The 111586-nt window shown below is 65.0% G+C and carries 110 protein-coding genes, 1 tRNA gene and 1 pseudogene (1 of these 112 cut by a window edge); 61 read left to right on the forward strand and 51 right to left on the reverse strand.

Annotated elements, in window-relative coordinates; translation table 11 throughout:
• Positions 1–1289 (reverse strand): DNA translocase FtsK 4TM domain-containing protein (locus tag ILT44_RS11785; protein WP_204239779.1); only part of this gene is annotated, 1289 nt, incomplete at its 3' end.
• A gap of 133 nt (positions 1290–1422) precedes the next feature.
• Between ILT44_RS11785 and ILT44_RS11790 the strand changes: the two genes are divergently transcribed.
• The 3 genes from ILT44_RS11790 to ILT44_RS11800 are packed head-to-tail and all read left to right on the forward strand — an operon-like array spanning position 1423 to position 3400.
• The gene (locus ILT44_RS11790; RefSeq protein WP_204239780.1) at positions 1423–1803 is read left to right on the forward strand and encodes a hypothetical protein; all 381 of its coding nucleotides are present in this window, start codon (positions 1423–1425) and stop codon (positions 1801–1803) included.
• Between the two features lie 44 nt (positions 1804–1847).
• Positions 1848–2786, forward strand: coding sequence for a DUF1775 domain-containing protein (locus tag ILT44_RS11795; RefSeq protein WP_239468138.1), 939 nt, complete (start codon positions 1848–1850; stop codon positions 2784–2786).
• Between the two features lie 14 nt (positions 2787–2800).
• Positions 2801–3400, forward strand: coding sequence for an SCO family protein (locus tag ILT44_RS11800; protein ID WP_204239781.1), 600 nt, complete (start codon positions 2801–2803; stop codon positions 3398–3400).
• Between the two features lie 356 nt (positions 3401–3756).
• Here the strand turns inward: ILT44_RS11800 and ILT44_RS11805 are convergent, their stop codons facing one another.
• From ILT44_RS11805 to tesB, 3 genes are all read right to left on the reverse strand, one after another.
• Positions 3757–5103, reverse strand: coding sequence for an ammonium transporter (locus ILT44_RS11805; protein ID WP_204239782.1), 1347 nt, complete (start codon positions 5101–5103; stop codon positions 3757–3759).
• Between the two features lie 36 nt (positions 5104–5139).
• On the reverse strand, positions 5140–5478 hold the full coding sequence (locus tag ILT44_RS11810) for a P-II family nitrogen regulator (protein ID WP_204239783.1): 339 nt from the start codon (positions 5476–5478) through the stop codon (positions 5140–5142).
• Between the two features lie 436 nt (positions 5479–5914).
• A complete protein-coding gene (gene tesB / locus ILT44_RS11815) occupies positions 5915–6775 on the reverse strand; it encodes an acyl-CoA thioesterase II (RefSeq protein ID WP_204239892.1) in 861 nt (286 codons plus the stop codon).
• Between the two features lie 125 nt (positions 6776–6900).
• On the opposite strand from tesB, the gene ILT44_RS11820 reads away from it, so the two are divergent.
• Entirely contained in the window at positions 6901–8166 is a 1266-nt protein-coding gene (locus tag ILT44_RS11820) for a ubiquinone biosynthesis hydroxylase (RefSeq protein WP_204239784.1), read from the forward strand.
• A gap of 96 nt (positions 8167–8262) precedes the next feature.
• Complete coding sequence (locus tag ILT44_RS11825; protein WP_204239785.1) at positions 8263–10374, forward strand: hypothetical protein; 2112 nt, start codon at positions 8263–8265, stop codon at positions 10372–10374.
• Positions 10375–10477: 103 nt separating this feature from the next.
• Here ILT44_RS11825 and ppa read toward each other — a convergent pair whose 3' ends face one another.
• Positions 10478–11005, reverse strand: coding sequence for an inorganic diphosphatase (gene ppa / locus ILT44_RS11830; protein ID WP_204239786.1), 528 nt, complete (start codon positions 11003–11005; stop codon positions 10478–10480).
• Positions 11006–11321: 316 nt separating this feature from the next.
• Positions 11322–11828: a GNAT family N-acetyltransferase gene (locus ILT44_RS11835; protein WP_204239787.1), complete on the reverse strand. Its 507-nt coding sequence runs from the start codon at positions 11826–11828 to the stop codon at positions 11322–11324.
• Between the two features lie 342 nt (positions 11829–12170).
• Between ILT44_RS11835 and ILT44_RS31620 the strand changes: the two genes are divergently transcribed.
• Positions 12171–15212: a hypothetical protein gene (locus ILT44_RS31620; RefSeq protein ID WP_305070692.1), complete on the forward strand. Its 3042-nt coding sequence runs from the start codon at positions 12171–12173 to the stop codon at positions 15210–15212.
• 94 nt (positions 15213–15306) lie between these two features.
• On the opposite strand, the gene acnA is transcribed toward ILT44_RS31620, so the two are convergent.
• Entirely contained in the window at positions 15307–18012 is a 2706-nt protein-coding gene (gene acnA / locus ILT44_RS11855) for an aconitate hydratase AcnA (RefSeq protein WP_204239788.1), read from the reverse strand.
• A 219-nt stretch (positions 18013–18231) separates the two neighbouring features.
• On the opposite strand from acnA, the gene ccmA reads away from it, so the two are divergent.
• The 3 genes from ccmA to ILT44_RS11870 are packed head-to-tail and all read left to right on the forward strand — an operon-like array spanning position 18232 to position 20104.
• Positions 18232–18945 (forward strand): heme ABC exporter ATP-binding protein CcmA, encoded by a 714-nt coding sequence (ccmA, locus tag ILT44_RS11860; RefSeq protein WP_204239789.1) that lies wholly within the window; start codon positions 18232–18234, stop codon positions 18943–18945.
• Positions 18945–19613 carry a heme exporter protein CcmB gene (gene ccmB / locus ILT44_RS11865; RefSeq protein ID WP_204239790.1) on the forward strand — a complete coding sequence of 223 codons (669 nt, stop codon included), beginning with the start codon at positions 18945–18947 and terminating at the stop codon, positions 19611–19613. The genes ccmA and ccmB overlap by 1 nt, the downstream gene beginning before the upstream one ends.
• A gap of 2 nt (positions 19614–19615) precedes the next feature.
• A complete protein-coding gene (locus tag ILT44_RS11870; RefSeq protein ID WP_204239791.1) occupies positions 19616–20104 on the forward strand; it encodes a GNAT family N-acetyltransferase in 489 nt (162 codons plus the stop codon).
• Between the two features lie 164 nt (positions 20105–20268).
• On the opposite strand, the gene ILT44_RS11875 is transcribed toward ILT44_RS11870, so the two are convergent.
• On the reverse strand, positions 20269–20970 hold the full coding sequence (locus ILT44_RS11875; RefSeq protein WP_204239792.1) for an ArsR/SmtB family transcription factor: 702 nt from the start codon (positions 20968–20970) through the stop codon (positions 20269–20271).
• A gap of 129 nt (positions 20971–21099) precedes the next feature.
• On the opposite strand from ILT44_RS11875, the gene ILT44_RS11880 reads away from it, so the two are divergent.
• Together ILT44_RS11880 and ILT44_RS11885 are read left to right on the forward strand one after the other, a co-directional pair.
• A complete protein-coding gene (locus ILT44_RS11880; protein WP_204239793.1) occupies positions 21100–21429 on the forward strand; it encodes an NIPSNAP family protein in 330 nt (109 codons plus the stop codon).
• On the forward strand, positions 21426–21791 hold the full coding sequence (locus ILT44_RS11885) for an antibiotic biosynthesis monooxygenase family protein (protein ID WP_204239794.1): 366 nt from the start codon (positions 21426–21428) through the stop codon (positions 21789–21791). The genes ILT44_RS11880 and ILT44_RS11885 overlap by 4 nt, the downstream gene beginning before the upstream one ends.
• Here ILT44_RS11885 and ILT44_RS11890 read toward each other — a convergent pair.
• Positions 21775–22764, reverse strand: coding sequence for a M23 family metallopeptidase (locus ILT44_RS11890; protein ID WP_204239795.1), 990 nt, complete (start codon positions 22762–22764; stop codon positions 21775–21777). The two genes, ILT44_RS11885 and ILT44_RS11890, sit on opposite strands and share 17 nt — an antisense overlap.
• A 431-nt stretch (positions 22765–23195) precedes the next feature.
• On the opposite strand from ILT44_RS11890, the gene ILT44_RS11895 reads away from it, so the two are divergent.
• From ILT44_RS11895 to ILT44_RS11905, 3 genes are read left to right on the forward strand one after another with little or no spacing between them, the layout of a single operon-like run.
• On the forward strand, positions 23196–23936 hold the full coding sequence (locus tag ILT44_RS11895; RefSeq protein WP_204239796.1) for a heme ABC transporter permease: 741 nt from the start codon (positions 23196–23198) through the stop codon (positions 23934–23936).
• 5 nt (positions 23937–23941) lie between these two features.
• The gene (ccmD, locus tag ILT44_RS11900) at positions 23942–24097 is read left to right on the forward strand and encodes a heme exporter protein CcmD (protein ID WP_204239797.1); all 156 of its coding nucleotides are present in this window, start codon (positions 23942–23944) and stop codon (positions 24095–24097) included.
• A complete protein-coding gene (locus ILT44_RS11905; protein WP_204239798.1) occupies positions 24090–24668 on the forward strand; it encodes a DsbE family thiol:disulfide interchange protein in 579 nt (192 codons plus the stop codon). The genes ccmD and ILT44_RS11905 overlap by 8 nt, the downstream gene beginning before the upstream one ends.
• On the opposite strand, the gene ILT44_RS11910 is transcribed toward ILT44_RS11905, so the two are convergent.
• The gene (locus tag ILT44_RS11910; RefSeq protein WP_204239799.1) at positions 24634–25122 is read right to left on the reverse strand and encodes a YaiI/YqxD family protein; all 489 of its coding nucleotides are present in this window, start codon (positions 25120–25122) and stop codon (positions 24634–24636) included. The genes ILT44_RS11905 and ILT44_RS11910 overlap by 35 nt on opposite strands.
• 138 nt (positions 25123–25260) lie before the next feature.
• Here ILT44_RS11910 and ILT44_RS31705 point away from each other — a divergent pair, with 138 nt between their 5' ends.
• Together ILT44_RS31705 and ILT44_RS11920 are read left to right on the forward strand one after the other, a co-directional pair.
• Complete coding sequence (locus tag ILT44_RS31705) at positions 25261–26607, forward strand: adenylate/guanylate cyclase domain-containing protein (protein ID WP_204239800.1); 1347 nt, start codon at positions 25261–25263, stop codon at positions 26605–26607.
• Between the two features lie 86 nt (positions 26608–26693).
• A complete protein-coding gene (locus ILT44_RS11920) occupies positions 26694–27218 on the forward strand; it encodes a hypothetical protein (protein ID WP_204239801.1) in 525 nt (174 codons plus the stop codon).
• 11 nt (positions 27219–27229) lie between these two features.
• Here the strand turns inward: ILT44_RS11920 and ILT44_RS11925 are convergent, their stop codons facing one another.
• On the reverse strand, positions 27230–27835 hold the full coding sequence (locus ILT44_RS11925) for a septation protein A (protein ID WP_204239802.1): 606 nt from the start codon (positions 27833–27835) through the stop codon (positions 27230–27232).
• A gap of 109 nt (positions 27836–27944) precedes the next feature.
• Complete coding sequence (ftsY, locus tag ILT44_RS11930) at positions 27945–29282, reverse strand: signal recognition particle-docking protein FtsY (RefSeq protein WP_204239803.1); 1338 nt, start codon at positions 29280–29282, stop codon at positions 27945–27947.
• A 198-nt stretch (positions 29283–29480) separates the two neighbouring features.
• Here ftsY and ILT44_RS11935 point away from each other — a divergent pair, with 198 nt between their 5' ends.
• Positions 29481–30326 (forward strand): RluA family pseudouridine synthase, encoded by an 846-nt coding sequence (locus ILT44_RS11935; RefSeq protein WP_239468139.1) that lies wholly within the window; start codon positions 29481–29483, stop codon positions 30324–30326.
• Positions 30327–30527: 201 nt separating this feature from the next.
• Here ILT44_RS11935 and mtaB read toward each other — a convergent pair whose 3' ends face one another.
• The gene (gene mtaB / locus ILT44_RS11940) at positions 30528–31781 is read right to left on the reverse strand and encodes a tRNA (N(6)-L-threonylcarbamoyladenosine(37)-C(2))-methylthiotransferase MtaB (protein WP_204239805.1); all 1254 of its coding nucleotides are present in this window, start codon (positions 31779–31781) and stop codon (positions 30528–30530) included.
• Positions 31781–32665, reverse strand: coding sequence for a diaminopimelate epimerase (gene dapF / locus ILT44_RS11945; protein ID WP_204239806.1), 885 nt, complete (start codon positions 32663–32665; stop codon positions 31781–31783). The genes mtaB and dapF overlap by 1 nt, the downstream gene beginning before the upstream one ends.
• Positions 32666–32830: 165 nt before the next feature.
• Between dapF and ILT44_RS11950 the strand changes: the two genes are divergently transcribed.
• Together ILT44_RS11950 and ILT44_RS11955 are read left to right on the forward strand one after the other, a co-directional pair.
• Positions 32831–33586, forward strand: a complete 756-nt coding sequence (locus ILT44_RS11950; RefSeq protein ID WP_204239807.1) for a GyrI-like domain-containing protein — start codon at positions 32831–32833, stop codon at positions 33584–33586.
• 6 nt (positions 33587–33592) lie between these two features.
• Complete coding sequence (locus ILT44_RS11955) at positions 33593–34195, forward strand: hypothetical protein (RefSeq protein WP_204239808.1); 603 nt, start codon at positions 33593–33595, stop codon at positions 34193–34195.
• 24 nt (positions 34196–34219) lie between these two features.
• Here ILT44_RS11955 and ILT44_RS11960 read toward each other — a convergent pair.
• Positions 34220–34651 (reverse strand): annotated as a pseudogene (locus ILT44_RS11960) (MBL fold metallo-hydrolase); the annotation flags it as partial.
• Between the two features lie 488 nt (positions 34652–35139).
• On the opposite strand from ILT44_RS11960, the gene ILT44_RS11965 reads away from it, so the two are divergent.
• The 5 genes from ILT44_RS11965 to trmD all read left to right on the forward strand — a co-directional run bounded on the left by ILT44_RS11965 (position 35140) and on the right by trmD (position 38794).
• Complete coding sequence (locus tag ILT44_RS11965) at positions 35140–35364, forward strand: glutathione S-transferase (RefSeq protein ID WP_443673958.1); 225 nt, start codon at positions 35140–35142, stop codon at positions 35362–35364.
• A 2-nt stretch (positions 35365–35366) separates the two neighbouring features.
• Positions 35367–36920: a signal recognition particle protein gene (ffh, locus tag ILT44_RS11970; RefSeq protein WP_204239811.1), complete on the forward strand. Its 1554-nt coding sequence runs from the start codon at positions 35367–35369 to the stop codon at positions 36918–36920.
• A gap of 73 nt (positions 36921–36993) precedes the next feature.
• Positions 36994–37359, forward strand: coding sequence for a 30S ribosomal protein S16 (rpsP, locus tag ILT44_RS11975; protein ID WP_204239812.1), 366 nt, complete (start codon positions 36994–36996; stop codon positions 37357–37359).
• Between the two features lie 29 nt (positions 37360–37388).
• Positions 37389–38105, forward strand: coding sequence for a ribosome maturation factor RimM (gene rimM / locus ILT44_RS11980; protein WP_239468140.1), 717 nt, complete (start codon positions 37389–37391; stop codon positions 38103–38105).
• Positions 38102–38794, forward strand: coding sequence for a tRNA (guanosine(37)-N1)-methyltransferase TrmD (gene trmD, locus ILT44_RS11985; RefSeq protein ID WP_204239814.1), 693 nt, complete (start codon positions 38102–38104; stop codon positions 38792–38794). Before rimM ends, trmD begins: the two co-directional genes overlap by 4 nt.
• On the opposite strand, the gene ILT44_RS11990 is transcribed toward trmD, so the two are convergent.
• Entirely contained in the window at positions 38775–39683 is a 909-nt protein-coding gene (locus ILT44_RS11990; protein WP_204239815.1) for a DMT family transporter, read from the reverse strand. The two genes, trmD and ILT44_RS11990, sit on opposite strands and share 20 nt — an antisense overlap.
• Positions 39684–39780: 97 nt before the next feature.
• On the opposite strand from ILT44_RS11990, the gene ILT44_RS11995 reads away from it, so the two are divergent.
• A complete protein-coding gene (locus tag ILT44_RS11995) occupies positions 39781–40257 on the forward strand; it encodes an Lrp/AsnC family transcriptional regulator (protein WP_204239816.1) in 477 nt (158 codons plus the stop codon).
• Positions 40258–40270: 13 nt separating this feature from the next.
• On the opposite strand, the gene ILT44_RS12000 is transcribed toward ILT44_RS11995, so the two are convergent.
• Positions 40271–41224 carry a PLP-dependent cysteine synthase family protein gene (locus ILT44_RS12000; RefSeq protein WP_204239817.1) on the reverse strand — a complete coding sequence of 318 codons (954 nt, stop codon included), beginning with the start codon at positions 41222–41224 and terminating at the stop codon, positions 40271–40273.
• Between the two features lie 103 nt (positions 41225–41327).
• Here ILT44_RS12000 and ILT44_RS12005 point away from each other — a divergent pair, with 103 nt between their 5' ends.
• From ILT44_RS12005 to leuC, 3 genes are all read left to right on the forward strand, one after another.
• Complete coding sequence (locus tag ILT44_RS12005; RefSeq protein ID WP_204239818.1) at positions 41328–41999, forward strand: winged helix-turn-helix transcriptional regulator; 672 nt, start codon at positions 41328–41330, stop codon at positions 41997–41999.
• 123 nt (positions 42000–42122) lie between these two features.
• The gene (gene rplS, locus ILT44_RS12010; RefSeq protein WP_204239819.1) at positions 42123–42506 is read left to right on the forward strand and encodes a 50S ribosomal protein L19; all 384 of its coding nucleotides are present in this window, start codon (positions 42123–42125) and stop codon (positions 42504–42506) included.
• A gap of 225 nt (positions 42507–42731) precedes the next feature.
• Complete coding sequence (gene leuC, locus ILT44_RS12015) at positions 42732–44138, forward strand: 3-isopropylmalate dehydratase large subunit (RefSeq protein WP_204239820.1); 1407 nt, start codon at positions 42732–42734, stop codon at positions 44136–44138.
• Positions 44139–44216: 78 nt separating this feature from the next.
• Here the strand turns inward: leuC and ILT44_RS12020 are convergent, their stop codons facing one another.
• Positions 44217–44510 (reverse strand): hypothetical protein, encoded by a 294-nt coding sequence (locus tag ILT44_RS12020; RefSeq protein WP_204239821.1) that lies wholly within the window; start codon positions 44508–44510, stop codon positions 44217–44219.
• Positions 44511–44633: 123 nt separating this feature from the next.
• Between ILT44_RS12020 and ILT44_RS12025 the strand changes: the two genes are divergently transcribed.
• The 8 genes from ILT44_RS12025 to leuB all read left to right on the forward strand — a co-directional run bounded on the left by ILT44_RS12025 (position 44634) and on the right by leuB (position 51148).
• Positions 44634–44891, forward strand: coding sequence for a hypothetical protein (locus ILT44_RS12025; protein WP_204239822.1), 258 nt, complete (start codon positions 44634–44636; stop codon positions 44889–44891).
• A 4-nt stretch (positions 44892–44895) separates the two neighbouring features.
• Positions 44896–45303 (forward strand): metallopeptidase family protein, encoded by a 408-nt coding sequence (locus tag ILT44_RS12030; protein ID WP_204239823.1) that lies wholly within the window; start codon positions 44896–44898, stop codon positions 45301–45303.
• 138 nt (positions 45304–45441) lie between these two features.
• Positions 45442–46044, forward strand: coding sequence for a 3-isopropylmalate dehydratase small subunit (gene leuD / locus ILT44_RS12035; RefSeq protein ID WP_204239824.1), 603 nt, complete (start codon positions 45442–45444; stop codon positions 46042–46044).
• Positions 46045–46074: 30 nt separating this feature from the next.
• The gene (locus tag ILT44_RS12040; RefSeq protein ID WP_204239825.1) at positions 46075–46455 is read left to right on the forward strand and encodes a cupin domain-containing protein; all 381 of its coding nucleotides are present in this window, start codon (positions 46075–46077) and stop codon (positions 46453–46455) included.
• 80 nt (positions 46456–46535) lie between these two features.
• Positions 46536–47726 carry a lytic murein transglycosylase gene (locus ILT44_RS12045; protein WP_204239826.1) on the forward strand — a complete coding sequence of 397 codons (1191 nt, stop codon included), beginning with the start codon at positions 46536–46538 and terminating at the stop codon, positions 47724–47726.
• A 59-nt stretch (positions 47727–47785) separates the two neighbouring features.
• Positions 47786–48526, forward strand: coding sequence for a metallophosphoesterase family protein (locus tag ILT44_RS12050; RefSeq protein WP_204239827.1), 741 nt, complete (start codon positions 47786–47788; stop codon positions 48524–48526).
• Between the two features lie 3 nt (positions 48527–48529).
• Complete coding sequence (locus ILT44_RS12055) at positions 48530–49939, forward strand: serine/threonine protein kinase (RefSeq protein ID WP_204239828.1); 1410 nt, start codon at positions 48530–48532, stop codon at positions 49937–49939.
• Positions 49940–50041: 102 nt separating this feature from the next.
• On the forward strand, positions 50042–51148 hold the full coding sequence (gene leuB / locus ILT44_RS12060; RefSeq protein WP_204239829.1) for a 3-isopropylmalate dehydrogenase: 1107 nt from the start codon (positions 50042–50044) through the stop codon (positions 51146–51148).
• Positions 51149–51197: 49 nt separating this feature from the next.
• Here the strand turns inward: leuB and ILT44_RS12065 are convergent, their stop codons facing one another.
• Positions 51198–51533 carry a hypothetical protein gene (locus tag ILT44_RS12065; RefSeq protein WP_204239830.1) on the reverse strand — a complete coding sequence of 112 codons (336 nt, stop codon included), beginning with the start codon at positions 51531–51533 and terminating at the stop codon, positions 51198–51200.
• A gap of 141 nt (positions 51534–51674) precedes the next feature.
• Between ILT44_RS12065 and ILT44_RS12070 the strand changes: the two genes are divergently transcribed.
• Positions 51675–52799 (forward strand): sulfite oxidase, encoded by a 1125-nt coding sequence (locus ILT44_RS12070; RefSeq protein ID WP_204239831.1) that lies wholly within the window; start codon positions 51675–51677, stop codon positions 52797–52799.
• On the opposite strand, the gene ILT44_RS12075 is transcribed toward ILT44_RS12070, so the two are convergent.
• A complete protein-coding gene (locus tag ILT44_RS12075; RefSeq protein WP_204239832.1) occupies positions 52777–53571 on the reverse strand; it encodes a hypothetical protein in 795 nt (264 codons plus the stop codon). The two genes, ILT44_RS12070 and ILT44_RS12075, sit on opposite strands and share 23 nt — an antisense overlap.
• A 389-nt stretch (positions 53572–53960) precedes the next feature.
• Here ILT44_RS12075 and ILT44_RS12080 point away from each other — a divergent pair, with 389 nt between their 5' ends.
• Complete coding sequence (locus tag ILT44_RS12080; RefSeq protein ID WP_204239833.1) at positions 53961–54992, forward strand: aspartate-semialdehyde dehydrogenase; 1032 nt, start codon at positions 53961–53963, stop codon at positions 54990–54992.
• A gap of 48 nt (positions 54993–55040) precedes the next feature.
• On the opposite strand, the gene ILT44_RS12085 is transcribed toward ILT44_RS12080, so the two are convergent.
• The 4 genes from ILT44_RS12085 to ILT44_RS12100 are packed head-to-tail and all read right to left on the reverse strand — an operon-like array spanning position 55041 to position 59075.
• Positions 55041–56651, reverse strand: a complete 1611-nt coding sequence (locus tag ILT44_RS12085; protein ID WP_204239834.1) for a glycoside hydrolase family 43 protein — start codon at positions 56649–56651, stop codon at positions 55041–55043.
• A gap of 56 nt (positions 56652–56707) precedes the next feature.
• Positions 56708–57385, reverse strand: coding sequence for a carbonic anhydrase (locus ILT44_RS12090; protein WP_204239835.1), 678 nt, complete (start codon positions 57383–57385; stop codon positions 56708–56710).
• Between the two features lie 14 nt (positions 57386–57399).
• Positions 57400–58341 (reverse strand): threonine/serine dehydratase, encoded by a 942-nt coding sequence (locus ILT44_RS12095; RefSeq protein WP_204239836.1) that lies wholly within the window; start codon positions 58339–58341, stop codon positions 57400–57402.
• Positions 58338–59075 (reverse strand): DUF429 domain-containing protein, encoded by a 738-nt coding sequence (locus tag ILT44_RS12100; protein ID WP_204239837.1) that lies wholly within the window; start codon positions 59073–59075, stop codon positions 58338–58340. The genes ILT44_RS12095 and ILT44_RS12100 overlap by 4 nt, the downstream gene beginning before the upstream one ends.
• Positions 59076–59262: 187 nt before the next feature.
• On the opposite strand from ILT44_RS12100, the gene ILT44_RS12105 reads away from it, so the two are divergent.
• Positions 59263–60147 carry an HpcH/HpaI aldolase/citrate lyase family protein gene (locus tag ILT44_RS12105; RefSeq protein ID WP_204239838.1) on the forward strand — a complete coding sequence of 295 codons (885 nt, stop codon included), beginning with the start codon at positions 59263–59265 and terminating at the stop codon, positions 60145–60147.
• Between the two features lie 236 nt (positions 60148–60383).
• On the opposite strand, the gene ILT44_RS12110 is transcribed toward ILT44_RS12105, so the two are convergent.
• The 4 genes from ILT44_RS12110 to ILT44_RS12125 are packed head-to-tail and all read right to left on the reverse strand — an operon-like array spanning position 60384 to position 62795.
• On the reverse strand, positions 60384–60605 hold the full coding sequence (locus tag ILT44_RS12110) for a Trm112 family protein (protein WP_204239894.1): 222 nt from the start codon (positions 60603–60605) through the stop codon (positions 60384–60386).
• Between the two features lie 14 nt (positions 60606–60619).
• Positions 60620–61291 carry an LON peptidase substrate-binding domain-containing protein gene (locus ILT44_RS12115; protein WP_239468141.1) on the reverse strand — a complete coding sequence of 224 codons (672 nt, stop codon included), beginning with the start codon at positions 61289–61291 and terminating at the stop codon, positions 60620–60622.
• Positions 61292–61318: 27 nt separating this feature from the next.
• Positions 61319–62215, reverse strand: coding sequence for a thioredoxin (trxA, locus tag ILT44_RS12120; RefSeq protein WP_204239840.1), 897 nt, complete (start codon positions 62213–62215; stop codon positions 61319–61321).
• A gap of 52 nt (positions 62216–62267) precedes the next feature.
• Positions 62268–62795 (reverse strand): prolyl-tRNA synthetase associated domain-containing protein, encoded by a 528-nt coding sequence (locus ILT44_RS12125; protein ID WP_204239841.1) that lies wholly within the window; start codon positions 62793–62795, stop codon positions 62268–62270.
• A gap of 284 nt (positions 62796–63079) precedes the next feature.
• On the opposite strand from ILT44_RS12125, the gene ILT44_RS12130 reads away from it, so the two are divergent.
• Together ILT44_RS12130 and ILT44_RS12135 are read left to right on the forward strand one after the other, a co-directional pair.
• A tRNA-Gly gene (locus ILT44_RS12130) sits at positions 63080–63154 on the forward strand.
• Positions 63155–63299: 145 nt separating this feature from the next.
• A complete protein-coding gene (locus tag ILT44_RS12135; protein WP_204239842.1) occupies positions 63300–65693 on the forward strand; it encodes a thiamine pyrophosphate-binding protein in 2394 nt (797 codons plus the stop codon).
• A gap of 81 nt (positions 65694–65774) precedes the next feature.
• Here the strand turns inward: ILT44_RS12135 and ILT44_RS12140 are convergent, their stop codons facing one another.
• Positions 65775–66401 (reverse strand): LysE family translocator, encoded by a 627-nt coding sequence (locus ILT44_RS12140; protein ID WP_204239843.1) that lies wholly within the window; start codon positions 66399–66401, stop codon positions 65775–65777.
• Between the two features lie 180 nt (positions 66402–66581).
• Between ILT44_RS12140 and ILT44_RS12145 the strand changes: the two genes are divergently transcribed.
• A complete protein-coding gene (locus ILT44_RS12145) occupies positions 66582–68363 on the forward strand; it encodes an ABC transporter ATP-binding protein (RefSeq protein ID WP_204239844.1) in 1782 nt (593 codons plus the stop codon).
• A 151-nt stretch (positions 68364–68514) separates the two neighbouring features.
• On the opposite strand, the gene ILT44_RS12150 is transcribed toward ILT44_RS12145, so the two are convergent.
• A complete protein-coding gene (locus ILT44_RS12150; RefSeq protein WP_204239845.1) occupies positions 68515–69237 on the reverse strand; it encodes a fused DSP-PTPase phosphatase/NAD kinase-like protein in 723 nt (240 codons plus the stop codon).
• A 309-nt stretch (positions 69238–69546) separates the two neighbouring features.
• On the opposite strand from ILT44_RS12150, the gene ILT44_RS12155 reads away from it, so the two are divergent.
• The 8 genes from ILT44_RS12155 to ILT44_RS12190 all read left to right on the forward strand — a co-directional run bounded on the left by ILT44_RS12155 (position 69547) and on the right by ILT44_RS12190 (position 76917).
• A complete protein-coding gene (locus tag ILT44_RS12155) occupies positions 69547–69828 on the forward strand; it encodes an acyl carrier protein (RefSeq protein WP_201862010.1) in 282 nt (93 codons plus the stop codon).
• Positions 69829–70036: 208 nt separating this feature from the next.
• Complete coding sequence (locus tag ILT44_RS12160; RefSeq protein WP_204239846.1) at positions 70037–70498, forward strand: 3-hydroxyacyl-ACP dehydratase FabZ family protein; 462 nt, start codon at positions 70037–70039, stop codon at positions 70496–70498.
• Complete coding sequence (locus ILT44_RS12165; RefSeq protein WP_204239847.1) at positions 70498–71622, forward strand: beta-ketoacyl-ACP synthase; 1125 nt, start codon at positions 70498–70500, stop codon at positions 71620–71622. The genes ILT44_RS12160 and ILT44_RS12165 overlap by 1 nt, the downstream gene beginning before the upstream one ends.
• A gap of 10 nt (positions 71623–71632) precedes the next feature.
• Positions 71633–72913: a beta-ketoacyl-ACP synthase gene (locus ILT44_RS12170; RefSeq protein ID WP_204239848.1), complete on the forward strand. Its 1281-nt coding sequence runs from the start codon at positions 71633–71635 to the stop codon at positions 72911–72913.
• Between the two features lie 2 nt (positions 72914–72915).
• Positions 72916–73662: an SDR family NAD(P)-dependent oxidoreductase gene (locus ILT44_RS12175; protein ID WP_204239849.1), complete on the forward strand. Its 747-nt coding sequence runs from the start codon at positions 72916–72918 to the stop codon at positions 73660–73662.
• Between the two features lie 299 nt (positions 73663–73961).
• Positions 73962–74984 (forward strand): zinc-binding dehydrogenase, encoded by a 1023-nt coding sequence (locus ILT44_RS12180; RefSeq protein ID WP_204239850.1) that lies wholly within the window; start codon positions 73962–73964, stop codon positions 74982–74984.
• A 219-nt stretch (positions 74985–75203) separates the two neighbouring features.
• A complete protein-coding gene (locus tag ILT44_RS12185; protein WP_204239851.1) occupies positions 75204–76151 on the forward strand; it encodes a lipid A biosynthesis lauroyl acyltransferase in 948 nt (315 codons plus the stop codon).
• A 28-nt stretch (positions 76152–76179) separates the two neighbouring features.
• Complete coding sequence (locus tag ILT44_RS12190) at positions 76180–76917, forward strand: DUF1223 domain-containing protein (protein ID WP_204239852.1); 738 nt, start codon at positions 76180–76182, stop codon at positions 76915–76917.
• A gap of 11 nt (positions 76918–76928) precedes the next feature.
• On the opposite strand, the gene ILT44_RS12195 is transcribed toward ILT44_RS12190, so the two are convergent.
• The 3 genes from ILT44_RS12195 to ILT44_RS12205 all read right to left on the reverse strand — a co-directional run bounded on the left by ILT44_RS12195 (position 76929) and on the right by ILT44_RS12205 (position 79104).
• Positions 76929–77540, reverse strand: a complete 612-nt coding sequence (locus tag ILT44_RS12195; RefSeq protein ID WP_204239853.1) for a TPM domain-containing protein — start codon at positions 77538–77540, stop codon at positions 76929–76931.
• The gene (locus tag ILT44_RS12200; RefSeq protein ID WP_372441156.1) at positions 77541–78290 is read right to left on the reverse strand and encodes a TPM domain-containing protein; all 750 of its coding nucleotides are present in this window, start codon (positions 78288–78290) and stop codon (positions 77541–77543) included.
• Positions 78291–78480: 190 nt separating this feature from the next.
• The gene (locus ILT44_RS12205) at positions 78481–79104 is read right to left on the reverse strand and encodes a LemA family protein (RefSeq protein WP_372441157.1); all 624 of its coding nucleotides are present in this window, start codon (positions 79102–79104) and stop codon (positions 78481–78483) included.
• A gap of 130 nt (positions 79105–79234) precedes the next feature.
• Here ILT44_RS12205 and ILT44_RS12210 point away from each other — a divergent pair, with 130 nt between their 5' ends.
• Positions 79235–79876, forward strand: coding sequence for a LysE family translocator (locus ILT44_RS12210; protein ID WP_204239856.1), 642 nt, complete (start codon positions 79235–79237; stop codon positions 79874–79876).
• On the opposite strand, the gene ILT44_RS12215 is transcribed toward ILT44_RS12210, so the two are convergent.
• The 4 genes from ILT44_RS12215 to ILT44_RS12230 form a co-directional block, all read right to left on the reverse strand.
• A complete protein-coding gene (locus ILT44_RS12215) occupies positions 79848–80345 on the reverse strand; it encodes a hypothetical protein (protein ID WP_204239857.1) in 498 nt (165 codons plus the stop codon). The two genes, ILT44_RS12210 and ILT44_RS12215, sit on opposite strands and share 29 nt — an antisense overlap.
• Positions 80346–80434: 89 nt before the next feature.
• Positions 80435–81748, reverse strand: coding sequence for a dual-specificity RNA methyltransferase RlmN (gene rlmN, locus ILT44_RS12220; RefSeq protein WP_204239858.1), 1314 nt, complete (start codon positions 81746–81748; stop codon positions 80435–80437).
• Between the two features lie 143 nt (positions 81749–81891).
• Positions 81892–82620: a hypothetical protein gene (locus ILT44_RS12225; RefSeq protein ID WP_204239859.1), complete on the reverse strand. Its 729-nt coding sequence runs from the start codon at positions 82618–82620 to the stop codon at positions 81892–81894.
• A 311-nt stretch (positions 82621–82931) separates the two neighbouring features.
• Positions 82932–83312, reverse strand: coding sequence for a YkvA family protein (locus ILT44_RS12230; protein ID WP_204239860.1), 381 nt, complete (start codon positions 83310–83312; stop codon positions 82932–82934).
• A gap of 84 nt (positions 83313–83396) precedes the next feature.
• Here ILT44_RS12230 and ILT44_RS12235 point away from each other — a divergent pair, with 84 nt between their 5' ends.
• On the forward strand, positions 83397–84182 hold the full coding sequence (locus ILT44_RS12235) for an SDR family NAD(P)-dependent oxidoreductase (protein ID WP_204239861.1): 786 nt from the start codon (positions 83397–83399) through the stop codon (positions 84180–84182).
• A gap of 6 nt (positions 84183–84188) precedes the next feature.
• Here ILT44_RS12235 and ILT44_RS31895 read toward each other — a convergent pair whose 3' ends face one another.
• From ILT44_RS31895 to ILT44_RS12270, 7 genes are all read right to left on the reverse strand, one after another.
• Positions 84189–84749, reverse strand: a complete 561-nt coding sequence (locus ILT44_RS31895) for a GFA family protein (protein WP_204239862.1) — start codon at positions 84747–84749, stop codon at positions 84189–84191.
• 3 nt (positions 84750–84752) lie between these two features.
• Positions 84753–85055 carry a 4a-hydroxytetrahydrobiopterin dehydratase gene (locus ILT44_RS12245; RefSeq protein WP_204239863.1) on the reverse strand — a complete coding sequence of 101 codons (303 nt, stop codon included), beginning with the start codon at positions 85053–85055 and terminating at the stop codon, positions 84753–84755.
• Between the two features lie 66 nt (positions 85056–85121).
• A complete protein-coding gene (locus ILT44_RS12250) occupies positions 85122–86138 on the reverse strand; it encodes a YeiH family protein (RefSeq protein WP_204239864.1) in 1017 nt (338 codons plus the stop codon).
• A 132-nt stretch (positions 86139–86270) separates the two neighbouring features.
• Positions 86271–86861, reverse strand: a complete 591-nt coding sequence (locus ILT44_RS12255) for a histidine phosphatase family protein (protein WP_204239865.1) — start codon at positions 86859–86861, stop codon at positions 86271–86273.
• Positions 86862–86899: 38 nt separating this feature from the next.
• Positions 86900–87436 (reverse strand): RNA 2',3'-cyclic phosphodiesterase, encoded by a 537-nt coding sequence (gene thpR / locus ILT44_RS12260; protein WP_204239866.1) that lies wholly within the window; start codon positions 87434–87436, stop codon positions 86900–86902.
• Between the two features lie 356 nt (positions 87437–87792).
• Positions 87793–88836: an aldo/keto reductase gene (locus tag ILT44_RS12265; RefSeq protein ID WP_204239867.1), complete on the reverse strand. Its 1044-nt coding sequence runs from the start codon at positions 88834–88836 to the stop codon at positions 87793–87795.
• A gap of 67 nt (positions 88837–88903) precedes the next feature.
• Complete coding sequence (locus ILT44_RS12270) at positions 88904–89566, reverse strand: arylesterase (protein WP_372441155.1); 663 nt, start codon at positions 89564–89566, stop codon at positions 88904–88906.
• 73 nt (positions 89567–89639) lie between these two features.
• On the opposite strand from ILT44_RS12270, the gene ILT44_RS12275 reads away from it, so the two are divergent.
• The 3 genes from ILT44_RS12275 to ILT44_RS12285 all read left to right on the forward strand — a co-directional run bounded on the left by ILT44_RS12275 (position 89640) and on the right by ILT44_RS12285 (position 93942).
• The gene (locus tag ILT44_RS12275; protein ID WP_204239869.1) at positions 89640–90332 is read left to right on the forward strand and encodes an ABC transporter ATP-binding protein; all 693 of its coding nucleotides are present in this window, start codon (positions 89640–89642) and stop codon (positions 90330–90332) included.
• 10 nt (positions 90333–90342) lie between these two features.
• On the forward strand, positions 90343–92931 hold the full coding sequence (locus tag ILT44_RS12280) for an ABC transporter permease (protein WP_204239870.1): 2589 nt from the start codon (positions 90343–90345) through the stop codon (positions 92929–92931).
• Positions 92932–93159: 228 nt separating this feature from the next.
• The gene (locus tag ILT44_RS12285; RefSeq protein WP_204239871.1) at positions 93160–93942 is read left to right on the forward strand and encodes a Bax inhibitor-1/YccA family protein; all 783 of its coding nucleotides are present in this window, start codon (positions 93160–93162) and stop codon (positions 93940–93942) included.
• Positions 93943–94020: 78 nt separating this feature from the next.
• On the opposite strand, the gene ILT44_RS12290 is transcribed toward ILT44_RS12285, so the two are convergent.
• A complete protein-coding gene (locus tag ILT44_RS12290; RefSeq protein WP_204239872.1) occupies positions 94021–94347 on the reverse strand; it encodes a GYD domain-containing protein in 327 nt (108 codons plus the stop codon).
• 99 nt (positions 94348–94446) lie between these two features.
• On the reverse strand, positions 94447–95958 hold the full coding sequence (locus ILT44_RS12295; RefSeq protein ID WP_204239873.1) for an MFS transporter: 1512 nt from the start codon (positions 95956–95958) through the stop codon (positions 94447–94449).
• Between the two features lie 187 nt (positions 95959–96145).
• Here ILT44_RS12295 and ILT44_RS12300 point away from each other — a divergent pair, with 187 nt between their 5' ends.
• Together ILT44_RS12300 and ILT44_RS12305 are read left to right on the forward strand one after the other, a co-directional pair.
• Positions 96146–96682, forward strand: coding sequence for a GNAT family N-acetyltransferase (locus ILT44_RS12300; RefSeq protein ID WP_204239874.1), 537 nt, complete (start codon positions 96146–96148; stop codon positions 96680–96682).
• A gap of 9 nt (positions 96683–96691) precedes the next feature.
• Positions 96692–97939: an MFS transporter gene (locus ILT44_RS12305; protein WP_204239875.1), complete on the forward strand. Its 1248-nt coding sequence runs from the start codon at positions 96692–96694 to the stop codon at positions 97937–97939.
• Between the two features lie 88 nt (positions 97940–98027).
• Here the strand turns inward: ILT44_RS12305 and ILT44_RS12310 are convergent, their stop codons facing one another.
• Complete coding sequence (locus tag ILT44_RS12310) at positions 98028–98408, reverse strand: DUF2794 domain-containing protein (RefSeq protein WP_239468143.1); 381 nt, start codon at positions 98406–98408, stop codon at positions 98028–98030.
• A 373-nt stretch (positions 98409–98781) separates the two neighbouring features.
• Positions 98782–99798: a zinc-binding alcohol dehydrogenase family protein gene (locus ILT44_RS12315; protein WP_204239877.1), complete on the reverse strand. Its 1017-nt coding sequence runs from the start codon at positions 99796–99798 to the stop codon at positions 98782–98784.
• Between the two features lie 95 nt (positions 99799–99893).
• On the opposite strand from ILT44_RS12315, the gene ILT44_RS12320 reads away from it, so the two are divergent.
• From ILT44_RS12320 to ILT44_RS12330, 3 genes are all read left to right on the forward strand, one after another.
• On the forward strand, positions 99894–100244 hold the full coding sequence (locus ILT44_RS12320) for a winged helix-turn-helix transcriptional regulator (protein WP_204239878.1): 351 nt from the start codon (positions 99894–99896) through the stop codon (positions 100242–100244).
• A gap of 117 nt (positions 100245–100361) precedes the next feature.
• Positions 100362–105185 carry an NAD-glutamate dehydrogenase gene (locus tag ILT44_RS12325; protein ID WP_204239879.1) on the forward strand — a complete coding sequence of 1608 codons (4824 nt, stop codon included), beginning with the start codon at positions 100362–100364 and terminating at the stop codon, positions 105183–105185.
• Positions 105186–105348: 163 nt separating this feature from the next.
• Positions 105349–106728 (forward strand): MFS transporter, encoded by a 1380-nt coding sequence (locus tag ILT44_RS12330; RefSeq protein WP_204239880.1) that lies wholly within the window; start codon positions 105349–105351, stop codon positions 106726–106728.
• Positions 106729–106878: 150 nt separating this feature from the next.
• Here the strand turns inward: ILT44_RS12330 and ILT44_RS12335 are convergent, their stop codons facing one another.
• Positions 106879–107199 (reverse strand): heavy metal-binding domain-containing protein, encoded by a 321-nt coding sequence (locus ILT44_RS12335; RefSeq protein ID WP_204239881.1) that lies wholly within the window; start codon positions 107197–107199, stop codon positions 106879–106881.
• 258 nt (positions 107200–107457) lie between these two features.
• On the reverse strand, positions 107458–109050 hold the full coding sequence (gene purH / locus ILT44_RS12340) for a bifunctional phosphoribosylaminoimidazolecarboxamide formyltransferase/IMP cyclohydrolase (RefSeq protein ID WP_204239882.1): 1593 nt from the start codon (positions 109048–109050) through the stop codon (positions 107458–107460).
• 317 nt (positions 109051–109367) lie between these two features.
• Between purH and ILT44_RS12345 the strand changes: the two genes are divergently transcribed.
• Complete coding sequence (locus ILT44_RS12345; protein WP_204239883.1) at positions 109368–111080, forward strand: calcium-binding protein; 1713 nt, start codon at positions 109368–109370, stop codon at positions 111078–111080.
• Between the two features lie 186 nt (positions 111081–111266).
• Here the strand turns inward: ILT44_RS12345 and ILT44_RS12350 are convergent, their stop codons facing one another.
• Positions 111267–111586, reverse strand: partial view of a heparinase II/III family protein gene (locus tag ILT44_RS12350; RefSeq protein ID WP_204239884.1) — the 3' portion only. Its footprint extends 1438 nt past the window's final position; only the last 320 of its 1758 coding nucleotides appear in the window; its start codon lies off the right edge, out of view — the gene reads right to left on this strand; its stop codon occupies positions 111267–111269.

Consider the following 111586-nt stretch of genomic DNA (forward strand, 5'->3'; position numbering starts at 1 on the left):
TCGGCCAGAGAAATCACCCGCGACGACTTCGTCCCAGGCGCTGGCTCAAGCTCGTAGAGAGTGACCACAGGACCGGGATTGACCTTGGAGATGGCGCCGCGGACGCCGAAATCCTCAAGAGTGCTTTCGAGCAGGGCGGCGTTCTGCTCGAGAGCGTCGGCCGAGATCGTCGGGCCTGCGGGCCGCTTGGGCTCGGCGAGCAGGTTGAGCTGGGGCAGCTGGTAGTTCTCCTCGTCCAGCAGCGAGGGCTGCGCCTCGCGCACCATGCGCTTGCCGGGCTTCGGCGCCGTATGCGCCGGCGCGACCCGGGTGGCGGCAGGCTCGGGTCTCGGGGCAGGGCGAGACGAGAGCGGAGGCGGAGCGTCGTCCTCGTCCCACGCGCCGTCCTCGTCATGCATCGGCACGGAGGCCGGCGCCGGCCGCGGGCGTGCAGGCGCGCCGTCGAGGACAGGCTCGCGCCGCAGGCCTGGCTGGCGGGCGGAGCGTGCGGGCGGCGCGGTCTCGTACGCGTCATCGAGAGCCGGGCTGCGGCCTTCCTTCCAGCGCCGGGCGCTGGCGCGCAGGCTCATGAGGCCATGGGCCAGGGCGCCGAGGGAGACGATGCCCCAGCCGGGCTCGTCATGACCGATCTCCTCCGCTTCGTCCCAATCCTGGATCTTGCGGCGCCGGACCGGCACGGGATCCTCGATCTCCTCCGGCTCCTCATGATGCCTGTCGTCCGCCGGTCCAAGGCCGCAGGCGGCGGAGAGGCTCAGGATCGCGATGCCTGCAAAGAGGAAGCCCAGCACCGCGCTGGCCGAGCCGCTGGACAGCCCCGTGACGGCCTTTGCGCCGGCCAGGATCGCATCGCCCACCACGCCGCCGAGGCCCGTGGGCAGGGGCCAGCTCTGGGTCGGGGGCAGGGCGCTGGCGAGCGCCGTCGCGGCGCCTGCGCCGATGACCCAGAGGGCCAGGCGGAGCTGGATGCGGCCGAGCTCGCCCGATTTCATGAGGCGCCAGCCCCACAGGGCCAGGGGCAGCACGGCGGCGATGGCGCCGAGCCCCAGGAGCTGCATGAGCAGGTCGGCCGCGATTGCGCCCGGCCAGCCGATGAGGTTGCGCACGGGCAGATCGGTGGCGTTGTTGAGGCTCGGATCGTCCACGGACCAGGTGCCGAGAGCCACCGCCACCGCGCCGGCGACGGCGATCAGGCACAGGCCCGTCAGCTCCTGCGCCCGGCGGGCCAGGAAGGCTCTTAACGAGCTGAAGAGGCCATCATAGGCGGAAGAAGAACGGCGGGCCGCGCGCATCAAACCACTCTAAAAAACCATGGGACGAGACACTATTGCCTGGATGCTAGCGCGAGCGGGTTAAGGGTCCTTTAACCCTACGAGGCTTTTTGCGCTGTTGACGGACAATCCTCAAAAGATCAGTGTCCCGGCCATGAGACGCAGGACCTCGGCACAGGGCTGGACGCGCGCCGCCATCGTGGCGCTGATGGCCTATGCCTTCGTCCTGCAGGCCCTGCTCCTCTCCGTCAGCGGCGCGATCCATGCGGCGACGGCAGCAGAGCCGCAGGGGATCATCTGCCTGCGGGACGGCGCGTCCGCTCCGGACCATTCCCCGGCGAAGGCTCACGAAAATCTCTGCTGCACCCTGAGCTGCCACGGCTCGGGCGCGGCCGGGCCCGCCCCGGCATCCGGCTATCTTCAACGGCTCGCGCCTCTTGCCGTCGCAAGCGTCCGGGCTGCGGATCCGCCGCATCTGCGCCTCACCTCCAACGTCCTGCCTCTGGGATCGCGCGCGCCGCCGCGCCTCGGCTGATCGCCGTCCGACCGTTCCTAAAATCCCTGCAAGGACTTCCTCCAATGACCTCGTCCCGCCTCGGCGCGCTGGCCGCCGCCTTCATGGCCGTATCGTCGCCTTCCCTCGCGCATGTCTCCTTCGAGAATGCGCAGACCTCGCCCGATTCCACCTACAAGGCCACTTTACGCATCCCGCACGGCTGCGCCGGCAAGCCGACCCTGAAGGTGCGCATCCGGATCCCGGAAGGGATCGTCGCCGTCAAGCCCATGCCGAAGCCCGGCTGGAAGCTGGAGACCGCCAAGGGCGCCTATGTGCGGGCCTACCAGGTGAACGGGGAGGCGGTCTCGGAGGGCGTGACCGACATCGTCTGGTCCGGCTCCCTCGACGACGGGCATTACGACGAGTTCGTGTTCCAGGCCCGCTTCACCGATGCCTATCAGCCGGGCGCGACGGTCTTCTTCCCCGTGGTGCAGGAATGCGACGGCGTGGTGGAGGAATGGGTCCAGGTGCCCGCCGAGGGCCAGGACGCGCACAGCCTGAAATCGCCCGCGCCGGGCGTGAGGATCGTCGCCGCTGCAGGCGCCGTATCGACCGCGAGGAAGGCAGGGTCCCTGACCCTCGAGCAGCCCTGGTCGCGCGCCACCCCCGGCGGGGCCAAGGTCGGCGGCGGTTATCTCCGCATCACCAACACCGGCGCGGCGCCCGACCGTCTCACCGGCGGCTCGTTCCCGCTGGCCTCCAAGGTCGAGGTGCATGAGATGCGGCTCGACGGCGACGTCATGCGCATGAAGCCGGTGGAGGGCGGGCTCGAGATCAAGCCGGGCGCCACGGTCGAACTGAAGCCAGGCGGGCTCCATCTCATGTTCGTGGACCTCAAGGAGCCGCTGAAGGAGGGTCAGACCGTCAGGGGGACGCTCACCTTCGAGAAGGCCGGCTCCGTCGAGGTGGAATACACGGTGCGCGGCATCGGCGGGGCCGCTCCGGCCGAGCACAAGCATTGAAGAAGGAGGGAGCGATGAATCCGAGACGTCTTCTCGTGCCGTTCCTCGTCTTCACGACGGGCCTTCTGGTGCTCGTCGTGACGGCGGGATTGCTGCTCTTTCCCTCGGGGCCGCAGCAGAGCGCCGGCAAGGTGCCGATCGGCGGTCCGTTCCGGCTCACGAGCCACGAGGGCAAGCCCTTCACCGAAGAGAACCTGAAGGGCAAACCGTTCGTGGTCTTCTTCGGCTTCACCCATTGCCCTGAGGTCTGCCCGACGACCCTCTACGACCTGTCCCAGGATTTCGCGGCTTTGGGCAAAGATGCGGACAGGCTGCAGGCGGTGTTCGTCACGGTCGATCCGGCGCGCGACACCGCGGAGCTGATGAAGACCTATCTCGCCTCCTTCGACCCGCGCATCGTCGGCCTCACCGGCACGGAGGAGGAGATCGCGGCGGCGGCGCGCACCTACAAGATCTATTACCGCAAGGTGCCGACGGAGCAGGACTACACCATGGACCATTCGGCCACCCTGTTCCTCATGGACAGCAAGGGCGAATTCTACGGCACGTCCAACTTCCAGGAGCCGGAGGAGACGCGGCGGGCAAAGTTGCGGCAGCTTGTGAAGAACGGGTGAGACACCCTGCCGTCATCCCGGACGGAGCAAGCCGACCCGGGATCGCTGGACGAGTGTGGCGCGATCTTCCCTCCCCCTTGCGGGGAGGGAGCGAGGGTGGGGGTCGAAAAGTCAGAACGCTGCGCTTCGTGATCAAAGCAACAGCGGATTACAGCGTCGGATTGGCCTTATTGCTCACCCGGTCGGACCACCCCCACCCCTGCCCCTCCCCGCAAGGGGGAGGGAACCAGAGCTCCATCTTGCACACGATCCCGGATCTTCGCTGCGCTTCGTCCGGGATGACGCTTTTAACACGATCATAAGAAAAGCCCCGGCCGCGATGACCGGGGCTTCCTCATTCTAGCCTCTGGAAGGCCTCAGTAGTTGTAGGCGCGCTCGCCGTGGTCTGCGAGGTCGAGGCCTTCGCGCTCCTGGTCCTGCGTGACGCGCAGGCCGACGATCAGATCGGTGACCTTGTAGAGCACCACGGAGCCGATGCCGGTCCAGACCAGGGTCACCACCACGGCGATGACCTGCGTCACCAGCTGGCCGCCGATCGAGTACTCACCGATGCCGTAGCCGCCGAGCGAAGGAGCCGCGACGATGCCGGTGCCGATGGCGCCGATGATGCCGCCGACGCCGTGGATGCCGAACACGTCCAGCGCATCGTCATACCCGAGCGCATTCTTCACGCCCGTGACCGCAAAGTAGCAGACCGCGCCGGCGACAAGCCCGAGCACGATGGAGCCCATCGGGCCGGCAAGACCGGCGGCCGGCGTGATGGCCACAAGCCCTGCGACCGCGCCCGAGGCGATGCCGAGCAGCGAGGCCTTGCCCTTGGCGAGAGCCTCCACGGTCATCCAGGCGAGGCCGGCCGCCGCCGGCGCCACGATGGTGTTGAGGAGCGCCAGCGCCGCGCCGCCCGTGGCCTCGAGGTTCGAGCCGGCATTGAAGCCGAACCAGCCGACCCACAGCAGGCAGGCGCCGACGAAGGTGAGCGTCAGCGAGTGCGGGGCGAGCAGGTCGCGGCCATAGCCGATGCGCTTGCCGACAAGCAGGGCGCCCACGAGGCCGGCGACGCCCGAGTTGATGTGAACGACGGTGCCGCCCGCGAAGTCCAGGGCGCCGAGGCCGAAGAGATAGCCTTCGGAGAACCACACCATGTGGGCGATCGGGAGATAAACGAAGGTCAGCCACAGGCCCGTGAACAGCATCACCGCCGAGAACTTGATGCGCTCGGCGAAGGCGCCGACGATCAGGGCCGGGGTGATGGCCGCAAAGGTGAGCTGGAAGGCGATGAAGGTGAATTCCGGAATCGCCACGCCCTTGGTGAAGGTGTCGGCGGTGGAATCCGTGGTCACGCCGGCGAGGAAGGCTTTCGAAAACCCGCCGATGATGGCGCCCAGCGTGCCTTCGCCGCCGGACGAGAAGGCGAGCGAATAGCCGTAGGTCACCCAGAGGATGCCGACGAGGGAAAACACCGCGAAGACCTGCATGAGCACGGAGAGCATGTTCTTGGTGCGCACGAGGCCGCCATAGAACAGGGCCAGCCCCGGGATCGTCATGAGAATCACGAGGATCGTCGAGACGAGCATCCAGGCGGTGTCGCCCTTGTTGACGGTGGGAGCCGCAGCGGCGGCGTCCTGCGCCAGGGCAGGATCGAGGACCGCGAGGCTTAAACCCAGCGCACCGAGCGCCGGCAGGAGAAGAGGTCGGAACGTCATCGGATCAAACTCCGGAAAAATCGGTCAATGAGGACATCAAAGGGCGTCGGTGTCGGTCTCGCCCGTACGGATGCGGACCGCTCTTTCGAGCGAGGTGACGAAGATCTTGCCGTCGCCGATCTGGCCCGTGCGCGCCGCTGCCGTGATCGCGTCGATCACCGGGGTGACCAGCTCGCTCGCCACGGCCACCTCGATCTTCAGCTTCGGCAGGAAGCTCACCGCATATTCGGCGCCGCGATAGATCTCGGTATGGCCCTTCTGCCGCCCGTAGCCCTTCACCTCGGTCACGGTGAGGCCGTGCACGCCGAGGGCGGTGAGCGCGTCGCGCACCTCCTCCAGCTTGAACGGCTTGATGACCGCCATCACAATTTTCATGGGTTAAGCCCCCTTTGAACGTCTGCCCGGAAAACTCAGGCAACGGTTTCCACGTGAACCCGGCCTCAAGGACGGGTGTCGTGGGGCTTTACGCAAGAAGCGTGCCAAGACCTGTCGGCCATGGCAAGACAATGCTGCCTCTTTTCGAGGCAGCGGGGATTTGGCTAGAAAGTGGCCTGGGTGATGAATTTTTGAGCAGATGGAGTCAAAACCCACGTCTTTATTCGCAGGCACTTCTCCCTCCTCCTTTTTGAGAAGGGCTAGGGTGAGAGTGGAGATAGTCGATAAAGGTAGGGCGCTGGTTCACCTCTCCTTGAGGGAGAGGTCGACGCGCGTGAGCGCGGCGGGTGAGGGGTTATGCCCTTTCCGGAGAGCGCTCTCCCCGTCACCCTCGCTGCGCTCGACCTCTCCCCACCGGGGAGAGGTAAAACCAGGCTCAGCGTCGCCGCTCGCGGATGAGGCCTTCCTGGGCCACTGAGGCGATCAGGGTCCCGTCCTGCCGGAAGATAAGCCCGCGCGAGAGGCCGCGGGCGCCGCCGGCGCTCGGGGTGTCCTGGGCGTAGAGCAGCCATTCGTCGGCGCGGAAGGGCCGGTGGAACCACATGGCATGGTCCAGGCTCGCCGGCTGGATCTCGGGCTCGAAAACCGTCCGCCCATGGGGAATCAGCGAGGTGTCGAGAAGCGTCATGTCGGAGGCGTAGGCCAGAACGCTCTGATGAATCGCCGGATCGTCGGGGAGGCGGCCGGTGGTCTTGATCCACACATGGAAGCGCGGCTCGCCCGGCTCGCGCGAGAGATAGCGGTTGATCTCCACGGGCCTGATCTCCAGCGGGCGCTCGCGCTCGTAATAGGTGCGCATGGGCTCCGGCATCTTGAGGAGCAGCCCGCCCTTCACCTCCTCCTCGCTGGGAAGCTCGTCCGGCCCCGGCACCTTGGGCATCTCGGCCTGATGCGTGAAGCCGTCCTCCTCCAGATGGAAGGAGGCGGACATGGCGAAGATCGCATGACCGTGCTGGATCGCCAGAACCCGGCGCGTGGTAAAGCTCTTGCCGTCGCGGATGCGGTCGACCTCGTAGATGATCGGCACCTTGGGGTCGCCCGGCAGCATGAAATAGCAATGCAGCGAATGGGGATGGCGCCCGTCCACCGTGCGGGTCGCGGCCACCAGCGCCTGCCCGATCACCTGTCCGCCGAACACCCGCTGCCAGCCGCTCTTCGGGCTCTGCCCGCGAAACAGGTTCACCTCGAGCTGTTCGAGGTCCAAGATGGAGAGAAGGTCGGTGACGGCGCGGGACATGAGCTTCGACAATCCTGTGATCACGAAAGGTCATCCATCGGGGAGCAGCCTCGACACGTCAAGCTTGACGCTGGCGAATGGATGGCTGACACCCACCTATAACGTTTGAGGCTAAGGAGAGGGCGATGAGCGCAGCAGCCAGCTCGACACAACCGCGCATCGTCATTGCGGGTGGGGGCCTCGCCGGATTGTCCCTGGCCCTGGCGCTGAAGAAAGCGCTCGCTGACGGGATCGACGTGGTCATGTGCGATCCGGCGCTGAAGCGCGACCCGCACGGGGACAAGCGCTCCTATGCCATCGCGGCCGCCGCGCGCCGGATGCTGGAGGCTCTCGGCGTCTGGAACCAGGTGGCGGACAGGGCGCAGCCCATCCTCGACATGGTGATCACCGACAGCCGCCTGCAGGATCCGGTGCGCCCGACCTTCCTGACCTTCGCGGGCGAGGTCGACGGGAACGAGCCCTTCGCGCACATGATCACCGCAGGCGATCTGACGGCGGCTCTGATTGACGCCTGCCGCGAGAGCGGCGTGAACTTAAGGCCCGAGGGCGTGAAGGGCTTCGCGGTTCAAGGCGCCCGCACCGATGTGACCCTGGCGGGCGGGGAAGTCCTGCCGGCCGCCCTGCTGGTGGCCGCCGACGGCGGGCGCTCGCGCCTGCGCGAGCAGGCGGGCATCGGCTGGATCTCGTGGCCGTACAGGCAATCCGGCATCGTCGCGACCATCGTCCATGAGCGCGATCACGAGGGCAGGGCGGTGGAGCATTTCCTGCCCTCCGGCCCCTTCGCCATCCTGCCCCTGAAAGCCGAGGTGCAGGCCGACGGCAGCCTGAAGCACCGTTCCTCCATCGTCTGGACGGAGCGCAGCGATCATGTGGCGGCCCTGCTCGAATCCCATCCCGAGGATCTGCTCTCCGAGCTCGAGCGCCGCTTCGGGCTGCAACTCGGAAAACTCTCCTTCGAGACGAAGCCGCAGGCCTATCCCCTGTCCTTCGGCGTGGCCCGGCGGTTCGTGGCCGAGCGCCTCGCGCTCCTGGGGGACGCCGCCCATGTGATCCACCCCATCGCCGGCCAGGGGCTCAATCTCGGCCTGCACGATGCGGCGGCGCTCGCCGAGATCGTCACGGATGCCATGCGCCTCGGCATGGATCCGGGAGGAGCCGACGTGCTCGACGGATATGAGCGCGCGCGCCGGACCGACATCACCGCCATGGGCATGGTGACGGACGGGCTCAACCGGCTGTTTTCCAACGATGTCCTGCCGGTGCGGCTGATCCGCGATCTCGGCCTCGGCCTCGTCGACCGCATGCCGGGCCTGAAGCGCTTCTTCATCCGCGAGGCGGCCGGCCTGACCGGGCGCGAGCCGCCGCGCCTTCTGCGGGGCGAGTCCCTTTAGGGGTACCTCCGAATCCGAGCCTTTGAAGTAATTCCTTTTAGGTATGTGATAATGTAGTCTGCGGGCTTCCTCCTCCCGTCAAGCTACGGATGCTCCATGTCCAGCGTCGTCTACGATGATCCCGCCGACCTTCCTGCAGACACCGCAGAAGCCCGGCTTTCTCTGAACGGGATCAATTATGTTGTTATCGATACCGATATCGTCAGTGACACCGGAGCCGGCATCAAGGCGAACGAGACGGATTACATCCTGATCGGGAAAACCAGAACCATCACCGGCCAGACTTTTGGACTCGACCTGACGGGACATGGAAGTACCGTCATCAACGAGGGCACCATCCGGTCCCTGTCGGGGAGCGGGGCAGCCGTACGCCTCTCAGGGGTGGAACCCTACTCGATCTACAATTCCGGAACGATCACGGCGGCAGGCCTTGCCATCGAGGGCAGTGCCGGCACCGACCGCATCGTCAACACCGGCACTCTGCAGACCACGTCCAGTGCGACCAATGCCATCCTGATGGATTTGAAGGAAGGCGACGATCTCTATGACGGGATCAGGGGATCCGCGACCGGCGGCATCATCAAGCTCGGAAGCGGCAACGACACCGCCTATGGCGGGGCAGGATCCGAAACATTCGCCGGTGGGACAGGCGACGATGTTCTGAATGGCGGCGCCGGCATCGACACGGTGGATTACACCGAGGCTACAGTCGGTGTGTCGGTTGATCTCAGCAAGACCACAGCGCAGGCCGTCAGCGGCGGTCAGGGCACCGATACTCTCGTCGACATCGAGAACCTCGTCGGGAGCGCCTTTGGCGATCTTCTCACCGGAAACGCGGCCGACAATATCTTCAGCGGCGGCGACGGCAACGACACGCTCGACGGCGGCACCGGCAACGACAGCCTCGTGGGCGGTGACGGCAACGACAGCCTCGCGGGTGGATCTGGCAACGACATTCTCGAAGTCGGCGACGGCGACGACACGCTCGACGGCGGCGCCGGCAATGACCGGCTTGACGGCGGAGCCGGCATCAACACGGTCCGCTATTCCGGCTCTGCCGGCGTGAAGGCTGATCTCACGAGATCGGATGGTCAGATCACCGTCGGCGCCGGCGTCGACTTCCTGATCGGGATTACGAATCTGGAGGGCGGCTCCGGCCACGACGTCTTCACCGGCAACACGGCCGACAACCGGCTGGTCGGCAACGGCGGCAGCGACACCCTCACCGGCGGCGGAGGCAATGACACGCTCGATGGCGGCACAGGCGAGGACATGGCCGTGTTCTCCGGCGCAAGCGGTGACTACGACAGGGTCCTGAACGCCGATGGCTCATACACCATCACCCATGCCCGAGGAACGAAGACGGACGGCACCGATACGCTGAAAGACGTGCGCCTGGTGAAATTCTCGGACAAGACGATTGCCCTCACCAACGGCAATCCGACCGATATCTCCCTGTCGGGCACCTCCCTCTCCGAGGACAAGGCCGTGGGAGCTGCATTGGGCTCTCTGAGTGGCACCGATCCGGATAGCGACGACCTGACCTACAGCTTCGTCTCCAATCCGGGCGACGTCTTCGGCTTCAACAGCAGCGGCACGGGGATCGTCCTGCTGAAGGCGCTCGATTTCGAGAAGGTGGCGCAGCACACGATCACGATCAGGGCCGAGGACGAATATGGCGGCGTCTTCACGGAGACCTTCACCATCAATGTGCGCAACGTCGTCGAGACGACTCCGCTGGTCCTTTCCGGCACCGCGAAAGGCGAGCAGTTGGTGGGCGAGTCCGGCAACGACAAGCTCTCCGGCCTCAGCGGCAACGATGCGCTCTTTGGCCAGATCGGCAACGATACGCTCATGGGCGGACTTGGGAACGACTCGCTCGTCGGCGGGACAGGCCGGGACGTCTTCGTGTTCGATCAGAAGCCGAATGCGAAATCGAACCTCGACTACATCCAGGACTTCAATCCGCCAGACGACATCGTCCACCTGTCGCGGAAGATCTTCAGCAAGATCGCGAAGGGCGCCCTGTCGAGCAAGGCCTTCGTCGTGGGCGATCATTTCAAGGACAAGGACGACCGCATCCTCTACTACAAGGAGGGCGGCGCCCTGTTCTACGACCCCGACGGGTCCGGATCGGCCAAGGCGATCCAGTTCGCCAGTCTCGGCAAGGGCCTGAAGATCAGCCACAAGGACTTTTTCGTCATCTGACGCCCGGCTGGCGGAGGGCTCTCGGCCGGTCCCGATCGTCGGATTGAAAGACGAAGGCCAGGCAATCGCCTGGCCTTAAAAGCTTTAAAATCGGGAGCGAGCCTTACTTCTTGGCGCGCTCGACGGCTTCGACGATCAGACGCTTGGCCTCTTCGGCATCGCCCCAGCGGATGATCTTGGCCCATTTGCCGGGCTCGAGATCCTTGTAGTGCTCGAAGAAGTGCTCGATCTGCTTGATGGTGATCTCGGGCAGATCCGTGTAGTTCGCCACCCGGTCGTAGCGCTGGGTCAGCTTGCTCGACGGAACGGCGATGATCTTCTCGTCCTGACCGGCATCGTCCTCCATCACCAGAACGCCGACCGGGCGCACGTTCATGATCGCGCCGGGCACGATCGCCCGGGTGTTGGCCACCAGCACGTCGCAAGGATCGCCGTCGCCCGACAGGGTGTGGGGGATGAAGCCGTAATTACCGGGGTACCGCATGGCGGTGTAGAGGAAGCGGTCCACGACGAGCGCACCGGATTCCTTGTCCATCTCGTACTTGATGGGCTCGCCGCCGATCGGCACTTCGATGACGACGTTCACGTCGTCCGGCGGATTCTTTCCAATCTTGATCGCGTCAAGGCGCATAGAGCTGTTCTCCCGAACAAGGCTTGAGCATCGTCCCAGGTGTGGCGTTCTCACTGAAGGGGACGCCGTGACACCGGTGAAAATGCGGCAGAAGCTGGACTTGGGAGCGGCCTTGAGTCCGGATTCCGGACGGCTGCCCCCTGGAGTTCGGACGCTTCACTAGCCGGAGCGGGCTCCCGCAACAAGGACCGAAGACCGGATTTTTAGGCTTTTAGCGCATCGTGCGGACCCAGCGGACCGCGCCAGCGAAAAGTGGTTCCGGTTTTTGGGTCCGATGCTCTAGCCGAGAGGAGACCTCATCCGGGCCGGAATGCCGTCAGCCGAAGAGATAGGCCACCTTGGCCAGCGGCGTCCTGCCGATGCGCTCCTCGACGCGGGCGACCTTCTGCCCGCCCATCCCTTCGTAAAAGGCGCAGGCGCGGCTGTTGTCCTCCAGGGCCCAGACGACGATCCTGCCGAGGTCGCGGTGCCGGAGATCGTTGCGCACCGCATTGAAGAGCCGGCGTCCGAAGCCGATGCCCTGGTATTCCGGCAGCAGGTAGAGCTCGTCGATTTCACCCTTTGCCGGCAAGGTCCGGTCGCGGCAGCGGCCATAGGAGGCGTAGCCGACCACGCCCTGGCCGATGTCCAGCACCACGAGCGGGCGCCCGCGGGAGACGGTGGAGCGCCACCAGCGCTCGCTGCGCCGGGAAAACATCTTCTCGAGGGTCACCCCCGGGATGATGCCGCTATAGGCCTCCCGCCAGGCCGCATCGAAGACCTTCGACAGGCAAGCCGCATCATCGGGCTTTGCATGACGGATACTGACGAGAAGGTCGCTCATGGCTCTGGCAACAGGTTGAGAGAGGCAATGACGCCAGTTTTCCGCCGGAAGGGTTAACGGCACCTTAATGGATGACGAAGCCGGCTGTCGACGCATGATATTGTAACAAAGAAACCCTGTTTGGGGACGGGCCAAAATGCCGCAAGGGAAAGGAAAATTCTGCCCTCAAAAGACGAGAATTAGCTCGGCAGCACAGTCGAGCGGCCCGTAATCTGCATTTGGGAAAACTGAAGAATCCGGAATGCAAGCCCGGATCTATAGCCGAAATGAAATATCGTGATAAGAGTTTCTTCCGGAAAAGAGGCCTAGGAGCCCCTTCTCTTGCGGGGGAGCAAGTTGATCATGGCCCAGTACCGGTATGATCCAGCGTTGAACAGCTACATTCTGGACGAGGCCCAGGATTTCGACCTGAACGAAGTCTCGGAACATGGAGGCCCGAATGCCGGCGTGACGGGCAATGCTCTCGACAACACCATCACGGGTGATGCAGAGGACAACCGCCTCGAAGGCGGAGAGGGCGCCGACACGCTGGAAGGCGGCCTCGGTCATGACACTTATGTTGTCGAGAACACCGGAGATGTGGTGATCGAGACCGCCGATGGCGGCATCGCCGATCACGTCGTGGCTTACGTCTCCTACACCCTGCCCGATCATGTCGAAAGTCTCGAACTGCAGGGCTATGACAATACCACGGGTACTGGAAACGGCCTCGCCAATACGATCTTCGGCAGCGACGGCGGAAGCAATCTTCTTGAGGGCCTGGGCGAAAACGACCGCTTGTTCGGCATGGGTGGAGACGACACCCTCGACGGCGGCGAAGGCGCTGACGAACTCTGGGGCTGGTACGGCAACGATACGTTCATCGTCGACGATGCAGGCGATGTGGTCACCGAGGATGAAGATCGTGGCGAAGATCGGGTGATCGCCTCGGTCAGCTACACCTTGGGCAATCACGTCGAACATCTCACTCTCGTCGGACCGCAGGGCCTGACCGGTACCGGCAACGGCCTCGACAACGGGATCGTCGGTGGATCAGGAGACGACACTCTCGATGGCGGCACGGGAGACGATACCCTCGCCAGCGGCGCGGGCCATGACATCCTGAATGGCGGCGACGGCAGCGATACGGCCGTGTTCGCGGGCACCCGCGACGCCTACATCGTCACCAGGAATTCAGACGGCTCCTTCGCGGTGGTCGATACCCGGCCGGCTGGAGACGGCAAGGATGTGCTCACGGGAATCGAATTCCTCCAGTTCGCCGGATCGACCATCGATCTTTCCACCGCTGCCGATCCTCCATCGGGCCTCAAGCTGGCCGACAGCACGGATGATATTTCCGTCGTGGAGGGTGAAACCGAAATCGGCGCGCTGACAGCTGATCAAGGTGACATCGCTTGGTCCTTCGACGCAACCGCCGAAGGCGGCGGCAATGCCGATGGCATGTTCGTCATCGAGAACGGCGTCGTCAGGCTCGCTCCCGACAAGGCGCTCGAATACGACGGGCCAGGAGCCGTTCATGCCTACACGATCGTGGTCGAGGCCAGGACCGTGTTCGGCGTCACGACCACGCATTCGTTCACGATCAACGTCGCCAACGATCCTTCGGAAGACAACCGCGCTCCGACGGGCCTCTCGGTCACAGGCGGCACGGTCGCGGAGGATGCAGGCGTAGGCGCGGCCGTCGCGACGCTGGAGGGCGAGGATGCCGACATCGACGACACCTTCACCTACGAGATCGTCGCCAACGCGAATGGCGACTCCCTTCCCGAGGGACACGCGCTTTTTGCCATCGGCACGGGAACGGATTTCGATAAGTTCCTACTCAAGGCCAGCCTCGATGACGCGCAGGTCGGACTGCAAGAGCTCTGGATCAAGGTCACGGATGTCGGCGGCCTCTCCATCATTCGCAAGATCACCCTCGTCGTCACGAACGTGAATGAGGATCCAACCGATGTGCGGCTGGACGGATATGCGGGCCAGGTGACGGAGGGAACGAGGATCATTGGCACTCTTCAGGCCGATGACGAGGATGGCGATTCCGTCAGCTGGTCCTTCGACACGACTGCCGAAGCTGGCGGCAATGCCGATGGCATGTTCGTGATCGATGAGAATGGGCGAATCGCGGTCGCGTCCGGCAAGGAGCTCAACTACGACGGCGCGCACGCCGTGCGCTCCTACACCCTCCATGTCGTTGCATCGGACGGCCAGGGCGGCGAGACCAGGAAATCTTTAACGATCAATGTTGCCAATGACCCTGCCGATGACAATCGCGCTCCGACGGGCCTGACGCTGTCGATCCATGTCAACGAGAGCGCCACATCGGTCGTCGTGGGGACGCTGAGCGCAACGGATCCGGACGGCGACACGCTCGCCTATTCGTTGGTGGACGAGAACGGCAATGACATCTCGGCGTCGAGCGCGTTTGCCATCCGTCCCGTCATGAGCGGCGGCGTGGTGATCGGGTATGAACTGGCGACCAAGGGCGACATCCAGGTGACGGCGGATGAGACGCGCGAGATCCGGGTGAAGGCCGACGACGGGAAAGGCGGCACCGCAACGCAAAAGTTTCTCGTCACCATCAAGGACGTGCCGGCGCCGGTAAACCATGCCCCGACCGACATCAGCCTGAGCCATGCCTCGGTGCAGGAAGGTGCTGCAAGGGGCACGCTCGTGGGCGTTCTCTCGGCCACGGATTTGAACGAAGGCGACAGCTTCACCTATTCGCTCAACGACGACCGTTTCGAGGTCGGCCCGAATGGGCGCCTGCTGGTCAAGGACGGTGCCAAGATCGATTATGAGACGGCACGGATACATCACATCCGGGTCGTGGTGGCCGACAAGGCCGGTGCAACCTACGAGAAGGCGTTCACGATCCAGGTTGAGGATGCGGTCGAGACTCAGACCGGCACAAACGGGAACAATGCCCTGATCGGCGGCGTCGGCCGTGACAATCTGTTCGGATTCGCAGGCAGCGACCAGCTTTCTGGCGCTGACGACAATGACACGCTTTATGGCGGTGCCGGCAAGGACGCGCTCACCGGTGGCGCCGGCAGCGACATCTTCGTGTTCGACACCAAGCCCAATAAGAAAACCAATGTCGACAAGATCCACGACTTCGTCGTGACGGACGATTCGATCTGGCTCGACAACAAGGTCTTCACCAAGCTCGGCAAGCTCGGGACATCCGAGAAACCGGCTCAACTGAACAAAGCGTTCTTCACCGTCGGCACGAAGGCCAAGGACAAGGACGACTACGTGATCTACGACAAGAAGAAGGGTGTGCTCCTCTACGACGCCGACGGCTCCGGCAAGGGCAGGGCGGTCGAGATCGCCACGCTGTCGAAGAAACTAGCTATGACCGACAAGGACTTCTTCGTGATCTGACGAAACTAAAACGGGGCGCTCCAGCGATGGAGCGCCCCGCATTTTTTGAGCCCGCTCCTCATGCGAAGAGCGGGCGTTTTGTTTGTGTCGCGCTTTACGCCGCGAGCTGGCGCAGGACGTACTGCAGGATGCCGCCGTTGCGGAAGTACTCGACCTCCTCCAGCGTATCGATGCGGCAATGGACCGGCACGTTCCGCACCGAACCGTCGGCGGAAGTGACTTCCATCTCCATGCGCTGGCGCGGCTTCAGCTCGCCGGCCAGGCCCTTGATGGTGATGGTCTCATCGCCCTTTAGCCCCAGCGTCTCCCAGGACGTGCCCTGTTCGAACACGAAGGGAGCCACGCCCATGCCGACCAGGTTCGAGCGGTGGATACGCTCGAAGCTCTCGGCGATCACGGCGCGGATGCCGAGCAGCGCCGTACCCTTGGCCGCCCAGTCGCGGGACGAGCCGGTGCCGTATTCCTTGCCGGCGAGAACGATGAGCGGAACGCCCTCGTCCTTGTAGCGCATGGCGGCGTCGTAGATGAACATCCGCTCGCCGGACGGCTGATGGATCGTGTAGCCGCCCTCGACCACGTGGCCGCTCTCGTCACGAACCATCTGGTTCTTGATGCGGATGTTGGCGAAGGTGCCGCGCATCATGATCTCGTGGTTGCCACGTCGCGTGCCGTACTGGTTGAAGTCGGCGACCGCGACCTGATGCTCCTGCAGGTATTTGCCGGCCGGCGAGCTTGCTCGGATGTTGCCTGCGGGCGAGATGTGGTCGGTGGTGATCGAGTCCTGGAACAGGCCTAGGATCCGCGCATTGACGATATCCGTGACGGGCTTCGGATCCTTGGTCATGCCTTCGAAATAGGGCGGGTTCTGCACGTAGGTCGAGCCGGGCGGCCAGGTATAGGTGAGGCCTGGCTCGAAGGTGACCTTCTTCCAGTTGGCATCGCCCGAGAACACGTCGGCGTAGCGGGTCTTGAACAGCTCGCTGGTGATCGTGCGGTCAATGAACTCCTGCACTTCCACGGAGGAGGGCCAGATGTCCTTGAGGTACACCGGCTTGCCGTCGGAGCCTGTGCCCAGCGGATCGTTGACGAGATCCACCAGCATGGAGCCGGCGAGCGCATAGGCGACCACCAGCGGCGGCGAGGCGAGGTAGTTGGCGCGCACGTCAGGGTTCACGCGGCCCTCGAAGTTGCGGTTGCCGGAGAGCACCGACACGGCCACGAGGTCGTTGTCGTTGATCGCCTTCGAGATGTTTTCGGGCAGCGGGCCCGAGTTGCCGATGCAGGTGGTGCAGCCGAAGCCGACAAGGTTGAAGCCGAGCGCATCGAGGTCGCCCTGCAGGCCGGCCTTCCTGAAATATTCCTCGACGATCTGCGATCCGGGCGCGAGCGAGGTCTTCACCCACGGCTTGGAGGTCAGGCCCTTCTTCACCGCATTGCGGGCGAGCAGGCCGGCGCCGATCATCACGCTCGGGTTCGAGGTGTTGGTGCAGGACGTGATCGCCGCGATCACCACGTCGCCGTGGCCGAGATCGTAATTGGCGTCGTCCACCTTCACGCGCTTGCCGATCTCCTGCGCCTTGCGGAACTCCTTCTCCATGGCGCCGAGGAATTCGGGCTTGGCGGTGTCGAGCGTCACGCGGTCCTGCGGGCGCTTCGGGCCGGCGAGCGAGGGCACCACGTCGCCCAGATCGAGCTCCAGGGTGTCGGTGAAGACCGGGTCCGCCATGTCGGGGGTGAGCCACATGCCCTGCGCCTTGGCATAGGCCTCGACGAGGGCGACGCGCTCGTCGGTGCGGCTGGTGGTGCGAAGATAGTCGATGGTCTTGGCATCGACCGGGAAGAAGCCGCAGGTGGCGCCGTATTCGGGCGCCATGTTGCCGATGGTGGAACGATCCGCCACCGTCATGTCGGTGAGGCCGGGGCCGTAGAATTCCACGAACTTGCCGACCACGCCCTTCTTGCGCAGCATCTGGGTGACGGTGAGCACGAGGTCGGTGGCAGTCACGCCCTCACGGAGCTTGCCGGTGAGCTTGAAGCCGATGACCTCGGGGATCAGCATGGAGACCGGCTGGCCGAGCATGGCAGCCTCCGCCTCGATGCCGCCCACGCCCCAGCCGAGAACGGCAAGGCCGTTGACCATGGTGGTGTGCGAATCGGTACCGACCAGGGTGTCCGGATAGGCGGTCTCCTCGCCCGTCGCGGTGTCCTTGCGGGTCCAGACGGTCTGGGACAGGAATTCCAGGTTGACTTGGTGGCAGATGCCGGTGCCGGGGGGAACGACGGAAAAATTCTCGAACGCGGTCTGGCCCCACTTGAGGAAGCGGTAGCGCTCGCCGTTGCGCTGGTATTCCAGCTCCACATTGCGGTCGAAGGCCTTCGGCGTGCCGAACTCGTCCACGATCACCGAGTGGTCGATGACGAGGTCGACGGGCACGAGCGGGTTGATCTTGCGCGGATCGCCGCCGAGGTTCTTCATGGCGTCGCGCATGGCGGCGAGGTCCACCACCGCCGGAACGCCGGTGAAGTCCTGCATCAGGACGCGGGCGGGGCGATAGGCGATTTCCTTCTCGTCCTTGCCCTTGTTGTCGAGCCAGGCGGCCATGGCCTCGATATCGGCCTTGGTGACCGTGCGGCCGTCCTCGTAGCGGAGCAGGTTCTCGAGCAGCACTTTCATGGAGAAGGGCAGCTTGGAGGCGCCTTTCAGGCCGTTCTTCTCGGCCTCCTTGAGCGAGTAATAGGTGTAGGACTTGTCACCGACTTGAAGAGTCTGGCGGGCATTGAAGCTGTTGTTGAGCGTCACGGCGAATCCTCGCGTGCATTTGGGTTACGAACATGTGTTCGGCCGAAAGCGCGATAAGCGCGCGCCGCTCCGGGGGTGCCCGGACAGGGGAGTAAGCGCGCGAGGCGGATTGGACGCCTTGGCGCGCGGCGCAGCCAGGGGTGCTATAGATCATTTCCAACCATCCCGCTACACGGTTTAGAACCATTCTGGGGTGCAATCAGGGCAGGGGTGCGGGGTTTGCGTCTGAGCGTTAACAATTTGGCCTGCGAGCGGGGAGAGCGGCGCATCTTCGAGGGCGTTTCCTTTACGCTCCTGCCGGGCGAGGCCCTGGTGATCACCGGCCGCAACGGCGCCGGCAAATCCTCCCTCCTCGACATCCTGGCCGGGCGCCTGCCGGCAGCAGGAGGCGTGATTCTGCTGGATGATGCCGGCGAGCGGACCTTGCCTGAGTGCCTGCACTATGTGGGCCATCGCGATGCCTTGAAGACTGCGCTCACCGCCGAAGAAAACCTGCAATTCGCCCGAGACTTCTTGGGCAATCCGGCTCTGAAACCCCGAGAGGCGCTCGATGCGGTCGGTCTCGCCCACGCGGCGCGCCTGCCGGTCGCCTTTCTCTCGGCCGGCCAGCGCCGCCGGGTGGCGCTGGCCCGGCTGCTCGTCGCGCATCGGCCGCTCTGGCTTCTCGACGAGCCGACCTCGGCCCTCGACACCGCCTCGCAGGAAACCCTGCGCCTCATCCTCGAACGCCACCGGGAGAGCGGCGGCATGATCGCGGCTTCGACCCATTCGCCGCTGTTCCTGAAGGATGCCAAGGAGATCCGGATCGAGCGCACCCTTACCCCTCCCCCCTATGCGGGAGAGGGGGCATCCTCATCTTCTGTCTTCCCCTCTCCCGGCCCTCTGGGCCACCCTCTCCCGCATAGGGGAGAGGGTACAGGGGGAGAGGGCTAATGCTAAAATCCTTCCGCGCCCTCCTCGTCCGCGACCTCAAGCTCGCCGCCCGCGTCGGCGGCTCGGGCGTCATGGGGCTGATCTTCTTCCTGATGATCGTGACGCTGATCCCCTTCGCCCTCGGGCCGGACCTGAACCTGCTCTCGCGCATCGGCCCAGCGATCCTCTGGATCGCGGCCCTGCTCGCCACGCTCATCGGCCTTGACCGGCTGTTCCAGGCCGATCAGGAGGACGGGTCGCTCGATCTCCTGCGCCTGTCGCACGCGCCGCTGGAGATCGTGGTACTGGCGAAGGTCGTCGCCTACTGGCTCGTGACGGGCCTGCCGCTGGCGATCGCCGCGCCCTTCCTCGGTCTCCTCGTGGCTCTCTCTCCGGAAGGCATGCTCGCCATGGTGGTGACGCTGCTGGTCGGCACACCCGCGCTCACCTTCATCGGCGCGGTGGGAGCTGCGCTCACCTCGTCCTTGCGACGCGGCGGGCTGATCCTGGCGATCCTGGTGCTGCCCTTCATGATCCCGACCCTGATCTTCGGGGTTTCGGCCGCCAACGCAGCACTCGGTGGGACGATTCCCTTCATGACGCCGTTCCTCGTGCTCGTCGCCCTGTCGTTGATCGCGGCGGTGGTCGGCACGGTGGGCGCCGCCGCGGCCCTGCGGTCGGCAGAGTAGCGATGGCCGAGCGCCTCGTCCTTCGCATGCGCCGTTCCCTCGTCGAGCCCGTCGCGGAGTCCGCCTGGCCCACCGGGATCCGGCCGATCCCCTTCGAGCCGGACCGACACGCACAAAAGGTCCATGCGCTCTTGGTGGAGGCCTATTCACGCGGAGGTGGCTATGTCGAGCCCTTCGCGATCTGGTGGCCGAGCCTGCGGGACGATTCCGAATACGATCCGGCGTTGGTGTTCATCGCGGCGAACGAGCGGGATGAGATCGTCGGCGTGGCGCAGTGCTGGACCAGCGCCTTCGTGAAGGATCTCGCCGTCGCTCCAGCCCTGCGCCGGCAGGGCTTGGGCGCAGCCCTGCTGAGCCATGTCTTCCGCATCTTCCGGGATCGCGGAGCTCCACATATCGAGCTGAAGGTGGAAGCCAGCAATCCGTCTGGGGCATTACGGCTCTACCGCTCGCTCGGGTTCGAGGTGTTTGAGTCTTACGAGGTCTCCTGAAATTATCGCTCATCTAACTCTGCCCTCATCCTGAGGAACAGCGCAGCTGCGTCTCGAAGGAGGCTCCAGAGAGCACTGGAACCTCCTTCGAGACGGATTGCTCATGCAATCCTCCTCAGGATGAGGGCTAAGGGTGAGTTAGGGACGAAATGAGCTTTTGCGGCTCAAGCAGCCTGTGAGCTCGTATTCTGGATCGACGTGAACGCCGCTTCGAAACCCTCCACACCCTCGCAGGTGAAGGTCAATACGCGCCCGGCCGCGCGCCGCACCCATTTCTTGTCGATCATTTCGGAAAGGATCGCGGCGCCGAGCGCGCCGCCGAGATGGCTGTGCCGTTCGCTCCAATCGAGGCAGGCGCGACAGACGGGGCGGCGGCTTTTTCCCAGCGCTGCCAGATCGATGCCGAAATCGGCGAAGAAGGCGCGGCCTTTCTCCGTCAAGGCCAGATCCTTCTCCCCATCGATAAGCCCCTGCTGCCGGGCTCCCCTGAGCAGGGCAACGCCCCGCTCACCGGCGAGATGGTCGTAGCAGACACGGGCGGATCTGAGCGCCGCATCCTTCGGGCCGGTCCGCACCCGGGTGGCGCCGGTGCGCTGGGCCAACCCCATCAGGGCCTCCAGCACCTGCGCCACATCGGGGCCGGACAATCGAAAATAGCGGTGGCGGCCCTGCTTTTCCGCGACGAGCAGGTTGGCAGCATCGAGCTTGGCGAGGTGCCCGCTCGCCGTCTGGAGCGTGACGCCCGCGGCTTCGGCGAGCTCGCTCACGGTCAGCGCCCGCCCGTCCATGAGGGTGGTGAGGATGTTGGCGCGGGCCGGATCGCCGAGAAGCGCGGCCACGGAGGCGATGACGGGACCTTCTTTCATACTTCGATCATAGCCGAAGCATCGACGTCAATCAATCGGCTAAGACCGAACTGTCATGAGCATCCTACCCAAGAATGGATTTGCACTTTTGGGATCCATCCGATGCTCCACTCAACAGGATGCTTATCGATGATCACCTGCTTCATTCGCTATGAAATCGACCCCTTCAAGGTCGAAGCCTTCACCGAATACGCCCGCAACTGGGGTCAGGCGATTCCCCGCTGCGGCGCGGATCTGATCGGCTATTATGCTCCCCACGAGGGCTCCAGCACGGTGGCTTACGGCGTGTACAACATCCAGAATCTTGCCGAGTACGAGGCTTATCGCGAGCGTTTGCGCAACGACCCGCAAGGCCGCGCCAATTACGAATTCGCCAAGCGGGAGCAGTTCATTCGCCGGGAGGACCGCATCTTCCTGCGCCTCGCCTCTGCCCCTCATGCGGAGCTGATTAAGCCATGATCGCGGTGATCTTCGAAGTCTGGCCGGATGGGGATGGGGGCAAGCGGGATTATCTCGGCCTCGCCGCGGCTTTGCGCTCCGACCTCATGACGATGGACGGCTTCATCTCCGTCGAGCGCTTCCAGAGCCTGACCGAGCCTGGCAAGCTTCTGTCGCTGTCGTTCTGGCGCGACGAGGAGGCGGTGCGGGCCTGGCGCAACCTGCCCTCCCATCGCACCACCCAAGGGGCGGGCCGCGCCGGCGTTTTCCGCGATTACCGCCTCAGGGTCGCAAGCGTGATCCGGGATTACGGTCTCAACGAGCGCGACGAGGCTCCCGCCGACAGCCGCGCGGCGCACGAGGGCGTCACGGCCTCAAGCTGATGCCGAAGGCCTGCTCGATGGCGGGCTTGCCGCTCCGCTCGACCCGGTAGATCGCCCGATAGAGGCCGGGGCGGAAGCCTCCTTCAGGCTGCTTGATCCCGGAAAACGCCATCCATTGCGCCTTGTCGCGGTCGAGCGGTGAGGCCTTGTTCTGAGCCACCGGCTTGCCATCGGGGTCGAACAGGGTGAGCGTCTGCACGTCGCCGCCTTTGAGGCCGATGGCGCGCACGAAGGCCACCAGGGCAGGGGACCGGGTCGTCGGTATCTCCTGCTCGGCTGCGCCCGATTCGATGGCCTCCATCGTCACGGGACCGCTCGCGAAACCCTTGTTGAGCACGCTGCCCCCCTGATAGGCGAGCGCCCGCTGGAGGGAGGCCTCCCAGAGGGACTTGCCGCCGCCGCAGGATTTTTCCGGCGCGCCGTAAGCGAAGGGATCGATCGGCTTGCCGTCCTTGCGCAGGGTGAAGTGCAGGTGCGGGAACTCGGTCATGCCCGAAAGACCGATCCGCCCGATCCGGTCGCCGGCCTTCAGGGTATCGCCCGACTTCACGGCGAGGCTTCCCTTCGCCATGTGGCAGTACTGCGCCTCCCAGCCGTTGCCGTGATCGACGACGGCGCCGTTGCCGCATTCGGTGTTGGCGACGCTCTGCCGGCCGCGCCCGGTGAGGGCGATGTCCTCCACCCCGTCGCGGGTGCGCAGCACCGTCCCGTCGGCAGCCGCCACCACGTCGACGCCCGCCTTCTGGGCCGCCATGGTCGGCACCCGGATGTCGGTGCCGTCGTGGCCCTCATAGGTCAGCGTGCCGCACTGGTAGTCGCTCGCAGCCGGCGAGGGATCGCGGTCGACGTAATGCTGGATGAAGCAGCCGCGCCCGATCTCGCAGGCGACCGGCAGGCGCAAGGTGATGTCCTGCGCCGAAGCCGGAAGCGCGAGGAAGATGAGGCCGAAAAGGCTGGACAATCCGAGGCGCATGATCGCTCCGCAACAGAGATGCGTGGACTATAGGCTCTCCGGGGTGGCGAATGAAGGGCAAGCGCTTCCTCCCTTCCCGCAAGGGGGAGGGATCGAGGGTGGGGGTCGCAAAGTCAGAACGCTGTGCTTGATGAGGACAGGCCATGCTTGCTACCCCGTCATCACCGGCCTTGTGCCGGTGATCCCGATTGTCTTGAGCGTCGCATTCTTCCGATCGGGATGGCCGGGACAGGCCCGGCCATGACGGAGAGATCTCACCCGGTCGCTCCACCCCTGCCCCTCCACGCAAGGGGGAGGGGAGTGCTACGCACATTTCCGGAATGCCCAATCACGTCCGGAACGCTTACAAGCCATATCCCTGGCAAAAACGTTATTCGGCTTGCGGCGATCTCCACGTTGCAGGCACACTCCAAGACCGCTACATCGATCGCATGATCCGAGAGCTTGCCAATCCGACCCGCTTCATGAGCCTCAGCGGCACGCTTCTGCCGTGGGTGGGGGGACTGGCTGCGATCCTGATGGCCGTCGGACTCTACATGGTCTGGTTCGCCGCGCCCGCCGATTACCAGCAGGGCGAGACGGTCAAGATCATGTATCTCCACGTGCCGGCGGCCTGGCTGTCCCTGTTCTTCTACATGACCATGGCTGCTTCAGCACTCGGCACCCTGGTCTGGCGCCATCCGCTGGCGGACGTGTCGCAGAAGGCAGCCGCTCCCATCGGTGCGGCCTTCACGCTGATCTGCCTCGTCACTGGCTCGCTCTGGGGCAAGCCCATGTGGGGCACGTACTGGCAATGGGATGCCAGACTCACCTCCATGCTGGTGATGCTGCTGATCTATCTCGGCATCCTCGCGCTCTGGCGCGCCATCGAAGAGCCGAACCGCGCCGCGCGTGCCGTGTCGATCCTCACCCTCGTGGGCGCGGTGAACGTGCCGATCGTGAAGTTTTCGGTCGACTGGTGGAATACCCTGCACCAGCCGGCCTCCGTCTTCCGCATCGACGGGCCGACGATTCATCCCTCCATGCTCGTGCCGCTGCTGATCATGGCGGTCGCCTTCACCCTGATGGGCGTAGCACTCCATCTTGCCGGCATGCGCACCGAGATCCTGCGCCGGCGCGTGCGCACGCTCACCATCCTTGAGGCCGAGCGTCTCGACGCACAGGCTGCCTGAAACCGATGTCGCACGGCTTCTTCATCGCCTTTTCCTACATCGTGACCGCCTTGGTGATCGCGGGCCTGATCCTGCGCGCCGTGGTCGATCACCGGATCCAGCGGCGCGCGCTCGCCGATCTCGAATCCCGCGGCATCGGCCGGAGGTCCCGCCGTGGCTGAGGCAACTGAGCGTCCCCGTTCCCGCCTGATCTTCGTCCTGCCAGGGCTGGTCTTTCTCGGTCTCGTGGTGCTGTTCGGCATGCAGCTGATCTCAGGCCGCAACCCGGCCGAGGTGCCCTCGGTGCTCATCAACAAGCCTGTTCCCGTCTTCAGCCTCGCGCCGCTTGAGGGTCTCACAGCCGCCGGCAAGCCGGTGCCCGGCTTCTCCAACGAGGACCTGAAGGGCCGCGTCACGGTGGTGAATGTGTGGGGGTCCTGGTGCGGCCCCTGCCGCCAGGAGCACCCGCTCCTCGTCGACCTCGCCAAGGACCAGTCGATCCGCGTGGTCGGCATCAATCAGCGCGACAACCCGGACAACGCCCGCCGCTTCCTCGGGGCGCTGGGCAACCCCTATGCCGCCGTCGGCGTCGATCCCAACGGCCGCGCCTCAATCGACTGGGGCGTCTACGGCGTGCCGGAAACCTTCATCGTCGGCCCCGACGGCACCATCCGCCACAAGCATATCGGCCCGCTGACGCCGGAGAATTTTGGGGCGTTCAAGGAGAAGCTGCGCCAAATCCCGCGCGCTTGAGCCGGTTGATCGCGACATCCAGCGCCGAAAGGAAGGCCGAACGGTCCTTGGCCGAAAACGGCTTCGGGCCGCCGGTCACATCGCCCATGGCGCGCAGGTCCTCCATGAGATTGCGGGTCGCAAGCGCCATGCCGATGGAGGCCTGCGTGAATGGCTTTCCCGTGGGGCCGATCACGTCGGCACCGGCCGTGACGCAGCGGTGAGCCAGCGGAATGTCGGCGGTAATCACGATGGCGCCGCGCCGGGCGCGTTCGGCGATCCAATCATCGGCCGCATCGAACCCTGCGTTCACCACCACGCGCTCGATCAATGGGCTCTGCGGCACCTGAAGGAAGGCATTCGACACCACGAAGACCTTCACCCGGTGGCGTTCGGCCACCCGATAGATCTCCGGCTTCACCGGGCAGGCATCCGCATCCACATAGATGGTGATCGCTTGGCTGGTCTCGCTCATGGACCATATATTCCTGTGAGATGCGGCGATGCTGCCAAGGTTAAACGGCTCTTCATGCTGGCGTAACGGATCGGTAATAGGCGCTGGGGCAGTCCAGTGACATAACGCATCAACCCCTTGGGAAGCAAAAGGAAGCCCGTGACCCCTCGATCCCGCATCCGCGCCGCCGTGGGCTTCGTCAATGCCTTGAGGACGACACCCGCCCTGAGCGACGCCACCCATCGGCTGATTCGCGAGGCGGATACCAGCGCCCTGCAGCGGGCGGGGATGGCCCGCATGGTCACGGCAGGGCTTCTGCTGCTGGCCGTCGTCGTCACCACGGCTGGGATCGAGCTCGACAACCCCGTAGCGCGCAAGCAGATCCGGGCCGCGGAGCTCACCCTCGTCCTGTTCGGGGCGCTGGGATGGGTCGGCGCCTGGCTTGCCTCGAAACGCGTCGGCATCGAGAGGCTGCCGGTTGTCACGGCCATCCTCGATGCCTTGCTCGTCCTCGGCAATCTCGCCTACAGCCATTGGGGCCTCGGCATTCCCGGCAGTCTCTTCGCCGCCTTTCCCGTCGCCTGGGTGGTTCCGATCACCATGGCGGCGGCGGCGATTCACTACCAGCCCCGCCTTCAAGCCTTCGTGGCCGCCATCTACGTGGCCGGCCTGTCGCTTCTCACCTTCGGCAGCGGTTTCCTGACCGCTGCGGAGCGCCAGGAGGATCTCGCCGCCCTCCAGGGACTGTTCTCGACGCAGGCGAACGCGGTTCGCATCGTCATGGTCTTCGCCGCCGCCCTGATCCTGATCCTCGTGGCGCGCCAGGGGCGGCTGATGCTGGAGCGAGCCGTGCGGGAGACCACGCTGCGCGCCAACCTCACCCGCTACCTGCCGCGCGAGCTCGCGCCCATCCTCACGGACCAGGCCTTTGCGTCCCTACGCCAGGGACGGCGCATTCCGGTGACGGTGATGTTCGTGGACATCCGCGCCTCGACCACGTTCGGCGAGACCATGGAGCCGGCGCAGCTCGCCATCTTCATCACCTCCTTCCGCCGACGGGTGCTGCGGGCGGCCTCCCGGCACGGCGGCGTCATCGACAAGTTCACCGGCGACGGGGCGCTCATCCTGTTCGGGGTGCCGGGTGCTCAGGAGGGCGATGCCAGGCGCGCGCTCGCCTGCGGCCGCACCCTGCTCACCCTCATCGAGCGCTGGAACGTCAAGCGCGGCTTCAACCCGCCGGTGCGGCTCGGCATCGGCATCCATACGGGCGACGTGTTCTGCGGCGTGGTGGGCGACGAGAGCCGCCTCGAATTCACCGTCGTCGGCGAGACCGTCAATATCGGATCCCGCATCGAGCAGGCGACGAAGGCCGTGGATTGCGAGCTCCTGGCCTCGCAGGAAACGGTTGTGGCGGCGGGCGAGGAGGATCTCTGGACGGAGGTCGAATGCGATCCGCTGCCGGGGGTCACGCGCAGGATGGTGCTGATGAGGCCAAAGCTGCTTTGATCACCTGTTAGCGGAGCGTAATGTATTTACAAATCATCACGTGATGGGCAATTTGACGGACCTACAGTAGAACAAAGCGATCTCAAATGAAGTCCGATCAAGAGCGACAAGAATCGACAGATAAAAGCCTTGTTCGAAAGTACAAACAAGACGCTTTCTCGACCACACTCATTTCTCTTTTCCTGATATTGTTCAGCGTTGTATGCTGTTATCTCGTCTGGGACGAATTCTTCGGGACGCCTCCAGATCCACGGAAATTATCCAGAGCTTCGGCGAAACTTCTAGCCTCAGCTCCGATGGAGTTTCGCATACTCTTCTTCGCTGCTATGGGCTCGATCTTTGCTGCGATGGGTGTCCGTTTCATCCGGAAATTATTCGCCAACCCAAGCGTTATTTCCATCAGCCCTGCTGGTATTGAATACGAGAAAAGCTCCGGACGAAAGAAGTCCATCTCATGGGCTGAGATGAAGGACGTCACTTTTCATAGGGGCACAGCCCAAATCCGCGGCCAGGCTGCTTCGATCAATATTTCGCTCTTCATTCATGGGATAGGCCGACAAGAAATCCTGCGCGGCATCGAGCAACACCGCCCTGATCTCATAGAGAAATAATATCTCTAAGCTCAGGTCCCAGCCGCGTCTTCCGCCTTCTTGGTCTCGTGCTTCAGCAGCAGCGGCGTCTGGGCGAGGGCGAAGGCGATGGTCAGCGGCATGATGCCGAAGACCTTGAAGCTGACCCAGAAATCCGTGGTCTGCGTGCGCCAGACGATCTCGTTGATCGCCGCCAGCGCGAAGAAGAACAGGGCCCAGCGCAGGGTCAGCTTGCGCCAGCCCTCATCGGTGAGCTCGAACATGCTGTCGAGGACGATCTGGAGCAGGGGCTTGCGGAAATAGAGGCCACCCAGCAGCACGAGCCCGAACAAGGTGTTCACGATGGTGGGCTTGAGCTTGATGAAGGTCTCGTCCTGGAGAAAGAGGGTGAGCCCGCCGAAGACCACCACCACGATGCCCGACACCACCGGCATGATCGGCAGCTTGCGGATGAGCCCGTAGCTGATGCCGAGCGCGATCACGGTCGCCACGATGAAGATTCCCGTGGCGGCGAAGATGCGCTGGTTTTCCGCGAAGCCGAAACGGTCGCCATAGGCATTGCCGAGAAAGAACAGGGCGAGCGGCCCGAGTTCGAGGGCGAGCTTGAGCAGGGGAGGGAGGCGTTTTTCGTCGGTCATGAGGTTGCTTCTAGCGCATCGTGCGGAAAAGTGGACCCGGTTTTCCGCTCAAACGATGCGCCAGCTAAGGAGGTGAGCATCGGATCGATCCTAAAAGTGCATTCCACTTTTAGGTCCGATGCTCAAGCCCGGCAATGGCTTTTGCGAAATCCCGTGCGGTGAAAGGCTCCAGGTCCTCCACCCCCTCGCCGACGCCGATGAAATGCACCGGCAGGCGGAATTTTTCCGCGAGCGCCACCAGGATGCCGCCCCGCGCCGTGCCGTCGAGCTTGGTCATCACGAGGCCCGTCACGCCCGCCGCCTTCTGAAACAGCTCGACCTGGCTGATGGCGTTCTGGCCCACGGTGGCGTCGAGCACGAGGAGCGTGGCATGGGGGGCGCTGGGGTCGAACTTCTTGACCACGCGCACGATCTTTTCGAGCTCGGCCATCAGCCCGGCCTTGTTCTGCAGGCGACCGGCCGTGTCGATGAGCAGCACGTCCGAGCCGTTGGCCTTCGCTTCGTGGAGCGCATCAAAGGCGAGGCCTGCCGCATCGGCGCCCTGCGCGCGGGCGAGCACCGGCGCTCCGACGCGCTCGCCCCACACCTTCAGCTGCTCGATGGCGGCCGCGCGGAACGTATCGCCGGCGGCGAGCATCACCTTCAAACCCTGCTGCCGGAACTTTTGGGCAAGCTTGCCGATGGTGGTGGTCTTGCCCGCCCCGTTCACGCCGATCATCAGAATGACGAAGGGTTTCTGCGACCGGTCGACGATGAGCGGCTGCGCCACGGGCTGAAGCGTCTTCTCCACCTCGCCGGCCAGGATGGTCTTCACCTCCTGGGGCGAGATCTCCTTGTTGTAGCGGCCGGCGGAGATCGCCTCGGTGATCCGCATGGCGGTGGGCACGCCGAGATCCGCCTGGACGAGGGCATCCTCCAGCTCCTCGAGGGTCGCCGCATCGAGCCTGCGCTTGGTGAAGAGGCCGGTGACGCTGTCGGACAGGGACGAGGAGGTGCGGCGCATGCCCTCGGTGAGACGCTGCCACCAGCCGCGAGCCGGGGCGGGCTGGGCTTCGGGAGTGATCTCGGCGGGAGCGAGCTCAGGAGAGGCCAAGTCCGCGACGGTGATGTCCGGACGCAGCTCGGGGCCCTGCTCGGTGACGATGCGCGGCAGCGGCTCCTGCGGATTGCTGCTCTCCGGATCGAGGCCCTCGATGGGCTGAAGATCGGCGCCGGCCAGTTCCGCCGGAATCTTGTTCTCCTCCGGCGTGTCGGGGGAGGCGGTGGTTACGGTCGGGGGAGCGGCCGCGAGGTCGTCCGCTCCGGTGGTGGGCGGGGAGGGCATCGCCTCCGGCGTGCCGCCGGCCTGCGGCGTTTCCGGCGCGGGTGAGGGAGCCTGGGGTGCGTCAGCCTTGCGCCCGAACAGACGGGAGAGGAATCCGGGCTTGTCGGGCTTCGTATCGGCCATGGCTCTCGCTTCTCGAAATCTCGTGCTTGCATAAACTTGTGCGCCTCGATAGCGCATCGTGCGGAAAAGTGGGAACCGGTTTTCGCTGACGCGGCCCTCCGGGTCCGCACCCAACGATGCGCCAACATTAAGCGTAAGCATCGGATGAGTCCCAAAAGTGGGTTCCACTTTTGGGTCCGATGCTCTAGCCGAGGCATCATGAATGCGGAAGAGATAGTGTCCCGATTGCTGTATCGTGATGCCCTGATGCTCGTGATCGACAAGCCTGCCGGTCTGCCCGTGCATCCGGGCCCCAAGGGCGGCGAGACCCTGTTTCATCACCTCGACGCCCTGCGCTTCGGTTTGCCGCGCCGCCCGGAGGCGGCTCACCGCCTCGACAAGGACACGTCGGGCTGCCTCGTGCTGGGCCGCCATCCGAAGGCCATCGCCCGCCTCAACGAGCTGTTTCGGAAAAACGAGGTCGACAAGGTCTACTGGGCCGTGGTCGAGGGCGGGCCTCAGGCCGACGAAGGCGAGATCGATCTTCCGCTTGCGCCGAAATCGCCCGAGCGCGGCTGGTGGATGAAGGTGGACCCGAAGGGCCAGCCCTCGCTGACCCGGTGGCGGGTGCTGGGGCGGAGCCACACCTCCCCCTCGAGGGGGGAAGTCGCACAGCAGGTGCGGGAGGGGGTGGAAACACAATCTATGTCGGTGCTTCCACCCCGCCCCGGAGCGCTTACGCGCTCCGACCCTCCCCCTCAAGGGGAGGATGAAAAGAGCTTTACCTTCCTCGAACTGCGCCCGATCACCGGCCGTACCCACCAGCTGCGCGTCCATTGCGCAGCCTCGGGCTTTCCGATCTTGGGCGATCCCATTTACGGCACCGCACCGCGGTTCAACGGTCCGGGCCTGCACCTCCATGCGCGCAGCGTCACCATGCCGCTCTATCCCAAGAAGCCGCCAATCCTCGTGGAGGCACCTCTGCCCGCGCATATGCGCGAGCGAATCGCTGCATGCGGCGTCATCCCGGACGGCGCAGCCGATCCGGGATCGGCAGCAGACTAGAGCACGTATTCCATCTCCAAGGAGGAATGAGCAGGGCGATGCGACACCTTCCCGTCATGGCCAGGCTTGTCCCGGCCATCCTGATGTGAAAAACGCCGCGCTTCTCTGATCGAGATCACCCGCACAAGGCCGGTGATGACAGGGAGCTTTATCGGATCGCGATCCCGGATCTCCGCTGCGCTCCGTCCGGGATCCGGCTCGTCATGCCGCCAGCAATTCCTTGCCGTCGTGCCCGGCGATGGTGGTCGGCACGATGGTGCCCGGCGTCACCGCCTGTGCGAAGCGCACCAACGTAAATCCTTCCGTGCGGCCGAGCTGGTTCGACTCGATCAGCACATTGCGGCGGGCGCCGACCTCTGCCGAGAGATGCTTCAGCAACGCGGCCTCGCCGTTCTCGCGCAGGCGGCGGGCGCGGTCCTTCACCACGTCGCGGGCGACCTGCGGCATGCGGGCGGCCGGGGTGCCGGGGCGCGGCGAGAAAGGGAAGACGTGGAGATGGGTGAGGCTGCATTCCTCGACGATGGCGAGGGAGCGTGAGAACATCTCCTCAGTCTCGGTCGGGAAGCCCGCGATAATGTCTGCGCCGAAGACCATGTCGGGGCGCAAGCTTTTCACCTGCTCGCAGAAGGCAATGGCGTCGTTTCGCAGATGACGTCGCTTCATGCGCTTGAGGATCATGTCGTCGCCGGCCTGCAGGGAGAGATGCAGATGCGGCATCAGGCGGGACTCGTTGGCGATCACGTCGAGGAGGTCGTCGTCCGCCTCCACCGAATCGATGGACGAGATGCGCAGCCGCTCGAGTTCCGGCACGTGGCGCAGGAGGCCTTTCACCAGGGTGCCGAGCTTCGGCTCGCCGGGCAGATCCTTGCCGTAGCTGGTGATGTCGACGCCGGTGAGCACCACCTCGCGGGAGCCGTGCTCCACGAGGGTCCGCACTTGGCTGACCACTGCGCCCATGGGCACCGAACGGGAATTGCCGCGACCATAAGGGATGATGCAGAAGGTGCAGCGGTGGTCGCAGCCGTTCTGCACCTGCACGAAGGCGCGGGTGCGCCCGCGCATGCCGTCGATGAGGTGCACGGCGGTTTCCTTCACCGCCATGATGTCGTTGACCAGAACCTTTTCCGATGCGCCGACGCCGAAATCACGCATGCCGGCCCAGGTTTCGGCCTTCATCTTCTCGTGGTTGCCGACGACCTGAGAGACTTCCGGCATGGCGGCGAAGGCCGCGGGCTCCACTTGCGCCGCGCAGCCCGTCACGATGATGCGGGCATCCGGCTTCTCGCGGGCGAGCTTGCGGATCGACTGGCGCGCCTGGCGCGTCGCTTCGCCCGTCACGGCACAGGTGTTGACGATCACCACCTCGCCAAGTCCCGCGTCTTCCGCGTGGCGCTGGATGGCCTCCGACTCATAGGTGTTGAGCCGGCAGCCGAAGGTGACGACTTCGACGCTCATCAGGCCACCGCCGCGAAGAGGGCCGGCGAGAGAATGCCCTCGTGCTCCAGCTCGGTCGGGCCGGTCATGAGCACGTGGTCGTCGCTCTCGCGCCATTCGATGATGAGGTCGCCTCCGGGCAGCGCCACCACGGCCCTGCGGCCGGTGAAGCCCTTGCGCGCGGCGGCCACGAGCGTCGCGCAGGCGGCGGAGCCGCAGGCGCGTGTCGCCCCGGCTCCACGCTCCCAGACACGCAGGATGATATGCTCGGGGTTTTGAACCTGAGCGAACGAGATGTTGGCGCGCTCCGGCAGGGCCGGATCGTGCTCGAGAACGGGACCGATGGCGGCGAGGTCATAGGCCAGCGCGTCCTCGACCCAGAAGATGATATGCGGGTTGCCCATGCTCACGGCCGAGGGCCCTTGAAGCTCGGGAGCCTCGGGCAGCTTCGTGTCGAGGGCGATGGTGCGGGTGTCCGGATAGGGATCGCGCAGGGGGATCTCGTTCCACCCTAAGCGCGGCGGGCCCATGTCGACGGTGAAGATCCGGTCCGAGACGCGTTCCACGGGCAGGAGCCCAGCCTTGGTCTCGAGGACGAGGTCGCCCTCCAGGGGGCGGCTCATGATCGGGTCGGCCGCCATCGCCCAGGCGACGCAGCGGGTGCCGTTGCCGCAGGCGCCGGCTTCCGATCCGTCCGTGTTGTAGATGAGCATGAAGGCATCGGTGCCCGGCGTGACGGGATCGTGCAGCACCATCAGCTGATCGAAGTGCGAGCGCGGATCGGCCGCGATGGCGCGGGCCTCCGCCGCGCTCACGCGATGGGGTGAGCCGCGCAGGTCAAGCACGGTGATCTCGTTGCCGAGACCGTTCATTTTCAGGAAGCGGCTGTTCGAAAGGGCACTCATACGCCCGTATATGGCTGAAAAAGCCGGAAATCGCGAGAGGGGTCTCGAGCGCCTGCTGCCATCTGTCCTCCACAGCGGCTTGAGGCCGCTCTCGCCGCTGTACGGAAAGCCTCTTATGGTGCAGCAAGGTATCCTTTCTTGATTCGCGGGTTAGGCGTTTTTCTCATGCGGCTGCGCTCTTCTCATCTAGTTCTGGTCATGGCCCTTGGCTCCAGCGTCGTCCTGGCGCAGACGCCTCCGGCGGCGAGCCCACCGGCGTCCCCCGCTCCAGCACCGGCACCTGCCACTCCCCAGCCGGCACCGCAGGCGCAGACCACGCCAAACCCTGCTCCGGCCGAGGCCCCCTCCCAGGCCCCCACGACCGCGCAGCCAGCCCCCACGCCGTCGCCCGCGAGCCCCGCACCCGCGCAGCAGGCCGGCCGCACGACCCTCTTCCCCACTCCGAGCGACCCGAGCGGTGTGGAGGAGGGCGTGCTCGTGTCGAAGCCCACGGTGGTGCTCGCCGGCATCAGCACCTGGGACGAGGCTTTCGACAACCTGAAGAATGCCTTCGCCACCATCGAGGCCGAGATGAAGAAAGTCGGGATCGCGCCGGCGGGTCGGCCGCTCACGATCTTCGTCGACACCGACGACAACGGCTTCAAGTACGAGGCGATGGTGCCGATCGCCCAGGTGCCCGAGGGCAAGACGGAGCTCACGCCCGCCGTCAAGTTCGGCAAGACGCCGGAGGGCAAGTCCTTCCGCTTCGTGCACAAGGACGCCTACGACGAGATCGACGGCACCTACGAGACGATCACGGCCTATCTCGACATCAAGGAGATCGTGGCCAAGGACGCTTTCATCGAGGAATACGTGAGCGACTTCACGGATTCGCAGGACACCGATTTCGAGGTGAACATCTACGTTCAGCCCAAGGAGTGAATGTGAATGTCACGTGCGTCGCACGGCATCATGCGCCTGACGAGCCTCGGTCTCTGGATCGGCGTGGAGACCTTTGCTTCCACATCGGCCCTCCCCGAGACGTTATGGATCCAGAAGACGGAATGCCACGCTAACGAAAAGTATTTCATCATCGAGCAGACTACGCGTGACGGCTCTCCACGCCACATCGTTCGCTCAAAATCGCATCCTGATCAGACCTTCGCTTGTCTCTATGAGGTCAAGGATGGCGACTTCGAATTGAATGACGCTTCCACGCGGTATTCACTCCGAGATCTGAAATTGCATTTCCTTATTCTGGAAGATGGGCCTGGACCTGGTCGATTCCTCGACGTCTACGATTTGAGGACGCGAGAACGCATTCTGAACGGTCATTTCTTTAATGAGCGTGGTCAATCGATCTCGGATGAGGAGATTTCCTATTGGGAAACGGAAGGCAATCTTCCTGGAACCTGCAAAAAATACGGCGAGAACATCAAGTCCGATACAGTTGCTGTTATCGAACGGGAAGTGGTGTTCGAGTTTCAGTCCCGATCATTGAAAAAGAGCAAGAAAACTCGCTGTATCAATCTTCCAGTCAATATCCTTTGAGAGTGACTGAGGGAGGGCTCAGCTTCAGGCTGCCGCATCATATACCTCGCCAGGCCGCAATGCCCTGAACCGTTCCGGCGGAATTTCCGCCGCCTGGAGCACGGCGGCGAGGTCCTGCGGCGGCTCCTCAATCCCCTCGTCGGTGAGCCGGAACGTGCCCCAATGGTGGCCCAGCGCCTGCTCGGCCTCGACGATGCGCAGCACTTTCACCGCATCCTCCGGGTTCATGTGCTGCGGCTTCATGAACCAGCGCGGTTCATAGGCGCCGATGGGCAGGTGCGCGAGGCGGGGCTTGCCGAAGCGCTCGCGCACGGCGTGGAAGATCTTGCCTTCCCCGAAGCCTGTGTCGCCGATGTGGTAGATCGTGCCGGCGGGGGTGGTGAGCACATAGGCGCACCACAGCGCCATGCGCCGGTCGTTGATGCCCCGCGCCGACCAGTGATAGGCGGGCTCGAGAAGGACCATCCAAGTCAGCGAAACGCTTGATGGTTGGCTTGAAACCGCCGTTTAGATTGTATGTCGCATCCATACCAAAGATGTAATAGAATCATGTAGTTAGTAAAGTACTAATAACTGGGGCATTTTGGCCCAGATCAATCGTGGCCAGTGTATTCGGACTAGGATCAGTGCCAGGCTAAAACTATCGTTGAGCCCTTTTCCTTGACTCCGTTCCCTTTTCCCCTTAAGCGCTGGCCGCAAATCTGTAGAGCGAGCCCTTTTGAGCCGCCGACCAGCCCGCGAGGCTGGAGGTCAACGTCCGACAGCGCGATGCGCCCTCGGGCGCGCTTCTCTTTGGGGTTCCTCTTGAACGACCCTCATCCTGAGGAGCCTGCGCAGCAGGCGTCTCGAAGGAGGGTCTAGCGGGCGCTGGAGACGCCTCTTCCTTCGAGACGGACCTGACGGTCCTCCTCAGGATGAGGCTGCGAAAGTGCTCTCGCAAAAGGATGAAACGAATGTCGGACGGCATATTGCGCATCGAGGACGCGGTCAACGAGACCTGCCCGTGGTCGGGGAAGCCGATCGCGGCGGATTCGCTCACCCTCTATCGCGGCGAAGTGGTCGGCTTCTGCAATCCGGGTTGCCGCGACAAGTTCGAGGCGGCCATAAGCCACTTTGAAAAGGCCCTTGCGAAGAGCGATGTACCTCTCATCGCAAAAGGAATTGAGTGATCATGTTCGAAGGCCTTTCCGACAAGCTTTCCAATATCCTCAGCGGGCTGACGCGCCGCGGCGCGTTGACGGAAGAGGATGTCAACGCGGCCCTGCGTGAGGTCCGCCGCGCCCTGCTCGAGGCCGATGTGGCGCTGGAGGTCGTGCGCTCGTTCACGGATAAGGTGCGTGCCCGCGCGGTCGGCGCGGAGGTCGTGAAGTCCGTCTCTCCCGGCCAGCAGGTGGTCAAGATCGTCCACGACCAGCTCGTGGAGATGCTGGGCGCGGATGCGGAGGTGATCAGCCTCAACGCGGTCCCGCCGGTCGGCATCCTCATGGTCGGCCTGCAGGGCTCGGGCAAGACGACCACCACCGCCAAGATCGCCCGGCGCCTGAAGGATCGCGAGAATCGCCGCGTGCTCATGGCCTCCCTCGATACGCGTCGTCCGGCCGCGATGGAGCAGCTTGCGGTGCTTGGCAAGCAGGTCGGCGTCGACACGCTGCCCATCGTCGCCGGCCAGTCGGCGGTGCAGATCGCCCGGCGCGCCATGGAAGCGGCGCGGCTTGGCGGCTACGACGTCGTCATGCTCGATACCGCCGGCCGCGTCACGGTGGATGAAGCCCTGATGGTGGAGGCGGCCGAAGTGCGCGCTGCCACTGGCCCGCACGAGGTCCTGCTCGTCGCCGATGCGCTCACCGGACAGGACGCGGTCAACACGGCGCGCGCCTTCGATCAGCGCCTCGGCGTTACTGGCATCGTGCTGACGAGAATGGACGGCGATGCCCGCGGCGGTGCGGCTCTGTCGATGCGCGCCGTCACCGGCAAGCCGATCAAGCTCATCGGCACGGGCGAGAAGGTCGATGCGCTGGAGGAGTTCCATCCTTCGCGCGTCGCCAACCGCATCCTCGGCATGGGCGACATCGTCTCGCTGGTCGAAAAGGCGGCCGAGAATTTCGACGCCGAAAAAGCCCAGCGCATGGCCGACAAGATGCGCAAGGGCAAGTTCGATCTCGAAGACCTGCGCGATCAGCTGGCCCAGATGGAAAAGATCGGCGGCATCGGCGGGATGCTCGGCATGCTGCCCGGCATCGCCAAGATGAAGTCGCAGCTCGAGAATGCCAACCTCGACGACAAGGTCATCAAGCGCCAGCGCGCCATCATCGATTCCATGACCCCGGCCGAGCGCCGCAACCCCGACATCCTCAAGGCCTCGCGCAAGAAGCGCATCGCGGCGGGTGCCGGCATGAAGGTCGAGGACATCAACAAGCTGCTCAAGATGCACCGCCAGATGGCCGACATGATGAAGATGATGGGCGGCGGCAAGGGCAAGGGCATGGCAGGCCAGCTCGGCAAGATGTTCGGCCTCGGCGGCGGCATGGGCGGCATGCCCCAGCCTAGCCCTGAGCAGATCGAAGCCCTGCAGAAGCAGATGGGCGGCAAGCTGCCCGACTTCCCCGGCGGTGCCAGCGGCCTTCCGGCGATGCCGAAGGGCCTGCCCGGTCTTCCGGGTCTGGGCGGGGCTAAGATCCCGGGCCTGCCGGGCATCGGCGGCCTCCCGTTCGGGAAGAAGAAATAGGTTTCGTCGTTCCCGCCTTCGCGGGGATGACACGAAGGCAAGTTTGATCACAGGACACCAAAAGGAGTATCCCATGTCCCTGAAGATCCGTCTCACCCGTGGTGGTGCGAAGAAGCGTCCCTACTACCGCATCGTTGTGGCCGACTCGCGCTCCCCGCGCGATGGCCGCTTCATCGAGAAGGTCGGCACCTACGACCCGATGAAGCCGAAGGATGACGCTGGCCGCGTCGTTCTCGACAACGAAAAGATCCAGGCCTGGCTCGCCAAGGGCGCCCAGCCGACCGACCGCGTCCTGCGCTTCCTCGATGCCGCCGGCCTCCTGAAGCGTTCGCCGCGCAACAACCCGCAGAAGGCCGTTCCGGGCAAGAAGTCCCAGGAGCGCGCCGACGCCAGGGCCGCTGCGGCTGCGGCTCCCGCCGGCGAAGGCGAGGCTGCGTAAGGCTGACAATGAAGCGGGGGCGTTCGAACATGCGTGGCTCCAACCCTCTCCCCGCAGCGGGAGAGGGTGGCCCTCGCGTCAGCGGGGGTCGGGAGAGGGGACGTGCTCGATCGTCAGACGCCCCCTCTCCCGGCTCGCTCCGCTCGCCACCCTCCCCCGCACAGGGGGGAGGGAGTGCGGCGGTGCCAGCCACGAACGACCTCGTCCTCGTCGGCGAGTTCGGTCGCGCCCATGGCCTCAAGGGCGAGGTGCGGCTGAAATCCCATACCGGCGATCCGCAGGCCATCGCCGATTATCGGCCGCTGATCGCCAGCAACGGCAAAACCTATTCCCTCAAGAATGTGCGGACCGCCCCCGGCGGCGCGCCCGACCTTCTCATCGCCGTCGTCGACGGTGTCACGACGCGCGAGGCGTCCGAGACCCTCAACCGGGTACAGCTCCATGTGGAGCGCGACAGGCTTCCGCCGCCCGATGAGGATGACGAGTTCCTGTTGGCCGACCTGATCGGCCTCACCGTTCAGAACGAAGCCGGCGACATCATCGGCACTGTTGTGGCCGTGCCCAATTACGGCGGCGGCGATCTTCTCGAAATCGCGCCGGCGCAAAAGGGCCCGACCGCGTTTTTGCCCTTCACCAAGGCTTTCGTGCCGGTGGTCGACATCGCCGGAAAGCGCATCGTGGCCGTGCCTCCGGACGATCTGTTCGAGCCGGCCAAGCCTGCGCCCGAATCCGAGGACGAGGCGTGAGTTTCGACGCTACGATCCTCACCCTTTATCCCGATATGTTTCCAGGGCCGCTCGGCCTGTCACTGTCGGGCGATGCGTTGGCGCGCGGCGTGTGGTCCCTCACTGCGAGGAACATCCGCGACCACGGCCTCGGCCGCCACCGCACCGTCGACGACACCCCTGCGGGCGGCGGTCCCGGCATGGTGATCCGCTGCGACGTGCTGGCCGCCGCCATCGATGCGAATGTTTCCGAGGACGATCCGCGTCCGAAGCTTTTGATGAGCCCGCGCGGAAAACCGCTTACGCAAACCTATGTGCGCGAACTCGCGGCCGGTCCGGGTGCCGTCATCGTCTGCGGCCGCTTCGAGGGTGTGGACGAGCGCGTGATCGAAGCGCGAGGCCTCGAAGAGGTGTCCATCGGCGATTACGTGCTCTCCGGCGGCGAGATGGCGGCGATGATCGTGCTCGACGCCTGCGTGCGGCTGCTGCCCGGCGTCATGGGGAAGGAGGCCTCCGGCATCGAGGAAAGCTTCGAGTCGAACCGCCTCGAATACCCGCACTACACGCGCCCCCGCGAATGGGAGGGACGGCCCATCCCAGACGTGCTGCTCTCCGGCAACCATGCCCTGATCGAGCGCTGGCGGCGCGAGGAATCCGAGCGCATCACGCGGGAGCGGCGGCCTGATCTGCTCACGTCCGAGCGGGACTGATTCTCAGGCGAGCGAATCCGAACCGCCACTTGAGATTCACGCCGGCGCTGCCGAGCAGGATCAGCACGATGCCGCCCCACTGTCCGAACGACAGATCCCGGCCATAGGCCAGGTAATCCACGAGGATGGCGACGGCCGGATAGGTGAACGAGAGCACGGCGATCACCGGCGTCGGCAGCTTCTGGAGCGCGGCGTACAGGAGGATGTACATGATGCCGGTATGCACCACGCCAAGCACCGCGAGATATCCCCATTCCAGGGGATCCATCGGCAGGCTGGAGAAGTCGGCCAAGGGCAGGAGCATCAGGGTGCCGAGGATGGCCTGAACGAGCGCGATGACATGGGGCGGGATGCCTTTGAGCTGTTTTACGATGACGGATGTCACTGCGTACAGGAAGGCTGCTCCGAGGGCCTGCAGCAGCCCGGTCACATAGCCGCTGCTCCAGGTGAGGCCACCGGCCTCGACCTGCGTGACCATCAGAAGTCCCAGGAACGCAAGGGCGATGAATCCGAGCGCGTCTCCCGTCGGCCGCTCGCCGAACAGAATCATCCCGAGCAGGATCAGGAAGAAGGGCTGGGTGTTGTAGACGGCCGTCGCGATCGAAATCGAGGCATGCCCGTAGGACGTGAACAGCAGCACCCAGTTGAGCACGATGGCCGCGCCGCTCAAGGTTGCAAGCATCAGCGTCCGGGTCGAGAACGGCCAGGGCGCGAGCAGTCCTTTGACCCAGCAATAGGCGAGCAGGCTCAAGGCGCCGAACAGGCAGCGGAAGAACACCACGTTCCACACGCTCTGGCCGGATTCGACGACGAAGTACCCGATGGTGCCCGAGAGCGCCATCGCAGCGATCATTTCCAGCCGTCCTGACAAATCCATCTGCAATTTCATGGCTGCACCTCCTATGATGAGGGCAGAACTTTATCTTTCGCCAGAAACAGCGTACTTTCAGGATCGAAAGCGGTTTAAGCGTTTGGCCTTCGAAGCAATGGCAATCACAGCGAGAAACCTTAAAAGCAGAAATTCGGTTCTGGATGAGATCGATCAGACGCTGATCGGATTTTTGAGCGACAACGCCAGGCTTTCCCATGCGGAACTCGCCCGAAGCGTTGGCCTGTCGCCCCCGAGCGTCGCCGAAAGGTTGCGGCGGCTTGAGGAGGACGGTGTGGTCAAGGCCTATACGGTCGAACTCGATCCGAAGGCGCTCGGCTACACCCTGACGGCCATCGTGCGCATCCGGCCCCTGCCGGGGCAGCTGCATCACGTGGAGAAGCTTCTTGTCGAGAGCCCCGAGGTCATCGAGTGCGATAAGGTGACAGGGGATGATTGCTTCGTGGCGCGCTATCTCCTGCGCTCCATCGACGAGCTCGATCCGATCCTGGAGCGGATCGCGCAGCGGGCCCAGACCAGCACCTCCATCGTCAAGGCATCCCCCATCAAGCGCCGGCTGCCGCCCATTCGCTGAACCGGCCTCGTCGTCAGGAGTGGGCGTTTGCTTCGAGCCGTGCTCCGAACGTCTTCAGGTATTTCATCCCCGTATCGCACATCACCGTGACGATGGTCGCGTCCGGACCCAGGCGTTCGGCAAGCCTCAGGGCCGCAACGACATTGGCGCCGGTCGAGGTGCCGGCGAACAGGCCCTCCTCGCGGGCGAGGCGGAACGCCATCGTCATGGCGTCTTCCGTCGAGACGCGCTCGATGCCGTTGGCGACGGACTCCTGCCAGAGCGGCACCACATAGCCTGCGCCGATGCCGTCGATCCTATGCGCGCCGGACGGTCCGCCGGACAGCACCGCGGACTCGGCCGGCTCCACGGCGACGATTTTGATCGTGTCAAGGTGGTGACGCAGACCTTCCGCAATCCCTCGTAGGGATGCCGCCGTTCCCACGCTCTGCACGAAGCCGTCGATGCGGCCTTGGGTCTGGCTCCAGATCTCGTCCGCCATGCGGTGATAGGCGGCGAGCTGGTCGCGGTTCTTCATCTGGTCGGTCCAGAAGGAGCCTTTCGCTTCCGCGATGATGCGGGCCTGCTCGATCATGTCCTTGGTGAGCTTTTCCGTCATGCGGCCGCTGTCGCTTTTCACGATGTGAAGCGTCGCTCCAAGCAGCCGCATGTGGTCGAGTTTTTCATGGCTGAAGGCATCCGAGGTGACGATGTCGAGCGGGTAGCCTTTCACGGCGCAGACGAGCGACAGGGACACGCCCGTGCTGCCGCCGGTATATTCGACGACGGATCCGCCGGGTTTCAAGCGACCATCGGCTTCCGCAGCTTCGATCATGGCGAGCGCCATGCGGTCCTTCATGCTGCCGGTGGGATTCTCGTTCTCCAATTTCAGCAAAATGCGGGCGCCGTTTGCGGGCACGATATGGCGGAGGGGGAGGAGCGATGAGTTGCCGATCCGGTCGAGAATGGTGCGGGGCTGATCAATCATGAGTACCGTCCAAGAACTCCGGTCTCGTTAAGCCAAGGCCGCCGGCCTGTCAGGTCCGGAATCCGGACTTCTCCACGTCTTGCGCTCATGGTAGCGCTGTCTCATGGCAGATTACGGTCAGTTCTGTTCCGTGGCCCGCGCCCATGAGACCATCGGCGGGCGCTGGACCCTTCTCGTCGTGCGCGAGCTTCTCTGCGGCAGCCGGCGCTTCAACGACATCCGCCGGGGCATCCCGCGCATCTCCCGCACCATGCTCTCCGAGCGCCTGCAGGCCTTGGCCCATGTCGGGGCGGTGTCGCGCATCGAGGGCGAGCACGGCCCCGAATATGCGCTCACCGAAGCAGGCCGGGAACTCATGGGCATCGTGAGCGCGCTCGGTACCTGGGGCCAGCGATGGCTGCCACGGCAGGCGGAAGCCGAGGATCTCGATCTCGCGCCCCTCCTCGTCGACATGCAGCGGCGGGTGCGCATGCAGGCCTTTCGGAAGGACCCCATCGTCGTCCGCTTCGAGATCGAAGGTCAGCCAAAGCCGCGCTTCCTGCTGCTGAAGGAAACCGAGGTTTCGCTCTGCACGCAGAACCCCGGATTCCCCGAGCCGCTCTGCATCCGCGCCCGCCTGCCGGCGCTGGCCGCCTGGTGGCGCGGGGACGTGAGCTTTGCCGAGGCGCAGCGGATGGGTCTGACCGTGGAAGGGCCGCGGGCGCTGGCAAAGGCATTTCCGGATTGGTTCGAGCGGTACCTGTTCGCCGATGTCGGGCCGGCCGCAAAGGGTTAGGCTCGACAACCCTCCCAAAAACCTGTATAGGCGCGGCCTCAACTTAAAACAGGACGCCGAAATCCCGCGGATCTGAGAACTCCCTTGGGGTTCCCAAGACCTTGCAACGGCAGGAGTACAGACATGAACCTCATTCAGCAGCTCGAGCAGGAGCAGATTGCCAAGCTCGCCAAGACGATCCCCGATTTCCAGCCCGGCGACACCGTCATCGTCAACGTGAAGGTGAAGGAAGGCGAGCGCTCGCGTATCCAGGCCTACGAGGGCGTCTGCATCGCCCGTTCGGGTGGCGGCCTCCAGGAGAGCTTCACGGTCCGCAAGATCTCCTACGGCGAAGGCGTCGAGCGCGTGTTCCCGATCTATTCGCCGAACGTCGACTCGATCAAGGTCGTGCGCCGCGGCGCCGTCCGTCGCGCCAAGCTCTATTACCTGCGCGACCGTCGCGGCAAGTCGGCCCGTATCGCCGAGCGCACCGAGAAGAAGACCGAGACCCCGGCCGCTGCCGAGTAAGGCTCTCGCTTCATCAACACAGTTTCAAAAGCGCGGTTCGAACCGCGCTTTTTTGTTATCGGACTGAGCTTTGCAGGTGAGGAGCGCGACAAAAATATTATTGCGCGCTGCATCATCTCTGCTATGCGATCGTTTCAAGGCGGCATGCGCCCAAGGCGTCTTCTCCTGGGGGAGGCCGCCCTTTAAAAACGCCAAACCATCCATTTTGACCGTTGGAAGAGAACCATGGCTAAAGCCCGCACCCTCTATGACAAGATCTGGGACGATCACGTCGTCGATCAGCAGGATGACGGGACGTGCCTTCTCTACATCGACCGCCATCTCGTTCATGAAGTGACGAGCCCCCAGGCCTTCGAGGGCCTGCGCATGACCGGCCGCAAGGTGCGCCAGCCGCAGAAGACGCTTGCCGTGGTCGACCACAACGTGCCGACCTCGGACCGCTCCCATGGCATCGAGGATCCCGAGGCAGCGACCCAGGTGGCGGCTCTGGCCCAGAACGCCAAGGATTTCGGCGTCGAGTATTACAACGAGCTCGATACCCGTCAGGGCATCGTGCACGTGGTCGGGCCTGAGCAGGGCTTCACGCTGCCGGGCATGACCATCGTGTGCGGCGACAGCCACACCTCGACCCACGGCGCCTTCGGCTCGCTCGCCCACGGCATCGGCACCTCGGAGGTCGAGCACGTGCTCGCCACCCAGACGCTGATCCAGAAGAAGGCCAAGAACATGCGCGTGACCGTGGACGGGCAATTGCCCGCCGGCGTCACGGCCAAGGACATCATCCTCGCCATCATCGGCGAGATCGGCACCGCCGGCGGCACCGGCCACGTGATCGAATATGCAGGAGAGGCGATCCGGTCCCTATCGATGGAAGGCCGCATGACGATCTGCAACATGTCGATCGAGGGTGGCGCCCGTGCCGGCATGGTGGCCCCCGACGAGAAGACCTATGCCTATCTCAAAGGGAAGCCCAAGGCGCCGAAGGGCGAGGCCTGGGAGGCTGCCGTGCGTTACTGGGATTCCCTGCGTACCGACGAGGGCGCGTTCTTCGACACCGAGATCCGCCTCGACGCCGCGAGCCTGCCCCCCATCGTCACCTGGGGCACGTCACCTGAGGACGTGGTCTCGGTCACCGGCGTAGTGCCGAACCCGGACGAGATCCAGGACGAGAACAAGCGCCGCTCCAAGTGGCGAGCCCTGGAATATATGGGCCTCACCCCCGGCACGAAGATCGCTGACATCACCCTCGACCGCGTCTTCATCGGCTCCTGCACCAATGGCCGCATCGAGGACCTGCGGGAAGTGGCCAAGGTCGTCGAGGGCAAGCGCGTGGCGGGAACCGTCAACGCCATGATCGTGCCCGGCTCCGGCATCGTGAAGATGCAGGCCGAGGCCGAAGGGCTGGACAAGATCTTCAAGGCGGCCGGCTTTGACTGGCGCGAGCCCGGCTGCTCCATGTGCCTGGCCATGAACGCGGATCGCCTCGCTCCGGGCGAGCGCTGCGCCTCCACCTCGAACCGCAACTTCGAGGGCCGCCAGGGCTTCAAGGGCCGCACCCACCTCGTCTCGCCGGCCATGGCGGCCGCGGCGGCGATCGCAGGCCGCTTCGTGGACATCCGCACCTTCGGCTGATCCACACTCAAGAGACTAACAAAAAGGCCGTGACTCTTAGCGAGTCACGGCCTTTTTTACGCAGAAAGCTTTTCGAACTTAGTCCACATACACCCGGCGGCCGGCAACCACCTCACGGCAGCGCTCGACGGGACGACGGACGACCACACCGCTCGGGCGGACACGCTCCTCCATGACCGTGCGGCACACGGTGCGGGTGCGGGCGGGACGCACCACGCGGCGCTCGATGACGCGCTCGCGATATTCAGGGCGATTTTGCTCCAGGCGGACGCCATTCGGGCCAATCCGCACATCAACGCCCTGGGCCGACGCCGCGCCGGCGCCGAGAACCGTCAGCCCGGCCACAGCCAGGATACCAAAGATCTTACGCATTGTTGCCTCGCAAACTGTTAGCTACTCGGGGCTGTTAACGGCTCAGCCGCGGAGGCGTTCCGTTGCGAAGTGCTCACGCAAGAGCCATGGTTGAGCCGAGGTTAACGGCATGAGGAGGGATTCATGAGCGATCGGGAGCGGGAAGCCCAGGAGGCGCTGGAGCGTGTCCGGCGCGATTCGGAGACCCTCGGCTCCTCGGCTCTGGCCCGCATGGGCCGGCGGGCCGGGGATCATTTTGGGGGAAAGGACGCTATTGGATCAGCCGAGAATGGCGGGACCGACCCCATCGAGCTCTGGGGGCGGCGCATCGGCCGTGCGCTGTCCCTGATCGGGGTCGTGATCCTGGCGGTTTGGCTTCTGGTTCAATTGGATATTCTCTGACGCCATGACCAGCTGGGCCAATCTCCACGCACCCTCCCTTGCGGATCTCGAAACCCTTGCCGAGACGGCCTATGCACGCCTGCCGGACGCGTTCCGCGCCCTGTGCGAAGGCGTCGTGATCCGGGTCGAGGATTTCCCCGATGACGAGACCCTGCAGGAGATGGACTGCGAGACGCCCTTCGATCTTTTGGGCCTCTTTCGCGGCATCGGCCTCGCCCAGGGCGGCGCGATGATGCAGACGGGCCAGTTTCCCAACATGGTCTGGCTCTACCGCCGCCCCATCCTCGACTATTGGGCCGAGCACGAGGAGAGCTTGGGCCACATCGTCACCCATGTGCTGGTGCACGAAATCGGCCACCATTTCGGCCTCTCCGACGAGGACATGGAGGCGATCGAGGCGGCGGCCGGATGAGACTCATAAAATTACGTCTCGAGCTTGGCGGACGAAATTTCTTGCCCGGCGCGACCATCGTTGCCCTAGCGATCCCCAAAGGCCTTTGATATGAGGCCTCTCACAGCGGCCCGGCAGCCGCCCGAAGGATTGAAGAAAATGGACAAGTTCACCGTGCTGGAAAGCGTCGCGGCGCCGCTGCGGATCATCAATATCGACACCGATATGATCATCCCCAAGCAGTACCTGAAGACGATCAAGCGCACGGGGCTCGGCACCGGCCTGTTCTCGGAGATGCGTTATCGCGAGGATGGCTCGGAGAATCCGGATTTCGTGCTCAACCAGCCAGCTTACCGCAACGCCAAGATCCTGGTGGCGGGCGACAATTTCGGCTGCGGCTCGTCCCGCGAGCATGCCCCCTGGGCGCTGCTCGATTTCGGCATCCGCTGCGTGATCTCCACGAGCTTCGCCGACATTTTTTACAACAACTGCTTCCAGAACGGCATCCTGCCGATCACGGTCTCTCCGGAAGACCTGGAGAAGCTCTTCGACGATGCCAGCCGCGGCGCCAACGCGACGCTGACAATCGACCTGGAGAGCCAGGAGATCCGCGGTCCCGACGGCGGCAAGATCACCTTCGACATCGACCCGTTCAAGAAGCACTGCATGCTCAACGGCCTCGACGGCATCGGCCTGACCATGGAAAAGGCCTCCGCCATCGACAGCTTCGAGAAGAAACTCGGCGAGCGGGCCTGGGCATAAAAGTCTCTTCCTCCGCTCATGAGGTGAGCGATGACGAAAGCCAAGCCACGGGTTCTTGATCGGGCCGAGTGGGCGACCCACCCCGACCTTTTCTGGAAGGGCCATGTCGAGGGGAGCACGCTGGGCACCGGCGTGACCGTGCTCTTCTATGCCACGGAAGAGGTCGGCGTCGGGCCGAAATGGCACGTTCATCCCTATGACGAGATCTTCATCATCCGCGAGGGTCGGGCGCTGTTCACCGTGGGCGACGAGCGCTTCGAATGCGAAAGGGGTCAGGTCGTCTTCGGACCGGCGGGTGTTCCGCACAAGTTCGTCAATCTCGGCCCGGGGCGGCTGGAGACCACCGACATTCATGTGAGCGACCGTTGGATCCAGACCAATCTTCCTGATCCGGAAATTGAGGCCGGTTGAGCCAATGCCCCGGCTAACGAAAGCGTGAGGCACTGCCCCGTTTCCACAAGATTAACCAAATTCCCTGCAAGGTGCGGGGCATGAAGACATTCCTCGCCTCCACTCTTCTCGTTCTTGCGGGCCTAGCCGCTGCGACGCCGGCAGTCGCCCAGGCCGATTTCGGCTCCTGCCTCGCCGGCCTGAAATCCCAGGCCGCCGCCAAGGGCATCTCCGGCCAGGCTTTCGATGCCGCGACCCGCGGCCTCACGCCGGATCTGACGATCCTTGAGCTCATGAACAACCAGCCGGAGTTCAAAACGGCGATCTGGGACTATCTCTCGGCCCTTGTCGACGACGAGCGGGTGCAGGACGGCCGCGCCGCCATGCGCCAATGGGGGCAGGCCCTGGCCTCGGCGGAAGGCCGCTTCGGCGTCGACCGCCATGCCATCGCGGGCGTCTGGGGCGTGGAATCGAATTTCGGCAAGGATATCGGCGGGCGGCCCCTCGTGCAGTCGCTCGCGACGCTTGTCTGCTATGCGCCGCGTCGCAACGAGTATTTCAAGGGCGAGCTGATGGCGACGCTCAAGATCGTGGAGGACGGGGACATCAATCCGGCCAATCTTCGCGGCTCCTGGGCGGGTGCCTTCGGCCACACCCAGTTCATGCCCTCCACCTTCCAGCGCCTGGCCGTCGATGGCGACGGGGACGGTCGCCGCGACATCATGGCCTCCGTGCCGGATGCGGTGCACTCCACGGCGAACTTCCTGAAGAAAGCCGGCTGGGTGAACGGCCTGCCCTGGGGCTACGAGGTGCGCCTGCCGGCAAACTTCAATGCGGGCCTTGCCGGGCGCAAGAACAAGAAGCCGCTGAGCACTTGGGCCGCCATGGGCGTGCGCCGCGTCGACGGGCGTCCGCTCGAAGGCAGTTATGCGGCCGGCATCATCATCCCGGCAGGCGTCAACGGCCCGGCCTTCCTCGTCACCAGGAACTTCGACGCGGTCTATTCCTACAACGCCGCCGAGTCCTACGGGTTGGCCATCGCGCTGCTGGGCGACCGGCTGAAAGGCCTGTCCGGCATCCAGACCGCCTGGCCCACGGACGATCCGCCGCTGTCGCGCGCCCAGCGCCGCGAGCTGCAGCAGCTGCTCACCGCCCGCGGCTACGACGTGGGCGAGCCTGACGGCAAGATCGGCTCCAAGACCCGCGAGGCGATCAAGGACGTGGAACGCCGCATCGGCCTCGAGCCGCGCGGCCGCCCCGGCGGCAAGGTGCTGGAAGCGCTGCGGGGCTGAAGCCCCGCCAACCATCGGTTGGCTTGCGGTGGCGTGGTGTTTGGAGTTGTACTGGCTCCATGCTCATCGCCATCCTCACCGACATCCACGGCAACCGCGAAGCGCTCTCGGCCTGCCTTGCGCATGCGCGCCTGCTCAAGGTCGACCGCTTCATCTTCCTGGGCGATTATGTCGGATACGGCGCCGATCCGGCCTGGGTCGTCGATACGATCAGGGCCATGGTGGACCAGGGCGCCGTCGCGCTGCTGGGCAACCACGATGCCGCCATCGACGGCTCCGACGAGGACATGAACGGCACCGCCCGTGAGGCGATCCGCTGGACACGCGGCCAGCTCGGGCCCGAGCAGCACCGGTTCCTCGCCGATCTTCCCCTCGTCCACGAGGAGGGGAACGTGCTCTATGTCCACGCCAACGGCTATGCCCCGCGCAACTGGGACTACATGGACGGGCCCATGGAGGCGATCCGGCATTTTTCCCGGGTCGAGGCGCATATCACCTTCTGCGGCCATGTGCATGTGCCCATGCTCTACCACATGAGCACCACCGCCAAGGTCGGCACCTTCTCGCCAGTGGCCAACAACGACATCCCGCTCCTGCCGACCCGCACCTGGCTCGCGGTCATCGGCGCCGTCGGCCAGCCGCGCGATGGGGTGGCGGCGGCGAACTATGCGGTTTTCGACACGGCGCGCCAGACCCTGCGCTATTTGCGCGTTCCCTACGACACGGCCACCGCCGCCCGGAAGGTGCGGGAGGCTGGCTTGCCCGAGAAGCTGGCGCTTCGCCTCGAACAGGGCCGCTGACCCGTGCGCTGGCGCCTCTCTCCCGGCAGGGTGATCGACGGCTTCGAGCTGCAGGAGCACCTGGGCACGGGCGGCATGGCGCAGCTCTGGACCGTGACACGCGAGGGCGATCCGACGCCGCTCGTCATGAAGATCCCGCTGCTCCTCGACAGCGACGACCCGCTGCCCATCGTCTGCTTCGAGACCGAGCAGATGATCATGCCGCGCCTGACCGGTCCGCATGTGCCCCGCTTCGTCGCCGCGGGACCGCTCGATCCGATGCCCTACATCGTCATGGAGTGGATTCCAGGCGAGTCCCTGAAAGCCCGGCTTGAAGAGGTGCCGCTGCCCTGGCCCGAGGTGGTCGCCATTGGCGCGAACGTCTCGCACGCGCTCCACGACCTGCACCTCCAGCACGTGATCCATCTCGACATCAAGCCGAGCAACGTGATGATCCGCGAGACCGGCGAGGCCGTGCTCATCGATTACGGCTTTGCCCGGCACGAGCTCTTGCCCGACCTCCTGGCCGAGGAGTTCCGGGAGCCCTTCGGCACCACCCCCTACATGGCTCCCGAGCAGGTGCTGCAGGACCGGGCCGACCCGCGCAGCGATCTCTTTGCGTTGGGCGTGATGCTGTATTTCTTCGTCACGGGGAAACGTCCCTTCGGCAATCCCCGCGGCGGGCAGATCCGCCGCCGTCTGTGGCGTGATCCGGTGCCGCCGCGGGCCTTGCGCCCCGATTGCCCGCCCTGGCTGCAGGAGATTATCCTGCGCTGCCTGGAGGTCGACCCGCAGGACCGCTATGCGACGGCGGCCCAGCTCGCCCTCGACCTGGACAACCCCGATCAGGTGAAGCTCACCGAGCGGGCGCAGCGCCTGGAGCGCGACAGCGGGATGAAGACGTTCCGGCGCTGGCTGAAAGCCCGCAAAGCCCAGCCGCTGGAGACACCTAACATCGCCGGCCAGCTTTCCCGCGCGCCCATCGTGCTCGCCGCCGTCGATCTGTCGCCGGGCAGCGAGGATCTCGCCGACTCGTTACGGCTGATGGTCGGGCGCATCCTCTCCATCGAGAACGAGGCCCGCATCGCCTGCGTCAACATTCTCAAGACCTCGCGCATCGCGGTCGACATCCTGGAAGATGCGGAGGGCAACTCCCTGCATGTCCAGCGCCTCGTTCAGCTCAGGCACTGGGGCTCGTCGCTTGAGATTCCGGAAGAGCGGATCTCCTACAGCGTGCTGGAGGCGCCCGACCCGGCGGCGGCGCTGGTCGATTACGCCCGGCGCAACAACGTGGATCACATCGTGATCGGCGCCAGGGCCTCGTCGGCGTTGAGGCGCTATCTTGGCAGCGTCTCGTCGCAGGTGGTGGCCGAGGCGCCATGCTCGGTCACGGTGGTGCGGACGCCGAAGGATCGCAGGGAGGCGAAGGGCTGACCGGGCCTTCTCCTAACGGCCAACGCGATGAACGCTTGCCAAGCGGCCTGATCGGCCTTTTAAGAACCCTGCATTCGATCACGACAGAACAGGGGTCTTCCCATGGCAACGCACAAGCTTCTCCTTCTCCCCGGCGACGGCATCGGTCCGGAGGTCATGCGCGAGGTCGAGAAGATCGTGGGCTGGTTCCGCAAGCGTGGCGTCGGCTTCGAGACCGAGACGGACCTCGTCGGCGGCTCGGCCTATGACGCGCACGGCGCGTCCATCTCGGAGGCCGCCATGAGCCGTGCTCAGGAAGCCGATGCGGTGCTCTTCGGCGCCGTCGGCGGTGCGAAGTGGGACAGCGTGCCCTATGCGGTGCGCCCCGAGGCGGGCCTTTTGCGCCTGCGCAAGGATCTCGGCCTCTTCGCGAATCTGCGTCCGGCGATCTGCTACCCGGCCCTGGCGGACGCCTCCTCGCTCAAGCGCGAGGTGGTGGAAGGCCTCGACATCATGATCGTGCGCGAGCTGACCGGCGGCGTATATTTCGGCGAGCCCAAGGAGATCGTGACCCTGGAGGACGGCTCGCAGCGCGCCGTCGACACCCAGCTCTATCACACGCATGAAGTGGAGCGCATCGCCCGCGTCGCCTTCGACCTCGCAAAGAAGCGCCGCAACAAGGTCTCCTCGGCCGAAAAGTTCAACGTGATGAAGACCGGCGTGTTCTGGCGCCAGGTGGTCACGCGCATCCACAAGGCGGAGTTCTCCGACGTGGAGCTCGAGCACGTGCTCGCCGACAACTGCGCCATGCAGCTCGTGCGCTGGCCGAAGCAGTTCGACGTGATCGTCACCGACAATCTGTTCGGCGATATCTTGTCGGACATCGCGGCCATGCTCACCGGCTCGCTCGGCATGCTGCCTTCCGCTTCGCTCGGCGCGGAAGATCCGACGACCGGCAAGCGCAAGGCACTCTATGAGCCGGTCCATGGCTCGGCGCCGGACATCGCCGGCAAGGGGCTTGCGAATCCGATCGCCATGATCGGCTCCTTCGGCATGGCGCTGCGCTATTCCTTCGGTCTGCTCGACGAGGCGGATCGCCTCGACAAGGCTATCGCCAAAGTGCTCGCCTCCGGCACCCGCACGAAGGACATCGCCGGCCCGGGCATGAATGCGGTCGGCACGCAGGATGTGGGCGACGCCATCGTCAAGGAGCTTGAAGCCCAGTCGTAACAGGAAAAGCCCCGGGCATAGCCCGGGGCTTTTCGCTCCACGTCATGCATTACCGGATTGAGCCTGTCGCCTCGACGTCCGGAACGCCAAACATGGGGAAGGGGTTGCGCGCGCCGACGAACGGTCCGTTGGTGACCGGGTCGGGCAGCGCGCCCTCGCCGAAGCGGTCTTTCTGATAACCGTAGGGCGGGTTCGCGATGGCGGAGACCATCGGCGCCGTGACGTAGCGGTTCATCGAACCGACCGGCACGACCGGACCCGGGTCGAGGAAGCTGCGGGGCTGGACCCGGAGGACGAGGGGACGGTCTCGAGTCTGCGCATCCGCCACAGAGACAGTCGTAAGCGCAGCCAACGAAGCCAGACCCAAAAGTGCGATGCGGCGCATGGTTAAACCTCCAGAGGGGCGCGCCAGTTCTTTTCACTGTGCGCCGTCGTTACGCTTGAATACTGTCAAAACAAGACGACCCCCCATACATTGGTTCCGTCGAACTATGCCGTTCACCGCAAGGTGAGGAGGACGCCATCGATGCAGGACAGGCTTAGCGTTGAATTCGGGCTCTCAGGAAAGGACGGCTTGAGCCTGCTGGGCGATGTTCCTCTCGTGGCCGAGACGCCCGAGGAGCTTCTCGACGACGAGACGACGCCGATCTCGCGCTTCTTCGTGCGCAACAACGGCCTGCTGCCTGAACCGGTGACGGATGCGGACGGCTGGACCTTCACCATCGACGGCGAAGTGGAGCGTCCGCTGAATCTCACGCTCGCGGCGCTCAAGAGCCGCTTTCCGCACAAGATTCTCCGCATGGTGCTCGAATGCGGCGGCAACGGCCGCTCCTTCTTCGAGCCCAAGGCTGAGGGCAATCCCTGGACCAACGGCGGCGTCGGCTGCGCGGAATGGACGGGCGTGTCGCTGGGCGACGTGCTGCGCGAGGTCGGCCTGAATGACTCCGCGCTGTTCACCGGCCATTTCGGCGCCGATCCCGACAAGCACGGCAGCCATGACAAGCAGGCCATGTCCCGCGGCGTGCCCATCGCCAAGGCGCTGGAGGAGCACACGCTTCTGGTCTGGGCCATGAACGGCGAGCCCTTGCCCTTCATCCACGGCGGCCCCTTGCGCCTCATCGTGCCGGGCTGGCCCGGTTCCTTAAGCCAGAAATGGCTCAAGCGCATCTGGATCCGCGACCGGGAGCACGACGGGCCGGGGATGACCGGCTTGTCCTATCGCCTGCCGGTCCGTCCCCTGGCTCCGGGTTCAGAGGGGCAGGGTGTCGAAACCCGCATTCTCGAATCGATGCCGGTGCGCAGCATCGTCACCGCGCCGGCGGATGGGGGCCGCTATCCGGCGGGCACGCGCTCCATCGCAGTCCGGGGCGCGGCCTGGGCAGGTGACGACGAGGTGGCACGGGTCGAGGTGACCCATGACGGCGGCGCGACCTGGACCGAGGCCGCGATGACGCCGCCGCGCAACCGCTACGACTGGGTGCGCTGGCAGGCGGCGCTGAGCCTGCCCGGCGACGGACCCTACGAGATCTTTGCCCGTGCGACCGACTCACAGGGACGGGCCCAGCCCTTCCGCGCCGCGAACTGGAATCCGAACGGCTACGGCTGCAACGTCATGCACCGGGTCGCGGTCACGGTCGGGCCGGAGGCCTGACCGCCGCGGAGGCGGTGCGGGCGCTCGCTCCGCAGGCTTCCGTCCGGCTGCGATCCGCACGCGCGAAGACGGCTTTCAGAGCAGGACTGGGGCTGCCGGCCGGCGCGATCCCGTCGATGAAGCAGGCCAGCTGCGCCTCGTCGGGAGCGGAGGAGCCGCAGAGCCAGCCCTGGAAGCTGAAATCGGCCGCCCCGTCCGCGAAGCGGAAGGCCTGACAGGCCTGCTCGCCCCTGGCCGCCAGGGTCAGGGGCGCAGCTTCGACGGTGCCGAATTTCGTCGTCACCATCCGGCCCTGGCCCTGATGGGCGACGGCCAGGCCTGCCCGGGCAGCCCGGCGCACGATGTCGATGTAGAAACTTCCCGCTGTCTCAGGCATGCCCTGCACGAGGGAAACCTGCGCGTAGCGGAAATCGCCGAAGCGGCCGAGAACCAGGGTGTCCTCCCGCGCGCCGTTCGCATGCTGCCGCGCCTCCATGGCGATGGAGCCCGGGGCACTGGCGAGCGCGTAGGCAGCAGGGGAGGGCGAGACCGGCTTCCAGGCCGGCACGGGCGCGACCAGAACGGAGGAGCGGACCTGCTTCGATCTCTCGGCCGGACGGCGAGCCGGTTCCTGCTGCAGGGCGAGATAGGCAAGTCCCGCGATGCTGCAGGAGGACATCAGGATCACCCGCAGCCAGGGCGTGCGCCTGCGCCCCAGGCGACGGGAGGGGCGCTCGTCGACCCAGTCGGCGAGATCCTCCTCGTCCCATTCGGCATAGCCTGCCCTCGGCATCGCGCCACCAATCAATCCCGGCGATTACGCCGTCCCCATGTTCTACCGTGACAAGGCGGGCGATCCGAAAGCTTTTGCTAAGCAAGGTAAACCGAAGGTTAAGCAACAGGGGGCCGTATTAGACCAAGTGCCGCAAAGAGAACGCTTGACGAAGGCGAACCTTTGGTGTGTTGGTGATTGGATCGAAGCCTGCTTCAGGCTTCTGGATGGACGATGGCCATGGCGCTGCTCACCTTTACGACGAGCAAAACGAAAACCGCCACGACGACCGTGAAAAGCACGGTCGCATAGCCTCGTCGTCCCCGGTCCTCTCTCCCGTCGGGGCGAGAGGCGACACCCGAACAGGGTTTTTTAAGTTTTCCGGGGAGAGCCACAACAGGAGAAGATCGATGGGTTTCAAGATCGCCGTCGTCGGTGCGACCGGCAATGTGGGCCGCGAGATGCTGAGCATCCTCGCCGAGCGGGCCTTCCCGGCCGATGAGGTGGTGGCGCTGGCCTCCCGCCGCAGCCAGGGGACGGAAGTCTCCTTCGGCGACCGGACCCTCAAGACCAAAACCCTCGACACCTATGACTTCTCGGACGTCGATATCTGCCTCATGTCCGCCGGCGGAGAGGTCTCCAAGGAATGGTCGCCGAAGATCGCGGCCCAGGGCGCGGTGGTGATCGACAACTCCTCCGCCTGGCGCTACGACCCGGACGTGCCCCTGGTGGTGCCGGAGGTGAATGCCGAGGCCCTGCGCAACATGAAGAAGGGCATCATCGCCAACCCGAACTGCTCCACGGCGCAGCTCGTGGTGGCCTTGAAGCCGCTCCATGACCACGCCACCATCAAGCGCGTGGTGGTGGCTACCTACCAGTCGGTCTCCGGCGCCGGCAAGGACGGCATGGACGAGCTCGACCGCCAGACCAAGGCGCTCTACTCGCTGCAGGACGTGCAGGAGAAGAAATTTCCCAAGCGCATCGCCTTCAACCTGATCCCCCATATCGACGTGTTCATGGAGGACGGGTACACGAAGGAAGAGTGGAAGATGATGGCCGAGACCAAGAAGATTCTCGACCCGAAGATCAAGCTCACCGCAACTTGCGTGCGCGTGCCGGTCTTCATCAGCCACTCGGAAGCCGTGAATGTGGAATTCGAGAAGCCGATCACGGCGGACGAGGCGCGCGACATCCTGCGCGCGGCCCCTGGCATCCTGGTGGTCGATAAGCGCGAGCCCGGCGGCTACATCACCCCGCACGAGGCGGCGGGCGAGGACGCGACCTACATCTCCCGCATCCGCGAGGACATCACGGTCGAGAACGGCCTGTCCTTCTGGTGCGTCTCCGACAATCTGCGGAAAGGGGCGGCCCTCAATGCGGTCCAGATCGCCGAGGCCATGGCCAATCGCGGCCTGCTGAAGCCGAAGAAGCAGGCGGCCTGATCGACTGCGCATCAACGATGAAAGGCCGCCTTCGGGCGGCCATTTGTTTCAATCCGCTGCCGATTGATCCTCGCGATAAGTGAAGAAGTCGAAATCCGCCGGCAGGGCGCGCCCGGTCATGTCGTGGGCGGCCATTCCGATGAAGGCTCCCGTGAACGAGCCGTGAGCACCCGGACCTGCCTCGTCTGACAGGATGCTCGCATCGAGCACGGGGCCGACGGGCGTCCAGGTCTCGCCGTCCTCGGACCATCGGAACCGCAGCTCCGCAAGCCGCACATCGACTCCCAGATGGACCGGGCCGCTTGCCGGCAGGAGCAGATCGCTCTCCAGCGCATAGGTCATCAGGGCATCCGGGTGATCGCCCAGGCAGGAGATGACCTGCAGCACCCGCCGCCCCTCGTCATCGGCGGAGACCGCCAGATAATGAAAGCGCGCCCGGTCGTAATAGCAGATCAGGCCGGCGAGCTGCTGGTAGCTGTCCGGCTGGACCTCCACCACCGTCTCGGCCGAATAGATCCAGGCCGTCTGACGGCGTGCCACCAGGGCCTGCTCGAACCAGCTTCCAATCGACTCGCGTCCGTAGAGGCGTAAGGAGCCTGGGCGCGCCGAGAGCGAGAAGATGCGCTCCGGCTCGGGCGTCCTCAGCCACTGGAACGGGGAGGGAAGCTCGCCCGCGTCGAAGTCGTGACGTTCGGGCTCGGGCGGAACCGGATGCGGCGGCAGGCTGGGACCTTCGACCTCGACGGCCGGCACCTGCCCTCCCTGCGCCAGATAGAGCCAATCGTCCTCATGCCAGACCACCCGCTGGATGGCCGTTTCCCGCCCCAGGGGCGAGCGCCGCGTCCCGGGCAGCGGGCGGCTGCACAGATGGGTATGAAACACCTCGCCCGTGGAGGTTTCCACGTGGAAGCCATGGCCAGCCCGCTGGAGCGGCGCATCCGCAGCGTCCTTGCTGGTGATGAGATGCGTGTTCGGATGAAGCTCGTAAGGCCCGTCGATGGTTCGGGAGCGCGCCATCGTGACGGCATGGTTGTAGGCGGTGCCGCCTTCGGCCACGGTCAGGTAGTACCAGCCGTTGCGCTTCCACAGATGCGGCCCTTCGACGAGGCCGAGCGGGCTGCCCTTGAAGATGTTCTTGATCGGGCCGACGAGGCGCTGCTCGGTGGGTGAGTATTCCTGGAGGAGAATGCCGTCGAAGGAGCTGCGGCGCCGGCGGTGATCCCAGACCATGTTGACGAACCACTTGCGGCCATCGTCGTCATGGAACAGGGAGGGATCGAAGCCCGATGAGTTCACATAAACGGGATCGGACCACGGGCCTTCGATGGACGGCGCGGTCACAAGGTAGTTGTGCGTGTCCTTGAAATTGCCGAGGCGACGCTTCACGTCGGTGTAGATCAGCCAGAACAGGCCGTCCGCGTAGGTGAGCGCGGGCGCCCAGACGCCGCAGCTGTCGGGATTGCCGCGCATGTCGAGCTGGGATCGGCGATCGAGCGGACGGCAGGCCAGTCGCCAGTTCACAAGGTCGCGCGAATGGTGGATCTGCACCCCAGGATACCACTCGAAGGTGGAGGTTGCGATGTAGTAATCGTCGCCGACCCGGCAGAAGGCCGGATCCGGGTTGAAGCCCGGCAGGATGGGATTGCGAATGGTGGCCATGAGCGTTTCCGGTGAACCTGCGAGAAGGCGAGAGACTGTGTGAGTGGCCGATGTGTCTATCCCTTCACCTCCCGGGCGGAAAACATCGACACGCGTTCCGGCATGTCTTCCAGCACCGGCCTGAACTCGCCCGTCTCCGGATCGCGCACCAGCAGCACACCGTTTGCGACCCCGAAATAGGCGCCGTGGAGATGAAGCTTGCCGCGCTCCACCAGGATGCGCACGCAGGGGAACGTCATGAGGTTCCGAAGGCTGTGCTCGATGGCGGCGAGTTCAAGGCGTGGCAGATAGTCTTCCAGATTGCCGTCATGCGGCCCGAGCTTTTCGCCCGCCGGCTTGATCATGCTCATCCAGCGACCGATGAAATCGCCCGGCGACAGCGGAGCCGTATCATCCGCGAAGGCGCGGATGCCGCCGCAACGGGCATGACCCAGAACCACGATATGCTTCACGCGCAGGGCCTGCACGGCGAATTCGAGAGCCGCGGACGTGCCGTGGAACTCACCGCCAGTTTCATAGGGAGGGACGAGATTGGCCACATTGCGCACCACGAACAATTCGCCGGGGCTCGCATCGAAGATGACCTCGGGCGATACGCGACTGTCGCAGCAGCCGATCACCATCACCTCCGGAGATTGCCCCTTTTCGGCGAGCGTCTCGAAACGGTTCTTCTCGCGCGGGAAGCGGTCATCGAGAAAGGCGCGGTAGCCTTCGGTCAGACGTTGCGGGAACATGGGTGTCCTTCCGTTCAAGGATGGGTGATCTCGGCGAGTTTCTGCAGTTCGACATTGGCCCCGCACAGGAGCACGCCGACGCGCTCGCCCGAGCGAGGTTTATAGGCCCCCGAGACGAGCGCGGCCAGAGCCGCGGCGCCTCCGGGCTCGGATGCAATGCGGTAATCGCGCCAGAGCAGCCGCTGGGCGTCGCGGATCGCCTCGTCGGTGACGAGCGCCACGTGATCGACGCTCTCCCGGCAGATGCCATAGACCAGATCGCCGGTATTCTTCGCGCCGAGCGAATCGGCCGCGACGGAATCGATCTCCACGTCGACCGGCCCTCCGGCTGCAAGGGCGGCATGGAGTGCCCGAGAGCCTTCCGGCTCCACGCCCACGATTTTCAGGCGGCCGGCCCACCAGCTAGCGACGCCGCTGATGAGGCCGCCGCCGCCGACCGCTACGAGAACGGTGTCGAGGCCGGGGCCGTCCTGCTCCCATTCGAGGGCGGCGGTGCCCTGACCCGCCATGGTGCTTGCTGCCGCGAAGGGATGGATGCGCAGGGCGCCGCTCTCCGCCACATAAAGATCGCAGGCGTCCTGGGCATCCGCATAGCGCGCACCGCCGATCACCACCTCGGCGCCGTGCGAGCGGATGACGGAGATCTTGGCGGGGCTGGAGATCTCCGGCACGAAGATGCGCGCCCTGACGCCGACCTGCTTGGCTGCATAGGCCACCGCTGCGCCGTGATTGCCGCCGGAGGCCGCGGCGACACCGGCAGAGGGGACAGCACCGGACAGAATGGCATTGAAGGCGCCGCGGGTCTTGAACGAGCCCGCATGCTGCAGGAATTCGAGCTTCAGGCTCACCGGTCCGTCATGGCCGAAGGCCCTGTTCTGGTGCAGAACCGGCGTGCGGCGCACATGGGGAGCGATGCGGGTATGGGCGGCTTCGATCTCGGCGCGGGTGATGGTCATGAGCGGAGCGTCCAGATGGCGACCGGCAGGCCGTGGGCGTCGCGGCCAGGCGGGTCGGGAAAGGGTTGTCCCCCACCTCTCGCGATATCGAGCGCCACGGTCAACCCCGCAAGCGCATCGAGCAGGTCGTCCTGAGCTGCGCCACGGGGCGGAGGCGACTGGATCAAGCCGCAGGGCAGGAGACCGGATCGCGCGAGAAGCTCGCGCCGCAGGGCCATGCCCAGACCGTAAGGCACGCCCTTCACCTTCTTCGGCTCGTTGAGCGCTTTCCGGTCGTTCAGAGCCCAGAAGGCGAGCTCGGGATGCACCTCGAAGACCTGCGGTATGAGATCGGGCCGGGCGCGCAGCAGCGCGTCGATCTCGCGGATCTTGGGAAAGATGGCAAAGCCCTGCCGCGACACCTTTCGCGACGGATCGGAGGTTGCGGCGGCGATCGCGCAGGCCTCCCCGTAATCCTGGGCTTCGACAGCGCGGCGCGAGGGAATGGCGAAGACGGAGGATTGCCGCTGCCCGAGCAGCGGTCGGATCAGCTGCTCCGGCACGCGGCCCGATCCTTGCGTGCGCTCCGGTAGGCCGATGGGCATGTCGACGGCGACCACCGCCGGCTGCTCCGGCGCATCGACGATGGCGGCGAGCGTCGGTGCCGTCACGATGCGATGGGCCTGCGGATCGTCCGCCCGCATGAGCACCGCGATCCAGCCGATTCTGCAGCCATCGACTCCAGCAACCCACATTGTCTGTCTCTCTTCGTCATCCCCGGGCTCGTCCCGGGGATCCACGTCTTACCCTCCCCAGCGCTCAAGACGTGGATGGCCGGAACAAGTCCGGCCATGACGGCAGTATGCATTCAGCGGGTTGGCAAGACACTGTTCTTCAACGCGGACCATGATTAAAACCGTTTCACATCTCGAGGAAGACGCCATGACACCCATCCGCCCGCGCCGCAGCGCGCTCTACATGCCGGGCTCCAATGCTAGAGCCATCGAGAAGGCGAAGAATCTTGCCGCGGACGTGGTGATCTTCGACCTCGAGGATGCGGTGGCGCCTGATGCGAAGGTCACTGCGCGCGAACAGGTCTGTGCGGCGGTGCAGACAGGCGGCTACGGGAAACGGGAGCTGGTGATCCGCATCAACGCCCTCGAGACGTCCTGGGGCGAGGCGGATCTTGCGGCCGCCGTTGTGGCGGCGCCCGACGGGATCCTCGTGCCGAAAGTCTCGTCGGCGGAAACGCTCGCGGCGGTGGGCCTGCGCCTGCGCAGGCTTGGAGCGGCGGAGCGCACCCGCATCTGGGCGATGATCGAGACGCCGCTGGCGATTCTCCATGCGGAGAACATCGCCAGCGCGGCCCGTGATGTCGACACGCGGTTGTCCTGCTTCGTCATGGGCACGAACGATCTCGCCAAGGACACCCGCACCCGCCTGCTGCCGGGACGCGCCACGATGCTCCCCTGGCTCATGACGGCGCTCGCCGCCGCACGCGCGCACGGCATCGACATTCTCGACGGGGTCTACAACAGCCTGTCCGATGCGGAGGGCTTTCGTGCCGAGTGCGGGCAGGGCCGCGATTGCGGCTTCGACGGCAAGACGCTGATCCACCCGGATCAGATCGCTGCAGCGAATGACATCTTCGCGCCGTCACAGGAGGAGGTGGAAAGCGCTCGCGCCATCGTGTCCGCCTTCGAGCAGCCGGAGAACGCGGGGAAGGGGGCGATCAATCTCAACGGCCGCATGGTCGAGCGGCTTCATGCTGAGATGGCGAGGCGCGTGCTCGCGCTGGCGGAGGCAATTGCGGAACAAGTGCCGTGAGCGTCATCCCGAACGGCGTGGGCCGAGCCGGGATCGCTGGATAAGTGTGGCTCCCTTCACCTCTCCCGGTGGGAGAGGTCGCGCCGGAGGCGCGGGTGAGGGGTCACAAGTCTATCCGGAGAGGACACTAACCCCTCACCCCAACCCTCTCCCTCAGGGAGAGGGAGCTTAGAGCCATATCCTGCACGCGATCCCGGATCGGCTGTCGCCGTCCGGGATGACGCTGAGAGAAAGCTTCAATCCGCCAATTGTCTTGCCTCTTCCGGCAGCATGATCGGGATGCCGTCGCGGATCGGGTAGGCGAGCTTGGCGCGGCGGCTGATCAGCTCCTGCCGGGCGGCGTCATATTCCAGGGTTTCCTTGGTGAGCGGGCAGACGAGAAGCTCGAGGAGCTTGGGGTCGATCCGCGTCGCCTCGACAGGCTGAGGCGTGTCCGCTTGAGGGGTATCCGGCACCATGGGCATGATCTGTCCTATTGCATGGTCGAGTCGGAGCCGGCGCCGCTGCGGGCGAGCTCGATCTCGGTGAGCGCGATGAGAACCTCCGCCCGCGTCTTGAGATTGGGCGCTTCGAGCAGCGCCTGCTTCTCGCGGACGTCGAAGGGGCTCATCATGCACAGAGCGTTCACGAGGGCCTCGTTGGGCGCCTCCTCGATCCCGCGCCAATCGACCTTCACATGCACCGCCTCGACGAAGTCGCGCAAGGCCTTCACCACGCCTTCCCGATCGACGTCGTTCTCGCCGGCGCGGGCCGTGAAGTCGGACCTGAAGGGCTCGAAGGTCACGCGGCAGCGGCGAAAGAGATCGATCGGCGGCAGCTCCTCCTCGATGCGGAAGCGCGCGATGCCGATGAGGGTGATGAGGTACCGGCCGTCGCCGGTCTCGGCGAGCTGCGTGATGCGGCCGGCGCAGCCGACCCGGTAGAGCTTGGGAACGGTTGCGTGCGAATCGTTGTCCGCATCGGGCTGCACCATGCCGATGATGCGGCTGCCTTTGAGCGCCTCATCGACCATCGCCAGATAGCGCGGCTCGAAGATGTTGAGGGGCATCTGCCCGCGCGGCAGGAGAAGCGCGCCGGGAAGGGGAAAGACGGGGATGACCGACGGGCAATCCTCGGGCCCTCGGTATGCCGCGTTCATTCCCATTCCGATCTCCCAAACCGTTATGCGGCGTCAAGCGAACAGGAGCGAGGAGAGCCTGCGCCGTCCTGCCAGGGTCATCTCGTCCATCGGACCCCAGGCTTCGAAGAACTGGACAAGCTGCTTGCGCGCGCCGTCATCGTTCCAATTGCGGTCGCGGCGGACGATTTCAAGGAGGTGGTTGACCGCTTCTTCCCGCCGCCCGCGGGCGTTCAGGCCGATGGCGAGATCGAAGCGCGCCTGATGGTCCGCGGCATCGGCTTCGACCCGGCGCTGGAGGTCGGCGAGATCGCCCAGGGAGCCTGCCTGTTCGGCGAGTTCGATCGCCGCACGGGCGCCGGCGAGGGCGGGATCGCCCGCCTTGGCCTCCGGGGCCATGGCGAGGAAGCGCCTGGCGCCTTCGAGATCGCCCACCTCCACATGCAGCTTCACGAGGGCGGCGAGCGCCGTGACGTTCTCCGGATCCTGCGACAGCACGGCGGCATAGAGTTCGGCCGCTCCGCCCATGTCGCCGGCAGCGGCCAGCTGGTCGGCCTCGGCGAGGATCTCCTCCGCCGCGCCGGGGCCGAGCGGGCCCACGAGGCGCTCGATGAAACCCTTGATCTGGCTTTCCGGCAGGGCGCCCATGAAGCCGTCCACCGGCTGGCCGCGCTGGAAGGCGAAGACGGCGGGAATGGACTGCACGCCGAGCTGGCCCGCGATCTGCGGATGCTCGTCGATGTTCATCTTGACGAGCTTCACCTTGCCGCCGGCGGCCCGCACGACCTTTTCCAGGATCGGGGTGAGCTGCTTGCAGGGGCCGCACCAGGGCGCCCAGAAATCCACGAGCACCGGCTGCTGCATCGACTCGGTCAGCACGTCCTGGCGGAAGGTCGCAGTGGTGGTGTCCTTGACGAGATCGTCGGAGGGGGCGGGGTTATCGGACAGCATGCGATCCTCGAAGGCTGGGGACGTGAGAAGAGGCTGTTCCCTAGATGGGAGCTTAAGCGTTGTCTGGCAATTCCGCCGGCGGCTCCGGCAGGGTTAAGATCAGCGGGTCATGGCCCGTGGCGCGCAGGAACGCGACCAGATCCTCCCGCGACACGCCGGTGGTCATGGAATTGACCAGCGGGTGAAAGTTCACCCGCTCGTGCTCCATGAGGTTGGCGTCGAGCACCATCGTGACCTTGCCGTCCGTGTCGTTCACCACCGCGAAGGCCGTGACCGAGCCGGGCTCGACCCCGAGCAGGGCGCGCATCTGCTCGGCGGAGCCGAAGGACAGGCGGCCCGAGGCGCCGATGGCCTCGTGGGTGCGCTTGAGGTCGATGGCCGTGTCGTGCTTGGCGGAGATGAGAAAGAACCGGCCCTTCTTGTCCTTCACGAACAGGTTCTTGGTATGGGCTCCCGGCACCTGCTCCTTGACGGATTTCGATTCGGCGACCGTGAAGACGGGCTCGTGCTCCACGGTCTCGGCCTTGATGCCGAGCGCGGACAGGCGATCCAGGAATTCCTGCGGGGACAGATGGGCCACGGCAATCCTCCAAAAACCTGCCAGGCTTCTAGAGCATCGGCCCCAAAAGTGGAAACCACTTTTGGGATCAATCCGATGCTCACTTTTCGAAGCTGCGCATCGCTTTGCGCGGACCCAGAGGGCCACGCCAGTGAAAACCGGGTCCACTTTTGCGCACGATGCGCTAGCGACCGGATGAAGCAGGCTCAAGGCTCATGGCGAAAAGATCGGCATGACCCTCTTGCAAAGCGCGCCGTTTTGGGGCACATCACGGGCCTCGCAACGATGCCACGGCATCGCGGAGCGCGGGTGTAGCTCAGGGGTAGAGCACAACCTTGCCAAGGTTGGGGTCGAGGGTTCGAATCCCTTCGCCCGCTCCAATTTCTCTCGAAATCCGAGAGTCTTACGAAGGCCCGCCATCTGGCGGGCTTTTCGTTTTTGGACTCCTCCCAGCCATACCCCAGCCTTAACCCTCGCTTCGGAAAAGCTTCGGGCTTATATCTCGGCAAAACCGGGAGGAACCCCATGGCTGACACGCGGCACCTGAGCATCTTGAAGGACCTCGAGCGCAAGGTGCTCTGGCTTTCCACCTGGACGATCCACAACGCCAATCACCTGCGTCCCAACGAGGACGGGATGAAGATCGGCGGGCACCAGGCCTCCTCCGCCTCCCTTTCCACCATTCTGACGGCGCTCTACTTCTCGGTCCTGCGCCCGGAGGACCGGGTGGCCGTCAAGCCCCATGCCAGCCCGATCTACCACGCGATCCAGTATCTCTTCGGCCGCCAGACCCGCGAGAAGCTGGAGAACTTTAGGGGCTACAGGGGCGCGCAATCCTACCCCTCCCGCACCAAGGACATCGACGATGTCGACTTCTCCACCGGCTCGGTCGGCCTAGGCGTCGCGCAGACGCTCTTCGCCAGTCTCGTGCAGGATTACGTGAAGGCCCATGGCTGGGCGAAGGACATGCCTGAGGGCCGCATGATCTCGCTGGTGGGCGATGCGGAGATGGACGAGGGCAACATCTTCGAGGCCCTGCTCGAGGGCTGGAAGCACGGCATCCGCAACACCTGGTGGATCATCGACTACAACCGCCAGAGCCTCGACGCGGTGATCCGCGAGGGCCTGTGGCAGCGCTTCGAGGCGCTGTTCCGCAATTTCGGCTGGGACGTGGTGGTCCTGAAGCACGGCTCGCTGATGCAGGAGGCCTTCAGGGAGCCCGGCGGAGACCGCCTGCGGGACTGGATCGATTCCTGCCCCAACCAGCTCTATTCCGCGCTGACATACCAGGGCGGTGCCGCCTGGAGGAAGCGTCTTCTCGACGATCTCGGCGACCAGGGGCCGGTGACGCGGCTGATCGAGAGGCGCTCGGACGAGGAGCTGGCGCAACTCATGTCGAATCTCGGCGGTCATGATCTGCCGAGTTTGCTCGACGCTTTCGAGAAGGCGCGGCAGCACGACCGGCCGGTCTGCTTCCTCGCCTATACCATCAAGGGTTTCGGCCTGCCGCTCGCCGGCCACAAGGACAACCATTCCGGCATGCTGACGCCCTCCCAGATGGAGGCTTGGCGCGCAACACAAGGGGTGCGCCCCGGCCACGAATGGGACAAGTTCGAGGGCCTGAAGATTCCGCAGGCGGAAATCGAGCGCTTCCTGAGCGAAGTGCCGTTCATCCAGAAGGGCACGCGGCGCTACACCGCGTCCCAGGTGCCGGTCCCGGAAAAACTCGCGTTTCCGGCCAATCCGGCCATGTCGACCCAGCAGGGCTTCGGCTTCATCCTTAACGAGCTCGCCCGCTCCGATCAGGCGCTCGCCGCGCGCATCGTCACCACGGCGCCCGACGTGACGGTCTCGACCAATCTCGGCGCCTGGGTGAACCGGCGCGGGCTCTACGCCCGCGAGAGCCTCGTCGACACCTTCAAGAAGGAGCGGATACCCTCGACCTACAACTGGGAGTTCTCGCCGTCGGGCCAGCATATCGAGCTCGGCATCGCCGAGATGAACTTATTTATCGTGCTCTCGGCACTTGGGCTTTCGCACTCCCTCTTCGGCGAGCGGATCCTACCCATCGGCACCCTCTACGACCCGTTCATCTATCGCGGCGCCGATGCGCTCAACTACGCTTGCTACCAAGACGCCCGCTTCATGATCGTCGCTACGCCCTCGGGCGTGACGCTGGCGCCGGAAGGCGGGGCGCATCAATCCATCGGCACGCCGCTGGTCGGCATGGCCCAGGACGGCTTGGCCTCCTTCGAGCCGGCCTTCGTCGACGAACTTGCCGTGATCATGCGCTGGGCCTTCGACTACATGCAGCGCGAGGGCGGCGAGCCCGACGAGAAGACCTGGCTGCGCGACGAGACCGGCGGCTCGGTCTATCTGCGCCTGTCCACCCGCAGCCTCGAACAGCCGCAGCGTGAGATGTCGCCGGACTTGGCCTCCGACATCATGGCCGGCGCCTATTGGCTCAGGAAGCCCGGACCGAATGCGCAGGTGGTCGTCGCCTATACCGGCGCGGTGGCGCCGGAGGCTATTCAAGCGGTGGGCCTCATGGCCGAGGACCGGCGCGACATCGGGCTCTTGGCCATCACCTCCGCCGACCGGCTCAATGCCGGCTGGACGGCGGCGCAGCGGGCCCGGGAGCGCGGCCTCGTCCATGCAAGGTCCCATGTGGAGCGCCTATTCGCCGACGTGCCGCCCCATTGCGGACTGATCACGGTGATCGACGGCCATCCAGCGACGCTTGCCTGGATGGGCTCGGTCATGGGCCACCGCACCCGTTCGCTCGGGGTGGAGCATTTCGGGCAGACCGGCACGGTCAAGGACCTCTACCGCCATTTCGGCATCGATGCCCAGGGCATCATCGCTGCCGCCGAGATGATCGCTCCCGGCCGTCCGATCCGGCATTTGAAGGCGGTGTGAGGATCTCTGTCTGAGCTGCCGTCCGATAAAACTCCCACCTCCTCAGGATGAGGGCTCAGGATCAGCTTTTGAATGGGTCGCTCAGGCCTGCCCCGCTCGCAATGCCACCGTGGCGACGCCCGCGCCGATCAGGAGGCTGCCGCCGGTTCTGTTGATCACGCGCATGGTCCGCGGGTTCTGCACCACGCTGCGTGCCCGTGAGGCGATGAGGGCGTAGGTGAAGGCATTCACGAAGGCGAGAGTGAGAAAGGTGGCGCCGAACACGCCAACCTGCGGCAGGAGAGGCAGGTTCGGATCGATGAACTGCGGCAGGAAGGCCACGAAGAAGGTCAGGCCCTTCGGGTTGAGCGCGGTGACCAGCCAGGCATGGCCCAGCATCTTGAGGGATGAAGCCGCATCGTTCCGCGGCTTGGCGTCGAGGGTGCCGCCGGCCCGCCACAGCCTGATGCCGAGCCAGACGAGATAGGCGGCGCCCAGCCATTTGATGATCGTAAACAGCGTGGCCGATGCGGCGAGCAGGGCGCCAAGACCGAGCAGCGACAGGGTCATGGCCGTGAAGTCGCCGAGAGCCACGCCGACAGCCATGGGCAGGGCCGTGCGCCACCCTTGGCCCAGAGCATAGGAAACGACCAGCAGGATCGTCGGGCCCGGTATGATGATCAGGACGGCGGAGGCCGCGGCAAAGGCGAGCCAGGTCTCGAATGTCATTTCCGCTTTTCCCCTCGATGGCTTGGCCATGCAGCCACAGACGGAGAGCCTTGTCGAGGGCAGCCGACGCTGCCTATCAAGCGGCAAACTAGCGCTGAGGCCCTGTAAGTATTTCGAAAGATTTGCGGCTGGATGGTTCACATGCTAACCGCGGGCCTTCGGCAAAAGAGTTCGAGAACCATGGCCCGCAAGAGCCTCCTGAGAGGCGACACCCTTCCCCTGATCAGACGCCTGTGGCGGGACTGGATGCGCCCGCACCGCAGGACGCTGGCCCTGGTGCTGCTGCTGGTGGCTCTCGTCTCCGGCGCGACCGGCCTCTATCCGATTCTGATCAAGGCCGCCTTCGATGCCTTCGATGCCAAGGACGCCCAGGCCATCATGCTGGCCCCGCTCTTCGTGATCGTCGTGACCTCCGTGAAGGGCTTCTCGCTGCTCGCTCTCACGATCCTCACCAACAAGGTGGTGACGCGCATCGAGGCCGACATGCAGACGGCCCTCTACGGCCATATGATCGAGGCCGATCTCGCCCAGATCGGGCGCGAGAGCCCGGCGGCGCTCACCCAGCGCTTCACGACGGACTTCGCCTTCATCCGGGAGGCGCTCACCCGCCTCTCGACGGTGTTCCTGCGCGAGGTCACCACGATCATCGCCCTGGTCGCGGCCATGCTCTGGATCGACCCGGTCCTGACCCTCGTGGCCACCCTCGTCGCGCCCTTCTTCGCCTATCCGGTGGAGAAGATCGGACGGAGCTTGCGCCGGGTGGCGGCTTCGACCCAGGAGCAGACCGGCGCAATGGCAAGCCTCATCACGGAGAGCTTGGCCGGCACCCGCATCGCCAAGACCTACGGGCTCGAGCGCTACCTGAAATCCAAGGCTGCCAAGACCTTCGACGACGTGCGCGATCTCAAGATGAAGGCGGCCAATGCCCGCGGGCGGATGGACCCGATCCTCGAGACCGGCGGTGGCGTCGCGGTGGCCGTCGTCCTGATCCTGATCGGCCAGCGCATCCTTTCCGGTGAGAGCACGGTGGGCGATTTCACCGGCTTCGTCAGCGCCCTCGTCATGGCCGCGCAGCCGATCCGGGCGCTGGGCAATCTCAATGCCATCGTCCAGGAGGCAGCGTCTGCTCTGCAGCGCACCTTCGACGTGATGGACGAAACACCCCGGATCCAGGACAAGCCGGGGGCCAAGCCGCTGCAATTGGCTGGCGGCGAGATCCGGTTTTCCAATCTGTCCTTCTCCTATGACGGAGAGGCGGCGGCGCTCAACCACGTCGATCTGGTCGCCGAGGCGGGACAGACGACGGCCCTGGTGGGGCGCTCAGGCTCGGGCAAGTCGACCCTCCTCTCCCTCGTGCCGCGCCTCTACGACGTGACAAACGGAGCCGTCCTGATCGACGGGCAGGATCTGCGCGACGTCTCCCTGGCCAGCCTGCGCCGGGCCATCGCCGTGGTGAGCCAGGACGTGATCCTCTTCGACGATACGGTGCGGGCCAACATCGCCTTCGGGCGGGCGGACGCCTCCGCCGACGAGATCGTCGAGGCCGCCAAGGCAGCCGCCGCCTATGACTTCATCATGCGGCTGCCCGAGGGCTACGACACGGTGGTCGGCCCGGGCGGCGGTCGGCTGTCTGGCGGCGAGCGCCAGCGCATTTCGCTGGCTCGCGCCTTCCTGAAGGATGCGCCGATCCTGCTTCTGGACGAGGCGACGAGCGCCCTCGATTCCGAGTCGGAACGGCTGGTGCAGGATGCCATCCGCAAGCTCATGAAGGGCCGGACCACCCTCGTGATCGCCCACCGCCTCTCGACCGTCCGCAATGCGGAGAAGATCGTGGTGATGGAGAGCGGGCGCGTCGTGGAAACCGGGTCGCACGAGGCGCTGATCGCTAAGATGGGAACCTATGCCCGCCTGCATCGCCTGCAGCTCTCCGATGACAGCGAGACCAGCCTGGCGGCGTCCTAGCACTTCTGCACATTAGGAAGAACCTTCAACCCTGAGAGGTCGCGCAGCGACCGTCTCGAAGGGGGCAATGCTCTCCGGATCCTCGTTCGAGACGCAGACCGCGTCTGCTTCTCAGGATAGGGATAAGGAGACCGGAGTTGCCGCGATCGGCCTATTCCCGCCGCATGATCTTGTCGACGAGAAGATTGGACCAGAAGCCGGGGCGGAAGTTCCGTTCCAGGGCCTCCGAATTGTATTGGGTTTCGATCCAGGTGAGGAACGGAATGCCCTTGGCCTCGCCTTCGCGGCGGTAGAGATCGAAGAACTCATCCAAGATGCCGGTCTTCGAGAATCGGAAGTGGCCGAAGCGCATGGACAATTGCTGCTGCGCCTCGTCAATGGACTTGCCCTCGTAGACGATCAGGTAGAGTGCGGCCACGAAACCGGCCCGGTCCGCCCCCGACTTGCAGTGCAGGACCGCCGGATACTCGATCGTGTCGAAGAATTCTTTTGCCGAGAGCAGGGTTTCCCGATCCGGGGCGCCGCGCGAGCGCACCACGAATTCCACCAGATTCATGCCGAGCCGCTCGCAGGCCTCCTTCTGGAGCTGCCACGAACCATGCTCCCGGCCCCCACGCAGGTTGATGATGGTCCGGATCCCCTCGCTTTTAAGGGCGACAATCTGGTGGGGGGCCGGCTGGGCCGAGCGCCAGAGCCGATCGGTGACTTGGTGCTTGTTCAGGTAGAAGAGGCGGAAAAGGCCGTGATCGGCCACGAGCATATGGGCCCAGGCGCGCAGACGCCCGTTCAGCCCCTCGACGGGTCTGTCCCAGCGGGCGATCCGGGCCATGCGGCGGGCATAGCGGATTTCAGGCTTGAGGAACCTGTTGAGCACGTCGATCCAGCAATCTGTCCTGGTGTAAGACCATTCGGTTTGAGGCCGAAGGCGGCCCTTATCGGCGATGGAGGCCGATTAATCAATCGTTTGCTGCCTCAAGCCAATGCCGCAGGTGACGTTCCCTTATTTCCGTTAAGGCAAATCCGGCCGGATGCAACCAATCGGTTGCCGGTCTGCCCCCTGTCGTGTAAGGGGTGCGTTTCGAGACAACCTTCCTCGACGCAAAGAGCGTATGGACACCGGATCTTTCCGAGCTTGCCGGCGCCGTATCGTTGAGATCAACACGCATTTCAGGAGAGCGGCGTCATGGCGTCCACCTTCGAGACCGTCGCCGGCATCATTTCAGAGACCGCCGATATTCCGCGCGAGCAGATCACGCCCGAGAGCCACGCCATCGAGGATCTGGGCATCGACTCGCTCGCCTTCCTCGATATCGCCTTCGCCATCGACAAGGCTTTCGGCATCAAGCTGCCGCTGGAGCAGTGGACCCAGGAAGTGAACGAGGGCAAGGCGCCGGCCGAGGAATATTTCGTCCTGAAGAACCTCGTGGCGCGCATCGACGCGCTGGTCGCCGCCAAGCAGGCCTGATTGAACAAGACGCTTACCCCGGCCGGCGGTCCTTAGGGAACCTATCGAATTATCGGTCGGGAATGATAAGGCGCGACGCAACTCTCCTCCCCCTGTGGGGAGGAGTTGGAGGTGGGGGTGCTGGCGCCAGACCTTTGTAGGCCATCGCTCACACCCCCACCCCTAGCCCCTCCCCACAAGGGGGAGGGGAAATCCGGTGTTTCGATAAATGCGCCTCGAATATTTTGAAATGATCGATCAGGTGACGGGCCTCGACCGCGAGACCAAGCAGATCGAGGTTCGGTCCATCGTCCCGCAGGAAAGCCCGGTCTTCGAAGGGCACTTTCCCGGCCACCCCCTCGTGCCCGGCGTCCTCCTGACCGAGACCATGGCCCAGGCCTCCGGCTATCTCGTGCTGGGCCTCATGGGCTTCACCCACATGCCGTTCCTGATGGCGGTCGACAAGGCCCGCTTTCGCACCTTCGTCGGACCGGGTACGGTGCTCACGGTCACGGCGCAGCTGGAGCATGAAGGCTCAGGCTATGCGGTGACCAAGGCCAAGATCATGGCCGAGGGCAAGCCGATCTGCGATGCCGAGCTGCGCTTCCGGATCATGCCCTTCCCGGAAGGCATGGACGGCCAGATGCGCGCTCAGGCCAAGCGCATCGGCCTTCTGGAGGAGACGGTTTGATGCGGGATGTCGTCATTACAGGCATTGGCCTCGTCTCCTGCGCCGGAGAGGGGCTGGAGACGCATCTGACTGCGCTCGCCGGCGGCGGCCTGCCGAACACGGATGCGGCCACCTTCGAGCCCTTCCCGGTTCACCCGGCGGCTCCGCTGGAATGGGACCGGCAGATCCCGAAGAAATCCGACCAGCGGCAGATGGAGCCCTGGCAGAAGCTCGGCTGCTACGCAGCCGGCCTCGCTCTCGATGCCGCGGGCGCCAAGGACGATGCGGCCCTGAAGAGCCGCATGCAGCTCATCGTCTCGGCTGGGGGCGGCGAGCGCGACTACGGGGTCGACGGCCAGATCCTCACCGGACTGCGCCAGGCGGACAACCCCGGCGTCTTCCTCAACGAGCGCCTCATGGGCGACCTGCGCCCGACGCTCTTCCTGGCGCAGCTCTCCAATCTGCTCGCCGGCAACATTTCCATCGTCCACGGCGTCACGGGCGCTTCGCGCACCTTCATGGGCGAGGAATCGAGCGGCGTCGATGCCATCCGCATCGCGCGCGAGCGCATCGCCTCCGGGCAGGACGAGATCTTCCTCGTCGGCGGCTCCTACAATGCCGAGCGGCCCGACGTGCTCCTCATCTACGAGATGGGCGGCTTCCTCTGGAAGAAGCCCTTCGCCTCCGTCTGGGAACGTCCCGCAAGCGGGGGCGGAATGATCCTCGGGTCGGGAGGATGCTTCCTGGTGCTCGAATCCCGCGAACACGCCGCCGCGCGCGGCGTGAAGCCGCTGGCCGCCATCGCGGGCGTCGCCTCCGATCGCAGCCGCCGCCAGCCCGGCAGTATCGAAGGCGCACTTCACAAATTGTCGACGCAGCTCGGGGCGAAGCCCGACGTGGTGTTCTCCGGCGCCACCGGCATCAAGGGCATCACGGACGAGGAGCAGGCCGCCCTCAAGGACATCGCGCCGGGTGCCGCCGTTCATGCGACCGGCGATCTCGTCGGCCATACGATGGAAGCGCAGGCGCCCACGGGCGTGGCTCTGGCGGCCGGCCTGATTGCGCAGGGCGATGTGAGCGAGGCTCTCGTCACCTCCGTCGGTCACTGGCGCGGCGAAGGCGCCATCCGGCTCATCAAGGCTTGAGGAGAAGACCATGGCGCTTCGCGACACGAAAGGCCGCCCGCTCGTCGCCGTCACCGGCATGGGCGTGGTCACGTCCCTCGGCCAGGGCAAGAACGACACCTGGGCTGCGCTTACGGCGGGGAAATCCGGCATTCACCGCATCGAGCGCTTCCCCACGGAGGGCCTGCGCACCACGATCGCCGGCACCATCGACTCGGTCGATGTGGAGCCGTTCTGCGCGCCCATGCTCTCCGAGCGGCTCGCCCTGCTGGCCGCGGAGGAAGCGGTCGGACAATCGGGGCTGTCTTCGAGCGATTTTCCCGGCGCGCTGTTCATCGCCGTGCCGCCCGTCGAGATGGAATGGCCGCAGCGCGAGGCGCTGGCTCAAGCCTCGGACCAGACCGGAGAGGTCACGTACAAGGATCTTCTGAAGGCGGCGGGCACGGGCCGCTTCAAGCCCTGGCATGATCTCTTCATCTTCGGCACCGTGGCCGACCGGGTCGCCGACCGCTTCGGCACCAAGGGCTCGCCGATCTCGCTTTCAACCGCCTGCTCGTCCGGCGCCACCGCGATTCAACTCGGGGTCGAGGCGATCCGCCGCGGCGAGACCGATACGGCGCTCTGCATCGGCACCGACGGCTCGGTCAATCCGGAATCACTGATCCGCTTCTCCCTGCTCTCGGCGCTCTCGACCCAGAACGAGAACCCGGAAGGCGCCTCGAAACCCTTCTCGAAGAACCGCGACGGCTTCGTCATGGGCGAGGGCGGCGCGGCCCTGGTGCTGGAGAATGCGGAGAGCGCCAAGGCGCGGGGCGCCACGATCCTCGGCTACGTGCTCGGCTGCGGCGAGAAGGGCGACGGCTTCCACCGCACCCGGTCGTCGCCGGACGGCATGCCGGCCATTACGGCGATCCGCCAGGCGCTGGAGGATGCTGGCGTTATCCCTGAAGACATCGACACCATCAACGCCCATGGCACCTCGACGCCGGAGAACGACAAGATGGAGGCCATGAGCTGCACCGTCGTGTTCGGCGAGCGCATGGCCAACGTTCCGATTTCCTCGAACAAGTCGATGATCGGTCATACGCTGACCGCTGCCGGCGCGGTCGAGGCCGTGATGTCGCTCATGACCATCGGCACCGGCCGCATCCCGCCGACCATCAACTATCAGGTTCCCGATCCGGCGATCCCGCTCGACGTGGTGCCGAACGTGGCGCGCGATCGACAAGTGAGCTACGTGCTCTCCAACTCCTTCGGCTTCGGCGGCCAGAACACCTGCCTCGTCTTCGGGGCCGAGCCGAAAGGGGCTTGATCATGACCAGGGTCCTGGTGACAGGCGGCGGCAAAGGCGTGGGCGCCGCCATCGTGCGGGCGCTCGTGACTGCCGGCCACGATGTCGACTTCACCTATCGCTCCTCGGGAGACGCTGCGAAGGCGCTTAGCCAGGAGCTGATGCAAGCGAACCCTGACCGCACCATCAGGGCGCACGAGGTCGATCTCGCCGACAAGGCGGCGCTCGAGGCCTTCTGCGAGACCATCGAAGGCGAGAGCTTTTTCGGGCTCGTGCACAATGCCGGCCAGCCCTATGATGCGCTCGCCGCCATGATGCAGCAGGACAAGGCAGAAGCCGCTATGCAGGTGAACTTCTGGTCGTTCGCCCGCATCGCCAAGGCGCTCATGCGCGGCATGATCCGCGCGAAAGCGGGACGCATCGTCGCCATCGGCTCGGTGGCGGCGCTCCAGGGCAATCCGGGCAATGCGGCTTACGCCGCCTCCAAGGGCGCGCTGATCTCCTATTGCCGCACGCTCTCGGTCGAGACCGCCAAGCGCGGTATCACCGTCAACGTGATCGCGCCGGGCTTCATCGACACGGACATGATGGCCCCTTACGCGGCCTATCGCGACAACATGGAAAAGCAGATCCCCGCTGGCCGCTTCGCCAAGCCTGAGGAGATCGCGGGCCTTGCTGCCTTTCTCCTGAGCGAGCCCGCCGCCTACATCACCGGCGCGGTGCTGCCCATCGACGGCGGCTTGACCTCGATGCTGGGCGTGCATCGGTAAGAGCACGGTCATCCCGGACGGCGTAAGCCGATCCGGGATCGCGTGAACCAGTCTAGCGCTTGTTAACCTCTCCCTCAGGAAGATCAGCGTCACATTCTGCACCCGATCCTGGATCGCCTGCGGCGTCCGAGATGACGGGGAGGCGGCAATAACTTGCCATCCGCTCCGCTGCCCTTTAAGCCGCCGCAAATAGTTTTCTCCCGTCATGGCCGGGCTCGTCCCGGCCATCCACGTCTTTGCCAGCGAGGCATGGATCCCCGGAACAAGTCCGGGAATGACGACGACAAGGATTTCGACCCATGCGCTCCCTTCAGTTGTTCGGCGACCGTGACCTTCGCATCACCGAGATCGACGCGCCGCCGCCGCCCGCTGCGGGCGAGGTGCAGGTGCGGGTGAAGGCGCTGGCGCTGAACTACCTCGATGTCTGGGGCTTTCGCGGCATGGCGTTCGCCAAGCGCAAGATGCCTCAGGCCGTGGGCGTCGAGGCCTCGGGCGAGATTGCGGCGGTGGGCGAGGGCGTCACGCGCTTCAAGGCGGGCGACCCCGTGACAATGTACGGCGCCGAGACCTGCGGCCATTGCGCCGCCTGCCGGAAAGGCTGGGACAATCTCTGCGAGAACGTCGCCGGCATCATGGGCTTCCATATCGACGGCTTTGCCCGCGAGCTGATCAACCGGCCGGAGCGCCTCGTGATCCCGGTGCCGCAGGGCGTCAGCTTCGAGCAGGCGGCCTGCGCGCCCATCGGCTTCGGCACCGTGCAGCACATGCTGTTCGACAACGCCAAGCTGGAGCCGGGCGAGTCGATCCTCGTCCATGCGGGCGGCTCCGGCATCGGCACGGCGGCGATCAAGATGGCGAAGGCCATCGGCTGCACGGTCTACACGACCGTGGGCGACGACGAGAAGGGCGAGAAGGCGAAGGCGCTGGGCGCCGACCACGTCGTCAATTACCGCACCGAGCGCTTCGAGGGCGAGGTGCGGCGCCTGACCAAGCGCAAGGGCGTCGACGTGGTGTTCGAGCATGTGGGTGCGGAGACCTGGAACGGCTCGCTGCTGTGCCTCAAGCGCGGCGGGCGCCTCGTCACCTGCGGCTCCACCTCGGGCGTCTCCACCACCATGAACCTGATGCAGCTCTTCCAGCAGCAATACCGGATCTTCGGCTCCTTCGGCTGCCGGATCGAGAACATCAGCCAGTCCCTGGACAAGATGGCGGGCGGCATGAGCCCCGTCATCGATGCGGCCTTCCCGCTCGACGAGTTCCAGAAGGGGTTGGAGCGCTTGGAGGGCCGGAAGGTCTTCGGCAAGGTGATCGTGACGTTCTGAGCCGGTGACGCTAGAGCATCGGACCCAAAAGTGGACTTGCACTTTTGGGATTGATCCGATGCTCTCTTCTTTGATGAGCGCATCGTGTGGACCGGAAAACCGGGTCCACTTTTCCGCACGATGCGCTAGCATAATTCGCCGCGACCATTCATCTTGACGAAACCGGTTCCCCGCGAAATGACGCGGGGACTTTTCTTTTCAGGCCAGGATCCAAAAAACGTGCAGCAGCCCCACCGCCCCCGCAGCCTCGTCTCGCGCCTGACCGAGACGGTCATGGTCGGCGTCGTGCGCGGCGTCTTCGCCCTGGCGCGGGCCTTGGGTCCCGAGCGCTCCGGCACGGTGGGAGCGGCCATCACGCGCACCTTTGGGCCACTGCTTCGCGCCCACAGGACAGCCCTCGCCAATATCCGTGAGGCCTACCCAGAGAAATGGGACGCCGAGGTGAAGGCTCTGGCGCTTGCCGCCTGGGACAATCTCGGCCGCACGGGTGCGGAATATCCTCATCTCGGGCGCCTGTTCGATTTCGATCCGGACAGCACGGTGCCCGGCCGCACCGAGGTCGACGGCATCGATCACTTCTTGAGCCTGCGCGACGACGGCAAGCCAGGCCTCATCTTCTCCGCCCACCTCGCCAACTGGGAGTTGCCCGCCATCTGCGCGGCCCGGTTCGGCCTCGACACCACGGCGGTGTTCCGGGCGCCCAACGACCCGGCCATCGCCCGCGTGCTGCACGAGATCCGCAGCGAGACCATGGGCAATCTCGAAGCCGCCCGCCAGGGCGCAGCCTTCGCCATGCAGGGAGCTCTGGAGAAGGGCGGTCATCTGGGCATGCTCATCGACCAGCATTTCACCCGCGGCGTGATCGTGACCTTCATGGGCCGCCCGGCCCTGGTGAACCCGATCCTGGGGAAATTCGCCCGCCGCTTCGACTGCCCCGTCCATGGAGTGCGCGTCATCCGCTTGCCGAACCACCGCTTCCGCCTGCAGCTTACGCCGCCCCTGGATCTCCCCCGGGATCCCGACGGGCAGATCAACGTGCAGGGCGCCATGCAGGCCATGACCTCCGTGGTGGAGGAATGGGTGCGGGAATACCCTGAGCAGTGGCTGTGGATGCATCGTCGTTGGCGGGTGCTTGCAACCGCTCAAGGTAACGTGAGTTCACCTTGATGCGGAATTCATGTTCCATGGCGGCATCATGGTAACCCGATTGAAAGCGACCCTGGCGGCTCTTGGATTGGCCGCTTCTCTGCAGCCTGCTCTGGCGGACCCTCCCCGTGCGGTGGTCGAGCTGTTCACCAGCCAGGGCTGCTCCTCCTGCCCGCCGGCGGATGAGCTTCTGGTCGAATATTCCCGCCAGCCGGACATCGTGGCCCTGTCCCTGCCGGTCAATTACTGGGATTATCTCGGCTGGAAGGACACGCTCGCGCATGTGGCCTTCACGGAGCGGCAGAAGGCCTATGCCCATTCCCGCAGCGACCGGCAGGTCTTCACGCCGCAGATGATCGTCAACGGCAAGAAATCCTCGATCGGCTCCGACCGGGCCCAGATCGAGAAGGCGATCCAGTACACCACGAAGGGCCGCCAGACCCTGCCGGTGAACGTCAGCCTCAACGAGCAGAACGGCACGATCTCGATCGCCATCGAGGAGACGCCCGAGACCACGCAGCGTGCGGCCGAGGTCTGGGTGCTGCCCGTCCTCAAGTCCCAGACGGTTCCCATCGAGCGCGGCGAGAACCGGGGCAAGACGATCACCTACGCCAATGTGGTGCGCGGCCTGAATCGGGTCGGCGAGTGGCGCGGCGGCTCCGCCCGCTTCGAGGTACCGCTCGACATGGCCCGCAACGGCGGGGATGCCTACGTGGTTCTCCTGCAGAGCACGGATGCCGCCCGGCCTGGAATCATCCTGGGTGCCGCGAAAGGTCCCGGGCTCTAAACCGGAAGCCTTCAATCCAACAGGATCACCTTGTTGGGCAGTTCGTCCATGTCGTCGAGGCGGGGAGGGGCGTGCTCCGCCAGGATCGCTCCCATGCGCCGGATAGCCTCCTCCAACCCCTCCATCATCCGGTCGTCTCTGATTGCGTCGGTCAGGTTCGCGATGATGCTGGTCCAGATTCCTGCATCGACCCGATCTGCGATGCCGGTATCGGCCAGGATCTCGGCATGGTGCTCGGCGAGCGCCAGATAGATCAGAACACCGGTCTTTTCCCGCGTGCGGGTGAGCCCGCGCCGCAAGAACTCCCGCGAGGCCGCCTCGTGCGCCTGGGCATGCTTGATGGAGCGGGGCACCAGGAGGAAGCGCAGTTTCGGCCAGGAGAGCATGAGGCTCAAGGCCAGCGCGACCGCAAGCTGTACCAGGAAGATGCGCGAGGTGCTGATCGCGGTGAGCCAGATCAGCGGCCACGGCGTCACGAGCGCGGCGAGCATCGCCCACAGCAGCGGAACGGCGCGGTAATGGCCCGCCTGCTCCGCGATCACGAGAACGATCTCACCGGAGGTCTCGTCCTCCACGTCGCTGATGACGCCTGCCAGGCGGGCCTGTTCCTCCAATGATATCATCTACCAGCTCCCCGAAGCGCCGCCGCCGCCCGACGAGCCGCCCCCTCCCGAGAAGCCGCCGCCTCCGCCGGACCATCCTCCGCCGCCGCCCCATCCGCCGGTGGTGACGATCCACGGACCGTGGCGGCCCCGCCCGATGCCCTGCCCGCGGCCTGCCCCCATCATGCGCGCGATCAGGAAGAACAGGATCAGCAGGATGATGAAGGCGACGACCGGATCGATCGTGGCGGTGCTCTCCTCGCGCAACTGCGCCCGGCGCTGCCATTCCTCCGCATCGCCCGTGAGGATCGAGAGCATGGCGTCGACGCCGGCATCGATTCCGCCCGCGAAATCGCCCTTCTGGAACTGGGGCGCGATGGCGGTGGTGATGATGATCTTCGACAGAGCGTCCGTCAGGGCGCCCTCGAGACCATAGCCCACCTCGATGCGCACCTTCCGCTCCTGCGGCGCGACGAGGAGCAGCGCGCCGTTGTTCTTGCCCTTCTGACCGAGCTGCCATTGCCGGAACAGGCGGTTGGCGTAATCCTCGATCTCATAACCCTCGAGCGAGCGCAGGGTCGCTACCACCACCTGGTCGGTGGTCTTGTCCTCATGAGCTTTCAGCTTGGTTTCGAGAGCCGCCCGCTCCTCCGGCTTGAGGAGATTGGCCGCATCGACCACCCGGCCGGTCAGGGGCGGGAAGGTCTGGGCGAGGGTAGGGAGGGAAAAGAAAAGGATGAGGAGAGCGAGGAGGTGGGCAATGAAGAGCATCGCCCTTCTTCCCTCCCCTCTGCGGGGAGGGGCAGGGGTGGGGGTGGTCTGACCGGGTGAGTTGTCGAGCAGGTTAAGCGCTGTAGCAACCTTGCGCTGTCCAATCCGGCTCAGCGCCTCGACTGTCCGACCCCCACCCTCGATCCCTCCCCGTAAGGGGGAGGGAAGAGCGCTCATGCTCATCATCCCGTCAGAACTTCACTGGCGGCGGACGGTCCGATCCGGCGGTGGCGGTGAAGGTTTCCATGGGCTTGGCCTCCGGATAGAGGATGCCGGCGATCCAGCGGCCCGGGATCGTACGTAGCTCGGTGTTGTAGGCCTGTACCGTAGAGATGTAATCGCGCCGCGCCACGGCGATGCGGTTCTCGGTGCCCTCTAGCTGCGATTGCAGAGCGAGGAAGTTGGCGTTGGACTTCAGCTCCGGATAGCGCTCGACGGTGGCGAGCAGCCGGCCCAGCGCTCCCGAGAGCTGGTTCTGCGCCTCCTGGAACTGCCGGAACTTTTCGGGGTCGGTGACGGTGGAGGCATCGACCTGGACTTGCGTGGCGCGGGCACGGGCTTCGGTCACCTGGGTCAGCACCTCGCGCTCCTGCTGAGCGAAACCCTTCACGGTCTCGACGAGGTTGGGGATGAGATCGGCCCGGCGCTGGTACTGATTCTGCACCTCGCTCCAGGCGGCCTTGGCCTGCTCCTCCAGAGTCGGGACATTGTTGATGCCGCAGGCGGACAGGCCGAACGCCAGGAACATGGCGGTCAGGGCCGCGCGGATCCGGGCGGTTGAGAGCAAAGCCGTCATGTCTGTCCTTCTCGTGATTTTTTAAAAGCTCTTCTGATCCTGCCCGGATCAACACATGGAGCAGGGGCGCCGTTTCAACAAGCGGCTTTTCGGTAGCCGTACACACGGGATTGAGTCATGATCCCGCCGTTTTCGCCGGATTCGCCCCATGACCTTCCTGCCCGACGTCAGCACGCTGCTCGCCTACACCCTGGCCGCGATCCTGCTCTTCATCACGCCGGGTCCCGACATGAGCCTGTTCCTGGCCAAGACCATGTCAGGCGGGCGCAAGGCTGGCATGGCTTCAATGCTGGGCGCGACGGCGGGATGCTGCGTCCATACGCTGCTTGCGGCGCTGGGGCTCTCGGCGCTTCTGGCAGCCTCCGTGACCGCTTTCACGGTGCTGAAGATCGTCGGCGCGCTCTACCTGCTCTGGATGGCGCTCGAGGCCGTGCGCAACGGCTCGGCCCTGAACGTGAGGGAGGAGGGCCGGGCGGAGGTCTTGTTCTGGAAGACATTCTTCATGGGCGTCGGCATCAATCTCACGAACCCCAAAGTAGTACTGTTCTTCGTGACCTTCCTGCCGCAATTCGTGGACGCGAGCGATCCGCATGCGGCCGACAAGCTGTTGTTCCTTGGCTTCTACTTCGTCGCGCTGAACACGCCGATGGGGGTGCTTATGATCCTGGGGGCCGACAAGCTGATCTCGCTCCTGCGCGGCCACCCGAAATTCATGCGGGGAATCGACTATTCCTTCGCCGGGCTGTTCTCGGTCTTCGCCATCAAGATCCTGACGACATCGGCTCGGTAGGTTCCTTTCGCGGGGGCTCGCGCCCGCCGATGATCGCCCAATAGACGAAGCCCGCGACCGCTCCGGTGAGCCCCAGCACGAGGCTCACATGCAGCTCCTCGGGGCTGGCGATCCGCGCCTGCCCGCGCAGGATCCAGGGCACCGCCGCCGTCAGAACGCCCGTGGCGAGCACATGCCAGAGGAGGCTGCGCATCCCAAGCACCTCGCTGATCACGGCGACGAGCAGCGGCGGGAAGATCAGCAGCGTGAACATGATGCGGCCGACCGCCAGGAACGCATCCTCCACGATGGGTCCGGGATCCTCGGCGGAGAACACCGCGTCGATCAGCGACCAGAACCCGACGAACAGCGTATCGCCGGTCAACAGCGCCATCACGGGGTCGACGATGGAGGCGATGAGGAAGAACGTGCCGCTCGCGCCGATGGCGATGAGGAGCGCAAAGGGGATGAGGATGAGCCAGCGGATCATGCTCTTAAGCTAAGGGAGCTTCAGGGTATCCGCCAGTTGCGATTGTGGATGGAAGCACCGCCTTGGAAAGCAGCGCGGTGCTCCTGATCTTACTCCCCGTTCCCCACCGCATACACGCCCTCGGCGCCGATGCCCTGTTCGGCCATCATGCGGGCGCGGGCGCGCAGCTTTTCGGTCTCGCTCTTGAGCTGGCCGCAGGCGGCCAGGATATCGCGGCCGCGGGGGGTGCGCACCGGCGAGGCGTAGCCCGCGCGGTAGACGATCTCGGAGAAGCGCTCGATCCGCTCCCAGTCCGAGCACTCGTATTTCGAGCCGGGCCAGGGATTGAACGGGATCAGGTTGATCTTCGCCGGAATGCCCTTCAGCAGCTGTACGAGCTTGCGCGCGTCGGCGTCCGAGTCGTTCACGCCCTTGAGCATCACGTACTCAAAAGTGATGCGGCGGGCGTTCGACAGGCCAGGATAGGCGCGGCAGGCGTCGAGCAGCTGCCTGATGTCGTATTTGCGGTTGATCGGCACCAACTCGTCGCGGAGTTCATCGCGCACGGCGTGGAGCGAGATCGCCAGCATGGTGTTGGCCTCAGCGCCGAGGCGCTCCATCTGCGGCACGACGCCAGAGGTGGAGACGGTGATGCGGCGGCGCGACAGGGTTAGGCCCTCGCCATCCGACATGACATCGATGGCGGCGATCACGTTGTCCGTGTTGTAGAGCGGCTCGCCCATGCCCATGAACACGATGTTGGACACGAAGCGTCCGCCGTCATTCGGCACGAAGGCGCCTTCCGGCGGGGTGGCGCCGGGCCAGTCGCCGATGCAATCGCGCGCCACGATCAGCTGCGCCACGATCTCGGCCGAGGTCAGGTTGCGCACGAGGCGCTGGGTGCCCGTGTGGCAGAAGGAGCAGGTGAGCGTGCAGCCGACCTGGCTCGACACGCAGAGCGTCCCGCGGTCGACCTCAGGAATGTAGACGCACTCGATCTCCGCGCCCTTGTCGAGCGGACCGGTGGAGGCCATGCGGATCAGCCACTTGCGGGTGCCGTCCTTCGAGACCTGCTCGGAGACAACTTTAGGCCGGGCAAGGGTATAGGCGGCTGCCAGCTTGGCGCGCAGCTCCTTGCCCATGTTGGTCATCTCGGCGAAGTCCCTGGCTCCCCGGAAATAGATCCAGTGCCAGAGCTGGGCCACGCGCATCTTGAGCTCGCGCTCGGGCACGCCGATCTGGCTAAGCGAGTCCTTCAGCTGGCCGCGGGTGAGGCCGATCAGCGACGCGCCGCCGGGGGCTGCTCCCGCCGCGACGGTCAGCTCCGCCGTCTTTTCGATGAACCCGGCCGCGCGCGCGGCCTCGCTCACGGCCACAGGAGCCGCATTGGGGTTGTGCTTGGCGATGTCGAGCACCGTCGCCATGGGAGATCATGCCTTCGTTGTTGGGAGTTCGGCGGTTCTATAACACGATTGCGCCGGAAAAGTGAGCCTTCGAAAAGCAAAATTCCGGGCGCGAGGCCCGGAACATGCTCATTGAGGCTTCGATTTTCAACCGCTCAAGGGCTTTAAGAGGCGCATTCCTTGCGGGCGTGCTCCAGGGCCTTGTTGAAGCCGTTGAGGGAATAGCGGTCGGTCAGGCTCGCGCCGCGGGCCGACTGCGTCTTCACGGTCATGGTTCCGCTGCGGGCCATGGTGGCGATGGCCTGACCCTCCTCAGCGGGGTTCTTCAGCCAAGCGTTGGCAGCCTTGGTGAGCAGGGCATAGGACGCATTGCCGACGGCGGCCTCGGCCGGGCCGTTCTCCTTGGCCGTGAAGCCGAGAACCAGGGCGACCTCGTTCCTCACGTTCTCCGCCGGGCGGAAGGACACGAAGAGATAGGCCGGTTCTCGGTTCACGTTCTTCGGCAGCCGGTCCTGGGGCTGGCTCAGGGCATAGCAGATCTTCGAGCGGCCGGTCTGGGCCGTATAGACGCCCCAGTCGCCATAGGACGTCAGGAGCGAAGCGCCGCCCGGGCCCGTCGCCGCCTGGGCCGGCTTGGCAGCCGCGGCCGCTCCAGCCCCGGCCGCCGCAGCGGCGGCAGGCTTGGCCGGTGTGGTCTTCGCCGGCGTGGTCTTGGCCGTCGGGGTGGTCTTGGCCGCAGGCTGCGGAGTCGCAGCCGGCTTGGCCGGCGCCGAGCGGGTTGCTGGCTGCGTCGAACGTTGAGCCTGAGCCAGAGCCGTACTCCCGGTTCCGATGACGACAAGGGCAGAGAGGATGCCGGCGGCGACGCCGCGCTGGAGAGATACAGTAGACATGGGGCGGATCATAAAACCGGATGGTTAAGAACTCTTCACCATCTCCGTTAAGGCGGCGCCGGGGGATTGGCGATGCGTCGAAACGCGGCGGTTCGTCGTCAGCATGATCATTCCACCTGAACCTTGGCCCAATAAAAAGGGCCGCCTGAGCGACCCTTTGCAGTATCCTTCAAAGCTTGTGATCTTTAAAATATGCCGGAAGAGCTGAAATCATTTTGCTGCTAACGGGAATCAGTTATAGCGATCTAAAATAACATTGCAATAAGTATATATTCTTTCGTCTAAGATACTTTACGCAACTGTTGCCAAGCTCAAGCCGAAGTTTCAGCCAGCACTTTCCTCGCTTTTTCTTTGTGCTCTTCCGTAATCGAACCGGCGACCTGGGTGATCGCCGCGGCAAGCACCGCCGCATCGTCGGCAAAGCCGATCAGGGGCAGGAGGTCGGTGATCGCATCGGTGGGAAAAACGAAATACGCGATGGCGCCGAGGAGAATCAGCTTCACGCGGCTCGGAGTCGACGGGTCCGTGGCACAGAAGAAGGCGGCCACCAAATCCTCCGCAAAGGGAATCTTGCCGGCGCCGCGCTTGAACTTATCCCAGAACCGGCGCTTGAGTCCCTCCTCGTCACGGGTCGCCCTGCGCATGGCCTCCATCTCGGCCTTGGTGAAAGGCTTCGTGAAGGGTTCATTCATCTCAACTGCTCCTGACTATCTATCGTCTGGTTCCCGTGCAAACGAGGATATCTTAAGACATCCGCGCACCAAGGGAGAAAACCGATGAAGCTCGACAAATTGATGGCAGCCATCGTCACCGGAGGCGCTTCGGGCCTCGGTGAGGCCACCGCCCGCATGCTCGCCGCCAACGGCGCGAAGGTCGCCATTCTGGATATGAACGCCGAGCGCGGCGATGAGGTTGCCCGCGAGATCGGAGCGGTCTTCTGCAAGGCTGACGTGACCGACGAGGTCTCCATCGATTCGGCGCTGGCCCAAGCGCGGGCTGCGAACGGCATCGAGCGCATCCTCGTCAACTGCGCCGGCATCGCGCCGGGCAAGCGCACCGTGTCCAAGAAGCGCGAGACGGGCGAACTCATCCCCCACGACGTGGCGAGCTTCCGCCGCGCGGTCGAGATCAACCTGATCGGCACCTATGCGATGATATCGAAATGCGCCGCCGCCATGGCGGGCTTGGATCCCGTGACTCCAGACGGCGGGCGCGGCGTCATCGTCAGCACCTCGTCGGTAGCCGCCCAGGATGGGCAGATCGGACAGGCCGCCTATGCCGCCTCCAAGGGCGGCGTGCTGGGCTTGACGCTCCCGGTCGCCCGCGACCTGTCAGGCTTCGGCATCCGCGTCATGACGATCATGCCGGGACTGTTCCAAACGCCGCTTTTCGAGGGCATCGCGGAGGATTACCGCAAGGCGCTGGAGGCCAACGTGCCGTTCCCCTCGCGCCTCGGCCGCCCCGAGGAATATGCAAACCTGGTGAAAGCCATCATCGAGAACGACATGCTCAACGGCGAAGGCATCCGCCTCGACGGGGCCCTGCGCATGCAGCCGAAGTAAAAGCCCTCAAGCAACCTCGCCCCGGTTCTCGGGAAAGCTCTTGAGATCCGGGGTGCAGAGCCAGTGCTCGCGGCGCTTGGTCCAGGCCTCGTAGGTTGGCGTGAACAGGTTGGGGTCGTCGAAGGCGCCGAGCTTGATCTCGATCTCGTCGCTGGCGCATCGTGCGGACCCAGCGGGCCGCGCTAGCGAAAAGTGGTCCCGGTTTTCACTGACGTGGCCCTCTGGGTCCGCATCCGACGATGCGCCACCTGAAGAAGAGAGCATCGGGTTGATCCCAAAAGTGGTGTCCACTTTTGGGTCCGAGGCTCTAACATCCCGATCGAAGACCTGCGATCCGCAGACCGGGCAGAAGCAGCGCTCGCTGTCCGGCGTCGCGGACCAGCCCTTCGTTTCACCCGTGATCGTCACCTGCTCGACGGGGTAGATCACGAAGGCGTTGAAGGCTGCGCCGCTGATCTTGCGGCAGGTCATGCAATGGCACAGGCCGACGCGCTTGGGCTCGCCGTGGGTTTCAAAGGTCAGCTGGCCGCAGGCGCAGCCTCCGGTCAGAATCCGTGTTCCAGCCATCGCTTACCCCCTCGCCAGTCCGGCCGCCATCTGATCCATGCGCTGCGCCAGTTCGATGTCGCGCCGGGTCAGGCCCTTGGCGTCGTGGGTGGAGAGGGTGACCTCGACCCTGTTGTAGGTGTTCGACCATTCGGGGTGGTGGTTCATGGACTCGGCTGCGAGAGCAACCCGCGTCATCCAGCCGAAAGCGGCGCTGAAATCGTCGAAGACGAAGCGCTTGGTGATTGCGTCGCGGCCCTCCATCATCGCCCAGCCGTCGAGGGCGGGCAGGAGTTCCTGGCGCTCAGAGTCGGACAATCGGGGCATGTGCTGGCTTCACCTTGAGAAAAGAACTCCTCTAGTGATGAAGCGGCAGGACGCGGTTTCAAGGTCTCAGGCGATGCCGAGCAGCCGGATCAGCCCTAAGCTGATGGCGATCAGCACCAGAAGCGAGAGCGACACGGCGAGCGTCACCCGGCCGCCGACATGCCCAAGAACCTTGAGATCGACGCCCAGGCCCAGGGCCGCCATCGCGATGATGGTGAGAAACGTCGCGACCGGCATGACGATCTGCAGCATTGCCTCGGGAATGGCGCCGAGGGACCGCAGCAGCGCGAGGATCAGGAAGCCGACGATGAACCAGGGCACGAGCCGGTTCAGGGCCAGGCTTGGCTTCGGGCCTTCCGCCTGTCGGCCCGTCACGACCGAGAGCGCGATCACCACCGGACCCAGCATCAGCACGCGCACGAGCTTCACCAGGGTGCCGAGCTGCGTGCTCACGAGACTGACGGGAACGGTTGCGGCGAGCACCTGCGGCACCGCGTAGACGGTCAGACCCGCGAGCACGCCGTATTGCGTCATCGACAGGCCAAGCAGCGGCACCAGCAGGGGCAGGGCGAGCACGACGATCACGCCGAGGACGGCGGTGAACGCGATGGAGGAGGCCACATCCGCGGGCTTGGCGCCGATGACGGGCGCGACCGCTGCAATCGCCGAGTTGCCGCAGATCGCGTTGCCGCAGGCGACAAGCACCGCCATGCGTTTCGGCAGGCCGAGCATCCGCCCAAGCCCATAGCTTGCCGTGATCGACACCGCCACCACGATGGCGATGCCGAGGATGAGACCGAGGCCCGCATCCAGCACCGCCTGGAAGCTGATCGAGGCGCCGAGCAGCATGACGGCAAACTCGAGCAGGGTCTTGGCGGAGAAGCCGATGCCGGAAACCCAGCGCCTGTCGGGAGTCCAGAGGGTGCGCAGGATCGTCCCGAGCAGGATCGCGATGACGAGGGCCTCGATCCAGGGCCGGCCGGTCCAGTGCTCCTCGATCCGCTGAAGACCCATGGCGGCGAACGCAATCGCCGTGCAAAGGGCGATGCCTGGCGCTGGTTGCGCGATGTGGTTGCGGATCATGGGTCGGTTCAGTCCTGCGCCTTGCGTGGAGGGGCTAGTAGCACGGCGCCAAGGATGCAAGCACAAACAGATCCACTGTCATTCCGGGCTCTCGCTGACGCTCGCCCCGGAACGACAGCGCAAGGTGCAAGATCAATCCGCGAACCCATCCTCGATGGTGCGCCAATCCTGCGTCAGCGTGAACGAGGCGCGATCGATGACGATGAAGCAGCCGCCGCCCGGATGACGAGGGCGGCTCTCCTGCCCGATCGCCACCCTCTGAAGATGCGCCGTCAGCAAACAGCCGACTCCCCCGTGGGAGACGATCACGATGTCCCCGGACGTCTCGTCCTCTCTGGCGATCCGGCTCACGGCTTTCACGATCCGCGCCTGCGCGTCGACGGCGCGCTCCCAGCCGCGGATGCTCTCGTGCGGGCGGCCGAAAAATTCGCGCACCACCTCCCAGAATTCCGGCGGCGCGATGTAGCCCGTGGACGAGCGGTCGTTCTCGCTTAAGGCCTCGTCCGTCGCGTAGGAGAGCTGCAGGCGCTCCGCCATGATGGCGGCTCCATCCCGCGCTTTACGTTCCGTGCTGGCATAGACCGCGGAGACATCCCGATGCGCGAGCAGACCGGCGAAGCGCTCCATGCGGGAGCGCCCGGTGGCGTTCAGGGGCCATTCGGGAACGGGCTGGTCCGGATCGATGACCACTTCGGGATGGGTGAGGAAGACAAGCGAGGCCATGACCGTGGCTTTAACGCTCCTTCCTCGAAACGTCGAGCCTAGCTTAAGGGATAAGCCGCCTCGATCACGTAGGGGCCGCCGCCGACGGAGGCGCGCGACGAATACAGGACGAACCGATCCGCGGTGAACGTGAGCTTCGGGAAATGGCCTCGCGTCGCGATGTAATCCGCGACATCGATCGGCGAGACGTTCTTCAGGCGGGCGAGGGTCACATGCGGGGTGAACTTGCGGGTTTCAGGAACCAGACCGACTTGGCGCAGCAGGCGTTCCTGCTCCGCCTGCAACTCGCTCAGCCCGCCGTTGCCGGAGGTGCGGGCGAAGACCGCGCGGGGCTTTCCGCCGCCGAAGCTGTCGAGCCCGTCGATGGTGATCTGAAGGGGAGCGCGTTGCCGCCGTTCGCCGAGAACCGAGCACACGTCGTCCGCCATGCGCGCGTCGATGTCGCCGATGAAGCGCAGGGTCAGGTGGTAGTTCTCGGGATCCATCCAGCGCGCCCCGGGAAGGCCGCCGCGAAAGCCCGACAGGGCCAGGCTGATCTCGGCCGGGATCTCGATGCCGGTGAACAGACGGGGCATGCGGCACCTCCCGAGGCTGGCTGATGCCAAATCAGACGATTGGAGGACAGGGTTTGTTCCGGACCACAAAGCGTCATCCCGGACGAAGCGCAGCGAAGATCCAGGATCGGGTTGCAGAACAAGGCGCCAGAAACTCAACGCTGTCATTCCCGCGGAAGCGGGAATCCATAACCGCTAACGGTGCAAAAGGCGGCGCAACACTGCTCGCCCTTTCTTGCAACCTCGTGGTTATGGATTTCCACGCCTTTGGCGCGGCCCTTCGGGTCGGGCTCCGCTTCGCGGCCCCGGAATGACAGTGTTCTATCCTTAAAGCGATCCCGGATCGGCTCACGCCGTCCGGGATGACCCAGTGATGATTACGGGCACGGATTGCAGTGCTCGACGTGGATCGCGTTGATGCGCTCTTCCAGTTCCGGCGTGATCGTCACATGGACCGACCCGATATCCGTCTTCAGCTGCGCCATGGAGGTGGCGCCGATGATGTTGGACGTGAGGAAGGGGCGGGAATTGACGAAGGCCAGCGCCATCTGGGCCGGATCGAGGTTAAACTCCTTCGCAAGCGCGATGTATTTGCGGATCGCCGCCTCGGCGGTCGGGTTCTCGTAGCGCTGACCGCGCTCGAACAGGGTCGTGCGAGCGCCCGGCGGGCGGGCGCCGTCGAGATACTTGCCTGTGAGGTACCCTTGAGCGAGCGGCGAATAGGCCAGCAGGCTCACGTTCTCGTGCATCGTCACCTCGGCCAGCGCCACCTCGTAGGTGCGGTTGAGGAGGTTGTAGGCGTTCTGCACCGACTGCACCCGCGCTAGGCCCTTGGCATCCGCGTGCTTGAGGAAGCTCATGGTGCCCCAGGCGCTCTCGTTGGAGAGGCCGAAATGGCGGATCTTTCCGGCCTTCACCAGATCGGTCATGATCTGGACCGTCTCGGCGATGGGGTGAGAATCGCCTTCCTGATGGCGGAAGATCGTCGGGTTGGAGCCCCAGGGCATGGGCCGGTCGGGCCAGTGAATCTGGTAGAGGTCGATGTAGTCGGTCTGGAGCCGCTTGAGGCTCTTGTTCACAGCCTCCTCGATCTGGGTGCGCGACAGCTCGGCCTTGGAGCCGTCGTCCCGGAACCAGGTGTTGTCCGAGCGGCCGACCACCTTGCTGGCGAGAATCACCTTGTCGCGGGTGCCGCGCGCCTTGAACCAGGAGCCGATGATCCGCTCCGTGGAGCCTTGGGTCTCAGGACGCGGCGGGATCGAGTAGAGCTCGGCGGTGTCGAAGAAGTTGATGCCCTGGTCGAGGGCATAATCCATCTGCGCGTGGCCGTCGGCCTCGTTGTTCTGCTGACCCCAGGTCATGGTGCCGAGGCAGATGAGGCTGACATTGAGGTCCGTGCGGCCGAGGCGGCGATATTCCATGGGTTTTCAGCTCCTCGCGACGGTGTGATCCGCCGCGTTCAGGCAAGAAGGGGGCGCTGAAGACGCTTCAGCGCTGGGCAAGGCGGGCGAGAAATGTCTCGACGCTGGGCAGGATGCGCTCGACGATGATCTCGATGCCCTTGGCCGTCGGATGCAGGCCGTCGGGCAGGTTGAGGGACCGGTCGCCGGCGACTCCGTCCAGGAAGAAGGGATAGAGCACAAGGTCGTGCGTCTTCGCAATGTCCCGATGGATGGGATCGAACTTGGCAATGTAGTCCGGGCCGAGATTGCGCGTGGCATACATGCCGGCGAGCATGACCGGAATGTTGCGGCTTTTAAGCTGCTCCACGATGGTCTCGAGGTTCTTCCGGGTGAGCGCCGGGTCGAGACCGCGCAGCATGTCGTTGGCGCCGAGCTCCAGGATCACCCCATCGGTGCCGTCGGGCACGGACCAGTCGAGCCGGTCGAGCCCGCCGGAGGAGGTGTCACCGGAGACGCCCGCATTGGCGATCTCCACCTTGTACCCCTTGGCCTTCAGCGCCCGCTCCAGAACCACCGGAAAGGCGGCTTCCTGCGGCAATCCGTAGCCCGCGCTCAGGCTGTCGCCCAAGGCCACGAGGCGAATCGGCTGGCCTTGCGCCTGGGCTGCGGCGAAAGGGGCGATCATCGCGGCAAGCATGGCCGCACACGCAAAAATGATCGTCATGAATGGGCCGGATTGGCGCTTCATCAATAGGCTTCCCATCTCTACCGGACTAGAACCGGGTTAAATCTCAAGTTTCCAACAGATCGGGTGAACGGGCATGCAGGACAAGGCCATCGCGCTGCACGATGTCGATTTGAGCCTCGGGCGCGGGGCCGCGCGGGTGCATATCCTCAAGGGGATTTCCCTCGGGATCGACAAAGGCGAGGCGGTGGGGCTCGTCGGCCCCTCGGGCTCCGGCAAGTCGACCCTGCTCATGACCATGGCCGGATTGGAGCGCCCCGATTCGGGAAAAGTCATTGTCGACGGCACCGATCTGTCGGGCCTCGACGAGGATGCGCTGGCGCGATTTCGCGGCCGCCGGATCGGCATCGTGTTCCAGTCCTTTCACCTCGTTCCCACCATGACGGCCCTGGAAAACGTGGCGCTTCCCCTGGAGCTTGCCGGCGAGGACGCCGCCTTCGAGCGCGCGGAAGCCGAGCTGCAGGCCGTGGGCCTGGGGTCTCGCCTGCAGCATTATCCGGCGCAGCTCTCCGGGGGCGAGCAGCAGCGCGTGGCGATCGCCCGCGCCATCGTGCCCAACCCGGCCATCCTCGTGGCCGACGAGCCCACCGGCAACCTCGACGAGAACACGGGCGGGTCCATCATCGACCTGCTCTTCGCCCTCAAGCGCGACCGGGGCGCGACCCTGGTGCTCGTGACCCACGATCTCAATCTCGCCCGGCTGTGCGATCGCATGGTGCGCCTGCGCTCGGGGCAGATCGAAGCCGGCGCGGCCTCGGCCGTGGCTTAAGGAAAAGCCCATGCACGGCACCCTTTCGGCCACGCCGCCGAAGCGATCCCCTTACCGATCCCGCCTGCCGCTCCTGCTGCGCTTGGCCTTCCGCGAGCTGCGCGCCGGCCTCAAGGGCTTCGGCATCTTTCTCGCCTGCATTGCGCTCGGCGTTGCGGCGATTGCGAGCGTCTCGTCCCTGTCCCGGTCGCTCACGGAGGGCATTTCCCGCGAGGGCCGGCGGATTCTCGGCGGCGACATGGCCTTTTCCTTGATCCAGCGCGAGGCGGGCGCCCCTGAGCGGGCGTTCCTCGAATCCAGGGGCCGGGTCAACGTGATCGCCTCCATGCGCGCCATGGCGGTGGCCGGCGGCAAGGGCTCCGGGCTCGTGGAGATGAAGGCGGTCGATGCGGGCTATCCCACCGTCGGTGCGCTTGAAACCGACCCCCAGCTTCCCCCTGCCGAGCTCTTTGCCGAGCGCGACGGCGCCTTCGGGGCGGCGGTGGATTCGGCGCTGCTGGCGCGGCTCGACCTCAAGGTGGGCGACCGGGTGACAGTGGGCGGCGCCAACGTGGAGCTGCGGGCGCGCCTCGTCTCCGAGCCCGACAAGATCGCCGACGGCATCGGCTTCGGGCCGCGGCTCCTGCTCTCGCAGCAGGCGCTGCAGGCGACGGGCCTCGTACAGCCCGGCAGCCTCGTGCGCTGGACCTACCGGCTCACCCTGCCGCCTGAGCTGTCGACGGAGGAGGGGTTGACCCGGATCGAAGCCGAGGCGAGCCGTGTCCTGCCGGAGGCGGGCTGGAACATCCGCACGCGGCTGAACGCCGATCCGCGCTTTGCCCGCAACATCGAGCGCTTCACCCAGTTCCTGACGCTGGTCGGCCTCACGGCGCTGCTTGTGGGCGGCGTCGGCGTCGCCAATGCGGTGCGCGGCTTCGTCGACCGCAAGCGCGCTTCCATCGCCACCCTCAAGAGCCTCGGCGCTCCGGGCGGGCAGGTGGTGATGCTGTATCTGACTCAGGTGATGATGATCGCGGTCGTCGGCATCGGTATCGGACTGGCCTTCGGGGCGGCCCTGCCGTTCGTGATTACGGCGCTCTTCGGACATCTCCTGCCGATCCCGATCCAGCCGACGCTGGCCTGGAGCGAGCTCGGCATCGCGCTGCTCTACGGGGCGCTCACCGCCTTGGTGTTTGCGATCGCGCCCTTGGGCCGTGCCCATGACGTGCCGGTCTCAGGCCTCTTCCGCGACCAGATCGATCCGGAGCGGCGCTGGCCGCGCAAGCGTTACCTGACGGCGCTCATTCTCTCCGTCGCGGCGCTCGTCGGGCTGTCGCTGCTCGCGGCCTATGACCGGCGCATCGCCCTGATGTTCGTCGGGGCCGCAGCCGGGTCCTTCGTGCTGCTGCGCCTTGTCGCCCTAGGAATCATGGCGCTCGCCCGTCGCATGCCCCGTCCCCGGCGCACGGCGCCGCGGCTGGCGCTCGCCAACATCCACCGTCCGGGGGCGCTCACGCCCTCGCTGGTGCTCTCGCTGGGCCTCGGCATCACGCTCCTGGTGACGCTCGCGCTCATCGACACCAACCTCACCCGTCAGCTGACGCAGAGCCTGCCGGAGCGGGCGCCGAGCTTCTTCTTCCTCGACATCCCGAACCAGCAGGCCGATGCCTTCGAAGGTTTCCTCAAGAACCAGGCCACCGATGCGCAGATCGAACGCGTGCCGATGATGCGCGGCCGTCTTGTGACCCTCGGCGGCCGTCCCGTCGCCGAGGTCAAGGCGCCCGAGGATGTGTCCTGGGTGCTGGAGGGCGACCGCGGCATCACCTATGCCAAGGTGCCACCGGAGGGCTCGAAGATCGTGCAGGGCGAGTGGTGGCCCGAGGACTATCGCGGCAGACCGCTCGTCTCCTTCGACCGCAGGATCGCCGAGGGCTTGGGGCTGAAGATCGGCGACGAGATCACCGTCAACGTGCTCGGGCGCAACATCAGCGCCACCATTGCCTCCTTACGCGAGGTGGAATGGCGCTCCATGGGCATCAACTTCGTGATGGTGTTCTCGCCCAATGCCTTCGCCGGCGCGCCGCACACGCATCTTGCCACCGTCACTTTCCCGAATGGATCCAACGCGGCGTTGGATGCCAGGATTCTGCGCAGCTCCGCCCAGGCCTATCCCATGGTCACGAGCGTACGGGTGAAGGATGCTCTGGAGGCGGTGAACGATGTGGTCTCGCAGCTCGTCATGGCGATTCGCGGCGCAAGCTCGATCGCGCTGATCGCGAGCCTCCTGGTGCTCGCAGGCGCTCTGGCGGCCGGGCACCGGGCGCGGCTCTACGATGCGGTGGTGCTCAAGACGCTCGGCGCCACCCGCACCCGGCTGCTCTCGGCCTATGCCCTCGAATACGGACTGCTCGGGCTCGCCACGGCGGTATTCGGGCTGCTGGCAGGTTCTCTCGCCGCCTATTTCATCGTCGACCGGGTCATGAACCTAAGCTTTACCTTAGACCTGTCGGGTGCCATCCTGGCTTCTGCCTTGGCGGTTCTCGTGAGTGTCGGATTAGGGCTGATCGGGACCTGGCGGATCCTAAGTCAAAAACCGGCGCAATATTTAAGAAACCTTTGAGCGCCGCAGGATCGGCTAGCGTTATAAAAGAGCGCAAAGAGCTTTATGAGGAGCGGCATCAACTCTGCTCTTCGGTTTTCTTGCATCACGAAGATTTGAAGCTTGACCTTGCCCCTTGCGGAAAAGGGGCCGACCTCTCATATTTTGGGTGTCGTCGCCCAACGCGGCGGCCGAGGGCTGATACCCAGCCTTTCGAGGGAACAACGGACACCGCGAGAAAGGACTCCGATGCAACCGTATGAGCAAAACCAAAACGCCTATGGCACCGGCTTTGCCCGGACGGCGGCTCAGGTCGATCAGGGCCTGCGCGCCTTCATGCTCGGCGTCTACAACAACATGGTCCTGGGCCTTGCCATCTCGGCCCTGGTCGCGCTCGGCATCAACATGCTGGCCACCACGAGCGATCCGTCGCAAGCGGTTGCCCGGATGGGTGGTGTCGGCCTGACCCAGTTCGGCGCGACCCTGTATGGCTCGCCCCTGATGTGGGTTGTGGCACTGGCGCCTCTGGCCTTTATCTTCTTCTTCTCGTTCCGCATGGACCGGATGTCGGCGGCGGCTGCTCGCACCACCTTCTTCGCCTTTGCGGCGGTGATGGGTGCTTCGCTCTCGACGCTTCTCATCCGCTACACCGGTGCGAGCGTCGTTCAGGTGTTCTTCATCACGGCGGCGGCCTTCGGTTCGCTGTCCCTGTGGGGCTACACCACGAACCGCAGCCTGTCCGGCATGGGCTCGTTCCTGATGATGGGTCTCGTCGGCCTGATTCTGGCCTCGATCGTGAACATCTTCGTCGCATCGAGCATGCTGCAGTTCGGCATCTCCGTGATCGGCGTGCTGATCTTCGCGGGCCTCACCGCCTACGACACGCAGAAGCTGAAGGAGATGTACCTGTACGGCAACTTCGACTCCGAGGCTGCCGCCAAGGTCTCCGTCTTCGGCGCCCTGACGCTGTACCTGGACTTCATCAACATGTTCCAGTTCCTCCTCGCTCTCGTGGGCAACCGCAACGAGTAACGGAGAACGGAGCGGACGCTCTTTCGAAAGCCCCGGCCTTCAGGTCGGGGCTTTTGTTTTGACGAGTTTGTTGGACCTTCACGCGCCCGGCGGGCGATACTTGACCGACTTCGCTTTCCCAAGCGCTCCCATCAGTTCCTCGACGCTGAGGAGAACGGTCGTCTCGCTCGAGCGAATCGCGCCTCCCGCGCCGATGGCAAGCATGACAGCTGCCATCGACACGTTGTCCGGCGCTTCCCATAAATTCCAGCCATCGTGTTCGCCGAAGGCGTACCAGAACCCGTGCAGCTTTCCACCGACCGACTCGATGTACGAACTCGCAGCCGCGCGGCGATCCTCGGGGTTTTCGATCAGGCGCGCCCAAGTCTCGGGCGTGTAGCTGAAGCGCGTAAGATACATGGCCATGACTTACCTCTCCCGTCAGAGTTTGGCCCCAGCGAACGCAGTTAACGCTCAAAACGGAAAAGCGGCGAGTCATTTGCAAACGGCAAAAGAAAAATAGGTTTATCTCTGCCTCGAGGGCGCAGAGCAGCGATAGCCGAAAGTGGCGCTGGCAACGGCTGCGGCGGCGCAGATCAGAGCAACCAGCCCGAACCCGCCGATCATGGCCGTAGCATAGATTCCTCTTACCTTGTCGGAAGGCGGGATGGACATCGGGGGCGCGGTACCGAAGGTCGATCTGACGAAGAGATTTGCCATCTCCGGGCTCACCCATGCGGCGGCATATTGGAAGCCGAAGGTGGCGATGGCGCCGAGACCGGCGACGGCGATCAGTCCCGCGACGCGGGAGATCGCGTTGTTGATGCCCGAGGCCACGCCGATGCGCTCATCGGGGGCGGCATTCATGACCGTCGTCGACAGCGGCGCGACCGTGATGCCCATCCCCAGCCCCATCACGGCCATGACCGGCACGACCGCGGGCCAATAGCCGCCATGAAGAACGGCGGGAGCCAGGAGCGCGAAGCTCAAGCCGGTGATCATGGGGCCGATGGTCAGAAGCATGCGGGTGCCGAACCGATCGGTCATGACGCCGCCGAGCCGGGACAACACGGCCATGACGAGGGTGAAGGGCAGAAACACCGAGCCTGCCTTGGCGGCCGAATAGCCGTGAGCCTCGATCAGCGCCGTCGGCAGAAAGAACAAGGCGCCGCTGAGCGCGAAATAGAGCAGCAGGGTCAGCGCATTGACATTGGCGAAAGCGGGCACGCGAAACAGGTCGAGCGGCATCATCGGCGCGGCGCTGCGCTTCTCGTGAAATAGGAAGAGGCCGAGAAATACCGCACCGGTGAGCGTCAGAAGGACAGCGGTGCTCCGCTGGCTGTTCCGTTCGCCGAGCGCCGTCAGCCCGTAGGCAAGAAGGCCCAGGGCGGCGACCGCAAGGAAAGCGCCGAGCCAGTCCATGGCAGTCCCTGCCACCACCGGGCTCTCCGGCACGTGTCGCCAGCACAGCCAGAGCGCCAGCGCGGCTATGGGAACGTTGATCCAGAAGATCGCCTGCCACGGGCCCATATCGATCAGCCAGCCGCCGAGAATCGGCCCAAGCGCTGCGGCGATGGCGGAGGCTGCGGCCCAGGTGCCGATCGCCTTGCCCCGCGCGTCCTTCGGAAAATGGGCGCTGATCAGGGCGAGCGATCCCGGCACCAGCAGGGCTCCGCCGACGCCCTGGAAGGCCCGTGCCACAATCAGCATCCCGGCCGATCCGGACAGCCCGCACCACAGGGATGTCAGACCGAAACCGGCGATGCCGATCATGAAGATCCGCCTTAAGCCATAGGTGTCGCCGGCCGCGCCGCCGAGGAGCAGGAAGGCGGAGAGGGTGAGCGCATAGGCATTGGTGATCCACTGCATTTCAGCCAGGGATGCCTGCAGGCTCTCACGCATCTGCGGAATGGCGACGGTCACGATGGCACCATCGGCGAAAACCATGCTGGAGGCCAGGATTGCGGTCCAGACCACGTAAGCTTGTGCCGTGGGCCCTGTGCTGGGCCGCGTTCCGCCTGAATGGAGCTGGTTCACCCGCAAACCCTTCCATGACGCATCATGTTAATCCGCCAGTGACGATAAAGACACTTGTCCCAAGCCGGCATCTTGTTCCCGGCACAGTCTACAATGCTTCCGTCTGATGAGTGCATCGTGTGGAAAACCGGGTCCACTTTTCGCTGATGCGGCCCTCTGGATCCGCACGATGCGCTATAGAAGGCCCATGACCATTCTCGTGCGCCCTTCCTCCGATTCTGATCTGCATCGCATCACGGCCATCTATGCCCATGCCGTTATGCATGGGACGGCCTCCTTTGAACTCGATCCGCCATCGGAGGAGGAAATGGCGCGGCGCCGGGCTGCGATCCTGGAAGGGGGCTATCCCTATCTCGTGGCGGAGAGCGACGGTGAGATCCTGGGCTATGCCTATGCGGGAGCCTACCGCACCCGGCCCGCCTATCGCTCCACGGTGGAGGATTCCGTCTACGTCGCTCCGTCCGCGCAGGGGCAGGGCGTCGGGCGCGCTCTGCTGATAGCCCTCATCGGGGCATGCGAGGCCCTGGATTTCCGGCTCATGGTGGCGGTCATCGGCGACGAGGACTCACGCGGCTCCATCGGTCTGCACGAAAGCCTCGGCTTCGAGCCCGCCGGAATTCTCAAGGGGATCGGCTACAAGCACGGACGCTGGCTCTCCACCGTTCTCATGCAGCGCCCGCTCGGACGTGGCATCACTGAGCCGCCGACGCGGCCGATCGCGTGAAATCACCCCATGGTCGCGACCCTGATCCGCAGGCCGACGGATGGCCTCTGGCAGAACCCGGATTTCATGCGCCTGTGGGGCGCGCAGACCCTGTCGGCCGTCGGCACGCGCTTCACCCGTGAAGGCTTGCCGATCATCGCGGCTCTCACCCTCGATGCCTCGGCGACGGATCTCGGTCTCCTCGTGGCGCTGAGCCTCCTGCCGGGCGTGATCCTGAGCCCTTTCGCGGGGTCCTGGGTCGACCGCACGCGCCGCCGACGCGTGCTCATCATGGCGGATCTGCTGCGCGCTGCGGTGCTGATGACCTTGCCTTTCATGGCTTGGTTCGATGCGATCACCATCGGCCAGGTGATCGGCGTCGCGACCGCCGTGGCCCTGTTCTCCATGTTCTTCCAGACCGCGGACAATGCCTATCTGCCGACCGTGGTGGACAAGGATCAGCTCCTGGAAGGCAACGCGAAGCTCGCCACCACCGATGCTCTCGCGGAAATTGCGGGACCTGCTCTCGCGGGGCTGGCAATCCAGACGCTGACCGCGCCGTTCGCCATCCTGTTCGATGCCTTGTCCTATCTCTGGTCTGCCGTGCTGCTGGCGTCCATCAAATGCCCCGAGCCGCCTCTCGTCACAGGAGAGCAAGCTCCGAATCTCTGGCGCGAGACAGGGGAGGGCATGCGCTTCGTCTTCGGGCATCCGGTGCTCAGGCCAATGACCTTGTGCCTTGCGACGCTCACCTTTTTCCTGAGCCTCTTCGCGCCGCTCTACGTGCTGTATGCGGTCCGCGATCTCGGCATCCAGCCTGGGCTTCTCGGATTCATCGTCGCTCTCGGCGGCATCAGCGGGTTGGTCGGAGCGCGTCTGGCAGCCTGGGCCGGACGGCGCTTCTCCGTCCGCAAGGTTCTCATCGGCGCGTTGCTCGCCTACGGGTTCGTGACCTGTTTCATTCCCCTGGCGCAGGGTCCTCTCTGGATGGCGGCCGGAGCGCTGTGCATCGGTCAGCTGTTCGGCGATGGCCTCTATGTCGCTTTCTCCACCAATGCCACTGTCCTGCGCCAGAAGGTGACGCCGGATTCCTTGCGGGGGCGTGAGGCGGGCACCGTACATCTTCTGACCGGTGGGCTCGGGCTGGTCGCGGCCCTGATCGCCGGGTTCGTCGCGGACTGGATCGGCATCCGGGTCGTCCTTTGGACAGGGGCCTTGGGCATTATCGCGTCGAGCCTCTGGCTTCTGACCATCCCGCAGGATGCGGATCTGCGCTAGCGCATCGTGCGGACCCAGAGGGCCACGTCAGCGACCCGCAGGGCCACGTGAGTGAAAAATGGGCCCGGTTTTCCGCCCGAACGATGCTCTAGTTCGATACCACCTTGGGCTTGTCGAGCACGCGCAGCACGCGGTCGAGTTCGTGTCCACGCTTGAGGATCAGGCCCGTCGAGACGATGACCGCGTAGGCGCCCTGCTTCTTGGCGAGCTTCGGGTCCTTTTCGATCCGGTAGAGGGGCATTTCCGATGTGCGCCGGTAGATGGAGAAGACCGCTTTCTCGGGCATGAAGTCGATTGCGTAATCGCGCCATTCGCCGGCGGCCACCATGCGGCCGTAGAGATTGAGAATGGCATTCAGCTCGGCACGGTCGAAGGATACCTGTTTCGGCGCGGCGGGGAAGGGCACAATATGGGCCGAGCCCTGGTTCGAGCCGCCGCGCAGCGGCTCCGCAATGTCACCTTCGCTCATGACGCCTCCCATGACTGGTTAACACATCCCGATGATGGGCTGAGGCGACTGACGGATCAACCCGTCAGGACACAATGAATCACTGCTTCCTTTGCAAATCTTATTCCTGCCCCATTCGTGCCGTGATGGAGCCTCACTGAGCCCCGCTAATACTCAAGTTGCCTCGACGGCCCGGCTCATCGAATGGCTTGGACACGTCAGCCCCCCAGCCCTCCGGGTCGTTTGGAGAGCCGGGCCACGTCGAGACACAAGGCTGCCTTACGAGGCAGCCTTTTCTTTCGAACAAAGGGCTTGCGATCCATTAGATCGCAAGCCCTTTTTCATGATCGCATGTCTCAAGCAGCGAAACAGGATGTGCATTGTCGTGAGATGATTAAAAACCCGACAGGACGATCTTGCCCCGCGTGCGGTTGCTCTCGATAAGCGCATGAGCGCGCTTGAGATTGGCGGCGTTGACCGGCCCGATCACGTCGGACAGCGTCGTCCTGATCGTCCCTGCTTCCACCAGGCGCGAGGCCTCGGTCAGGATCTCGTGCTGCCGCTCCATGTCGGCGGTCTGGAAGGTCGAGCGGGTGAACATGGATTCCCAATGGATCGACACGCTCTTGCCCTTGAGCAGGCTGATGTCGAGGGGCGTCTTCGGGTCATCGATCAGGGCAAAGCGGCCCTGCGGTGCGATGGCCTTGGCGATCTCCGGAAAATGCGTCTCCGTATGAGTGATCGAGAAGACGAAGGCCGGCGCACCGATGCTTAAGCGCTCCACCTGCGGGCTGAGAGGCTGGCTGTGGTCGATCACGTGATGGGCGCCGAGCTCCCTGACCCAAGCCTGCGTCTCCGGACGGGAGGCAGTGGCGATCACCGTGAGATCGGTGAGCCTGCGGGCGAGCTGGATCGCCACGGAACCCACGCCGCCGGCACCGCCGACGATCAGGAGGGCTTTGGCCGCACCCTTGACCGGGCGCTTGACCTCCAGCCTGTCGAACAGGGTCTCCCAGGCGGTGAGGGTAGTGAGCGGCAGGGCGGCCGCCTCCTCGAACGTCAGGGACGTGGGCTTTGCGCCCACGAGGCGCTCGTCCACCACATGGAATTCCGCATTGGTGCCCTGCCGGGTGATGGCGCCGGCATAGAACACCTCGTCGCCCTCCTTGAACAGCGAAACCTCGCCGCCCACGGCCCTGACGATGCCAGAAGCGTCGTAACCCAGCACCTTCACGCCGCCCGGCTCTGCTTGGGCGCGCATGCGGACCTTGGTATCGACTGGGTTCACCGAGATGGCCCTGACCTCCACCAGCAGATCCCGCGGACCCGGCTTGGGCTGGGGCAGGTCCACATCCATGAGGGAGGCGTCCTGGTCGATGGGAAGGGAGTGCTGGTATCCGACGGCGCGCATGGCTTGTCTCCTGTTGACGCCAGCATAGTTGGGCATAGTGTTGAGTCTCGCAAGAACGCACAAAAACAGCCCATAGTGTCAAAAAGGATACCGTGATGCCGAGGGTGTCTCCAAGGGTTCCCGGGGTTGAGGGATGCGCCGTCGAGCGGACGCTCAGCCTCATCGACGGCAAGTGGAAGATCGTCATTCTCTACAAGCTCCTGCGCGGAACCTTGCGCTTCAACGAGCTGCGCCGGCTCATCCCTGCCGTCACCCAACGCATGCTCACGCATCAGCTACGCGAATTGGAGGCCGATGGGCTCATCATCCGCACGGTCTATGCCCAGGTGCCGCCCCGGGTCGAATACTCCCTGTCGGCCCGCGGGCGGAGTCTTGAGCCGGTGCTTATGGCCATGAAGGAGTGGGGTGATACGAATCTTTCGTCTCAGGAGGCTCAGGCGGCATAAAGTGTTCGTGCGCTGCAATAACTTGACCCTGTACGGCGCCGACCGGCAGGCTGTCCTTGCGCCGCCTGCCGCTCTGTGGCAACGCTCCCGCAACAACGACAATCAGAGGATACGCGCATGAAGCTGGATACACCGACCAGCGGAAGCGAGTTGACGGCCGAAGCCGTCGCCGTGCTGGAAGCCGGGCACACAGCCACTCCGCCGACCTTCCTGCGTGACCTGTACGGGCGCGTGCCGTCCGAGGACTTGGCCTCCTACGCGCCTCAGACCCTGGCCGATCTCGCTACGGAAGCCTTCGAGCATCTCAAGGTCTCCCGCACCATTGACGGCGCCGACATCCGCCTCCTCGATGTGGAGATCGAGCGCGAGGGCCGGCGCCAGGACGTGACGGTCCTCGAGATCGTCAACAACAACATGCCCTTCCTTCTCGACTCGACCCTGGCCGAGATTGTCGACGAGGGCTACGACCCGCTGCTCGTGGCCCATCCGATCCTGGCTGTGGAACGGGATCCGAGCGGCGCCCTCGTCCGATTGGTGGGCGAGGCCACGGCGGCCCTGCGGCTCGGCGTGAAGCGCGAGAGCTTCATCCATATCCACCTGCCCCGCATCGACGATCCCGAGACCCGCGCCCGCCTGATCGAGGCCATGCGGCGGGTCCACGCCGATGTGTCCCTGGCGGTGCACGACTGGCCGGGCATGCGCGCCCGGGTGACCGAGATCGTGCACAACTACCGCCTTAACCCTCCGCCGCTGCCGGAGGACGAGGTGAAGGAGGCGATCGCCTTCCTCGACTGGATCGCACGGGACAACTTCACCTTCCTAGGATTGCGCGAATACCGCCTGCCGTCCGGCGACAGCGCCGCCGATCCGGTGGAAGGGTCGGGCCTCGGCCTCCTGCGCGACCCAAGCGTGCGCGTGCTGCGCCGCGGCCGCGAGCTGGTCTCCATGTCGCCGGAAATCCGCGCCTTCCTCGCGCGCCCGCAGGCGCTCATCATCACCAAGGCGAACGTGAAGTCCCGCGTCCATCGCCGGGCGCATCTCGACTATATCGGCGTGAAGCTCTTCGACGGCAGCGGTCATCTGCAGGGCGAGCTGCGCATCGTCGGCCTGTTCACGGCGAGCGCCTACACCAACACCACCGGCGAGGTGCCCTACCTGCGCCACAAGGTGGCGAAGGTCACGTCCCGTGCAGGCTTCGATCCGTCGAGCTATGCGGGCCGCGCGCTCCTCAACGTGCTCGAGAACTATCCGCGCGACGAGCTGTTCCAGATCGACGAGGACACGCTCTATCACTTCGCCATCGACATCATGAACCTGTCGGAACGCCCCCGGGTGCGGGTGCTCCCGCGGGTCGACGAATTCGACCGCTTCGTCTCAGTGCTCGTCTTCGTGCCCAAGGAGCGATACGACACGCAGGCGCGCTTGCGCATCGGCCAGTTCCTCGCCAGCGTCTACGAGGGCCGCGTTTCCGCCTCCTATCCGTCCTATCCGGAAGGCCCGCTCGCGCGCACCCATTACATCATCGGCCGCGACGAGGGCCAAACCCCGCAGGTGGCCCGCGAGATCCTGGAAAAGGGCATCGCCGCCATCGTGCGCACCTGGAGCGATGCCCTGCGGGACCAGCTCGACGCCGGTGTCGGCGGGGCGCGTGCGCGTGCGCTCGCCTCCCGCTACGGCGAGGCCTTCAGCGCCGGCTATCGCGAGGCCTTCGGGGCCGAGCAGGCGATCAAGGACATCAGCCTCCTGGAGCAGCTCTCCGAGGCGCGTCCCCGCGCGGTCGATCTCTACCGCCGCGAAGGCGACGACGAGACCCGCGTGAACCTGAAGGTGTTCTCGCTCAACCAGGCCCTGCCGCTGTCGGACCGCGTGCCGCTCCTGGAAAATCTCGGATTCCGCGTGGTCAACGAACGCACCTACCGCGTCGCCTTCACCGGCTCGGACCGGGTGTGGCTTCACGACATGACCCTGGAGCGCGCCACGGGCGGCACGATCCAGATCGACGAGATCCAGGCTCTCATCGAAGCGGCGCTGCTCGCTCTCTTCCGGGGACTTGCCGAATCGGACGCGTTCAACCGCCTCGTGCTCGAAGCGGGCCTCGGCTGGCGCGACGTGGCCATGGTGCGCGCCTTCGGGCGTTACCTGCGCCAGATCCAGGTCACCTACGCGCAGGATTACATCGCCGGAACGCTCGCCCGCCACGGCGCGATCGTGGCCGATCTCGTCAAGCTCTTCTATGCGCGCTTCGACCCGCGCCACGAGAAGGGGCGCGCCGCGGCCGAAGCCGCTCTGCGGGAGCGGATCGAGGAGCAGCTCAAGGAGGTCACGAGCCTGGACGACGACCGGATCCTGCGCCGCTTCATCAACCTGATCGATGCCGCGATCCGCACCAATTTCTTCCAGCTCGAGGACAACGGCCTGCCGCGCCAGACCATCGCGTTCAAGTTCGAATGCGCCAGGGTCGAAGGCCTGCCGCTGCCGAGGCCTCTGTACGAGATCTTCGTCTATTCGCCGCGCGTCGAAGGCGTGCATCTGCGCTTCGGCAAGGTGGCGCGTGGCGGTCTTCGCTGGTCCGACCGGCCGCAGGATTTCCGCACGGAAGTGCTGGGCCTCGTCAAGGCGCAGCAGGTCAAGAACGCGGTCATCGTGCCGGTGGGCGCCAAGGGCGGCTTCGTGCCCAAGCACCTGCCGCCGGCGAGCGACCGGCAGGCCTGGCTCGCGGAAGGCACCGAGAGCTACCGCATCTTCGTGCGCACGCTCCTGCAGCTCACCGACAACATCGAAGGCGACCGGGTGATTCCGCCCGCGGACACCGTGCGCCACGATGGGGACGACCCCTATCTCGTGGTCGCCGCCGACAAGGGCACCGCCACCTTCTCCGACACGGCGAATGCGCTATCCATCGAGAAGGGCCACTGGCTCGGCGATGCCTTCGCGTCCGGCGGCAGCCAGGGCTACGACCACAAGAAGATGGGCATCACCGCCCGCGGCGCCTGGGAGGCGGTGAAACGCCATTTCCGCGAGATCGACATCGATATCCAGACCGTTCCGGTGACGGTGGCGGGCGTCGGCGACATGTCGGGCGACGTGTTCGGCAACGGCATGCTCCTGTCGCGGGCTTTGAAGCTCGTCGCCGCCTTCGACCATCGCGACATCTTCATCGATCCGGATCCGGATCCGGAAGCTTCGTTCAAGGAGCGCGAGCGCCTGTTCAATCTGCCCCGCTCCAGCTGGCAGGATTACGACAAGGCGCTGATCTCCAAGGGCGGCGGCATCTTCTCGCGCAATGCGAAGTCGATTCCGCTGTCGGAGGAAGTGCGCGCGCTGCTCGACCTCGACAAGCCGCAGGCCACACCGGCCGAGGTGATGAACGCCATCCTTAAAGCCCGAGTCGATCTGCTCTGGTTCGGCGGCATCGGCACCTATGTCCGCGCTTCGTCGGAGACGGACGAGCAGGTGGGCGACCGCGCCAACGATGCGATCCGCATCACGGGCCCCGTTGTGCGCGCCAAGGTGATCGGCGAGGGCGCCAATCTCGGGCTCACCCAGCGCGGGCGCATCGAGGCCGCACAGAAGGGCGTGCGCCTCAACACGGACGCCATCGACAATTCGGCCGGCGTCAACACCTCCGACGTGGAGGTGAACATCAAGATCGCACTCACCACGCCGGAGCGCGACGGCCGCCTCACGCAGGACCAGCGCAACGAGCTGCTCGCGGACATGACGGAAGATGTCTCAGGCCTCGTGCTGCGCAACAACTACCTGCAGACCCTGGCGCTCTCGCTCTCCGAGAAGAGCAGCCTGGCCGATCTCGGCTTTGCCCGCCGGCTCATGCACATGCTGGAGGCGCAGGGACGGCTCAACCGCGCGGTGGAGTACCTGCCCGACGACAGCACGCTGGCCGAGCGCGCGCGCCGTGGCGAGTCGTTGACGCGGCCGGAGCTCGCGGTGCTGCTGGCTTACGCCAAGCTCTCCCTGCACGACGAGCTGCTCGAGAGCCCGGTGCCGGACGACCCGTATCTCGGCAAGGAGCTGGAGCGCTATTTCCCTGCTGAGATGCGCGAACGGTTCCCCGACGCGATCGCAAGCCACCGCCTGCGGCGCGAGATCATCGCCACGCAGCTTGCCAATGCCATCATCAATCGCGGCGGGCCGACCATGGTGGCCCGTCTGGTGGATCAGACCGGCGCTGACGCGCCCACCATCGCGGCGGCCTATGCGGCGACCCGCGATTCCTTCGGCCTGACCGAGATGAACCTTGCCATCGACGCCCTCGACGGGGTCGTGCCGGGCCAGGTGCAGCTGCGCCTCTACGGCGAATTGCAGGATCTGCTCATGAACCGGATCGTCTGGTTCATCCGCAACGTGGATTTCGCCAACCACTCCCTCGACCAGATCATCGGCACCTACCGGGCCGGGATCGCCGAGGTCGAGCAGAGCCTCAAGGACACGCTCTCGCCCGAAGCCAAAGCGGCCTGGGAGGCGCGCACGAAGGCGCTGGTGGACGAGGGCACGCCCGAGGAGCTGGCGCGGCGCATCGCGTCGCTGCCCGATCTCGTGGCCGCGCCCGACATCGTGCAGACGGCGCATAAGATCGGAAAACCCGTCGCCGACATCGCCTGCACCCACTTTGCGCTCGAGGCCTCCTTTCGTCTCGGGGCGCTCATCGGCGCGGCGCAGCAGATCACCGTCAGCGACTACTTCGACCGTCTGGCGCTCGACCGCGCCGTCGACAGCATCGCCTATGCCCATCGCGGGCTGACGGCGGAGGTCTCCTCGCATGAGGCGTCCGGGGCCGAAGCCGTCCGCGCCTGGGGCGAGAAGCGCGGCGCCGACGTCAACCGCATCAGAGGCGCGGTGGACGGAATCGTCTCGTCGGGCCTGACGCTGTCCAAAATCACGGTGGCGGCGAGCCTGCTCGGCGATCTGGCGCGTACGACCTGACGGGCCTCTCCCTGAGGGAGAGGTCGACGCACGGCAGTGCGGCGGGTGAGGGGTTATGCCCTTTCCGGACAGCGCTCTCCCCCTCACCCTCACTATGCTCGACCTCTCCCCACCGGGGAGAGGTGAGTCGCGGCAACGTTACGAGCGTGGAAAGCGAAGCCCCGTGAGAGACATCAATCCCCTCGCACCTGCCGCGAAAGCGTCGCGTCCCGCCATCCTGGGCTGGCTCCTGTTCGACTGGGCCTGCCAGCCCTTCTTCACCCTCGTCACCACCTTCGTGTTCGCGCCGTATTTTGCATCGGCGCTCGCGCCCGATCCGGTCGCAGGGCAAAGCCTGTGGGGCTATGCGACGGCGGCGGCGGGGCTCGTGCTCGCGATCCTCTCACCGGTGCTTGGCTCGATCGCCGATGCCACGGGGCCAAAGAAGCCGTGGATCGCCGCCTGCGGCCTCGTGCTCGTCATCGCGTCCTTTGCACTCTGGTATGCCGCGCCGGGACAACCTCACGCCATAGCCATCGCGCTGATCGGTTTCGCCTTCGGCACGGTGGCCGTGGAGGTCGCTGCCGTGTTCAACAACGCCATGATCCCGCATCTGGTGCCGCCCGAGCGCTACGGCCGCCTCTCGGGCACCGGCTGGGCGATGGGCTATTGCGGCGGGCTTGTCTCGCTCGTGATCGTGCTGGGCTTCCTTGCCGCCGATCCCGCGTCGATGAAGACCGTCTTCGGCCTGGACCCGCTCCTCGGCCTCGATCCGGCAGCCCGCGAGGGCGACCGCATCACGGGACCGTTCTCGGCCCTATGGTTCCTCGTCTTCGTGCTGCCGCTGTTTCTGTTCACGCCCGATGTCCCGCGCTCAGGGATGAGCCTGGGGCAGGCGGCGCGAGAGGGCGTGCTGCAGGTGAAGAACACCATCGCGGATGCGCGCCGGCATGCGAGCGTCGGGCGCTTCCTCCTCGCCAACATGGTCTACCAGGATGCGCTGGTCGCGCTCTTCGCCTTCGGGGGCATCTACGGCGCCGGCGTGTTCGGCTGGCAGGCCATCGAGCTCGGCATCTTTGGAATCCTACTCACAATCACCGGCACCATCGGGGCGCTGATCGGCGGGCGGCTTGACGATCGCATCGGCGCAAAGCCCGTGATCCTCGGCGCGATCCTGATCCTCGCGCTCGTCTGCCTCGGCGTTCTGTCCCTCGGGCGTGAGCACATCTTCTTCGTGGTGCCGACCGCGCCGCCCGTGCCGGACGATGGTCTTTACGGCTCCACGCCCGAAAAGGTGTTCGTGCTGCTCGGCCTCGTCATCGGTGCCGTCGCCGGTCCTCTGCAAGCCTCATCCCGCAGCCTGCTCGCGCGTCTCGTGCCGGCTGAGGCCGCCGGACGCTATTTCGGCCTGCTGGCGCTCTCAGGCAAGGTCACGTCCTTCCTTGCCCCGCTCGCCGTCGCCGTCGCCACCGCGATCTTCCAGACTCAAGGAGCAGGACCGGCGGTGCTGATCCTGTTCCTGTGCGTCGGCTTCTGGCTGTTGAGCGGTGTGAAGCGGGTGTGAGGAACCGCAACCTGTCATCCCGGGGCCGCGCAGCGGAGCCCGGGATCCATAAACGCCGACGGTGCAGAATCGCACGCGACCTTGTTCGCCTCTTTTTGAGACGCCGTGGTTATGGATCCCCGCCTTCGCGGGGATAACGCGGAGAGGGCCTCACTCCAGCGTCACCGCCGTGCCGCTGACCGACACCATCATCATGCCCTCGTTCTTGCCCAACGCGCCGTAATCGAGATGGACGCCGACGATGGCGTTCGCGCCCAGGCGCTGCGCCTCCTCGGTCATTTCCTGCAGGGCCGTGTCGCGTCCATCGCGCAGCACGCGCTCGTAGGAGCCCGAGCGCCCGCCCACCACGTCGCGGATGGAGGCGAAGAAATCGCGGAACACGTTGGCGCCGAGAATCGCCTCGCCCGAGACGATGCCGCGATAGGAAGCGATGCGGTGGCCTTCGATGGTGGGCGTCGTGGTGATGATCATGGGGCTCTCCTTCTGCTCTGTTCAATATGGGGGCAGAAGGGAAGATCGTCATCCCGGACGAAGCGCAGCGAAGATCCGGGATCGCGTGCAGGATGGAGCGTCTTTCTTTCCGTCATCCCCGGACTTGTTCCGGGGATCCACGTCTTTGCTGCCCTTAAAGACGTGGATGGCCGGGACAAGCCCGGCCATGACGAGGAGAATTTGGTGAGCGATCCCGGGTTGCGCTATGCGGCCCCGGGATGACGTACTTTCTTAAATTCAATGCCGGAAGTGCCGGTGCCCCGTGAACACCATGGCGAGCCCTGCCTCGTCGGCGGCCTTGATCACCTCGTCGTCGCGCATGGAGCCGCCGGGCTGGATCACGGCGGTGGCGCCGGCCTCCGCCGCGGCGAGCAGGCCATCCGCGAAGGGGAAGAAGGCGTCGGAGGCCACCACCGAGCCCTTGGCGAGGGTCTCGGGCAGGCTGGCGGCCTTCGCGGCCTCGGCGGCCTTCCAGGCGGCGATGCGCGAGGAATCGACGCGGCTCATCTGGCCGGCGCCGATGCCGACGGTGGCGAGGTCCCTGGCATAGACGATGGCGTTCGACTTCACGTGCTTGGCGACGCGGAAAGCAAAGCGCAGATCCTCGAGTTCGCGCTCCGTGGGCGCGCGCTTCGTCACCACCTTCAGGTCCATGGCGTCGACCACTGCATTGTCGCGGTTCTGCGCCAGGAAGCCGCCGGCCACCGTGCGCAGGGTCAGGCCTGCCTGACGCGGATCGGGCAGGGATCCTGCGAGCAGCAGGCGCAGGTTCTTCTTGGCGGCGACAATGGCGATGGCTTCGTCCGTCGCATCGGGGGCGATGATCACCTCGGTGAAGATCTCGGTGATGGCCTTGGCCGCTTCCGCATCGAGCGGGCGATTCATGGCGACGATTCCGCCGAAGGCCGAGACCGGATCGCAGCGCAGGGCCTTCTCGTAGGCCTCGCGCAAGGACACACCTTCCGCCACGCCGCACGGATTGGCGTGCTTGACGATCACGATGGCGGCGGAGCGCTCCGGTGCGAATTCGGCCACGGCCTCGTAGGCCGCATCGGTGTCGTTGATGTTGTTGTAGGAGAGCTGCTTGCCCTGCACCTGCCGCGCCGTGGCGACGCCGGGGCGGTTCTCCGGCGTGCGGTAGAAGGCGGCGCTCTGGTGCGGGTTCTCGCCGTAGCGCATCACTTCCGCAATCGAGCCGCCAAGCGCCCGGAACGGCGGTGTCGCCTCACTAAGCTCGTCGGCGAACCAGTTGGAGATCGCCGCATCGTAGGCCGCCGTGCGGGCATAGGCCTTCTGGGCGAGGCGGCGGCGCAGGGTGAGCGTCACCGAGCCGTCGTATTGCGCAAGATCGTCGAGAACGGACGCATAATCGGCGCCGTCCACCACCACGGCCACGTCCCCGTGGTTCTTGGCCGCCGCGCGGATCATCGCGGGGCCGCCGATGTCGATGTTCTCGATGCAGTCGTCGTAGGGCTTGCCGGCCGCTACCGTCGCCTCGAACGGGTAAAGGTTCACCACCAGGAGATCGATGGGCTGGATGCCGTGCGCCAGCATCGCCGCCTGATGCTCGGGGTTCTCGCGGATGCCCAGCAGGCCGCCATGGACGGCCGGATGCAGCGTCTTCACGCGCCCATCCATCATTTCGGGGAACCCCGTGACCTCGCTCACGTCCTTCACGGGCAGACCCGCCTCGCTCAAGGCCTTGTGCGTGCCGCCGGTGGAGACCAGCTCGGTGCCGCGCTCGGACAGCGCGCGGGCGAAGTCCACGAGACCCGTCTTGTCGGATACGGAAAGCAGAGCGCGGGTGACGTGCTTCAGGTCGCTCGGCATGGCGGGCCGCTCCATCAAGGGAAAAGATGCGGGCGCGATAACACGGCAGGCTAAGGATGGGAACCAGTGAGGGCAGAGTTTCAGGACACTCTGCTCTTGCGCGCGGCAGAGTAATGATTTCAAGTCGTTCTATAGTAAAAATGCTTCGACTGCTGCTCACAATAACCAAAGACTACCATTATTGGTTAATTGTAAGACCATTCTCCAAATCTAAAGATAAGTATCCGTCAAATGACCACAGTAATGGAAAGTGGCGGAGAGCATCTATTGCAACCGGCGATAAGAGACCGGCCTCAGTGTGGGAATGGGAGGACTACATGGCACAGATCACTGGCACGAATAATCCTGATCTCCTGGCAGGCACAGACGACCCCGACACAATCAATGGCCTTGATGGCGACGATACGATCTCCGGAGGCGCGGGCAACGACACGATCGATGGTGGCGCCGGCAACGATATGATCAGCGGCGAGGCTGGGAATGACCGGCTTCTCGGCGGCACCGGCAACGACACGATCTTCGGCGGCGGCAGCATCGGCCCCAATGGTGTTGATACAATCGATGGCGGTGACGGAGACGATACGATCTTTGGCGAGGATGGCCGCGACAGCATCGTGGGCGGTAACGGCAACGACACGCTCGATGGCGGGGCAGCCAACGACACCATCCAGGGAGCGGCAGGCGACGATGTGATGAATGGCGGCCTGGGCGGGGACCGGGTCGCTGGCGGCGACGGGAATGACACTGTTCTCGGCGACGACGGGAACGATACGCTCGATGGCGATGACGGCAATGACTCTCTTGATGGCGGAGTTGGGCGGGATGTCCTGTTTGCGGGCGAAGGCAACGATGTTCTGCTCGGCGGCGAGGGCGACGACGAGCTGTTTGGCGATGAAGGTGACGATACGCTTTCCGGCGGAAGCGGCGATGACGAACTGGAGGGAGACGCCGGGGCCGATCAGCTCGAAGGCAATCTCGGGGACGACCGTTTCACATTCTTCATGGGTGAGTTCAATCCAAGTTCGACCTTCGCCACGCACGATACGATCTTGGATTTCGAAGGAGCTGGAGTGGAAGGGGGCGACGAGCTTAACCTCGCACGAACGCTGCTCGTGTTCGGTGGTGAAGTATCTATCGATCCGACACTTGGCGCGCCTCTCTCGGGCGCAGGCAATGGACTGACGGAATTGGTCTATACGGTTCGGGACGGCCATACATGGCTGCTGGCGGACGAGAATGACAATGGCCTTCTCGACAGCACCGACTTCGCCGTCAAGTTCGTCGGCGAGTTTGACTTCACAGAGGCGGATTTCAACACGGGAAGCAGCGGGACGACGTTCGTCATCGCCGGCACCGGGAAGAGCGACACCCTCTCCGGCACGGACGGCGATGACGTGATCTACGGTCTCGGTAAAAACGACGCCTTGTTCGGCCTCGGTGGTGACGATGAGATGCATGGCAACGATGGCAATGACATGCTCGATGGCGGCACCGGGTTCAATACGCTTCATGGGGAGGCAGGCAACGATACCCTCTCCCTGAAAGACAGCGACAGCGGCGGCAGCGCCTTCGGCGGAACGGGCAACGACCGGCTGATCGGCAGCGATGCCGGCTTCTTTTCCGAGCTGTACGGCGAAGAGGGCAACGATATCCTCCAGGCCGGCGCGAGCGGCAGTTCACTGATCGGTGGCAATGGAGGAGACCGACTGGTGGGCAGCGCTGGCCAGGATCAATTCACCGGCGGCGCAGGGGTGGATCAGTTCGCCTTCGGTGCAGTCTGGAGCGATTCAACCTTCTCTGGAGACATCATTTGGGACTTCGAGGATGGGGCCGAAAAGATCGACCTCAGAGGAACCGGCTTGACCTTCGAGGATCTGACCATCGAAAATATCGTTGTCAACGATTTCTTCGCCTACGCGACAATTAGCAATCCCACGGCAGGGTTTATCGAGGTGCGCGCCGCATTCGACGAGAACTTCGTCTCACGGGTTCACATTGACAGCTCTGACTTCCTATTTAGCGCCTTGTAGGCGCTAGCGGGAGATACCTGCAGTAAAGCTATAGGATACGGAAGGCGGGGAATCCTCCCGCCTTCTTTCGATCGGCGCTCTCGCGCAAGCGGCCTTATCTGAATTAGAGCGGACCCCTATCGAGACCTGTGACGCAAAGGGTCGCAAATCACACAACTGCACAGGCACCAATTTCACAGATCGTCTTCAAATCAGCTCCGGCCCCTGTTCCTGAGGCTGCTCCGGGCTGAAGCTGCGCGCCAGGCGCTCGAAGCGCCAGCGCACGGACGGCGTCTCGCTCGGGCGAACGGCCAGCACGATCTGCTCCGTGCGGCGCATGCCATCGGCGGTGGCCAAAAACACGCTGTCCTCGATCTCCGCCTCGATGGGAGCCGCCGAGAACTGCCAGGCCTCCCGGTTGGGCAGGACCAGCATCACCACGCGGCCTCCTTGAGCGCGGCTCGCCTTGATGCCGGGGGCGAGATGGAAGCGGATGATCGCCTGGGCCGTGCCGGCGTTGCCGCCCT

Origin of the sequence: Microvirga arvi (assembly GCF_016892765.1) — a bacterium.
Classification (GTDB): Bacteria; Pseudomonadota; Alphaproteobacteria; order Rhizobiales; family Beijerinckiaceae; genus Microvirga; species Microvirga arvi.

Excerpts from the sequence above, each read along its gene's own strand:
- ILT44_RS11790 (WP_204239780.1), top strand. The coding sequence starts at position 1,423 with ATGAGACGCAGGACCTCGGCACAGGGCTGGACGCGCGCCGCCATCGTG.
- ILT44_RS11795 (WP_239468138.1), top strand. The coding sequence starts at position 1,848 with ATGACCTCGTCCCGCCTCGGCGCGCTGGCCGCCGCCTTCATGGCCGTA.
- ILT44_RS11800 (WP_204239781.1), top strand. The coding sequence starts at position 2,801 with ATGAATCCGAGACGTCTTCTCGTGCCGTTCCTCGTCTTCACGACGGGC.
- ILT44_RS11805 (WP_204239782.1), bottom strand. The coding sequence starts at position 5,103 with ATGACGTTCCGACCTCTTCTCCTGCCGGCGCTCGGTGCGCTGGGTTTA.
- ILT44_RS11810 (WP_204239783.1), bottom strand. The coding sequence starts at position 5,478 with ATGAAAATTGTGATGGCGGTCATCAAGCCGTTCAAGCTGGAGGAGGTG.
- tesB (WP_204239892.1), bottom strand. The coding sequence starts at position 6,775 with ATGTCCCGCGCCGTCACCGACCTTCTCTCCATCTTGGACCTCGAACAG.
- ILT44_RS11820 (WP_204239784.1), top strand. The coding sequence starts at position 6,901 with ATGAGCGCAGCAGCCAGCTCGACACAACCGCGCATCGTCATTGCGGGT.
- ILT44_RS11825 (WP_204239785.1), top strand. The coding sequence starts at position 8,263 with ATGTCCAGCGTCGTCTACGATGATCCCGCCGACCTTCCTGCAGACACC.
- ppa (WP_204239786.1), bottom strand. The coding sequence starts at position 11,005 with ATGCGCCTTGACGCGATCAAGATTGGAAAGAATCCGCCGGACGACGTG.
- ILT44_RS11835 (WP_204239787.1), bottom strand. The coding sequence starts at position 11,828 with ATGAGCGACCTTCTCGTCAGTATCCGTCATGCAAAGCCCGATGATGCG.
- ILT44_RS31620 (WP_305070692.1), top strand. The coding sequence starts at position 12,171 with ATGGCCCAGTACCGGTATGATCCAGCGTTGAACAGCTACATTCTGGAC.
- ccmB (WP_204239790.1), top strand. The coding sequence starts at position 18,945 with ATGCTAAAATCCTTCCGCGCCCTCCTCGTCCGCGACCTCAAGCTCGCC.
- ILT44_RS11870 (WP_204239791.1), top strand. The coding sequence starts at position 19,616 with ATGGCCGAGCGCCTCGTCCTTCGCATGCGCCGTTCCCTCGTCGAGCCC.
- ILT44_RS11875 (WP_204239792.1), bottom strand. The coding sequence starts at position 20,970 with ATGAAAGAAGGTCCCGTCATCGCCTCCGTGGCCGCGCTTCTCGGCGAT.
- ILT44_RS11880 (WP_204239793.1), top strand. The coding sequence starts at position 21,100 with ATGATCACCTGCTTCATTCGCTATGAAATCGACCCCTTCAAGGTCGAA.
- ILT44_RS11885 (WP_204239794.1), top strand. The coding sequence starts at position 21,426 with ATGATCGCGGTGATCTTCGAAGTCTGGCCGGATGGGGATGGGGGCAAG.
- ILT44_RS11890 (WP_204239795.1), bottom strand. The coding sequence starts at position 22,764 with ATGCGCCTCGGATTGTCCAGCCTTTTCGGCCTCATCTTCCTCGCGCTT.
- ILT44_RS11895 (WP_204239796.1), top strand. The coding sequence starts at position 23,196 with ATGATCCGAGAGCTTGCCAATCCGACCCGCTTCATGAGCCTCAGCGGC.
- ccmD (WP_204239797.1), top strand. The coding sequence starts at position 23,942 with ATGTCGCACGGCTTCTTCATCGCCTTTTCCTACATCGTGACCGCCTTG.
- ILT44_RS11910 (WP_204239799.1), bottom strand. The coding sequence starts at position 25,122 with ATGAGCGAGACCAGCCAAGCGATCACCATCTATGTGGATGCGGATGCC.
- ILT44_RS11920 (WP_204239801.1), top strand. The coding sequence starts at position 26,694 with ATGAAGTCCGATCAAGAGCGACAAGAATCGACAGATAAAAGCCTTGTT.
- ILT44_RS11925 (WP_204239802.1), bottom strand. The coding sequence starts at position 27,835 with ATGACCGACGAAAAACGCCTCCCTCCCCTGCTCAAGCTCGCCCTCGAA.
- ftsY (WP_204239803.1), bottom strand. The coding sequence starts at position 29,282 with ATGGCCGATACGAAGCCCGACAAGCCCGGATTCCTCTCCCGTCTGTTC.
- ILT44_RS11935 (WP_239468139.1), top strand. The coding sequence starts at position 29,481 with ATGAATGCGGAAGAGATAGTGTCCCGATTGCTGTATCGTGATGCCCTG.
- mtaB (WP_204239805.1), bottom strand. The coding sequence starts at position 31,781 with ATGAGCGTCGAAGTCGTCACCTTCGGCTGCCGGCTCAACACCTATGAG.
- dapF (WP_204239806.1), bottom strand. The coding sequence starts at position 32,665 with ATGAGTGCCCTTTCGAACAGCCGCTTCCTGAAAATGAACGGTCTCGGC.
- ILT44_RS11950 (WP_204239807.1), top strand. The coding sequence starts at position 32,831 with ATGCGGCTGCGCTCTTCTCATCTAGTTCTGGTCATGGCCCTTGGCTCC.
- ILT44_RS11955 (WP_204239808.1), top strand. The coding sequence starts at position 33,593 with ATGTCACGTGCGTCGCACGGCATCATGCGCCTGACGAGCCTCGGTCTC.
- ILT44_RS11965 (WP_443673958.1), top strand. The coding sequence starts at position 35,140 with ATGAAACGAATGTCGGACGGCATATTGCGCATCGAGGACGCGGTCAAC.
- ffh (WP_204239811.1), top strand. The coding sequence starts at position 35,367 with ATGTTCGAAGGCCTTTCCGACAAGCTTTCCAATATCCTCAGCGGGCTG.
- rpsP (WP_204239812.1), top strand. The coding sequence starts at position 36,994 with ATGTCCCTGAAGATCCGTCTCACCCGTGGTGGTGCGAAGAAGCGTCCC.
- rimM (WP_239468140.1), top strand. The coding sequence starts at position 37,389 with ATGCGTGGCTCCAACCCTCTCCCCGCAGCGGGAGAGGGTGGCCCTCGC.
- ILT44_RS11990 (WP_204239815.1), bottom strand. The coding sequence starts at position 39,683 with ATGAAATTGCAGATGGATTTGTCAGGACGGCTGGAAATGATCGCTGCG.
- ILT44_RS11995 (WP_204239816.1), top strand. The coding sequence starts at position 39,781 with ATGGCAATCACAGCGAGAAACCTTAAAAGCAGAAATTCGGTTCTGGAT.
- ILT44_RS12000 (WP_204239817.1), bottom strand. The coding sequence starts at position 41,224 with ATGATTGATCAGCCCCGCACCATTCTCGACCGGATCGGCAACTCATCG.
- ILT44_RS12005 (WP_204239818.1), top strand. The coding sequence starts at position 41,328 with ATGGCAGATTACGGTCAGTTCTGTTCCGTGGCCCGCGCCCATGAGACC.
- rplS (WP_204239819.1), top strand. The coding sequence starts at position 42,123 with ATGAACCTCATTCAGCAGCTCGAGCAGGAGCAGATTGCCAAGCTCGCC.
- leuC (WP_204239820.1), top strand. The coding sequence starts at position 42,732 with ATGGCTAAAGCCCGCACCCTCTATGACAAGATCTGGGACGATCACGTC.
- ILT44_RS12020 (WP_204239821.1), bottom strand. The coding sequence starts at position 44,510 with ATGCGTAAGATCTTTGGTATCCTGGCTGTGGCCGGGCTGACGGTTCTC.
- ILT44_RS12025 (WP_204239822.1), top strand. The coding sequence starts at position 44,634 with ATGAGCGATCGGGAGCGGGAAGCCCAGGAGGCGCTGGAGCGTGTCCGG.
- ILT44_RS12030 (WP_204239823.1), top strand. The coding sequence starts at position 44,896 with ATGACCAGCTGGGCCAATCTCCACGCACCCTCCCTTGCGGATCTCGAA.
- leuD (WP_204239824.1), top strand. The coding sequence starts at position 45,442 with ATGGACAAGTTCACCGTGCTGGAAAGCGTCGCGGCGCCGCTGCGGATC.
- ILT44_RS12040 (WP_204239825.1), top strand. The coding sequence starts at position 46,075 with ATGACGAAAGCCAAGCCACGGGTTCTTGATCGGGCCGAGTGGGCGACC.
- ILT44_RS12045 (WP_204239826.1), top strand. The coding sequence starts at position 46,536 with ATGAAGACATTCCTCGCCTCCACTCTTCTCGTTCTTGCGGGCCTAGCC.
- ILT44_RS12050 (WP_204239827.1), top strand. The coding sequence starts at position 47,786 with ATGCTCATCGCCATCCTCACCGACATCCACGGCAACCGCGAAGCGCTC.
- leuB (WP_204239829.1), top strand. The coding sequence starts at position 50,042 with ATGGCAACGCACAAGCTTCTCCTTCTCCCCGGCGACGGCATCGGTCCG.
- ILT44_RS12065 (WP_204239830.1), bottom strand. The coding sequence starts at position 51,533 with ATGCGCCGCATCGCACTTTTGGGTCTGGCTTCGTTGGCTGCGCTTACG.
- ILT44_RS12070 (WP_204239831.1), top strand. The coding sequence starts at position 51,675 with ATGCAGGACAGGCTTAGCGTTGAATTCGGGCTCTCAGGAAAGGACGGC.
- ILT44_RS12075 (WP_204239832.1), bottom strand. The coding sequence starts at position 53,571 with ATGCCGAGGGCAGGCTATGCCGAATGGGACGAGGAGGATCTCGCCGAC.
- ILT44_RS12080 (WP_204239833.1), top strand. The coding sequence starts at position 53,961 with ATGGGTTTCAAGATCGCCGTCGTCGGTGCGACCGGCAATGTGGGCCGC.
- ILT44_RS12085 (WP_204239834.1), bottom strand. The coding sequence starts at position 56,651 with ATGGCCACCATTCGCAATCCCATCCTGCCGGGCTTCAACCCGGATCCG.
- ILT44_RS12090 (WP_204239835.1), bottom strand. The coding sequence starts at position 57,385 with ATGTTCCCGCAACGTCTGACCGAAGGCTACCGCGCCTTTCTCGATGAC.
- ILT44_RS12095 (WP_204239836.1), bottom strand. The coding sequence starts at position 58,341 with ATGACCATCACCCGCGCCGAGATCGAAGCCGCCCATACCCGCATCGCT.
- ILT44_RS12100 (WP_204239837.1), bottom strand. The coding sequence starts at position 59,075 with ATGTGGGTTGCTGGAGTCGATGGCTGCAGAATCGGCTGGATCGCGGTG.
- ILT44_RS12105 (WP_204239838.1), top strand. The coding sequence starts at position 59,263 with ATGACACCCATCCGCCCGCGCCGCAGCGCGCTCTACATGCCGGGCTCC.
- ILT44_RS12110 (WP_204239894.1), bottom strand. The coding sequence starts at position 60,605 with ATGGTGCCGGATACCCCTCAAGCGGACACGCCTCAGCCTGTCGAGGCG.
- ILT44_RS12115 (WP_239468141.1), bottom strand. The coding sequence starts at position 61,291 with ATGGGAATGAACGCGGCATACCGAGGGCCCGAGGATTGCCCGTCGGTC.
- trxA (WP_204239840.1), bottom strand. The coding sequence starts at position 62,215 with ATGCTGTCCGATAACCCCGCCCCCTCCGACGATCTCGTCAAGGACACC.
- ILT44_RS12135 (WP_204239842.1), top strand. The coding sequence starts at position 63,300 with ATGGCTGACACGCGGCACCTGAGCATCTTGAAGGACCTCGAGCGCAAG.
- ILT44_RS12140 (WP_204239843.1), bottom strand. The coding sequence starts at position 66,401 with ATGACATTCGAGACCTGGCTCGCCTTTGCCGCGGCCTCCGCCGTCCTG.
- ILT44_RS12145 (WP_204239844.1), top strand. The coding sequence starts at position 66,582 with ATGGCCCGCAAGAGCCTCCTGAGAGGCGACACCCTTCCCCTGATCAGA.
- ILT44_RS12155 (WP_201862010.1), top strand. The coding sequence starts at position 69,547 with ATGGCGTCCACCTTCGAGACCGTCGCCGGCATCATTTCAGAGACCGCC.
- ILT44_RS12160 (WP_204239846.1), top strand. The coding sequence starts at position 70,037 with ATGCGCCTCGAATATTTTGAAATGATCGATCAGGTGACGGGCCTCGAC.
- ILT44_RS12165 (WP_204239847.1), top strand. The coding sequence starts at position 70,498 with ATGCGGGATGTCGTCATTACAGGCATTGGCCTCGTCTCCTGCGCCGGA.
- ILT44_RS12170 (WP_204239848.1), top strand. The coding sequence starts at position 71,633 with ATGGCGCTTCGCGACACGAAAGGCCGCCCGCTCGTCGCCGTCACCGGC.
- ILT44_RS12175 (WP_204239849.1), top strand. The coding sequence starts at position 72,916 with ATGACCAGGGTCCTGGTGACAGGCGGCGGCAAAGGCGTGGGCGCCGCC.
- ILT44_RS12180 (WP_204239850.1), top strand. The coding sequence starts at position 73,962 with ATGCGCTCCCTTCAGTTGTTCGGCGACCGTGACCTTCGCATCACCGAG.
- ILT44_RS12190 (WP_204239852.1), top strand. The coding sequence starts at position 76,180 with ATGGTAACCCGATTGAAAGCGACCCTGGCGGCTCTTGGATTGGCCGCT.
- ILT44_RS12195 (WP_204239853.1), bottom strand. The coding sequence starts at position 77,540 with ATGATATCATTGGAGGAACAGGCCCGCCTGGCAGGCGTCATCAGCGAC.
- ILT44_RS12200 (WP_372441156.1), bottom strand. The coding sequence starts at position 78,290 with ATGCTCTTCATTGCCCACCTCCTCGCTCTCCTCATCCTTTTCTTTTCC.
- ILT44_RS12210 (WP_204239856.1), top strand. The coding sequence starts at position 79,235 with ATGACCTTCCTGCCCGACGTCAGCACGCTGCTCGCCTACACCCTGGCC.
- ILT44_RS12215 (WP_204239857.1), bottom strand. The coding sequence starts at position 80,345 with ATGATCCGCTGGCTCATCCTCATCCCCTTTGCGCTCCTCATCGCCATC.
- rlmN (WP_204239858.1), bottom strand. The coding sequence starts at position 81,748 with ATGGCGACGGTGCTCGACATCGCCAAGCACAACCCCAATGCGGCTCCT.
- ILT44_RS12225 (WP_204239859.1), bottom strand. The coding sequence starts at position 82,620 with ATGTCTACTGTATCTCTCCAGCGCGGCGTCGCCGCCGGCATCCTCTCT.
- ILT44_RS12230 (WP_204239860.1), bottom strand. The coding sequence starts at position 83,312 with ATGAATGAACCCTTCACGAAGCCTTTCACCAAGGCCGAGATGGAGGCC.
- ILT44_RS12235 (WP_204239861.1), top strand. The coding sequence starts at position 83,397 with ATGAAGCTCGACAAATTGATGGCAGCCATCGTCACCGGAGGCGCTTCG.
- ILT44_RS31895 (WP_204239862.1), bottom strand. The coding sequence starts at position 84,749 with ATGGCTGGAACACGGATTCTGACCGGAGGCTGCGCCTGCGGCCAGCTG.
- ILT44_RS12245 (WP_204239863.1), bottom strand. The coding sequence starts at position 85,055 with ATGCCCCGATTGTCCGACTCTGAGCGCCAGGAACTCCTGCCCGCCCTC.
- ILT44_RS12250 (WP_204239864.1), bottom strand. The coding sequence starts at position 86,138 with ATGATCCGCAACCACATCGCGCAACCAGCGCCAGGCATCGCCCTTTGC.
- ILT44_RS12255 (WP_204239865.1), bottom strand. The coding sequence starts at position 86,861 with ATGGCCTCGCTTGTCTTCCTCACCCATCCCGAAGTGGTCATCGATCCG.
- thpR (WP_204239866.1), bottom strand. The coding sequence starts at position 87,436 with ATGCCCCGTCTGTTCACCGGCATCGAGATCCCGGCCGAGATCAGCCTG.
- ILT44_RS12265 (WP_204239867.1), bottom strand. The coding sequence starts at position 88,836 with ATGGAATATCGCCGCCTCGGCCGCACGGACCTCAATGTCAGCCTCATC.
- ILT44_RS12270 (WP_372441155.1), bottom strand. The coding sequence starts at position 89,566 with ATGAAGCGCCAATCCGGCCCATTCATGACGATCATTTTTGCGTGTGCG.
- ILT44_RS12275 (WP_204239869.1), top strand. The coding sequence starts at position 89,640 with ATGCAGGACAAGGCCATCGCGCTGCACGATGTCGATTTGAGCCTCGGG.
- ILT44_RS12280 (WP_204239870.1), top strand. The coding sequence starts at position 90,343 with ATGCACGGCACCCTTTCGGCCACGCCGCCGAAGCGATCCCCTTACCGA.
- ILT44_RS12285 (WP_204239871.1), top strand. The coding sequence starts at position 93,160 with ATGCAACCGTATGAGCAAAACCAAAACGCCTATGGCACCGGCTTTGCC.
- ILT44_RS12290 (WP_204239872.1), bottom strand. The coding sequence starts at position 94,347 with ATGGCCATGTATCTTACGCGCTTCAGCTACACGCCCGAGACTTGGGCG.
- ILT44_RS12300 (WP_204239874.1), top strand. The coding sequence starts at position 96,146 with ATGACCATTCTCGTGCGCCCTTCCTCCGATTCTGATCTGCATCGCATC.
- ILT44_RS12305 (WP_204239875.1), top strand. The coding sequence starts at position 96,692 with ATGGTCGCGACCCTGATCCGCAGGCCGACGGATGGCCTCTGGCAGAAC.
- ILT44_RS12310 (WP_239468143.1), bottom strand. The coding sequence starts at position 98,408 with ATGAGCGAAGGTGACATTGCGGAGCCGCTGCGCGGCGGCTCGAACCAG.
- ILT44_RS12315 (WP_204239877.1), bottom strand. The coding sequence starts at position 99,798 with ATGCGCGCCGTCGGATACCAGCACTCCCTTCCCATCGACCAGGACGCC.
- ILT44_RS12320 (WP_204239878.1), top strand. The coding sequence starts at position 99,894 with ATGCCGAGGGTGTCTCCAAGGGTTCCCGGGGTTGAGGGATGCGCCGTC.
- ILT44_RS12325 (WP_204239879.1), top strand. The coding sequence starts at position 100,362 with ATGAAGCTGGATACACCGACCAGCGGAAGCGAGTTGACGGCCGAAGCC.
- ILT44_RS12335 (WP_204239881.1), bottom strand. The coding sequence starts at position 107,199 with ATGATCATCACCACGACGCCCACCATCGAAGGCCACCGCATCGCTTCC.
- purH (WP_204239882.1), bottom strand. The coding sequence starts at position 109,050 with ATGCCGAGCGACCTGAAGCACGTCACCCGCGCTCTGCTTTCCGTATCC.
- ILT44_RS12345 (WP_204239883.1), top strand. The coding sequence starts at position 109,368 with ATGGCACAGATCACTGGCACGAATAATCCTGATCTCCTGGCAGGCACA.